At 69.6% G+C, this 115343-nt stretch carries 106 protein-coding genes and 1 tRNA gene (1 of these 107 only partly in view); 26 read left to right on the top strand and 81 right to left on the bottom strand.

Going from position 1 to position 115343, the window contains the following annotated elements; translation table 11 throughout:
• The 16 genes from tyrS to infC form a co-directional block, all read right to left on the bottom strand.
• Nucleotides 1-530: the 5' end (the start) of a tyrosine--tRNA ligase gene (gene tyrS, locus MUN33_RS08240; protein WP_244804445.1), read on the bottom strand. It extends 745 nt beyond the left edge of the window; only the first 530 of its 1275 coding nucleotides appear in the window; the start codon lies at nucleotides 528-530; its stop codon lies off the left edge, out of view.
• Nucleotides 531-569: 39 nt separating this feature from the next.
• Nucleotides 570-743 (bottom strand): Trm112 family protein, encoded by a 174-nt coding sequence (locus MUN33_RS08235; RefSeq protein ID WP_244804407.1) that lies wholly within the window; start codon nucleotides 741-743, stop codon nucleotides 570-572.
• A gap of 64 nt (nucleotides 744-807) precedes the next feature.
• Complete coding sequence (gene argH / locus MUN33_RS08230; RefSeq protein ID WP_244804406.1) at nucleotides 808-2268, bottom strand: argininosuccinate lyase; 1461 nt, start codon at nucleotides 2266-2268, stop codon at nucleotides 808-810.
• A 6-nt stretch (nucleotides 2269-2274) separates the two neighbouring features.
• A complete protein-coding gene (locus MUN33_RS08225) occupies nucleotides 2275-3474 on the bottom strand; it encodes an argininosuccinate synthase (RefSeq protein WP_244804405.1) in 1200 nt (399 codons plus the stop codon).
• Nucleotides 3475-3532: 58 nt separating this feature from the next.
• The gene (gene argR / locus MUN33_RS08220) at nucleotides 3533-4072 is read right to left on the bottom strand and encodes an arginine repressor (RefSeq protein WP_244804404.1); all 540 of its coding nucleotides are present in this window, start codon (nucleotides 4070-4072) and stop codon (nucleotides 3533-3535) included.
• Nucleotides 4057-4956: an ornithine carbamoyltransferase gene (gene argF / locus MUN33_RS08215; protein WP_244804403.1), complete on the bottom strand. Its 900-nt coding sequence runs from the start codon at nucleotides 4954-4956 to the stop codon at nucleotides 4057-4059. Before argF ends, argR begins: the two co-directional genes overlap by 16 nt.
• Nucleotides 4953-6122 (bottom strand): acetylornithine transaminase, encoded by a 1170-nt coding sequence (locus MUN33_RS08210; RefSeq protein WP_244804402.1) that lies wholly within the window; start codon nucleotides 6120-6122, stop codon nucleotides 4953-4955. Before MUN33_RS08210 ends, argF begins: the two co-directional genes overlap by 4 nt.
• Nucleotides 6115-7050, bottom strand: a complete 936-nt coding sequence (gene argB / locus MUN33_RS08205) for an acetylglutamate kinase (RefSeq protein WP_244804401.1) — start codon at nucleotides 7048-7050, stop codon at nucleotides 6115-6117. The genes MUN33_RS08210 and argB overlap by 8 nt, the downstream gene beginning before the upstream one ends.
• A 10-nt stretch (nucleotides 7051-7060) precedes the next feature.
• Nucleotides 7061-8263, bottom strand: coding sequence for a bifunctional glutamate N-acetyltransferase/amino-acid acetyltransferase ArgJ (gene argJ / locus MUN33_RS08200; protein ID WP_244804400.1), 1203 nt, complete (start codon nucleotides 8261-8263; stop codon nucleotides 7061-7063).
• A gap of 22 nt (nucleotides 8264-8285) precedes the next feature.
• Nucleotides 8286-9299 (bottom strand): N-acetyl-gamma-glutamyl-phosphate reductase, encoded by a 1014-nt coding sequence (gene argC / locus MUN33_RS08195; protein WP_244804399.1) that lies wholly within the window; start codon nucleotides 9297-9299, stop codon nucleotides 8286-8288.
• Between the two features lie 107 nt (nucleotides 9300-9406).
• Nucleotides 9407-11971, bottom strand: a complete 2565-nt coding sequence (gene pheT, locus MUN33_RS08190) for a phenylalanine--tRNA ligase subunit beta (protein ID WP_244804398.1) — start codon at nucleotides 11969-11971, stop codon at nucleotides 9407-9409.
• Between the two features lie 57 nt (nucleotides 11972-12028).
• Entirely contained in the window at nucleotides 12029-13051 is a 1023-nt protein-coding gene (pheS, locus tag MUN33_RS08185) for a phenylalanine--tRNA ligase subunit alpha (protein ID WP_244804444.1), read from the bottom strand.
• A 134-nt stretch (nucleotides 13052-13185) separates the two neighbouring features.
• Nucleotides 13186-14010, bottom strand: a complete 825-nt coding sequence (locus MUN33_RS08180; RefSeq protein ID WP_244804443.1) for a TrmH family RNA methyltransferase — start codon at nucleotides 14008-14010, stop codon at nucleotides 13186-13188.
• Between the two features lie 242 nt (nucleotides 14011-14252).
• Entirely contained in the window at nucleotides 14253-14636 is a 384-nt protein-coding gene (gene rplT, locus MUN33_RS08175) for a 50S ribosomal protein L20 (protein WP_244804397.1), read from the bottom strand.
• Between the two features lie 101 nt (nucleotides 14637-14737).
• Nucleotides 14738-14932 carry a 50S ribosomal protein L35 gene (gene rpmI, locus MUN33_RS08170; protein WP_038548938.1) on the bottom strand — a complete coding sequence of 65 codons (195 nt, stop codon included), beginning with the start codon at nucleotides 14930-14932 and terminating at the stop codon, nucleotides 14738-14740.
• 52 nt (nucleotides 14933-14984) lie between these two features.
• On the bottom strand, nucleotides 14985-15506 hold the full coding sequence (gene infC / locus MUN33_RS08165) for a translation initiation factor IF-3 (protein WP_244804442.1): 522 nt from the start codon (nucleotides 15504-15506) through the stop codon (nucleotides 14985-14987).
• Nucleotides 15507-15793: 287 nt separating this feature from the next.
• On the opposite strand from infC, the gene MUN33_RS08160 reads away from it, so the two are divergent.
• Nucleotides 15794-17743: a DUF2339 domain-containing protein gene (locus MUN33_RS08160; RefSeq protein ID WP_244804446.1), complete on the top strand. Its 1950-nt coding sequence runs from the start codon at nucleotides 15794-15796 to the stop codon at nucleotides 17741-17743.
• Here MUN33_RS08160 and uvrA read toward each other — a convergent pair.
• Nucleotides 17720-20566 (bottom strand): excinuclease ABC subunit UvrA, encoded by a 2847-nt coding sequence (uvrA, locus tag MUN33_RS08155; protein ID WP_244804396.1) that lies wholly within the window; start codon nucleotides 20564-20566, stop codon nucleotides 17720-17722. The genes MUN33_RS08160 and uvrA overlap by 24 nt on opposite strands.
• 123 nt (nucleotides 20567-20689) lie before the next feature.
• Here uvrA and MUN33_RS08150 point away from each other — a divergent pair, with 123 nt between their 5' ends.
• The 3 genes from MUN33_RS08150 (at nucleotide 20690) to MUN33_RS08140 (ending at nucleotide 24184) form a co-directional block, all read left to right on the top strand.
• Nucleotides 20690-21322 (top strand): MBL fold metallo-hydrolase, encoded by a 633-nt coding sequence (locus tag MUN33_RS08150; protein WP_244804395.1) that lies wholly within the window; start codon nucleotides 20690-20692, stop codon nucleotides 21320-21322.
• A gap of 62 nt (nucleotides 21323-21384) precedes the next feature.
• Nucleotides 21385-23694 carry a HelD family protein gene (locus MUN33_RS08145; RefSeq protein ID WP_244804394.1) on the top strand — a complete coding sequence of 770 codons (2310 nt, stop codon included), beginning with the start codon at nucleotides 21385-21387 and terminating at the stop codon, nucleotides 23692-23694.
• Nucleotides 23695-23704: 10 nt separating this feature from the next.
• The gene (locus tag MUN33_RS08140; protein WP_244804393.1) at nucleotides 23705-24184 is read left to right on the top strand and encodes a nucleoside deaminase; all 480 of its coding nucleotides are present in this window, start codon (nucleotides 23705-23707) and stop codon (nucleotides 24182-24184) included.
• 27 nt (nucleotides 24185-24211) lie between these two features.
• On the opposite strand, the gene MUN33_RS08135 is transcribed toward MUN33_RS08140, so the two are convergent.
• The 4 genes from MUN33_RS08135 to MUN33_RS08120 are packed head-to-tail and all read right to left on the bottom strand — an operon-like array spanning nucleotide 24212 to nucleotide 27908.
• Entirely contained in the window at nucleotides 24212-24658 is a 447-nt protein-coding gene (locus MUN33_RS08135; protein WP_244804392.1) for a universal stress protein, read from the bottom strand.
• A 49-nt stretch (nucleotides 24659-24707) separates the two neighbouring features.
• Nucleotides 24708-26837 (bottom strand): excinuclease ABC subunit UvrB, encoded by a 2130-nt coding sequence (gene uvrB, locus MUN33_RS08130; RefSeq protein WP_244804391.1) that lies wholly within the window; start codon nucleotides 26835-26837, stop codon nucleotides 24708-24710.
• 5 nt (nucleotides 26838-26842) lie between these two features.
• The gene (gene coaE, locus MUN33_RS08125) at nucleotides 26843-27427 is read right to left on the bottom strand and encodes a dephospho-CoA kinase (RefSeq protein WP_244804390.1); all 585 of its coding nucleotides are present in this window, start codon (nucleotides 27425-27427) and stop codon (nucleotides 26843-26845) included.
• A 49-nt stretch (nucleotides 27428-27476) separates the two neighbouring features.
• A complete protein-coding gene (locus tag MUN33_RS08120; protein WP_244804389.1) occupies nucleotides 27477-27908 on the bottom strand; it encodes a MarR family winged helix-turn-helix transcriptional regulator in 432 nt (143 codons plus the stop codon).
• A gap of 106 nt (nucleotides 27909-28014) precedes the next feature.
• On the opposite strand from MUN33_RS08120, the gene MUN33_RS08115 reads away from it, so the two are divergent.
• The gene (locus tag MUN33_RS08115; protein ID WP_244804388.1) at nucleotides 28015-28401 is read left to right on the top strand and encodes a VOC family protein; all 387 of its coding nucleotides are present in this window, start codon (nucleotides 28015-28017) and stop codon (nucleotides 28399-28401) included.
• 17 nt (nucleotides 28402-28418) lie between these two features.
• Here MUN33_RS08115 and MUN33_RS08110 read toward each other — a convergent pair whose 3' ends face one another.
• A complete protein-coding gene (locus MUN33_RS08110) occupies nucleotides 28419-29732 on the bottom strand; it encodes an acetyl-CoA C-acetyltransferase (protein WP_244804387.1) in 1314 nt (437 codons plus the stop codon).
• Between the two features lie 244 nt (nucleotides 29733-29976).
• Between MUN33_RS08110 and MUN33_RS08105 the strand changes: the two genes are divergently transcribed.
• From MUN33_RS08105 to MUN33_RS08095, 3 genes are all read left to right on the top strand, one after another.
• Nucleotides 29977-31317: a 3-oxoacyl-ACP reductase gene (locus MUN33_RS08105; RefSeq protein WP_244804386.1), complete on the top strand. Its 1341-nt coding sequence runs from the start codon at nucleotides 29977-29979 to the stop codon at nucleotides 31315-31317.
• A gap of 13 nt (nucleotides 31318-31330) precedes the next feature.
• Nucleotides 31331-32257, top strand: a complete 927-nt coding sequence (locus tag MUN33_RS08100) for a MaoC family dehydratase (RefSeq protein ID WP_244804385.1) — start codon at nucleotides 31331-31333, stop codon at nucleotides 32255-32257.
• A gap of 158 nt (nucleotides 32258-32415) precedes the next feature.
• Complete coding sequence (locus MUN33_RS08095; RefSeq protein WP_244804384.1) at nucleotides 32416-33012, top strand: YdhK family protein; 597 nt, start codon at nucleotides 32416-32418, stop codon at nucleotides 33010-33012.
• 21 nt (nucleotides 33013-33033) lie between these two features.
• Here MUN33_RS08095 and MUN33_RS08090 read toward each other — a convergent pair whose 3' ends face one another.
• The 3 genes from MUN33_RS08090 to MUN33_RS08080 form a co-directional block, all read right to left on the bottom strand.
• Nucleotides 33034-35037, bottom strand: coding sequence for a glucose PTS transporter subunit IIA (locus MUN33_RS08090; protein WP_244804383.1), 2004 nt, complete (start codon nucleotides 35035-35037; stop codon nucleotides 33034-33036).
• A 184-nt stretch (nucleotides 35038-35221) separates the two neighbouring features.
• Nucleotides 35222-36688, bottom strand: a complete 1467-nt coding sequence (gene rpsA / locus MUN33_RS08085) for a 30S ribosomal protein S1 (protein ID WP_244804382.1) — start codon at nucleotides 36686-36688, stop codon at nucleotides 35222-35224.
• Between the two features lie 118 nt (nucleotides 36689-36806).
• Nucleotides 36807-37883, bottom strand: a complete 1077-nt coding sequence (locus MUN33_RS08080) for an isocitrate/isopropylmalate family dehydrogenase (protein WP_244804381.1) — start codon at nucleotides 37881-37883, stop codon at nucleotides 36807-36809.
• 84 nt (nucleotides 37884-37967) lie between these two features.
• On the opposite strand from MUN33_RS08080, the gene MUN33_RS08075 reads away from it, so the two are divergent.
• The gene (locus MUN33_RS08075) at nucleotides 37968-38990 is read left to right on the top strand and encodes a DUF368 domain-containing protein (protein ID WP_244804380.1); all 1023 of its coding nucleotides are present in this window, start codon (nucleotides 37968-37970) and stop codon (nucleotides 38988-38990) included.
• A gap of 26 nt (nucleotides 38991-39016) precedes the next feature.
• Here the strand turns inward: MUN33_RS08075 and polA are convergent, their stop codons facing one another.
• Complete coding sequence (polA, locus tag MUN33_RS08070) at nucleotides 39017-41725, bottom strand: DNA polymerase I (RefSeq protein WP_244804379.1); 2709 nt, start codon at nucleotides 41723-41725, stop codon at nucleotides 39017-39019.
• A 101-nt stretch (nucleotides 41726-41826) separates the two neighbouring features.
• On the opposite strand from polA, the gene MUN33_RS08065 reads away from it, so the two are divergent.
• Together MUN33_RS08065 and MUN33_RS08060 are read left to right on the top strand one after the other, a co-directional pair.
• Entirely contained in the window at nucleotides 41827-42495 is a 669-nt protein-coding gene (locus MUN33_RS08065; RefSeq protein ID WP_244804378.1) for a TetR/AcrR family transcriptional regulator, read from the top strand.
• 59 nt (nucleotides 42496-42554) lie between these two features.
• Nucleotides 42555-42636 (top strand) — tRNA-Leu (locus tag MUN33_RS08060).
• Between the two features lie 65 nt (nucleotides 42637-42701).
• Here the strand turns inward: MUN33_RS08060 and MUN33_RS08055 are convergent.
• Nucleotides 42702-43289 (bottom strand): metallophosphoesterase family protein, encoded by a 588-nt coding sequence (locus tag MUN33_RS08055; protein WP_244804377.1) that lies wholly within the window; start codon nucleotides 43287-43289, stop codon nucleotides 42702-42704.
• A 95-nt stretch (nucleotides 43290-43384) separates the two neighbouring features.
• Between MUN33_RS08055 and MUN33_RS08050 the strand changes: the two genes are divergently transcribed.
• Nucleotides 43385-43531, top strand: coding sequence for a hypothetical protein (locus MUN33_RS08050; protein ID WP_244804376.1), 147 nt, complete (start codon nucleotides 43385-43387; stop codon nucleotides 43529-43531).
• On the opposite strand, the gene MUN33_RS08045 is transcribed toward MUN33_RS08050, so the two are convergent.
• Complete coding sequence (locus MUN33_RS08045) at nucleotides 43515-44816, bottom strand: glutaminase (protein ID WP_244804375.1); 1302 nt, start codon at nucleotides 44814-44816, stop codon at nucleotides 43515-43517. The two genes, MUN33_RS08050 and MUN33_RS08045, sit on opposite strands and share 17 nt — an antisense overlap.
• 44 nt (nucleotides 44817-44860) lie before the next feature.
• Here MUN33_RS08045 and MUN33_RS08040 point away from each other — a divergent pair, with 44 nt between their 5' ends.
• From MUN33_RS08040 to ehuA, 3 genes are read left to right on the top strand one after another with little or no spacing between them, the layout of a single operon-like run.
• Nucleotides 44861-45823 carry an ABC transporter substrate-binding protein gene (locus tag MUN33_RS08040; RefSeq protein WP_369414938.1) on the top strand — a complete coding sequence of 321 codons (963 nt, stop codon included), beginning with the start codon at nucleotides 44861-44863 and terminating at the stop codon, nucleotides 45821-45823.
• Complete coding sequence (locus MUN33_RS08035) at nucleotides 45820-46788, top strand: amino acid ABC transporter permease (protein WP_244804374.1); 969 nt, start codon at nucleotides 45820-45822, stop codon at nucleotides 46786-46788. Before MUN33_RS08040 ends, MUN33_RS08035 begins: the two co-directional genes overlap by 4 nt.
• Entirely contained in the window at nucleotides 46785-47564 is a 780-nt protein-coding gene (gene ehuA, locus MUN33_RS08030; RefSeq protein WP_305037379.1) for an ectoine/hydroxyectoine ABC transporter ATP-binding protein EhuA, read from the top strand. The genes MUN33_RS08035 and ehuA overlap by 4 nt, the downstream gene beginning before the upstream one ends.
• A gap of 8 nt (nucleotides 47565-47572) precedes the next feature.
• Here ehuA and MUN33_RS08025 read toward each other — a convergent pair whose 3' ends face one another.
• Nucleotides 47573-47959: a hypothetical protein gene (locus MUN33_RS08025; protein WP_244804373.1), complete on the bottom strand. Its 387-nt coding sequence runs from the start codon at nucleotides 47957-47959 to the stop codon at nucleotides 47573-47575.
• A 66-nt stretch (nucleotides 47960-48025) separates the two neighbouring features.
• On the opposite strand from MUN33_RS08025, the gene MUN33_RS08020 reads away from it, so the two are divergent.
• Together MUN33_RS08020 and MUN33_RS08015 are read left to right on the top strand one after the other, a co-directional pair.
• Nucleotides 48026-49390 (top strand): DUF4921 family protein, encoded by a 1365-nt coding sequence (locus tag MUN33_RS08020; protein WP_244804372.1) that lies wholly within the window; start codon nucleotides 48026-48028, stop codon nucleotides 49388-49390.
• A 15-nt stretch (nucleotides 49391-49405) separates the two neighbouring features.
• Entirely contained in the window at nucleotides 49406-50641 is a 1236-nt protein-coding gene (locus tag MUN33_RS08015) for an amidohydrolase (protein ID WP_244804371.1), read from the top strand.
• 6 nt (nucleotides 50642-50647) lie between these two features.
• Here MUN33_RS08015 and MUN33_RS08010 read toward each other — a convergent pair whose 3' ends face one another.
• From MUN33_RS08010 to hisD, 17 genes are all read right to left on the bottom strand, one after another.
• Nucleotides 50648-51544, bottom strand: coding sequence for a patatin-like phospholipase family protein (locus tag MUN33_RS08010; protein WP_244804370.1), 897 nt, complete (start codon nucleotides 51542-51544; stop codon nucleotides 50648-50650).
• 14 nt (nucleotides 51545-51558) lie between these two features.
• Entirely contained in the window at nucleotides 51559-52974 is a 1416-nt protein-coding gene (pyk, locus tag MUN33_RS08005) for a pyruvate kinase (RefSeq protein ID WP_244804369.1), read from the bottom strand.
• Entirely contained in the window at nucleotides 52971-53894 is a 924-nt protein-coding gene (lgt, locus tag MUN33_RS08000; protein WP_244804368.1) for a prolipoprotein diacylglyceryl transferase, read from the bottom strand. Before lgt ends, pyk begins: the two co-directional genes overlap by 4 nt.
• A complete protein-coding gene (trpA, locus tag MUN33_RS07995) occupies nucleotides 53891-54664 on the bottom strand; it encodes a tryptophan synthase subunit alpha (protein ID WP_244804367.1) in 774 nt (257 codons plus the stop codon). The genes lgt and trpA overlap by 4 nt, the downstream gene beginning before the upstream one ends.
• The gene (gene trpB, locus MUN33_RS07990; RefSeq protein WP_244804366.1) at nucleotides 54664-56001 is read right to left on the bottom strand and encodes a tryptophan synthase subunit beta; all 1338 of its coding nucleotides are present in this window, start codon (nucleotides 55999-56001) and stop codon (nucleotides 54664-54666) included. Before trpB ends, trpA begins: the two co-directional genes overlap by 1 nt.
• Before the next feature lie 30 nt (nucleotides 56002-56031).
• Complete coding sequence (gene trpC, locus MUN33_RS07985) at nucleotides 56032-56844, bottom strand: indole-3-glycerol phosphate synthase TrpC (protein WP_244804365.1); 813 nt, start codon at nucleotides 56842-56844, stop codon at nucleotides 56032-56034.
• A gap of 86 nt (nucleotides 56845-56930) precedes the next feature.
• The gene (locus MUN33_RS07980; RefSeq protein ID WP_244804364.1) at nucleotides 56931-57593 is read right to left on the bottom strand and encodes a TIGR02234 family membrane protein; all 663 of its coding nucleotides are present in this window, start codon (nucleotides 57591-57593) and stop codon (nucleotides 56931-56933) included.
• Nucleotides 57590-59140 carry an anthranilate synthase component I gene (locus MUN33_RS07975; protein WP_244804363.1) on the bottom strand — a complete coding sequence of 517 codons (1551 nt, stop codon included), beginning with the start codon at nucleotides 59138-59140 and terminating at the stop codon, nucleotides 57590-57592. Before MUN33_RS07975 ends, MUN33_RS07980 begins: the two co-directional genes overlap by 4 nt.
• Entirely contained in the window at nucleotides 59133-59528 is a 396-nt protein-coding gene (hisI, locus tag MUN33_RS07970; RefSeq protein ID WP_244804362.1) for a phosphoribosyl-AMP cyclohydrolase, read from the bottom strand. Before hisI ends, MUN33_RS07975 begins: the two co-directional genes overlap by 8 nt.
• Nucleotides 59525-60301, bottom strand: coding sequence for an imidazole glycerol phosphate synthase subunit HisF (gene hisF / locus MUN33_RS07965; protein WP_244804361.1), 777 nt, complete (start codon nucleotides 60299-60301; stop codon nucleotides 59525-59527). Before hisF ends, hisI begins: the two co-directional genes overlap by 4 nt.
• 7 nt (nucleotides 60302-60308) lie before the next feature.
• On the bottom strand, nucleotides 60309-61286 hold the full coding sequence (locus tag MUN33_RS07960) for an inositol monophosphatase family protein (protein ID WP_244804360.1): 978 nt from the start codon (nucleotides 61284-61286) through the stop codon (nucleotides 60309-60311).
• On the bottom strand, nucleotides 61279-62037 hold the full coding sequence (gene priA, locus MUN33_RS07955) for a bifunctional 1-(5-phosphoribosyl)-5-((5-phosphoribosylamino)methylideneamino)imidazole-4-carboxamide isomerase/phosphoribosylanthranilate isomerase PriA (protein ID WP_244804359.1): 759 nt from the start codon (nucleotides 62035-62037) through the stop codon (nucleotides 61279-61281). The genes MUN33_RS07960 and priA overlap by 8 nt, the downstream gene beginning before the upstream one ends.
• A gap of 38 nt (nucleotides 62038-62075) precedes the next feature.
• A complete protein-coding gene (hisH, locus tag MUN33_RS07950; protein ID WP_244804358.1) occupies nucleotides 62076-62747 on the bottom strand; it encodes an imidazole glycerol phosphate synthase subunit HisH in 672 nt (223 codons plus the stop codon).
• Nucleotides 62748-62793: 46 nt separating this feature from the next.
• Entirely contained in the window at nucleotides 62794-64065 is a 1272-nt protein-coding gene (locus MUN33_RS07945) for an MFS transporter (RefSeq protein WP_244804357.1), read from the bottom strand.
• Nucleotides 64062-64658: an imidazoleglycerol-phosphate dehydratase HisB gene (hisB, locus tag MUN33_RS07940; protein WP_244804356.1), complete on the bottom strand. Its 597-nt coding sequence runs from the start codon at nucleotides 64656-64658 to the stop codon at nucleotides 64062-64064. Before hisB ends, MUN33_RS07945 begins: the two co-directional genes overlap by 4 nt.
• Complete coding sequence (locus tag MUN33_RS07935; protein ID WP_244804355.1) at nucleotides 64655-65779, bottom strand: histidinol-phosphate transaminase; 1125 nt, start codon at nucleotides 65777-65779, stop codon at nucleotides 64655-64657. The genes hisB and MUN33_RS07935 overlap by 4 nt, the downstream gene beginning before the upstream one ends.
• Nucleotides 65779-67098 carry a histidinol dehydrogenase gene (hisD, locus tag MUN33_RS07930; RefSeq protein WP_244804354.1) on the bottom strand — a complete coding sequence of 440 codons (1320 nt, stop codon included), beginning with the start codon at nucleotides 67096-67098 and terminating at the stop codon, nucleotides 65779-65781. The genes MUN33_RS07935 and hisD overlap by 1 nt, the downstream gene beginning before the upstream one ends.
• 89 nt (nucleotides 67099-67187) lie before the next feature.
• Between hisD and MUN33_RS07925 the strand changes: the two genes are divergently transcribed.
• The gene (locus MUN33_RS07925; RefSeq protein ID WP_244804353.1) at nucleotides 67188-68858 is read left to right on the top strand and encodes a hypothetical protein; all 1671 of its coding nucleotides are present in this window, start codon (nucleotides 67188-67190) and stop codon (nucleotides 68856-68858) included.
• A 16-nt stretch (nucleotides 68859-68874) separates the two neighbouring features.
• On the opposite strand, the gene MUN33_RS07920 is transcribed toward MUN33_RS07925, so the two are convergent.
• Complete coding sequence (locus MUN33_RS07920) at nucleotides 68875-69393, bottom strand: hypothetical protein (protein ID WP_244804352.1); 519 nt, start codon at nucleotides 69391-69393, stop codon at nucleotides 68875-68877.
• Complete coding sequence (locus MUN33_RS07915) at nucleotides 69393-70076, bottom strand: Rv0361 family membrane protein (RefSeq protein ID WP_244804351.1); 684 nt, start codon at nucleotides 70074-70076, stop codon at nucleotides 69393-69395. The genes MUN33_RS07920 and MUN33_RS07915 overlap by 1 nt, the downstream gene beginning before the upstream one ends.
• A 112-nt stretch (nucleotides 70077-70188) precedes the next feature.
• Here MUN33_RS07915 and MUN33_RS07910 point away from each other — a divergent pair, with 112 nt between their 5' ends.
• From MUN33_RS07910 to MUN33_RS07895, 4 genes are read left to right on the top strand one after another with little or no spacing between them, the layout of a single operon-like run.
• On the top strand, nucleotides 70189-70725 hold the full coding sequence (locus MUN33_RS07910) for a TetR/AcrR family transcriptional regulator (protein ID WP_244804350.1): 537 nt from the start codon (nucleotides 70189-70191) through the stop codon (nucleotides 70723-70725).
• Between the two features lie 11 nt (nucleotides 70726-70736).
• On the top strand, nucleotides 70737-71603 hold the full coding sequence (locus MUN33_RS07905) for a BRCT domain-containing protein (RefSeq protein ID WP_244804349.1): 867 nt from the start codon (nucleotides 70737-70739) through the stop codon (nucleotides 71601-71603).
• Between the two features lie 16 nt (nucleotides 71604-71619).
• On the top strand, nucleotides 71620-72123 hold the full coding sequence (locus MUN33_RS07900) for a hypothetical protein (RefSeq protein ID WP_244804348.1): 504 nt from the start codon (nucleotides 71620-71622) through the stop codon (nucleotides 72121-72123).
• Nucleotides 72120-73097 carry a GTP pyrophosphokinase gene (locus MUN33_RS07895; protein WP_244804347.1) on the top strand — a complete coding sequence of 326 codons (978 nt, stop codon included), beginning with the start codon at nucleotides 72120-72122 and terminating at the stop codon, nucleotides 73095-73097. The genes MUN33_RS07900 and MUN33_RS07895 overlap by 4 nt, the downstream gene beginning before the upstream one ends.
• Here MUN33_RS07895 and MUN33_RS07890 read toward each other — a convergent pair.
• The 7 genes from MUN33_RS07890 to nadA all read right to left on the bottom strand — a co-directional run bounded on the left by MUN33_RS07890 (nucleotide 73079) and on the right by nadA (nucleotide 80928).
• Entirely contained in the window at nucleotides 73079-73435 is a 357-nt protein-coding gene (locus MUN33_RS07890) for an RNA-binding S4 domain-containing protein (protein WP_244804346.1), read from the bottom strand. The genes MUN33_RS07895 and MUN33_RS07890 overlap by 19 nt on opposite strands.
• Nucleotides 73436-73438: 3 nt before the next feature.
• Nucleotides 73439-73669, bottom strand: coding sequence for a hypothetical protein (locus MUN33_RS07885; protein WP_244804345.1), 231 nt, complete (start codon nucleotides 73667-73669; stop codon nucleotides 73439-73441).
• Nucleotides 73670-73689: 20 nt separating this feature from the next.
• Complete coding sequence (locus MUN33_RS07880; RefSeq protein WP_244804344.1) at nucleotides 73690-74325, bottom strand: IMPACT family protein; 636 nt, start codon at nucleotides 74323-74325, stop codon at nucleotides 73690-73692.
• A gap of 8 nt (nucleotides 74326-74333) precedes the next feature.
• Nucleotides 74334-77897, bottom strand: a complete 3564-nt coding sequence (gene dnaE, locus MUN33_RS07875; protein ID WP_244804343.1) for a DNA polymerase III subunit alpha — start codon at nucleotides 77895-77897, stop codon at nucleotides 74334-74336.
• A gap of 46 nt (nucleotides 77898-77943) precedes the next feature.
• Entirely contained in the window at nucleotides 77944-78717 is a 774-nt protein-coding gene (locus MUN33_RS07870; RefSeq protein ID WP_244804342.1) for a hypothetical protein, read from the bottom strand.
• A 226-nt stretch (nucleotides 78718-78943) separates the two neighbouring features.
• Nucleotides 78944-79849 carry a carboxylating nicotinate-nucleotide diphosphorylase gene (gene nadC / locus MUN33_RS07865; RefSeq protein ID WP_244804341.1) on the bottom strand — a complete coding sequence of 302 codons (906 nt, stop codon included), beginning with the start codon at nucleotides 79847-79849 and terminating at the stop codon, nucleotides 78944-78946.
• Complete coding sequence (gene nadA / locus MUN33_RS07860) at nucleotides 79846-80928, bottom strand: quinolinate synthase NadA (protein ID WP_244804340.1); 1083 nt, start codon at nucleotides 80926-80928, stop codon at nucleotides 79846-79848. The genes nadC and nadA overlap by 4 nt, the downstream gene beginning before the upstream one ends.
• 62 nt (nucleotides 80929-80990) lie before the next feature.
• Between nadA and MUN33_RS07855 the strand changes: the two genes are divergently transcribed.
• Together MUN33_RS07855 and MUN33_RS07850 are read left to right on the top strand one after the other, a co-directional pair.
• On the top strand, nucleotides 80991-82163 hold the full coding sequence (locus tag MUN33_RS07855) for an amino acid deaminase/aldolase (protein WP_244804339.1): 1173 nt from the start codon (nucleotides 80991-80993) through the stop codon (nucleotides 82161-82163).
• Complete coding sequence (locus tag MUN33_RS07850; protein WP_244804338.1) at nucleotides 82160-83467, top strand: D-arabinono-1,4-lactone oxidase; 1308 nt, start codon at nucleotides 82160-82162, stop codon at nucleotides 83465-83467. Before MUN33_RS07855 ends, MUN33_RS07850 begins: the two co-directional genes overlap by 4 nt.
• Nucleotides 83468-83491: 24 nt before the next feature.
• Here the strand turns inward: MUN33_RS07850 and rarD are convergent, their stop codons facing one another.
• The 4 genes from rarD to lspA are packed head-to-tail and all read right to left on the bottom strand — an operon-like array spanning nucleotide 83492 to nucleotide 86479.
• Nucleotides 83492-84370 (bottom strand): EamA family transporter RarD, encoded by an 879-nt coding sequence (rarD, locus tag MUN33_RS07845; protein ID WP_244804337.1) that lies wholly within the window; start codon nucleotides 84368-84370, stop codon nucleotides 83492-83494.
• Nucleotides 84367-85044 (bottom strand): hypothetical protein, encoded by a 678-nt coding sequence (locus MUN33_RS07840; RefSeq protein ID WP_244804336.1) that lies wholly within the window; start codon nucleotides 85042-85044, stop codon nucleotides 84367-84369. Before MUN33_RS07840 ends, rarD begins: the two co-directional genes overlap by 4 nt.
• Nucleotides 85044-85985, bottom strand: a complete 942-nt coding sequence (locus MUN33_RS07835) for an RluA family pseudouridine synthase (protein ID WP_244804335.1) — start codon at nucleotides 85983-85985, stop codon at nucleotides 85044-85046. The genes MUN33_RS07840 and MUN33_RS07835 overlap by 1 nt, the downstream gene beginning before the upstream one ends.
• Nucleotides 85982-86479, bottom strand: a complete 498-nt coding sequence (lspA, locus tag MUN33_RS07830) for a signal peptidase II (RefSeq protein WP_244804334.1) — start codon at nucleotides 86477-86479, stop codon at nucleotides 85982-85984. The genes MUN33_RS07835 and lspA overlap by 4 nt, the downstream gene beginning before the upstream one ends.
• A 70-nt stretch (nucleotides 86480-86549) precedes the next feature.
• On the opposite strand from lspA, the gene MUN33_RS07825 reads away from it, so the two are divergent.
• Nucleotides 86550-87476, top strand: a complete 927-nt coding sequence (locus MUN33_RS07825) for a hypothetical protein (protein ID WP_244804333.1) — start codon at nucleotides 86550-86552, stop codon at nucleotides 87474-87476.
• Here the strand turns inward: MUN33_RS07825 and MUN33_RS07820 are convergent.
• A complete protein-coding gene (locus tag MUN33_RS07820) occupies nucleotides 87473-88066 on the bottom strand; it encodes a WKL family lipoprotein (RefSeq protein ID WP_244804332.1) in 594 nt (197 codons plus the stop codon). The genes MUN33_RS07825 and MUN33_RS07820 overlap by 4 nt on opposite strands.
• A gap of 89 nt (nucleotides 88067-88155) precedes the next feature.
• Here MUN33_RS07820 and MUN33_RS07815 point away from each other — a divergent pair, with 89 nt between their 5' ends.
• The gene (locus MUN33_RS07815; RefSeq protein WP_244804331.1) at nucleotides 88156-89040 is read left to right on the top strand and encodes an asparaginase; all 885 of its coding nucleotides are present in this window, start codon (nucleotides 88156-88158) and stop codon (nucleotides 89038-89040) included.
• 18 nt (nucleotides 89041-89058) lie between these two features.
• Here the strand turns inward: MUN33_RS07815 and MUN33_RS07810 are convergent, their stop codons facing one another.
• The 21 genes from MUN33_RS07810 to mraZ all read right to left on the bottom strand — a co-directional run bounded on the left by MUN33_RS07810 (nucleotide 89059) and on the right by mraZ (nucleotide 114934).
• Nucleotides 89059-90384: a DNA polymerase IV gene (locus MUN33_RS07810; protein WP_244804330.1), complete on the bottom strand. Its 1326-nt coding sequence runs from the start codon at nucleotides 90382-90384 to the stop codon at nucleotides 89059-89061.
• A gap of 35 nt (nucleotides 90385-90419) precedes the next feature.
• Nucleotides 90420-91736, bottom strand: a complete 1317-nt coding sequence (locus MUN33_RS07805) for an HNH endonuclease signature motif containing protein (protein ID WP_244804329.1) — start codon at nucleotides 91734-91736, stop codon at nucleotides 90420-90422.
• A gap of 130 nt (nucleotides 91737-91866) precedes the next feature.
• Nucleotides 91867-95073, bottom strand: coding sequence for an isoleucine--tRNA ligase (gene ileS, locus MUN33_RS07800; protein WP_244804328.1), 3207 nt, complete (start codon nucleotides 95071-95073; stop codon nucleotides 91867-91869).
• Between the two features lie 286 nt (nucleotides 95074-95359).
• The gene (locus tag MUN33_RS07795; RefSeq protein ID WP_244804327.1) at nucleotides 95360-95518 is read right to left on the bottom strand and encodes a hypothetical protein; all 159 of its coding nucleotides are present in this window, start codon (nucleotides 95516-95518) and stop codon (nucleotides 95360-95362) included.
• A 39-nt stretch (nucleotides 95519-95557) separates the two neighbouring features.
• Nucleotides 95558-96568: a DivIVA domain-containing protein gene (locus MUN33_RS07790; protein WP_244804326.1), complete on the bottom strand. Its 1011-nt coding sequence runs from the start codon at nucleotides 96566-96568 to the stop codon at nucleotides 95558-95560.
• 163 nt (nucleotides 96569-96731) lie between these two features.
• Entirely contained in the window at nucleotides 96732-97031 is a 300-nt protein-coding gene (locus MUN33_RS07785) for a YggT family protein (protein WP_244804325.1), read from the bottom strand.
• 6 nt (nucleotides 97032-97037) lie between these two features.
• Complete coding sequence (locus tag MUN33_RS07780) at nucleotides 97038-97616, bottom strand: cell division protein SepF (protein ID WP_244804324.1); 579 nt, start codon at nucleotides 97614-97616, stop codon at nucleotides 97038-97040.
• An 89-nt stretch (nucleotides 97617-97705) separates the two neighbouring features.
• Nucleotides 97706-98449, bottom strand: coding sequence for a peptidoglycan editing factor PgeF (gene pgeF, locus MUN33_RS07775; RefSeq protein WP_244804323.1), 744 nt, complete (start codon nucleotides 98447-98449; stop codon nucleotides 97706-97708).
• Entirely contained in the window at nucleotides 98430-99701 is a 1272-nt protein-coding gene (gene ftsZ, locus MUN33_RS07770) for a cell division protein FtsZ (protein ID WP_244804322.1), read from the bottom strand. The genes pgeF and ftsZ overlap by 20 nt, the downstream gene beginning before the upstream one ends.
• A gap of 160 nt (nucleotides 99702-99861) precedes the next feature.
• Nucleotides 99862-100557 (bottom strand): cell division protein FtsQ/DivIB, encoded by a 696-nt coding sequence (locus MUN33_RS07765; RefSeq protein ID WP_244804321.1) that lies wholly within the window; start codon nucleotides 100555-100557, stop codon nucleotides 99862-99864.
• Between the two features lie 6 nt (nucleotides 100558-100563).
• Nucleotides 100564-102018 (bottom strand): UDP-N-acetylmuramate--L-alanine ligase, encoded by a 1455-nt coding sequence (gene murC / locus MUN33_RS07760; protein WP_244804439.1) that lies wholly within the window; start codon nucleotides 102016-102018, stop codon nucleotides 100564-100566.
• A 60-nt stretch (nucleotides 102019-102078) separates the two neighbouring features.
• Nucleotides 102079-103179, bottom strand: a complete 1101-nt coding sequence (gene murG, locus MUN33_RS07755; protein ID WP_244804320.1) for an undecaprenyldiphospho-muramoylpentapeptide beta-N-acetylglucosaminyltransferase — start codon at nucleotides 103177-103179, stop codon at nucleotides 102079-102081.
• A gap of 3 nt (nucleotides 103180-103182) precedes the next feature.
• The gene (locus MUN33_RS07750; protein WP_244804319.1) at nucleotides 103183-104646 is read right to left on the bottom strand and encodes an FtsW/RodA/SpoVE family cell cycle protein; all 1464 of its coding nucleotides are present in this window, start codon (nucleotides 104644-104646) and stop codon (nucleotides 103183-103185) included.
• Complete coding sequence (gene murD / locus MUN33_RS07745; protein ID WP_244804318.1) at nucleotides 104643-106118, bottom strand: UDP-N-acetylmuramoyl-L-alanine--D-glutamate ligase; 1476 nt, start codon at nucleotides 106116-106118, stop codon at nucleotides 104643-104645. The genes MUN33_RS07750 and murD overlap by 4 nt, the downstream gene beginning before the upstream one ends.
• Nucleotides 106119-106162: 44 nt before the next feature.
• A complete protein-coding gene (gene mraY / locus MUN33_RS07740) occupies nucleotides 106163-107263 on the bottom strand; it encodes a phospho-N-acetylmuramoyl-pentapeptide-transferase (RefSeq protein WP_244804317.1) in 1101 nt (366 codons plus the stop codon).
• An 8-nt stretch (nucleotides 107264-107271) separates the two neighbouring features.
• Nucleotides 107272-108792, bottom strand: a complete 1521-nt coding sequence (locus MUN33_RS07735) for a UDP-N-acetylmuramoyl-tripeptide--D-alanyl-D-alanine ligase (protein ID WP_244804316.1) — start codon at nucleotides 108790-108792, stop codon at nucleotides 107272-107274.
• The gene (locus MUN33_RS07730; RefSeq protein WP_439647841.1) at nucleotides 108789-110399 is read right to left on the bottom strand and encodes a UDP-N-acetylmuramoyl-L-alanyl-D-glutamate--2,6-diaminopimelate ligase; all 1611 of its coding nucleotides are present in this window, start codon (nucleotides 110397-110399) and stop codon (nucleotides 108789-108791) included. The genes MUN33_RS07735 and MUN33_RS07730 overlap by 4 nt, the downstream gene beginning before the upstream one ends.
• Nucleotides 110396-112300: a peptidoglycan D,D-transpeptidase FtsI family protein gene (locus tag MUN33_RS07725; RefSeq protein ID WP_439647840.1), complete on the bottom strand. Its 1905-nt coding sequence runs from the start codon at nucleotides 112298-112300 to the stop codon at nucleotides 110396-110398. Before MUN33_RS07725 ends, MUN33_RS07730 begins: the two co-directional genes overlap by 4 nt.
• 253 nt (nucleotides 112301-112553) lie before the next feature.
• On the bottom strand, nucleotides 112554-113252 hold the full coding sequence (gene ftsL / locus MUN33_RS07720; RefSeq protein WP_244804314.1) for a cell division protein FtsL: 699 nt from the start codon (nucleotides 113250-113252) through the stop codon (nucleotides 112554-112556).
• Nucleotides 113249-114304, bottom strand: a complete 1056-nt coding sequence (rsmH, locus tag MUN33_RS07715) for a 16S rRNA (cytosine(1402)-N(4))-methyltransferase RsmH (protein WP_244804313.1) — start codon at nucleotides 114302-114304, stop codon at nucleotides 113249-113251. The genes ftsL and rsmH overlap by 4 nt, the downstream gene beginning before the upstream one ends.
• Nucleotides 114305-114502: 198 nt before the next feature.
• Entirely contained in the window at nucleotides 114503-114934 is a 432-nt protein-coding gene (gene mraZ / locus MUN33_RS07710) for a division/cell wall cluster transcriptional repressor MraZ (RefSeq protein WP_244804312.1), read from the bottom strand.
• Nucleotides 114935-115343 lie beyond the last annotated feature (409 nt).

Here is a 115343-nt window from a genome sequence, read left to right as displayed (position 1 = left end):
TTCGCCTGCAGCAGCATGTACGAGAACTCCGTGTAGGACATCCCGTCGGTCTCCAGGCGACGCTTCACCGTGTCGCGGGCGAGCATGGTGTTCAGGCCGAAGTTCTTGCCCACGTCACGCAGGAAGTCGATCGCGGTCATCTCCGCGATCCAGTCGATGTTGTTCGCGGGGATGGCGGCGTTGTCCCCGTCGAAGGAGACGAACCGGGCGAGCTGCCTCGTGATGCGTTCGACATTCGACGCGACCTGCTCGGCCGTGAGCATCGTGCGCTCCCCCACGTCACGGGGGTCACCGATCATGCCGGTGGCGCCACCGGCCATGACGATCGGGGTGTGCCCCGCACGTTGCAGCCTGGCGAGCATCAGGAGGGGAACCAGGTGCCCCGCGTGCAGGGAGGGGCCGGTGGGGTCGAACCCGACGTACGCCGTCGTCGGGGTGTCCAGTTCCTCGCGCAGCGCCTCCAGGTCGGTGGACTGTGCGATCAGTCCGCGCCACTGCAGTTCATCGAGGATATTGCTCTGGGTGGTCATGTCGGTCATGCCAGGGGTCCTTCTGTACTTCTCGAGGGGTCAGTTCGTGGTCAGCGGCCAGCTGACGGCTTCGTCGGAGAGCAGGACGGGGATACCGTCCTGCACCGTATAGGCGATGCCCAGGCGCGGATTGACCAGATACTCCCCGTGGACCTCCAGGGGCTGCTTGTCCCGGGGGCAGACGAGGATCTCGAGAAGTCGGGGATCGATCATGCCCCTCAGTCTATCGCCATCGCGCGGCGACGGCGTGCACAGGGCCCCTGGTGGGGCCCCCGTGTCACCGGACCGTCGCGGCAGCCCAGCTCCGGGCGTCCTCGACGGCGGCCACCACGCGGCCGAGCTGTTCGGCCACGCGGTCGCCGGCGGTACCTCCGCGCGTCGAGCGGGACGCGACCGCACCGTCGACGGTCAGCACCTCACGCACGTCGACGGTCAGCGCCGGGTGCACCCCGGCCAGCTCCCCGTCGGTGAGCGACACCAGGTCCACTCCCCTGTTCTCGGCGATCCGGACGCACTGCCCGGACGCCTCGTGGGCGTCGCGGAACGGGACGCCCTGGCGGACCATCCACTCCGCAAGGTCGGTGGCCAGTGTGAAACCGGCCGGCGCGAGCTCGCGCAGACGCTCCGGGTGGAACGTCAGCGTACCGACCAGCCCCGCCATGGCCGGGAGCAGCAGGCGCAGCTGGACGACGGAGTCGACGATCGGCTCCTTGTCCTCCTGCAGGTCCCGGTTGTAGGCCAGCGGGAGGGCTTTCAGCGTCGCCAGCAGACCGGTGTGGTTGCCGATCAGTCGCCCGGTCTTGCCGCGCATCAGCTCCGCGACATCCGGGTTCTTCTTCTGCGGCATGATCGACGACCCGGTGGACCATTCGTCAGCGAGGGTGACGTAGCCGAACTCCGGCGTCGACCAGGCGATGATCTCCTCGGCCAGGCGGGACAGGTCCACAGCGACCTGCGCCAGGACGAAGGACGCCTCGGAGGCGAAGTCGCGCGAACTCGTCGCGTCGATCGAGTTGTCCCCGGCGGAGTCGAAGCCGAGTTCCTCGGCGATCGCCTCCGGGTCCAACGCCAGCGACGACCCGGCCAGCGCCCCGGACCCGTACGGGGACACGGCCAACCGCTTGTCGAGGTCGCGGAACCGGGCGACGTCCCGCAGCAGCGGCTGGGCGTGCGCCAGCAGCTGGTGACCCAGCAGCACCGGCTGGGCGGCCTGGAAGTGGGTCTTGCCCGGCATGACCACGTCCGGGTGCGCCTTCGACTGCGCGACCAGGGCGTCGACGACGTCGAGCACCCCGTCGGTGGTCTCACGGACGGCGTCGCGGACCCACATCCGGAACAGTGTGGCGACCTGGTCGTTGCGCGACCGGCCGGCGCGCAGACGTCCGCCGACCTCCGGGCCGACGCGGTCGATCAGCCCGCGTTCCATCGCGCCGTGGACGTCCTCGTCACCGGGGTCCGGGACGAAGGCGCCGGACTCGACGTCCGCACCGAGGCGGGTCAGTCCGTCGAGCATCGTCGCCAGGTCGTCCTCGGAGAGCAGCCCCGCGCGGTGCAGCACCTTGGCGTGGGCCTTCGAGGCCAGCACGTCGTAGGGTGCGAGCACCCAGTCGAAGTGGGTCGACTTGCTCAGCGCAGCCATGGCCTCGGACGGGCCGCCGGCGAAACGCCCGCCCCACAGCGCACCCTCGTTGGTGCCGTGCTGTTCGACGGAGTTCCCTGCAGGATTGTCGGTGGTCATGCGGGTCTACTTTCCGCCGCGGTCGCGCTTGTTGGCGATCTTCGACGACAGTCCGTGGAGCTCCACGAAGCCCTTGGACATCGTCTGGTCGAAGGTGTCGCCGGTGTCGTAGGTCGCCAGGTTGAAGTCGTAGAGCGACACGTCGGAACGACGGCCGTTGACCACGATCGACCCGTTGTGCAGGACCAGACGGATATCGCCGGTGACGTGCTCCTGGGTGGACTCGATGAAGGCGTCCAGGGAACGCTTCAACGGGGAGAACCACAGGCCGTCGTACACCTGGTTGGACCATTCCGCGTCGATCCCGCGCTTGTAGCGCGCCAGCTCGCGTTCGACGGTCACGTCCTCGAGGGCCTCGTGGGCGCGGATCAGCGTCAGGGCGCCGGGGGCCTCGTAGACCTCACGCGACTTGATGCCGATCAGGCGGTCCTCGACCATGTCCAGGCGTCCGACGCCCTGGGCACCCGCCCGGCGGTTGAGCTCCTCGATGGCCTGGAGCACGGTCACCTCACGGCCGTCGATGGCGACGGGCTTGCCCGACTTGAAGGAGATGATCACCTCGTCCGGGGCCTGACCGAGCGACGGCTCCTCGGTGTAGGCGTAGAGGTCCTTCGTCGGCGGGTTCCACAGGTCCTCGAGGAAGCCGGTCTCCACCGCGCGGCCCCACACGTTCTGGTCGATCGAGAACGGCGACGACGCCGACTGCTCGATCGGGACGTCGTTCTCCTCGGCGAAGGCGATCGCCTTGTCACGGGTCCACGCGAAGTCACGGGCCGGGGCGATGATCTTCAGGGAGGGGTCGGTGTCCATGAAACCGACCTCGAAGCGCACCTGGTCGTTCCCCTTGCCGGTGCAGCCGTGGGCGACGTGGGTGCCGCCGTGCTCCTGGGCGGCCTCGACCAGGTGCTTGACGATGAGCGGGCGGGAGATCGCCGAGACCATCGGGTACTGCTTCATGTACAGCGCGTTCGCCTTGATGGTCGGCAGGCAGTACTCCTCGGCGAACTCGTCGCGGGCGTCGACGATGATCGACTCGACGGCGCCGGCGCCCAGGGCGCGCTGACGGACGGACTCCATGTCCTCACCGCCCTGCCCGAGGTCGATGGAGACCGCGACGACGTCGCCTCCGGTCATCTGCTTGAGGTACGGGATGGCGACGGTGGTGTCGAGGCCTCCGGAGTAGGCGAGTACGACGCGGTCGGTCATGGTGTTCGTCAGTCCTTTCGGGTTGTGTGGGGGTTACGCGGATGGAAGTCCCAGCTTCTCAGCTGAGTGTATCTGGTGGGTGTGACCCACCGTGCACGGACGGTGCCGGCGACACCGAGATCTCGTGCAGGTGCTCGGCGAGGGCACGGCCGTCGACCGGGTCCCTGGCGAGGACGAACACGGTGTCGTCCCCGGCGATGGTCGCCACCACCTCGGGCAGGTCGGAGCGGTCGATGACACTGGCCAGGTACTGCGCCGCCCCGGGCGGGGTCCGCAGGACCGCGGTGTTCCCGGAGTGGTCGGTGGCGACGAGGAGTTCGACGAGGATCCTGCGGAGCCGCGCGGGCCCGTCCGCGGACAGGTCGGTGTCGGTCTCGCTGAGGCTGTAGAAGGACCGGCCGTCGGCCCGGACCTTGCGCGCCCCGAGGTCGACGAGGTCCCTGGACAACGTCGCCTGGGTGATCTCCACGCCTTCGGCGGCGAGGAGGTCCTGGAGGTGGCGTTGGCTCGCCACCCGCCGGGTGTCGACGAGCCGGGAGATCAACCCCTGTCGTGCCGACCGGGTCAACGGCGTCTGGGGGTTCAGCTCAGCAGCCATTCCAGCAGCGCCTTCTGTGCGTGGAGCCGGTTCTCCGCCTCGTCGAACACGACCGACTGGGGTCCGTCGATGACACCGGCGGTCACCTCGTAGCCGCGGTACGCCGGGAGGCAGTGCATGAAGACCGCGTCCTTGTCCGCCGTCGCCATAAGTTCCTCGGTCACCTGGAACGGCACCAGTGCGTCGGTGTCCCGGTCGGCGTCCATGCCCATCGACACCCAGGTGTCGGTGATGACGACGTCCGCACCGGTCACGTCGGGGGTCCCGGTGACGGTCAGTGTCGCGCCGGTCTCGTCGGCCCGGGCCTGCGCCCGGTCGATGAACCGCTGTTCGGGCTGGAAACCCTTCGGCGCGGCGATCGTGATGTCCACCCCGGCGGTCGCGAAGCCGAGCATGTACGAGTTCGCCATGTTGTTGGCCCCGTCCCCAAGGTACACGGCGCGGAGGCCCTTGAGGTCCCCCTTGTGCTGCCGGATGGTCAGCAGGTCCGCCAGAATCTGGCAGGGGTGGAAGTCATCGCACAGCGCGTTGACGACCGGTACCGTGGCGGTCTCGGCCATGTCGTGGAGGTTCTGGTGGGCCCCGGTGCGCCACACGACGGCGTCGACGAACCGGGAGAGCACGGCACCGGTGTCCTGGTACGACTCCTTCTTGCCCATCTGGGACTTCCCGGAGTCGACGACGACGGGGTGTCCGCCGAGCTGATGGATACCGACGTCGAAGGAGAACCGCGTCCGGGTGGAGGTCTTGTCGAACAGGACCGCGACGGACTTGTTCCGCAGGCTGGTCCGGTAGGGGTCCTTGACCATCTCCATGCCCAGGTCGAGGATCTCGGCCTGTTCGGCGACGGAGACGGAGTCGTCGGCGAGGAAGTGACGGGTCATGACAGCAGCTCCTTGATCGTGGCGAGTGATTCACGGATGTCGGTCTCCGTGACGGTGAGCGGCGGAACGAGCCGCAGTACGTCGGGCGCCGGTTGGTTGACCAGCAGACCGGCGGCCAGCGCGGCGTCGGCCAGGCCGGGGCGCGGCCCGTCGAGCACCACGCCGAGCATCAGGCCCCTGCCCCGGACGCCGGTGACCGCGTCCAGCGGTTCGAGGGCGGCCCGGATGATCCGTTCCATGTCGAGGACGTGTCCGCGCAGGTCCTCCGCGCGGATCGTGTCGATGACGGCGCACCCGGCGGCGCAGGCGACCGGGTTACCGCCGAAGGTCGACCCGTGGTGTCCCTTGGCCATCAGCTGGGCGGCCGGTGTCACGGCCACGCAGGCGCCGATGGGGAGGCCACCGCCGAGTCCCTTGGCCAGGGTGACGACGTCCGGCACCACGTCCTCCACCTGGTAGCCGAACCACCGGCCGGTCCGGCCGATGCCGGCCTGGACCTCGTCGACGACCATGAGGATCCCGTACTCGTCGCACAGCGCGCGGACCTCGGTGAGGAAGCCCTCGGGTGCGGGGACCACGCCGGTCTCCCCCTGGATCGACTCGAGGAAGACGGCGGCGGTGTCCTCGGCGCGGCCGTCCTGCTCCACGAGCGCGCGGAGGGCGTCGATGTCGCCGTAGGGGTAGAACTCCACGCCGCCCGGGAGCGGCTCGAACGGCGCCCGTTTATCGGGTTGCCCCGTCAGCGCCAGCGACCCCATGGTACGGCCGTGGAAACCGTGCTCCGCGGCCAGCAGACGGTTCCTTCCGGTCAAGCGTGTGATCTTGAACGCGGCCTCGTTGGCCTCGGCGCCGGAGTTGGAGAAGAACACCCGCGCATCCGGTCCAGTGAGCTCCTGCAGCTTCTCCGCCAGCTCGATGACCCGGGGGTGCGCGTGGATGTTCGAGGTGTGGCCGAGGGTCGCCACCTGGCGGGAGACCGCCTCGACCAGGGCCGGGTGCGCATGTCCCAGCGAGTTGACGGCGATGCCGGCCAGGAGATCGATGTACTCGCGTCCGTCGGCGTCGACGACGCGCGCCCCGGCCCCGGAGACCAGCTCCACCGCGGGCGTCCCGTAGGTCGGCATGAGGGTGGTGTCCCACCGCTGCTTCCAGGTGATGTCAGGCATGGGGTGACTCCCAGTCGTCGCGGGCGATCATCGTCCCGATGCCGCCCTGGGTCATGAGCTCGAGGATCACGGAGTGCCGTTCGCGCCCGTCGATGACATGGGCGGCGGACACCCCGGTACGCACGGCGCTCAGGCAGGCCTCCATCTTCGGGATCATCCCGGCGTCGAGGTCGGGCAGGATCTTCTCCAGTTCGTCCGGGGCGATCCGCGACACCAGGGAGCTCTTGTCCGGCCAGTCCGTGTAGAGGCCCTCCACGTTGGTGAGCACCACCAGACGTTCCGCACCCACCGCCGACGCCAGGGCGCCGGCGGCGGTGTCGGCGTTGATGTTGTAGACGTTGCCGTCCTCGTCCGGTGCGAACGGTGCCACCACGGGGATCCTGCCGGCGTCGACCAGGTCCATCAGGACGCTGGCGTCGACCTGGGAGATGTCCCCGACGCGCCCGAGGTCGACCTCGACCCCGTCGACGGTCGCGGTCCGACGCACGGCGGTGAACAGCCCGGCGTCCTCCCCGGACGTCCCGACGGCGAAGGGGCCGTGCTGGTTGATCAGGTTCACCAGTTCCCGTCCGACCTTGCCGAACAGGACCATGCGGACGTACTCCATGGTCTCGGGGGTGGTGACCCGGAAACCGCCGACGAACTCGCCGGGCAGGTTGACCTTCTCCAGCATCTCGGTGATCTGGGGACCGCCGCCGTGGACGACGATCGGGTGGGCACCCACGGTCCGCAGGAACGCCATGTCGGCGGCGAACGCGGCCTTGAGGTCCTCGTCGACCATGGCGTTGCCGCCGTACTTCACGACCACGATCTTGTCGCGGTAGTGCAGCAACCACGGCAGCGCCTCGGCGAGGACGTTCGCCCGGGTCGCCGGGTCCAGGTCGGTGGCGGCGCGGTAGACGACCTTCTCGGGGTCGGGCTCGGTCATGACTGCTCCTCTATGAGCTGTAGGCGGAGTTGATGTGGACGTAGTCGTGGGACAGGTCTGTCGTCCAGACCGTGGCCTTGCCCTCTCCCCCGGTCCCGAGGTCGACGAGCACGTCGATGTCGGTTCCGGAGAGGTCGACGTCACGGGCCCCGGGGGCGCCGGTGGCGTTGACGCAGACAGGCTGGCCGTTGAAGCTGACGGAGATACGGTCGGGGTCCATCGCCACCGGGGCCATCCCCACCGCAGCGAGCGTACGGCCCCAGTTCGGGTCCGAACCGAACATCGCGCACTTGAACAGGCTGTCACGTCCGAGGACGCGGGCGGCGACCTTCGCGTCGGCGTCGGAGTCCGTGCCGGTGACGGTGATCGAGACCCGCTTCGTCACACCTTCGGCATCCGCCTGCAGCTGCTTTGCGAGGTCGAGGCACACGGCGTGGACGGCGGTACGGAACTCCTCGTCGGACGGCGTCACCCCGGAGGCCCCGTTGGCCATGAGGATCACCGTGTCGTTGGTGGAGGTCGACCCGTCGATGTCGACGCAGTCGAAGGTCACCTCGGTGGACGCCTTGAGCGCCGGTGCCGGGTCCTCGACGTGTGCGTCGGTGGTCAGGACGATGAGCATCGTGGCCAGGGACGGGGCCATCATGCCCACGCCCTTGCCCATTCCGCCCAGGGTCCACCCGTCGCCGTGGAAGACGGCCTGCTTGCTGACCAGGTCGGTGGTCATGATGGCCTCGGCGGCGGCGGTGGCCGACTCCGGGGAGGTCGCGGCGTCTGCCCGGATGTCCGTGGTCAGCGTGTCGACACCGTTGAACACCTTGTCCATCGGGAGGGTGTCACCGATGAGTCCGGTGGAGCACACGGCGACGTCCGTGGCGTCCACGCCCAGCCGGTCCGCGACGGCCTCCGCGGTGGCCGCGGCGTCGCGGTCGCCCTGTTCGCCGTTGCAGGCGTTGGCGTTGCCGGCGTTGAGGACCACGGCCCGGAAGGTGCCGTCGTTGTGGGCGCGGGTGAGCTTCACCGGGGACGCGACGACGCGGTTGCGGGTGAAGACGGCTGCGGCGGTGTACTCGGGGCCGTCGTTGACGACGAGCGCCATGTCCGACTTCCCGGACGGCTTGATTCCGGCGGTGGTCGCCGCGGCGCGGAAGCCCGTCGCCGCGGTCACGCCCGTCGCCCCGGCGGACGTGGTCGGGTCAAGTTCTTGGCTCATGGTGGTGTGGTCCTCGTTCTTGTCAGAGTCCGGCCATCGGGAGACCTGCGGTCTCGTCCCAGCCCTGGATCAGGTTGAGGCACTGCACGGCCGCGCCGGCAGTGCCCTTGGTCAGGTTGTCGATCGCGCTGGTGGCCACGACCATGCCGTCGGTCACGGTGACCTGGATATGCGCCATGTTGGTACCGGCCACGCTCTTGACCTCCGGTTGCTCACCCTCCGGGAGCAGGTGCAGGAAGGGCTCGTCGGCGCAGAAGCGTTCGTAGGCGTCCCGCAGCGCGTCCGCGTCCCCGGTCGCCCGGGCGGTCACGGTCGTCAGGATCCCCCGGCCGAGCGGGGCGAGGACCGGGGTGAAGGTCACCCGCGTGTCGGCGCCGTCCGGTGCGACCCGCCGGATGTTCTGCGCGATCTCCGGGGTGTGCCGGTGGCTGCCGACCTTGTAGGCACGGAGGTTCCCCATGGTCTCCCCACCGAGCAGGCCCACCGCGGGCTTCTTCCCCGCACCGGTGACCCCGGTGACGGAGACAACGGAGACGTCCCGGCTGATCAGGCCCGCGGCCATCCCGGGCAGCATCGCGAGGGTGGCTCCGGTCGGGAAGCAGCCGGGTACGGCCACCCCGGTGGCCGCGGCGATCGTGGGACGGTTCCCGGGCAGCTCGGGGATGCCGTAGGGCCAGCTCCCGGGGTAGGTGCCGCCGTAGTAGGCGTCCCAGTCGCTTTCCGAGGTGAGCCGACGGTCGGCGCCGCAGTCCAGGACCACGGTGTCACCGAGGTCCAGTGAGGACGACACCCCGTGCGGCAACGCGAGGATCGCCACGTCATGGCCGGCGAGGACCTCTTCGGTAGTCTCCCGGACCACACGGTCGGCCAGCTGCGGCAGACCGGGGACGAGGCTGCCGAACCGCTGACCGGCGTTGGACGCGCCGGTGAGCGCGCCGATCTCGAAGTCCCGGCCGTGGCCGGGGTGGTTCAGGAGGAGGCGGAGCGCTTCTCCGCCGGCGTACCCGCTGGCGCCTGCGACTGCGATGGAAATCATGGTGCAAGTATGCACCGGGACGGCGAATGACGCAAGTTATGCATCATTCCGGTTTTTATACATACAGTGCCGGGTCCCGCCCCCCCGCCGCCGGGACCCCGGGGCGGCTAGCTCCGCAACGTCGCATCCACACGTTCCGCGGCGACGGCCACGGCCGCCTCACGCGCCACGGTGGCCTCGTCCTCGGTGAGGGTGCGGTCCGGGGCGCGGAACCGCAGGCTGAAGGTCAGCGAGCGCCGGCCCTCCCCCAACGCCTCGGAGTGGTAGACGTCGAACAGCCGGATGTGTTCCAGCAGTTCGCCGGCACCGTCCGCCAGCGCCTGCTCGACCTCGGCCGCCGGGGTGGTCTCGTCGACGACGACCGCCACGTCCTGGTTGACCGCGGGGAACGGCGAGATCACGGGCCGCGGGAACGACTCCTCCAGCGGCAGCGCGTCGAGGTTCATCTCCAGCGCCACGGTGCGCTTCGGCAGGTCGGCCCGCTCGCAGACCTGCGGGTGCAGCTCACCGGCATGTCCGACGACGGCGCCGTCGACGAGGATCTCCGCGCAGCGCCCCGGGTGCCACGGCAGGTACTCGGCGTTACGCAGCGTGATCTCGACGCCTGCGGCGCGGGCGACGGTACGCGCGGCGTCGAAGACGTCGGCGGCCTCGAACGCCACCGCGCCGCCCCAGGTGCCCTGGAGTTCCCGGTGACCGGCCGCGATGACCGCGACGTTCAGGGGCTGCACCGGCAGCGAGGACAGCAGCCCGGCCACCTCGTCGTCCGACGGACGGGCCGCGGTGGACGGCATCGGCGAGGTCCCCGACTCCGCCGTGGGCAGGGTGACCTGCTCGACCCCGTAGAGTGCGACGTCGTGCTGGCCGCGGGCGATGTTGCGGCGCAGGGAGTCGATCATCGACGGCAGCAGGCTGGTGCCGAGCGTCGCGACGTCACTCTCCAGCGGGTTGACGACGCGGACCGCGTTGCGACGCGGGTCGTCGGCGTCCAGCCCCCACACGTCGAAGACGTCGTTCGGGACGAAGGGGCTGGGCAGCACCTCCACGAAACCGTTCCAGGCCAGGGCGTGGCCGACCGCACGGCGCATGCGCTGCCGGGGGGACAGACCACGGCCGGCCGGGGCGGTCGGCACGATGGACGGGATCTTGTCCAGGCCCTCGAGCCGCAGGACCTCCTCGACGAGGTCTGCCGGCATGGTCAGGTCGGGCCGCCACGTCGGCGGGGTGACCTCGATCGCCTTGGCGCCGTTGGTGTCGCGCTCGCCGGTCTCACGCACCGAACAACCGACCTCCGTCAGCCGCGACACGGTCGTCCCGGACGGGTAGATCATGCCGGCGGTCTTGCCGGGACGCGAGGTGTGCATGTCGATGACCGGCATCTCCGGCACCTCCCCGACCAGGCTCACCCCCTCGGCGACCTGGCCGCCGGCGATACGGGTCAGCAGTGCGACCGCGAAGTCCAGGGCCGCCTCGATGACCGCCGGGTCCGTCCCCCGCTCGAAACGGCGGGACGACTCGGAGGACAGACGGTGCCGGCGCGACGTCCGGGCGACCGTGATCTGGTCGAAGTGCGCGGCCTCGAAGTACACGCTCGTCGTCGACGCGGAGATCTCCGAGGTGGAGCCCCCCATGACGCCGGCCATCGACTGGATGCCGTTGTCGTCGGAGATGACGACGTCCTCACCGGACAGGGTCCGTTCGACCCCGTCGAGGGTGGTGACCGTCCGCCCCTCGGCGGCGCGGTGGACGTGCAGGTCGCCGGAGATCCGGTCGGCGTCGAACGCGTGCATCGGCTGGCCGAGCAGCAGCATGATGTAGTTCGTCACGTCCGTCGGGGCGTTGACCGGGCGCTGGCCGCACAGCAGCAGCTCACGCTGGAGCCAGTACGGGGATTCGGCGTCGGCGGAGATCCCGGTGACCTTACGGATCCCGAAACGGGAGCACTTCGTGTCACCGTCCACGGTGATCCGCGGCAGGTCGCCACGGTCGGTGCCGTGGGGCAGCCCGGCCAGCAGGTCGGTCGGCAGTGCGGCGGCGGCCGGGTCGTCGGCGGGGTCACGGAACGTCAGCGAGAAGGAGCTGGCGAGTTCACGGGCCAGTCCCCGGGCGGAGAGCGCGTACCCGCGGTCCGGGGTGATGTTGACGTCGAAGACGGTGTCGTCGAGGCCGAGGAAGTCCCTCGCGTCCTCCCCGACCACGACCCGGGGGTCCTCCGCCTCGGCGCCGCGCAGGGCGATGATCCCGGCGGTCTGCACCGACGCCAGCCCGAGTTCGGCGGCCGAGCACATCATCCCCTCGGACGTCCGCCCGTAGGTCTCACGCGCACTGATCTCGAAGCCACCGGGCAGCACCGCGCCCGGCAACGAGACTATGACGACATCGCCCTCACGGAAGTTCCGCGCACCGCAGATGATGTGCTGCAGCTCGCCGGTGCCGTTCGCGTCGCCGACGTTGACGTCGCAGTAGCGGATGGGCTTCTTGAAACCCTCGAGCTCCTCGATGTGCTCGACGCGGCCGAACACCAGGGGCCCGGTGGTGGGCTCGATCTGCTCGTACCCCTCCGTCTCGAACCCGACGCGTACGAAGCCGGCGTCCAGCTCCTCTGCCGGGACGGTGAACGGTGCGGTGGAGGTCTTCAGAAGGCGGGTGAGCCAGGACTGTGAGATCAGCATTGACGGGTGCTCGGTTCCTCTAGGTTCTACAGGGGTTGTTCCAGTGGTGGCGCGGGCTCAGCCGCGGATGCCGAAGGGCTCGGTGAATCGGACGTCGCCCTCCACCATGTCGCGCATGTCGGGCAGCCCGTTGCGGAACTGCAGCGTCCGCTCGATTCCCATGCCGAAGGCGAAGCCCGAGTAGACCTCCGGGTCGACACCGACGGCCGTCAGCACGTTGGGGTTGACCATGCCGCAACCACCCCACTCGATCCAGCCGGCCCCTCCCTTCTTGTCGGGGAACCAGACGTCCACCTCGGCCGAGGGCTCGGTGAAGGGGAAGAAGTTCGGGCGGATCCTGGTGACCGCGTCCTCGCCGAACAGGGTCCGGGCCAGGTGGTCCAGGGTGCCCTTCAGGTGTGCCATCGTCAGGCCCTTGTCCACCGCCAGACCCTCGACCTGGTGGAAGACCGGGGTGTGGGTCGCGTCCAGTTCATCGGTGCGGAACACGCGCCCCGGGCAGGCGATGTAGACCGGCACGTCCCGGTCCAGCAGGGTGCGGACCTGCACCGGGGAGGTGTGGGTGCGCAGCACCTGGCCGGAGCCGTCCGGTCCGATGTGGAAGGTGTCCTGCAACGTCCGCGCGGGATGGTCCGGCAGGAAGTTGAGGGCGTCGAAGTTGAAGTACTCCGCCTCGACCTCGGGGCCTTCCGCGATCTCCCAGCCCATGCCGACGAAGATGTCGGCGATCTGCTCCGACAGGATCGTGATCGGGTGCTGGGCACCGCGCTGACCACGTGCGGTCGGCAGGGTGACGTCGATGCGCTCCGACGCCAGGACCTCGGCGTTGCGCTTCTCCTCGAGAGCCGCCTTCGCCGTGGCGAACGCCTTCTCGATGCGGCCCCGCGCCTGGTTGACCAGTCGGCCGGCGTCCTTGCGCTGATCCTTGGGTAGCGAGCCGAGGTTACGGCGTGCCGCCGGTACAGGGGCGTCGTCACCGAGGTGGGCACGGCGTAGGTCCGCCAGGGCATCCAGGTCCGCGGCCCCGGCGAACGCCGTCACGGCGGCCTCCGCCGCGGCCTCGAGTCCCGCCTCACTCATGTCGATGTCGTCAGCCACCTAGCGCACCTCGCACTCAATCTTGTCCCGGTCGATCCCCTTTTGGAGTCGACTCAAGATGATACCAAGGTCACCGGAACGCCGGGAGGTCGGGGACACGTCCTCCCGGACCGTTCTCAGGCGCCTCTGGCGACCCGCGCGGTCTCGTAGAGACAGATCGCCGCGGCGGTGACGAGGTTGAGGCTCTCCGCCGCACCACGCATCGGGATGGACACCCGGACGTCGGCGAGGTCCTGCCAGTCCCCCAGACCGTGGGCCTCGTTCCCGAAGAGCCAGGCGATCCGCTGCCCCAGCAGTGCGGGTTCACCGTCCTGCGACACAGCCGCGGTGTCCAGGGAGATGTCACCGTCGCCCGAGGTGGCCAGGACGGTGTATCCACGCTCGTGGAGCAGGTCGATGACCTCCGCGACACCGGTGTGCCGGGCGACGGGGAGGTGGAACAGCGAACCCGCCGACGCGCGGACCGCCTTACCCCCCTGGGGGTCGACCGTGGAACCGGCGAAGATGACCGAACCGGCGCCCGTGGCGTCAGCGACCCGGACGAGGGCGCCGGCGTTACCTGGCTCGGCGGTCTCGACGGGGACGGCGACGAGGTCCCCGACCAACGCCTCGGACAGGTCCACGAGCTGGTGGCGGCACAGCGCGAAGATACCGGTGGGTGTGACCGACTCCGACAGGGCTGCGGCCGCGCGGTCGGTGATCAGGTGCACGCGGACACCCCGGTCGTCGGTACCGGTGAGGGTGTCGAACTCTGCACCGACGGCGTCGAGGCCCCGCTCGGTGAGGTACACCTCGACGACGTCGCCGTACCGCAGTGCCGAGGAGACCGCGTTGGAGCCTTCCGCGAGGAAACGGCCCGCCTTCTTCCGCGCGGCGGCCCGGTGCAGTTTCGCCGCGTTCACGATGCGCGGGGTGCGCTCGGTGAAGGGCTCGTCCCCCATCCAGGTCCGCCAGTCGGCTGCGAGGGGGCGTGCGGGGGACGGTGCGGACGGGTTCTCAGTCATGGTCCACGATTCTAGCCTGGGGCCGTCCGCCCGACCCCACCTGCCCGACTTCACATGCCCGGAACCGGTACAGGTCCGGTGCAGGCCCGGTGCCGCTCCGGCCGTCGCCGGAAACGCAGAAACCGCGCCGACCGCCCGTGGGGTACACGGAGACGGTGGCGCGGTGGGACGCAGGGTCCTTAGTTGGACGCCGGTGCGTTGACGTCCTCGGGGAGGGCAGCCTTGGCAGCCGCGACCAGGGCGGTGAAGGCCTGCGGGTCCGAGACGGCGATCTCGGCGAGGTTCTTCCGGTCGACCTCGATGCCGGCGAGACGCAGGCCCTGGATCAGACGGTTGTAGGTGATGTCGTTCGCGCGGGCGGCGGCGTTGATACGCTGGATCCACAGCTTGCGGAACTCACCCTTGCGTGCGCGACGGTCGCGGAACGCGTAGGTCTTGGAGTGGAGGACCTGCTCCTTGGCCTTGCGGTACAGGCGGGAGCGCTGGCCGCGGTAGCCGGAGGCCTCGTTGAGGATCTCGCGGCGCTTCTTCTTCGCGTTCACTGAGCGCTTGACACGTGCCATGGTGGGACGTCCTTATCTTCTAGCTTCTTGATACTCGGGATGTTCCGGGTTGCCCGGTGACCCCTGGAATTACTGGATACGAGTCGAGACGGTGGAGGCGCTCAGGCCTTGCCCAGCAGGCGCTTGATGCGCTTGACGTCCGCCGGTGCAACGTCCTCGGTGCCCTTGAGGCGACGGGTGCGCTTGGAGGGCTTGCCCTCCAGGAGGTGGCGACGGTTCGCCTGCTCGCGACGCAGCTTGCCGGAACCGGTGACCTTGATGCGCTTGGCGGTGCCCTTGTGGGTCTTCTGCTTCATCGTGGATCCTTAACTTCTTCGTGGGTAGGTGCCGACCGGTGAGGTCGGGGAACTACTTCTTGCCCTTGCGGACAGGTCCCAGCACCATCGTCATATTGCGACCGTCCTGCTTTGCACGGGTCTCAACAACGCCGAACTCACGCACATCGTCCGCCAGCCGCTCGAGCAGCCGGAAACCCAGTTCCGGGCGGGACTGCTCCCGTCCGCGGAACATGATGGTGACCTTGACCTTGGACCCCTTCTCCAGGAACCGGACCACGTTGGACTTCTTCGTCTCGTAGTCGTTGTCGCTGATCTTGGGGCGGAACTTCTGCTCCTTGACCACGGTCTGCTGCTGGTTCTTGCGTGACTCGCGGGCCTTCTGGTCCTGCTCGTACTTGAATTTGCCGAAGTCCATGATCTTGCACACGGGCGGCTTGGCGTTCGGTGCAACCTCGACCAGGTCGAGGTCCGCGTCATAGGCCAGCTTGCGTGCATCGTCGATTCGGACGATACCGACCTGTTCGCCACCCGGACCGACCAGTCGGACCTCGGGGACTCGAATCCGGTCGTTTATGCGAGCTTGTGCGCTGATGAGAACTCCTCAGTAGCAGTGGTAGAAACTTGTACCGCGTACTGCGAGTGTTGTCCCCCCGGACGATACTTCTGTACCGCACCTCGGACGGTCAGGACATACCCGCACTGCGGTTGCCGTTGACCGTTCCGGTGACCCGAGCCCTGCCGGATCGGCGGTCTCAGGTGGGAGTGACTCCACTTGCAGCCTGACATCGTTGACAGGCGGTAGTGACGCCAACACTAGCAGCCTACCTGCCCAGGCACAAACCCGGCGACGGACCGGGCCCCGCCTGGTAGTTTCAGACCATGAACAGGATGTACCCGTCCGACGACGAGCCGCTGGACACCGACCTGCTCCGGCAGCGCCTCGAGGCGTCACTCCGCCGGTCCGAGGAGGCGCACCGCGAGACCGTCCGTCTCACCACGGAACTGCTGGCACGCCTGGAGATGCCGTCGGCCACGTCTCCGACGTCGCCACCGTCGACGGTACCCGGCACCCCGCGTCCCGCGAACTGGCCGAGTGCACCGCCGGCGCCCCCAGCCCCCACGACCCCCACAGTGCCCCCGGAGACCCGCCACCGCCCGACTGTCCCGACGGCCGCTCCACTCCCGCCGGCCCCTCCGGTACCTGCGACCCCCGGCCCACTCGCCCGGTTCCTGGAGGACAAGGACAAGGTCACCCTCGGGGTGTCGGTCCTCGGCGCCGTCATCACGGTGATCGGACTGGTCTTCCTCGCGGTCCAGGCGTTCAGCCGGGGTTGGCTCGGCCCGGCCAGCGCGGTCTCCGGCGCCGCCGTGCTCTGCCTGCTGCTGGTCGTCGGCGGGTTCGCGGTCCACCGACGCAGTCCCGACGGCCCGACCGCCCCCGCGTTGATCAGTGTCGGTGTCCTCGGGATGTTCACCGACCTCTGGGTGCTGGTGTTCGGTCTGGGGTGGCTCGACCCCGGCCCGGGTGTGGTCCTGGTCGCGGGCATCGCCGGCTCGGGAATGATCACCGCCTGGGCCTGGTCACGCCAACCGCTCGCCGTGATCCTGCTGCTCGCCGGGACCGTCTTCCTCACCCCGGCCATCCTCCATCTCCTGCAGGTCACCGACTCCTCCCGGCTCGACGCCCTCTCCCTCACCGTCGTCGCCCTCATCGGTGCCGCAACGACCTGGCACCGGGCATGGCCGGCGGCCGCCCTGTCCTCGGCCGTCGTGTTCGGTATCGGGGCCGTCGTCCTGTTCAGCGCCGGCCAGCACACCGCCCTGGTCGCGAGCGCGCTCGCCGGCGTCGCCGTCATGTGCCTGCTCGGCTCGTCCGCGCCGTACCAGACCGCGACGCTGTCCGCCGCATCCCGGTGGCTCCCGGTGTCGACGCTCCCGGTCGTGCTCCTGATCGCCGACGGTGCCGGCGACCTCGGGATGACGGCGACGACGGTCGCCTGCCTGGTGGTCGCCGGGGCACCGGTCGCCTACGCCGCTGCCGGCGCCGTGCTGTCAGGGACGTCCCTGCGGTCCGCGCCCGACCGTCCGACCGACGCCGCCGGTTCACCGTCCGCGACCCGCCAGGCGGCACTGTGCTGCGGCATCGCGGGGATCGTCGCCCTCCTGATGGTCAGGCAGGACGACCCCTACGCCGGCGGGGCCCTGTGGTGGATGATCGCCCTGCTCTCACTGGCCACGGTCCTGCTTCTGCTGTCGGACCACCTGCCCGTGCCGCTGGTGTGGATCGTCTTCGCCGTCACACTCGCCTACGCACTCCCCCGTGCCGTCCCGGCGTGGGGCCCGTCCGAGGCCTCCCCCGCGTTGATGTGGCCCGTCCTGCTGCTGTTGGCCGTCCCCGGCGCACTGGCGCTGGCACGGTCGCGGTCGCTCGGGGCACCGACGGAGATCGCGGTCGGCCTCGCCGGGCTCCTGCTGGTCCTGGTGAGCTCCGCGATCCCGTTGCTCTCCGTCACCGTCAGCGACACCGACGTCGCCTTCATGGCCGGTCACCTGGTCACCTCCGTCACCTGGATGGGGCTCGGTGTGACGATGCTGGCCCGCGGCAACGGCAACACCGGTCTCGCGCTGGCGCTGCTGGCCGCGGCGAAACTGGTGTTCTACGATCTCTCGGCGCTCTCCGGCCTGATCCAGGTCGCGGCCTTCATCATCTGCGGTGCGATCCTCCTGGGCGCGGCGATCGCCCGGGAACGCCGACGTGGCGCCCACACCCAGCCCTCGGAGACAGCACCGGCGGAGTCCGCCCGGTCAGAGCAGCTCGCGGAGGAATGACCCGGTGTGGGACGCCTCCACGCCGGCGATGTCCTCGGGGGTGCCTTCGGCCACCACGGTGCCGCCACCGGCGCCACCTTCCGGGCCCATGTCGACGACCCAGTCCGCGGCCTTGATCACGTCCAGGTTGTGCTCGATCACCAGGACGGTGTTGCCCTTGTCCACCAGCCCCTGGATCACCAGCATCAGTTTGCGGATGTCCTCGAAGTGCAGGCCCGTGGTCGGCTCGTCCAGGATGTAGACCGTCCGTCCGTTGGACCGTTTCTGGAGCTCACTGGCCAACTTCACGCGCTGCGCCTCACCACCGGACAACGTGGTGGCCGCCTGGCCGAGCCGCAGGTAGCCGAGCCCGACGTCGACCAGGGTGTCGAGGTAGCGGGCGATCGAGGTGATCGGGGCGAAGAACTCCGCCGCCTCACTGATCGGCATGTCCAGGACCTCGGAGATCGTCTTCCCCTTGTAGTGGACCTCGAGGGTCTCCCGGTTGTACCGCGCACCGTCGCAGACCTCGCACGGGACGTAGACGTCCGGCAGGAAGTTCATCTCGATCTTCAGCGTGCCGTCGCCACGGCACGCCTCACAGCGCCCGCCCTTGACGTTGAAGCTGAAACGCCCCGCCTTGTAGCCACGGACCTTGGCCTCGGTTGTCTCGGCGAAGAGGGTCCGGATCTTGTCGAAGACACCGGTGTAGGTCGCCGGGTTGGACCGGGGTGTCCGGCCGATCGGGCTCTGGTCCACCCGTACCAGTTTGTCGAGCTGGTCCAGTCCGGTGACTTTACGGTGGTGTCCGGGAACCTGGCGGGCACCGTTGAGCTCGTTGGCGAGGACCTGGGCCAGGATGCCGTTGACCAGACTGGACTTCCCCGAACCGGAGACACCGGTCACGCAGGTCAGGATACCCAGCGGGAAACTGACCGTGACGTTCTTGAGGTTGTTCTCGGTCGCCCCGTGCACGGTGATCGTCCGGGACCGGTCGACCGGCCGACGCTCGTCGGGCACGGCGAGCAGCCTCTTTCCGGAGAGGTACTGACCGGTGAGCGACTCCTCGGCCTCGAGGATGCCGTCCGGTTCGCCCTCGTAGACGATCCGCCCGCCGTACTCGCCGGCACGCGGCCCGATGTCGACCAGCCAGTCGGCCGTCCTGATGGTCTCCTCGTCATGTTCGACGACGATGAGGGTGTTGCCGAGGTCCCGCAGATGCTGCAGTGTCCTGATCAACCGCTTGTTGTCCCGCTGGTGCAGTCCGATGGACGGTTCGTCGAGGACGTAGAGCACGCCGGCCAGACCCGAACCGATCTGGGTGGCCAGACGGATGCGCTGGGCTTCGCCGCCCGACAGCGTCGCCGCCGCACGCGACAGGTTGAGGTAGTTCAGGCCGACGTCGAGCAGGAAGGTCAACCTCGCCTGGATCTCCTTGAGCACCCGCCCGGCGATCATCTCGTCGCGGCTGGACAGGCTCAACCGGTCCAGGAACTCACTGGCCTCCTCGATGCTCAGGTCGGAGACGTCGGCGATCGACTTCTCGCCGAGCTCCGAGCTGATGGTGACCATCCGGATCTCCGGGCGCAGACGCGTCCCCTCGCACGTCGTGCAGGGGACCTCGCGCATGTAACCGAGGAAGCGCTCCTTCTGGTGCTCGCTCTCGGCCTGGTCGATCTTGCGGTGAAGGTAGGGCATGACGCCCTCGAACGGCGCCGAGTACTGGCGTGACCGGCCGTACCGGTTGCGGTAGCGGACGGTGATCTCCTCGGGATGTCCGTGGAGGACCGCCTTGCGCTCCTTCTTGGTGAGCTCCGCCCACGAGGTCCTGGGGTCGACCCCGATGTTCTCGGCGAGTGCCGCGAGAAGCTTGTCGAAGTATTTGTGGTTCGGGCTCGACGCCCACGGCGCGACAGCGGTCAGCAGGGGCGCGTCCTCGTCCGGGATGATCAGCTGCTCGTCGACCTCCAGACGGGTCCCGAGCCCGTCACACACCGGGCAGGCGCCGTACGGGCTGTTGAAGGAGAAGCTCCGTGGCTCCAGCTCGTCGATGGCGAGCGGGTGTCCGTTGGGGCAGGCCATGTGCTCCGAGAAGCGGCGGTACCGGTTCTCGTCGGAGTCGTCGAGGCCCACGAAGTCGATGACCACCCGCCCGTCCGCGAGCCGCAGTGCGGTCTCGACGGAGTCGGTGAGGCGTTGCTTCTGGGACGGTTTGACCTGGAGTCGGTCGACGATGACGTCGATATCGTGCTTGACCTGCTTCTCGAGGGTCGGCGGGTCGGACAACCGGTGGGTCTCCCCGTCGACGAGCACGCGGGAGTACCCCTCCGCGGCGAGGTTCTCGAAGAGGTCGACGAACTCGCCCTTCCTGGTCCGCACCACCGGGGCGAGCACCTGGAACTTCAGCCCCTCCTCCATCTCCAGGATCTGGTCGACGATCTGCTGGGGGGTCTGCGCCTCGATGCGTTCACCGCATTCCGGGCAGTGGGCTACTCCTGTCCTGGCGAACAGCAGGCGGAGGTAGTCGTGGATCTCCGTGATCGTGCCCACCGTCGACCGGGGGTTGCGGTTGGTCGACTTCTGGTCGATCGACACCGCCGGGGACAACCCCTCGATGAGGTCGACGTCGGGCTTGTCCATCTGGCCGAGGAACTGACGTGCATAGGACGACAGGGACTCCACGTAGCGGCGCTGCCCCTCGGCGAAGATGGTGTCGAAGGCCAGCGATGACTTCCCCGAGCCCGACAGCCCGGTGAAGACGATCATCCGCTCGCGCGGCAGGTCAATGTCCACGCCCTGCAGATTGTGTTCCCGCGCTCCACGCACGGTGAGGATCTCAGCCACCCGGTTCTCCTTCATGGAAGTTCGTCACTGCGTCGCCATCGTACGTCAAGACCCCCTCCCGGTCGAACGGATAGTCGAAAAGGCCGCTACCGTCACACCGACGGCCCCGCTAGGGTGGGGGCCATGGCTTCCGCACAGATCACCACCACGACAGTAGGTCCGATGGGCAACAACTGCTACCTGGTCAGCGCCGGGGGTGACGCCCTTCTGATCGACGCGGCCGACGAGGCCGGGCGACTGCTCTCCGTCGCCGCGGACGCGGGTGTGAGGATCACCGACGTCCTGACCACGCACCGCCATCACGACCACGTCGGGGCACTGCAGGAGGTCCTCGCCGCCACCGGCGCACGCCACCACGCCTCGGTCCAGGACGCACCGGAACTGCCAGCCTCCGTCGACCAGACCTGGGGGCACCACCCGGACGACGACGCCCCGGAACCCTTCACCACCTCGTCCCCCGCCCTGGACGCGCTCGGCATGCAGCTGATCCTCCTGCGCGGCCACACCGCCGGCGGTCTGGGGGTGCTCGTCCCGCAGGCCGACGGCCCCGACGACCTGTTCTCCGGGGACAGCCTGTTCCCCGGGGGCGTCGGCAAGACCGCGACGCCGGAGGATTTCGCGTCACTGACCTCCGATGTCGCACGCCGCTGCTTCACCCTCCTGGACGACACACGCGTGCATCCCGGCCACGGTGCCGGCACGACCATCGGCGCCGAGCGTCCGCACCTCGGGGAGTGGCTCGAACGAGGGTGGTGACGGCGTAGAATGGTCGATCTGTTGCGCGAGCGACGGACACCCTTCGACAGATCCTGGAGACCATGAGCGCCACCCCCACCGAGCACCCCGACCTCGCTGCCGAGCAGGAGCACCTCGACGACCTGCTCGCCGTCGTCGACGAGGCCCGCGAACGGCTCACCGAGCGGCTGCGTACGGCGCAGCGCCGCCGGGCGGACATCGACCAGCCGCAGACCCTGCTCGAACGTGACCACGAGACCCACGAGGTCGCCGGTCGGCTCGACGAGTTCTCGGCGGCGGAGATCGGGCTGTTCTTCGGACGAATCGACGTCGACGACGACGAGCCGGAGAACCCGGTCACCGACGTCCCCGGGGAACCCGCCCTCGACCGTCGGTACATCGGCAGGATCGGCCTGCACACCGCGGACGACGAGATGAGGACCCTGCTCATGGACTGGCGGGCCCCGCTGGCCCGCCCCTTCTACCTGGCCACCACCCTCCACCCCGAAGGGGTCCACGTCCGGCGGCACATCCGGACCCGGGGCCGCACGGTGACGGCGGTCGCCGACGAACGACTCTCGGGGGGTGACCTGCCCCCGCACGGGGAACATGACGGGTCCGTCGCCCGGGAGGGCGCGCTCCTGCACGCGGTGAACCGCGCCCGGGACCGGCACATGCACGACATCGTCGACACGATCGTCGCCGAGCAGGACCGCATCATCCGCGAGGAGCACCGCGGGGTGACGGTGGTGCAGGGGGGACCGGGGACCGGCAAGACCGCCGTGGCACTGCACCGGACGGCCTACCTGCTGTACACCTGGCGTGAACAGCTGTCGAACACCGGCGTCCTGATCATCGGGCCGAACCCGCGGTTCCTCGACTACATCTCGCAGGTCCTCCCGAGTCTCGGTGAGACCGGCGTGGTCCTCGCCACCCCCGGGTCCCTGCTGCCCGGGGTCACCGCACGCCCCCTCGGGGCCGAGAGTCTGACCGCCCAGGAGGTCAAGGGATCCCTGGAAATGCTCGAGATCCTGGGCCAGGCGGTGCGTGACCTGCAGACCGTCCCGGAGAGCAGTCTCGACTTCCTCATCGACGGGGTCACGGTGTCGCTGACCCCGCAGATCGCCCGCCAGGCCCGCACCCGCGCCCGCCGGACGCGTCGTCCCCACAACCTGGCCCGCGGCCGGTTCCGGGACGCGGTCCTCGACCTGATGCGCGACGCCATGGCCGACTCGATCGGCGCCGACCCGCTCGGCGGCGAGAACCTGCTGACCCCCGCCGACCGTGAGCAACTCCGGGCCGACCTCGCCGAGGAATCCGACGTCGCCGAGGCCGTCGACGCCCTCTGGCCGGAACTGACGGCTGAGGAGGTCCTCGCCGGACTGTACGGCTCCCGCCAGGCCGTGGACTCGGCCGCGGCCGACTACGACGAGCTCACCCGCGAATCGTTGCTCCGCGAGGACAGGCCGGACGACTGGACCGAGGCGGACGCCCCGCTGCTCGACGAGTTGGCCGAGATCCTGGGCATCGCCGGTGCCGAGGAGGCGGAGGCCGAGGAGGCGGAGGCCGAGGAGCGCCGCCGGTGGCAGTCCCAGGTCGACGAAGCCCAGGAGGCGCTCGACATCCTCAGCGGTTCCGCCTACCAGGACCTCGACGACGGTACCGACGCGGAGATCCTGATGGCCTACGACGTCATCGACGCCGAGCAGCTCGCCGAGCGCCAACGGGTCCGGTCGTCGATGTCCACGGCCGAACGGGCTGCGGCCGACCGGACCTGGGCGTTCGGCCACGTCATCGTCGACGAGGCCCAGGAGCTGTCCGCCATGGCGTGGCGGATGATCTTCCGTCGCTCCCCCAACCGGTGGATGACCCTGGTCGGTGACCCGGCGCAGACCGGCAGCCCCGCCGGCGTCGAGGACTGGGCGGGCGCCCTGGAACCGTTCGTCAAGGACCGGTGGAGGCTCCACGAGCTCACCGTGAACTACCGGACGCCCTCGGACATCTCGGACATCGCCGCCCGTATCCTCGCCGAGGTCTCGCCCGGCCAGGAGGCCCCCGCCTGTCTGCGGGAGACCGGGTCAGGCATCCGGGAGTTCCCGACCACCGAGCTCGCCGAGGCGGTGGCCCGGGCCCGCGAGACAGCGGACGACGGGCTGGTGGGCGTCATCGCCGCCCCGGAGCGGGTCACCGCCCTGCAGCAGGCACACGGCACCGACACGGTGCTGGTGTCCGACGTCAACGGCGCCAAGGGACTCGAGTTCGACGAGGTGGTCCTGGTCGAACCGGTGGAGATCGCCGACGGGTCCCCCCAGGGGCTCAACGACCTCTACGTGGCCGTGACCCGCGCGACGCAGGGCCTCACCCTCGTGCACGACCTCCCGGTACCCTGGTAGGAAGGTGGTCATGGGCGAATCAGGGATCTCCGACCGTGACCGTGGCTTCCTTCGGCTGGCCGTCGACCGTGCACGGGAGGCTCGCCGGGCCGGCGACGAGGCGTTCGGCACCGTGCTGGTCAATGGGGACGGCGAGGTCCTGTTCTCCGACCGTAACCGGGTCGTCACCGGTGGCAGTCCGCTGCTCCACCCGGAGTTCACCGCGGCCGGGTGGGCGCTCGCCAACCTCGGGGTGCGGGAGCGGGCCCGCTGCACGGTGTACACCTCGGGGGAGCACTGCCCGATGTGCGCGGCCGCACACGGGTGGGCCGGTCTCGGACGGATCGTGTACGCCTCGTCGGCCGGGCAGTTCGCCACGTGGGCCCGTGAGGACGGGCGGCCGGCCGCACCGGTGGCACCGCTGGGGATTACCGACGTCGTCCCCGGGGCCGTGGCCGACGGCCCCGACCCCGAACTCGCCCGCGAGGTGCGTGAGCTGCACCGACCGTGACCGGTGCGGTGACGGGCGCGGTGGCCGTCAGACCGTGTGGACGATCATCACGTCGCAGTCGGACTGCCGTGCGACGTCCGCCGGCACGGACCCGAGCAGGCGTCCGGTCAGCGAGTTGATGCCGCGGTTGCCGACGACGAGCAGGTCCGCCGACTCGTCGGTGACGATGCCCATGAGCGCGTCCACCGGGGCGCCTTCCTTCACGGCGGTGGAGATGTTCGTCGCCCCCACCGCCTCCGCGGCGGCGACAGCGGCGGTCAGGTTCTCCTGGGCGGGATCGTCGCCGACCACCGTCTTCGAGTCCATCCGGATGGCCTTCACCGCTGATTCGGCGTTCTTGTAGTAGGCACAGCCGATGACGAGCCGGGCGCCGAATGCCGCGGCCAGTGCTGCTGCCCTCTCCACCGCCAGGACGGATGACGATGATCCGTCGGTTCCGACGACGATGGTCTCGTAGGTTGTGCTATCGCTCACTGCCAGCCCTCTGTGGTCGCGGATGGTTTCCACACGAAGCCTACCCCAGTCAGATCCCCGCTTCGATCATGCCTCGCAGTTCCTTCTTCAGGTCGGCGATCTCGTCCCTCAGACGGCCGGCGAGTTCGAACTTCAGCTCCCGTGCGGCGTCCTGCATCTGGCTGGTGAGGTCGCCGATGAGCTTCTCGAGCTCGGGGCGGGCCATCGACCCGGTGTCCTGGTCACCACCCGTCGCCGTCTCACCGGCCGCGACATTGAGGTCCGCACCGACGCCCGTGGTCTCCCCGTCTCCCCCGTCGCCCCGGTTCTCGTACACCTGGTCGAGGATGTCGGCGATGGCCTTGCGGAGCGGCTGCGGGTCGATCCCGTGCTCCTCGTTGTAGGCGATCTGCTTGGCGCGCCGACGTTCGGTCTCGTCCATCGCGTACTGCATCGAGTCGGTGATCTTGTCGGCGTACATGATGACTTCACCGGAGACGTTGCGGGCCGCACGCCCGATGGTCTGCACCAGCGAGCGCTCCGACCGCAGGAAGCCCTCCTTGTCCGCGTCGAGGATGGCCACCAGGGACACCTCCGGGAGGTCCAGCCCCTCCCGCAGCAGGTTGATCCCCACCAGCACGTCGTACTCCCCCAGGCGCAGCTGGCGGAGCAGTTCGACGCGCCGCAGGGTGTCGATGTCCGAGTGCATGTAGCGCACCCGCACGCCGTGTTCCAGGAGGTAGTCGGTGAGGTCCTCGGCCATGCGTTTCGTCAAGGTGGTGACCAGCACGCGTTCCTGCTTCCCGGTACGCTGCCGGATCTGCTCGATCAGGTCGTCGATCTGGCCCTCGGTGGGCCGGACCTCGACCTTGGGGTCGACCAGTCCGGTGGGCCGGATGACCTGCTCGACGAATTCGCCACCGGCAGCGGCCATCTCGTAGTCCCCCGGCGTGGCGGACATGTAGACGCACTGGCCCTTGCGGTCGTCGAACTCCTCCCACGTCAGCGGCCGGTTGTCCAGCGCGCTGGGCAGGCGGAACCCGAAGTCGACGAGATTGCGCTTACGCGACATGTCGCCTTCGAACATGCCCCCGATCTGCGGGACGGTGACGTGCGACTCGTCGATGATGGTGAGGTAGTCCTCCGGGAAGTAGTCGATCAACGTCGCCGGTGCCGACCCGGCCTCACGTTGGTCCACGTGGCGCGAGTAGTTCTCGATACCCGAGCAGTAACCGACCTGCTGGATCATCTCCAGGTCGTACTCGGTCCGCATCCGGAGGCGCTGCGCCTCCAGCAGCTTGCCCCGGCCCTCCAGTTCGGCGACACGTTCCTCGAGTTCGGCGCGGATGTCCTCCATCGCCTTCTCCATGCGCTCGGGACCGGCCACGTAGTGGGTCGCCGGGAATATCCGGACCTCCTCGACCTCCCGGATGACGTCCCCGGTCAGCGGGTGGATGTAGAAGAGGCTGTCGATCTCGTCCCCGAAGAACTCGACACGCACCGCCAGTTCCTCGTAGGCGGGGATGATGTCGACGACGTCCCCTTTCACCCGGAACGCCCCGCGCGTGAACGAGATGTCGTTGCGGTCGTACTGGATGTCGACGAGGAGCCGCAGGAAACGGTCACGTTCCACGTCCTCGCCGACCTTGAGCACCACGGACCGGTCGAGGTAGGACTGCGGCGTGCCCAGGCCGTAGATGCACGAGACCGAGGACACGACCACGACGTCGCGACGGGACAGCAGGTTGGACGTCGCGGAGTGACGGAGCCGTTCCACGTCGTCGTTGATCGACGAGTCCTTCTCGATGTAGGTGTCCGTCTGCGCGATGTACGCCTCGGGCTGGTAGTAGTCGTAGTAGCTGACGAAGTACTCCACGGCGTTGTTGGGCAACAGGCTACGCAGCTCGTTGGCCAGCTGCGCCGCCAGCGTCTTGTTGGGGGCCATGACCAGCGTGGGGCGCTGCTGTTGCTCGATCAGCCACGCCGCGGTGGCGGATTTCCCTGTTCCGGTGGCACCCATCAGGACGATGTCGCGCTCGCCCCGGTTCAGGCGTTCATCGAGCTCCTTGATCGCGGCGGGCTGGTCGCCGGCCGGCTCATACTCGCTGATGACCTCGAACCGGGAGTCGGTGCGCTCCACCTCCCCGACCGGGCGGAACTCGGATTCGGAGAGGACGGGGTGTTCTGCCGCGAAGGCCATGGCCGCTACCGCCCTTCCCAGAACGCGTCGACCTGGGCGACCAGTGACTCGAGGTCGCCACTGTTGTCGAGGACGACGTCCGCGGCAGCCAGCCTCGTCTCCCGGTCGACCTGGGCGGCGAGCCGCCGGCGGACGTCGTCCTCGTCCAGGCCGCGCGACTCGACGAGACGCCTGACCCGGAGGTCGTCGGGGGCGTCGACGACCAGCACGGTGTCGACGGTGTCCACCTCCCCGTTCTCGATGAGCAGCGGCATGTCGTAGACGACGACGTCATGTCCTGCGGCCTCGGCCTCCCGGAAGAGTTCGGAGGTCCGTGCCCTGATCCGTGGGTGTGTGATGGAGTTGAGCGTGTCCGTGGCCTCCGGCGTGGCGAACGCCTGCCGTGCCAGCTCCGCGCGGTCGAGCGACCCGTCGGTGGTGAGGATCCCGTCGAAGGCGCCGGCGAGTTCGGCGAGCGTGGGTTGGCCCGGTTCGACGATCTCGCGGGCGACCTTGTCCGCGTCGACCACGAACGCCCCTTTCTGCCGGAGCCGTTCTGCCACCGTGCTCTTCCCGGAACCGATTCCGCCTGTCAGGCCGATGATGCGCATGGACCCCAGGATAGCGCGGGTACCCCCGGCGCCGCTCATCCTCCGTCGCTCATCCTCCGAGGTTGCCGGCCACCCTCGTGAGAACCCGCAGCGTGTCCGCGAGCTCGGCGTCGGGGATGCCGCGGTACATCCCGTCCACGACGTCGGCCACCGCCGTCTCCGCCTCCCTGAGCCGGGCCACCGCCACGTCCGTGAGGGTCGCCGCCCGGTCACGACGGGGCCCCGGTGGCGTCGAGCGGTCGATGTACCCCCGTTCCTCGAGGCCGGTGACGACGCCGTTCATCGACTGACGGGACACGAACAACCGGCGTGCCAGCTCCGCACCGGACATCCCGGGGTTCCCGTGCAGGGCGCGGAGGCAGGCGAACTGGGTGACGGTGAGCCCCAGGGGGCGTAACCGCCGGTCCATCGCCTGGTGGAGGAGCGACTGGACCTGTTTGACCGTGACCGCCAGCGAATCGGCGGTTGCGCTGCTGTTCATGTCAATATCTTGACACAGAGTGCGAGACGGGTCCACACTGTGCCCAGTGTCATGTTCTTGACACTTATTCCGAGAACCCATTCCGAGAACCCGAGGAGATACACCCGTGTCGACACCATCCGCCACCGGACCCGACTTCATCTCGTTCCAGGTCCGCGACCTGGACCGTGCCGCCGCCTTCTACACCGACGTCATCGGTCTTCCCCAGGTACCCGCCCCCTCACCGGACGCCGTGGTCTTCGGCACGGGTGCGGGCTCGGCCGCCTTCGCCGTGCGTCGCCCCTTCCCCGGCACCGACCTCGACGCCGCCACCCCCTTCCCCGGGCACGGCACGGGCGTGTGGTTCCATGACGACGACCCCTCCGCCGTCCACCGTCGCGCAGTCGACGCCGGCGCGACGGTGGTCGCGGAACCCTTCGACGGTCCTTTCGGCACCCAGTTCACCGTCGTGGACCCCGACGGCTACCGGGTGACCGTGCACGGGGCCCGGTAGCTCCCCCAGACCTCCTGTCAGCGCTCGATGATGGCGGTGATGCCCTGCCCGCCCGCGGCGCAGATGGAGACCAGGGTCCGGCCGCCACCGTTCTGCTCGAGGATCTTCGCGGCGGTGGCGAGGATACGGCCACCGGTCGCGGCGAAGGGGTGGCCGGCGGCCAGCGAGGAGCCCTTGACGTTCAGCTTCGCGCGGTCGATGGCACCCAGCGGGGCGTCGAGACCCAGCCGGTCACGGCAGTAGTCCTCGGACTCCCACGCCTTCAGCGTGGCCAGGGTCTGGGAGGCGAAGGCCTCGTGGATCTCGTAGAAGTCGAAGTCCTGGAGGGCCAGGCCGTTACGCTCCAGCAGTCGCGGCACGGCGTAGGTCGGGGACATCAGCAGACCGTCCGGGGTGAGGCCGTCGCGCCCGTGCAGGAAGTCCACCGAGGCGGTCTCGGAGTCCACCAGGTACGCCTGGACCGGGATGTTGTGCTGCTCCGCCCACTCCTCCGAGGCCAGCAGGACCGCCGAGGCACCGTCGGTCAGCGGGGTGGAGTTTGCCGCGGTCATCGTGGCCTGGGTGCCGTGGGCGGCGGCGTCCTTCTTGCCGAAGACCGGCTTGAGCTTCGCGAGCTTCTCCAGCGACGAGTCCGGACGCAGGTTCGTGTCCCGCTGCACGCCGAGGAAGGGGGTGATGAGGTCCTCGAAGAACCCCTCGTCGTACGCCGCGGCGAGCTTCTGGTGCGACTCGACGGCCAGCTCGTCCTGGTCCTCACGGGCCACGTTGAGCTCGCGGGCGGTGATGGCGGCGTGGTCACCCATGGACAGGCCGGTACGGGGCTCGCCGTTCTGCGGCTGGTCCGGGGCGATCTGGGACGGACGCACGGTACCCAGGAGCTTGACCATCTCGCCGGTGGTCTTGGCGTTGTTCACCTTGATCAGGGTCTTGCGCAGCTCGTCGTTGACCGCCAGCGGCGCGTCGGACGTCGTGTCGGTACCACCGGCGATACCGGCGTCGATGCGGCCGAGGGCGATGGCGTCGGCGACCTGCACGGCCGCGGCCAGGCCGGTGCCGCAGGCCTGCTGGATGTCGAAGGCGGGGGTCTCGGAGCTCAGTGCCGAGCCCAGGACGACCTCACGGGTCATGTTGAAGTCGCGGGAGTGCTTCAGGACCGCTCCGGCGACGACCATGCCCAGCTGCTCGTCCTGCAGGCCGTACCGCGCGACCAGACCATTGACGGCGGCGGTCAGCATGTCCAGGTTGGAGGCGTTCGCGTACTCCTTGTTGGACCGCGCGAAGGGGGTGCGGTTGCCGCCGAGGATGGCGACCTTACGAGGCGAAGTAGTCATCTGGATGTCTCTCCATCGTGTGTTGTCGTGTCGTCGTGGGTCGTGGTGTCTGCCAGACGTTCCCGGGAAGTTTACCGGCACGGTCCCGTCTGGTCCGGCCCCTGAAATTTTGTGTAACCCCCGTCACGGAATCTTGAGACGTGGTTCGGGGTCACACACTAGGGTACAAATGTGAACATACATTGTTCGGGCGGCCGTAGGTACGCTTTCGAATAACGGATCCACTACCAAGGAGTTACGAACGTTGTCTTCCTCCAACAAGGGCCTGCTCGACCAGGTCGTCAACTCAGGGCTCGCCGGCAAGCTCGGAGTCCCCCAGGGTGAGCCGCTGCGTCGCTACAAGAAGGGTGAGCCGGCACTGGACGGCCCCGTCGTCGTCGGCGGTGCCGGTCGCGTGGTCTCCGGCATCAAGCCCCTCCTGGGCAACGACTACCAGTTCATCGACCACAGCGCGGACGCCAAGCGCGCGGCACTGGTCTTCGACGCCACCGGTATCACCGAGCCGGAGGAGCTCCACCAGCTCTTCGACTTCTTCAACCCGCAGATGCGCAAGCTCCTGCCCTGCGCCCGCCTCGTCGTCATCGGCACCACCCCCGAACTGGTGGACGACCGCGACGAGCACATCGTGCAGCGCTCCCTCGAAGGCTTCACCCGGTCGGTGGCCAAGGAACTCCGCCGTGGCGCCACCGCCCAGCTGGTCTACGTCTCGCCGGAGACCTCCTCGTCCGACCTGAGCGGCGTCGAGTCCACCCTGCGCTTCCTGCTGTCCGGCAAGTCCGCCTTCGTCGACGGCCAGGTCATCCGCGTCTCCAGCGGCGCCTCCACCGCACCGGAGTCGTGGGACGCACCGCTGGCCGGCAAGATCGCCGTGGTCACCGGTGCCGCCCGTGGTATCGGCGCGGACATCGCCAAGGTCCTCGGCCGTGATGGCGCCAAGGTGGTCTGCGTGGACATCCCCGCCGCCGGTGAGGGCCTCGCAGAGACCGCCAACGAGGTCAAGGGCTCCTCGCTCCCCCTCGACGTGACGGCACCGGACGCCGCCGAGAAGATCAGGACCCACGCCGAGGAGCGTCACGGCGGCAAGGTCGACATCATCGTGCACAACGCCGGTGTCACCCGGGACAAGCTGCTGGCCAACATGGACGAGGGCCGGTGGAACATGGTCCAGAACATCAACCTCGTCGCCCCGGTCCGTATCACCGAGGGCCTGCTCGAGAACGGTGGCCTCGCCGACGGCGGCCGTGTCGTCGGTGTGTCCTCCATGGCCGGCATCTCGGGCAACCGCGGCCAGACCAACTACGCCACCACGAAGGCCGGCGTCGTGGGTCTCGTCGACTCCTTCTCCGAGGAGCTCGCCGACCGGGGCATCACGGTCAACGCCGTGGCCCCGGGCTTCATCGAGACCGCGATGACCGACGCGATGCCCTTCGGCACCCGCGAGGTCGGCCGTCGTCTGAACTCGCTGGCCCAGGGCGGCCACACGGTGGACGTCGCCGAGACGATCGCCTACTTCGCCGGCAACGCCTCCAACACCGTGACCGGCAACACCGTGCGCGTCTGCGGGCAGAACCTGCTCGGCGCCTAGGAAGGAACCCACCGTGACTGTCACCTACAAGGAGCTCCCCGCCATCCCCGACCTGATGGCCGAGTACAAGGGTGCCGCCAAGAACATGGTCCCCGTCGTCGGCGCGAAGCGGTCAGCCACGAAGGACCCGTCGACGGGCTTCGAGGTCAGGGGCGTCACCATCGACATCCCCCACCTCGCCGCCTACGCCGACGCCACCGGCCTGCGCCTGGGCAACGAGCTGCCGTACACCTACCCGTACGTCATCTCGTTCGCCCTGGTGATGAAAGTGATGTCGACCGACGACTTCCCCTTCAACGCCGTCGGCGGCGTGCACCTCACCAACGTCATCGAGCAGTCCCGCCCGCTGACCGTGGACGACGTCCTGCACATCCGGACCCATGCGGAGAACCTGCGCCGGCACCGCAAGGGCCTGCTGATCGACATGGTCACCGAGGTCTTCGTGGAGGGTGAGGACGCCGACACCCCGGTCTGGCGGCAGACGTCCGGCTTCCTCGCCAAGGGTGCCAAGCTCTCGTCGTCCGCGGACGCCACGGTGGCGGCGCGGAACGAGGACACCGGCTCGCTCTTCGAGCGTCCCGAGATCCCGGCGGACCCCACGCCGACGGCGGTCTGGCCGGTCGACCAGGCCGGCATCAGGATCTACGCCGACGCCTCCGGCGACAAGAACCCGATCCACGTGTCCTCGCTGGGAGCCAAGGCATTCGGCTTCCCCGCGACGATCGCCCACGGCATGTGGTCCGCGGCACGCATCCTCAGCGGACTGGAAGGTCTGCTGCCCGCCGCGGGCAGGTACTCGGTGGAGTTCGCCAAGCCGATCGTCCTGCCGACCAAGGTCGCCTACTTCACGGAGAAGGACGGCGACACCTGGAAGATCCAGCTGCGTAAGGCCTCGAAGCTGGAGACCCTCCACGCCGTGGCCGAGGTCACCCCGGCCTAACCCCGACCCCGGCACACCCTGGGCGACCCGGACGAGCCCCGCACACGGACGTGTGCGGGGCTTCCGTCGTCCCCACCCCACGCAGACGGGGGTGAGCCGCGACAACCGGAGTATACTCCCTAGGGGTATACATTCCTTCGACCGGAAAGCGGGACCCCATGAAGAAACGTCTGACCACCCTCACTGTCGCAGCCGTTGTCGGTGGCGCCCTGTCACTGTCCGCCTGCAGCTCGGACCAGAACGACAGCACCGCGACCGAGTCGGCCACCTCCACCACCCCTATGACCGGCATGGACCACCAGGGTCACGACGCCGGGCACATGGACCACCCGGCGGACGGAGGCCCCGCCCCCGAGGGCATCATCGAGGCCGCCGACCCGACCTACCCGGTCGGGACCGACGTCGTCCTGACCGCCGACCACATGGCGGGGATGGACGGCGCCACCGCCACGATCGCCGGGGCGTTCGACACCTACACCTACTCCGTGTCCTACACCCCCACCGACGGCGGCGCACCGGTGGTCGACCACAAGTGGGTCGTCCAGGAGGAACTGGCCGACGCCGGCGACCGACGCCTCGAGGACGGTACGACCGTCACGCTCACCGCCGACCACATGCCGGGGATGGACGGGGCCGAGGCGACGATCGACAGCTCCACCGACGAGACCGTCTACATGGTCGACTACGAGGCCGACGGGAGGACCATGACCAACCACAAGTGGGTCACCGAGAGCGAGATCCGCCCGGCGGAGTAGCCCCGCCCCGGGCGACCCGGCCTACGTGGCGGGCAGCGACTCCTCCGCCTTCGCGGTGACGGTGATGATGTCGTCGCCGACGGCGACCGCCGGGGCGGGGATCCCCTCCACGGTCGAGAACCGCTTCGTGTTCACCACGACGACCGGGGTCACCGCCGAGTAGCCGGCGTCCTTGATCCGCTGCGCGTCGAACCGGATCAACGGCGTACCTGCCGTCACCCGCTGCTTCTTCTCGACGAGCACCTCGAAACCTGCGCCCTCCATCTTCACCGTGTCGATACCGATGTGGATCAGGAGGTCGATGCCGCTGTCCAGGCGCAGACCCACCGCATGGCCGGTCTTCTGGACGGTCAGGATCTTCCCGTCCGCCGGTGCCACCACGGTGTCACCGGTCGGGTCCACGGCGATCCCCTGCCCCAGGGCCCCGGAGGAGAAGGCGGGGTCGGCGACCTCCGACAGCGGCAGCGCCGCACCGTCCACCGGGGCGGTGACCACGGTGACCGCACCTGGCCGCAGCGCGGGCTTCACGGCGTCGGCCGCCGGCGCGGTTTCCGTGGTACCCGACGACGCCCCGTCGTCCTCCGCCTCCCGCTCCGCCGCAATGCCGGCGAGGACCTCCGCCTTCTCGTCCTTGCCCCGGTAGTCGAAGAACACGACGAGCAGCATCGAGGTGGCGAAGGCCGCGGCGATCCCCAGCAGGTAACCGCCCCACGGGTCCATCGCGGGGAACGTCAGCAGGGAGGTGAACACGAAGGCGCTCGCCTTGACGTCGAAGAACCCGATGATCAGGCCGCCCACCAGACATCCCGGCAGCAGTCGGGCGTAGGTCTTCTTGAACCGGAGCAGCACACCGTAGAGCGAGGGTTCGGAGATGCCGCCGAACAGACCCGCCATCAGGCCACCCAACGACACCTGCCGCATCCCCTTGTTCTTCTCGCGGAAGGAGATGTACAGGACGCCGGCGACGACGCCGAAGCAGGCGAAGTTCCACGCACCCATCGGCCCCTGGATGAAGTCGTAGCCCAGGGTGGCGATGTTCTGGATCATGATGGCGTTCAGCGGCCAGTGCAGGCCCAGCGGCACCAGGAACGGGTACATCAGCGGGATGATCACCGCCAGGATGAACGGGGAGACCCCGTTGAGCCACAGCAGGAAGTCGGAGATGCCGTTACCGATGCCGATGCCGAACGGCCCGAGCAGGAACGCCGTGGCCGGTATCATGATCAGCAGGGAGAAGAAGGGCACGAACACCATCTGGACGGCGGTGGGGATGATCTTCTTCAGCCCCTTCTCCACCCAGTAGAGCCCGATCGCCGCGATCAGCGGGGGGAACACCTGCGAGGAGTAGTCGTTGAGCACCAGCGGGACGCCGAAGATGTCGACCGTGTCCCCCGCGGCACCCAGGGACAGGAACTCCGGGGTCAGCAGCGCCGCGGGGATCGCTGCACCGACCCACTCGTTGGCCCCGAGTTTCCGTGCGGCGGTGGCGCCGATCATGATCGGGAGGAAGTAGAAGACCGACCGCCACATGGCGTGGAGCAGCACGTAGCCGTCCGGCTGGTCCGCCATGTCCGCCCGGAAGTCCTGCCAACCGAAGGTGTCCGCCAGGACCAGCATCGTGATGATGAGTGAGGCACCCAGCAGTGCCCACAGCACCGGACGGAAGGTGTCGGACAGGAACTCGAAACTGTAGTTGACCCAGTCGTACCGGCCGCGGACCCCGCCGTACTCCTTCTTCGCCGCCGACCTGCTCTCCGCCCCGGCGTCCCCCATCCCGGGTTCCTTGACGATCGCGTTGTAGTAGTCGGCGACCCCACCACCCATCACCACCTGGAGTCCGGTACTTCCCTGTTCCACGACGCCGAGCACCGCGGGGTCGCTGTCGAGTGCGTCCCGGTCGACGACCGACCGGTCAACGAGGTCGAAACGGAGTCGGGTGGCACAGTAGGTCAGGGAGGAGACGTTGTCCGCCCCTCCGACCTCCTTGAGGATGTGCCGGGAGGTGTCTGTTGTCGCAGAGGCCATGAGTGGGTCCCCCTTGGTCAGGTGAGATGTGTCGACACCGCTGCTGTCGAGCGGGCTACGTCACATCATAGAACCTGATCCGCCAAAAAATAAGGGGGAAAGGACGCACACCGAAAACCCGGCCCACCCCGTGATCGGGGTGGGCCGGGTCGTGACCGCAGCTCAGGCGACGGTACCGGTACTACTACTCACCGGAGCCGGCGAGCTTCTCGCGCAGAGCGGCGAGCTGCTCGTCGGACGCCAGGGAACCGGCGTCGGAGGCGGCCTCCTCGACAGCGGCGGCCGGCTTGTCCGAGTTGCTGGAGTAGGAGCCGTTGTCGGCAGCCTCGTCCGCCTCGGCAGCCTGGGCACGGTGACGCTCGATCTGGGCGGCGTGCATCTTGTGGCGACGCTCGGACTCTGCGTACCGGGCCTCCCATGCCTCACGCTGCTCGTCGAAGCCTTCCATCCACTCGTTGGTCTCCGAGTCGAAGCCCTCCGGGAAGATGTAGTTGCCCTGCTCGTCGTAGGAGTCGGCCATACCGTACTTGGACGGGTCGAACTCCTCGGCGAAGTCCTCGTCGGCCTGCTTCAGCGACAGGGAGATGCGGCGACGCTCGAGGTCGATGTCGATGACCTTGACCATGAGCTCCTGGCCGACGGTGACGATCTGGTCCGGGACATCCACGTGGCGCTCGGCCAGCTCGGAGATGTGGACCAGGCCCTCGATGCCCTCCTCGACGCGGACGAACGCACCGAACGGAACCAGCTTGGTGACCTTGCCCGGGACGATCTGGCCGATCGCGTGGGTCCGGGCGAAGACGCGCCACGGATCCTCCTGGGTGGCCTTCAGCGACAGGGAGACGCGCTCGCGGTCCAGGTCGACGTCGAGCACCTCGACGGTGACCTCGTCACCGACGGTGACGACCTCGGACGGGTGGTCGATGTGCTTCCAGGACAGCTCGGAGACGTGCACCAGGCCGTCGACACCGCCGAGATCGACGAAGGCGCCGAAGTTGACGATGGAGGACACGACACCCTTGCGGACCTGGCCCTTCTGCAGCTGGTGCAGGAACTCGGAGCGGACCTCGGACTGGGTCTGCTCGAGCCATGCCCGCCGGGACAGCACGACGTTGTTGCGCTGCTTGTCGAGCTCGATGATCTTGGCCTCGATCTCCTGGCCGATGTACGGCTGGAGGTCGCGGACGCGACGCATCTCGACGAGGGAGGCGGGGAGGAAGCCGCGCAGACCGATGTCCAGGATGAGGCCGCCCTTGACGACCTCGATGACGGTACCGGTGACCGGCTCGTCCTTCTCCTTGAGCTCCTCGATGGTGCCCCAGGCGCGCTCGTACTGTGCGCGCTTCTTGGACAGGATCAGGCGGCCTTCCTTGTCCTCCTTGGTGAGGACCAGGGCGTCGACCTCGTCGCCGACCTCGACGACCTCGCCGGGATCGACATCGTGCTTGATGGACAGCTCGCGGGAGGGGATGACACCCTCGGTCTTGTAGCCGATGTCAAGCAGGACCTCGTCGTGGTCGACCTTGACGACGGTACCTTCGACGATGTCACCGTCGTTGAAGTACTTGATGGTGGCGTCGACTGCGGCGAGGAAATCCTCAGCGGAGCCGATGTCGTTGACGGCTACCTGAGGAACGTTGTTGGTGGGCATATGTGAAGTTGCTCCGAGACGGATTGTTCTTAGTGATGGACAGGGGGCGCCGTCCCACCAGCGTTCAGTGTTCCGGCACCGTCGCGCGCCTGCGGACAGACGGTTAACGGATTGTAGGCTACACGACCCCTCCGAGCTGTGCAAATACCGCCTGGGAGAATTCGCGGGTCCCGGCCCCTCCGGCACCGACGAGATCCGGGGTCGGACAGTGGGTCACCGCGTGGCGCACCGCGGCGGCGAGACCGTCGGCGGCGGCGTGGTGGCCGAGGTGGTCGAGCATCATCGCCGCCGAGTTCATCAGCCCCGCCGGGTTGGCGGTGCCCAGGCCCGCGATGTCCGGCGCCGACCCGTGGGCGGCCTGGGCCATCACCGCCCGGTCACCGGCGTTGATGCTCCCCGCCGCCCCGAGCGACCCGCCGAGCGCGGCGGTCAGGTCGGAGAGGATGTCGCCGAACATGTTCTCGGCGACGACGGTCCGGTGACGCCCCGGGTGCACCACCAGGTCGGCACACAGGGCGTCGATGTGCACCGGCCGCAGCTCCACCCCGGTCTCGGCCGCCATCGCCTCCGCCTCCTCGAGGTACATCCCCGAGCTCCTCGCCAGGACGTTCGCCTTGTGTGCCACGGTGAGCGGCCCACCCCGCTCCGCGGCGACCTGCCCGGCCCGGCGGACGATCCTGCGCACCCCGTGCCGGGTGAACGTCCCGATCGCCAGCGCGACGTCCGGTGTGACCATCACGTCGCCGGAACCGGCGTACATGTTCCGGTCGGCGTACATCCCCTCGGTGTTCTCCCGGACCACGACCAGGTCCATGTCCGGCGCCACGGCACCGGGGACCCCGCGCACCGGCCTGATGTTCGCCCACAGGTCGGCATGGACCCGCAGGGCCGCCGACGGATTCTGCTGGGCCCGCGCCTCGGCCGGGTAGGACGCGTTGTCGTGCGGCCCGAGGACCCAGCCGTCCAGTCCGGCGACGGTGGACCAGGTCCCGTCCGGCAGGATCTGCCCGGTCTGCAGGTACGCCTCGTGACCGAGCAGCAGCGGTACCCAGGTCACCGCTGGCCCGCCATGGTGCCGCAGCGCCAGCGTGACGGCGGTGACCGTGGGCTCCACGATCTCGGGGCCGATCCCCTCCCCGGGCCAGTAGCCCAGTGTCAGGGTGGATGTCCGGTGTCCTTCAGGCGTCGTGTTCACGGGTGTCCATCCTAGGTCAGTACAGGGTCGGCGGACACGCGCCGCGTCGGCGGGTTTCACCCTCCTCCCGCGAATCCGGATACGATGACGCGCGTGAACGACAACTCCCCCAGCCCAGAAAAGTCCCCCGGAGCGGCGGCCGACCAGGCACCGACGTTCGGACGCACCCCCCTCAACCCCGGGACGGTGGCCCTCAACGTCCTGCGCGGCGGCCTCATCGGCTCCGCCGAGCTGGTCCCCGGCATCTCCGGCGGGACGGTGGCCCTGGTCACCGGCGCCTACGAGCGGGTGCTCTACAACGCCAACCGACTGCTCGACGCGGTGAAGGCGTTCGCCACCGACCGCGCCGAGGGGGTCCGCAGGTTCAAGGCCGTGGACTGGACGATGCTGCTCCCCATGGCGGTCGGCATGGTCGCCGTCGTCTTCGCGTTGGCCGGGGCACTCAGCTCGTTCGTGGAGGACCACCCGGTGCCCGCGAAGAGCCTGTTCCTGGGCATGGTCGCGGTCTCCGTCGTGGTTCCGCTGCTGATGATCGACTCGCGCGACCTGAAGCGTCGTCTTCCCGTGGCTGTCCCGCTCTTCATCGTCGGCGGCGTGTTCACCTTCATCGCCACCGGGTTCTCCTCCACGACGAACTCCGACCCGAACCTGGTCCTGGTCTTCATCGCCGCCGCGGTCGCGGTGTGCGCCCTGATCCTCCCCGGGGTCTCGGGGTCGTTCTTCCTCTACGCGATCGGCATCTACACCGCCACGTTGACCGCCGTCAGCGACCTGGACGTCACCTACATCCTGGTCTTCGGCGTGGGTGCGCTCACCGGCCTGGTCCTCTTCGTGCGCGTGATGGAGCATCTCCTGACCCGGCACCGCACCCTGACCCTGTTCACCATGACCGGTATGCTGCTCGGCTCACTGCGGGCGCTGTGGCCGTGGCAGGACGACGACGCCGCCCTCCAGGCACCGGGCGACCAGGCGGCCCTGGCACTGGGGTTGTCCGTCCTCGGCGCCGCGGTCGTGGCGGCGATGGTCGTCACCGAGCAGGTGACCAAGCGCCGCCGGGAACGCGAGCAGGACGCCCGCCCGACAACCTCCGGCGGCCGGCTGCCCTGACCCCTGCAGTCCCCCTGCCGCCGGACTCAGTGTCCGGCGGCCTCCCAGTTCTCCCCCGTGCCGGTCGACACGTCCAGCGGGACCCGGAGTTCGGCCGCACCGTCCATCTGCTCCTGGAGCAGCGCGGTCATCTCCTCGAGCTCCCCGTCGACGACCTCGACGACGAGTTCGTCGTGGACCTGCAGCAGCACCCGTGACCGCATCCCCCGTCGCGTCATCTCACGCTCGACCCGCAGCATCGCCCGCTTGATGATGTCGGCCGCGGTCCCCTGGATCGGCGCGTTGAGGGCCGCGCGCTCGGCGTTCTCCCGGGCCACCCGGTTGGTCGAGTTGAGCTCCGGGAGGTAGCGCCGGCGCCCGTAGAGGGTCTCGGTGTAACCGTCCTTCCGCGCCTGCTCCACGACCTCGTCGAGGTACCTCTTCACACCGCCGAAGCGCTCGAAGTAGGTGTCCATGATCGTCTTCGCCTCCCCGGCGGCGATGTTGAGCTGCTGGGAGAGCCCGAAGGCGCTGAGCCCGTAGACCAGCCCGTAGCTCATCGCCTTCACCCGACGACGGAGCTCGGGGGTGACCTCGTCGACCGGGACGTCGAAGACCCTGGACCCGACGTAGTTGTGCAGGTCCTCGCCGTTCCGGTAGGCCTCGATGAGCCCCGGGTCCCGGGACAGGTGGGCCATGACGCGCATCTCGATCTGCGAGTAGTCGGCGGTCAGCAGGGTGGTGTACCCGGACCCGACCCGGAAGGCCCCGCGGATGTGCCGGCCGGCCTCCGTCCGCACCGGGATGTTCTGCAGGTTGGGCTCCGCCGACGACAGCCGGCCGGTCGCCGCGCCACGCTGGTTGAAGGTGGTGTGGATCCGTCCGTCGTCCGACGTGGCCTCGATGAGGCCGTCGATGGTGGTCTTCATCTTCTGGTACTCACGGTGCGCCATGAGGTGGCCGAGGAACGGGTGCCCGGTCTGGGCGGTCAGCTTCTCCAGTTCCCCGGCGGCGGTCGAGTACCCGGTCTTGGTCTTCTTCGTCGTCGGCAGACCGAAGTCCTCGAAGAGCACCTTCTGCAGTTGCTTCGGGCTCGACAGGTTCAGCGACTCGTCGCCGGCGAGTTCGCGGGCGGCGGTGACCTCCTCGGCGATCCGGTCGGCGTAGTTGTCGGAGAGTTCCTGCAGGGCAGGACGGTCGACCTCGATACCGTGGCTCTCCATCCTCGCCAGGACCGTCGCCAGCGGCACCTCCAGGTCCAGGTACAGTTCCATCGCCCCGATACCGGCGAGTTCACCGGTCAGGGACTCCACCAGCTCCAGGACCGCCTGGGCGCGGACCGCCGTCGACGCCTCCTCCGGCAGCTCGTGACCCACGTGTCGCTGCAGGACGTCGGCCAGCCCCGTCGACCGGACGTCCGGACGCAGCAGGTAGGCCGCCAGGGCGGTGTCGTGTTCCACCCCGTCGAGCTCCACCCCGGACCCGTGGAGCATGTGCCAGCCCCGCTTGGAGTCGTGCATCCACTTGGCGGCCGAGACGTCGGCCAGGTACTCCAGCAGGACCTTCTCGTCCTTCGGCGCCTGGTCGTCGAGGTCGACCTGCACGGCGTGGAGTGCGCCGTCGTCGCCTGCCACCGGATCGAGCAGGACGAGCTGGTCGGCGCGTCCCCCGAAGGGCGCGCCGTCACCACTGACCTCCAGGACGAGCGGACGGTTGACGGCGGCGTCACCCGGGTTCCGCCCCGCCTTGAACCCGGCGCGTGCGGCGAGCCAGGTGGCGAGCTTGCCCTCGGGGACGTCGTCGACGGTCAGTTCGGTCGTCGTGCCGTCCTCGAACTCGATCCCCAGCACGCGGAAGGTCCGGTTGCGGAGGTTCGCGCCGAACTGCAGCGTGTCGAACAGCTCGCTCGCCTCCGTGGCGTCCACCGCGGCGGGACGCAGTGCGGCGAGGGGGCCTGCGTCGCCCCCCAGGTCGCCCAGATCGAGGTCGCGCACCATCTCGGTGACCTTGCGTGCCAGGATGACGTTGTCGATGTTCTCCCGGAGGGACTCCCCGACTTTGCCGCCGAAGTCGTCGAGGTGGTCGATGACCGCGTCCAGGCTCCCGTACTTGCTGATCCACTTCTGTGCCGTCTTCGGCCCCACCCCGGGGACCCCGGGCATGTTGTCGGAGGTGTCGCCACGCAGCGAGGCGAGATCGGGGTACTGCGTCGGCGTGACGCCGTACTTCTCCTCGACCCGCGCCGGGGTGAACCGGTCGAGTTCGGAGACGCCCCGGAGCGTGTAGAGCACCGTGACGTCGTCGTTGACGAGTTGCAGGCTGTCCCGGTCTCCGGTGCAGATCACGGTGCGCATCCCCGCCTCGCTGCCTCGGCAGGACAGGGTGGCGATGATGTCGTCGGCTTCGTAGGACTCCTTGGTCAGGGTCCTGATACCCAGGGCCTGCAACGCTTCCTGGATCAGTTCGACCTGACCGCGGAACTCCTCCGGTGCCGGCGGGCGCTGGGCCTTGTACTCCGGCAGGTCCTTCTCACGGAAGGTCGGGCCGGAGAGGTCGAACGCGGCGGCGACGTGGGTCGGCCTCTCGTTCTCCATCAGACCCAGGAACATCCCGAGGAAGCCGTACACCGCGTTGGTGTACTGCCCGCCGGTGGTGGAGAAGTTCTGGGCGGGCAGTGCGTAGAACGCCCGGAATGCCAGGGAATGCCCGTCGAGCAACAGGAGGGTGGGACGTTCGTCCCCGGGGTTGTCAGTCATGTGACCTTCCTGCATGTCCGGTCACCTGTCGGTGGCATGTCGGACACACTTCTCGTGGTGGCTGCCGCGATCGGCGTCGTGCCCGGGCTAGTCTAGTCGCCATGAGTGACCAGACAGAGAGTATCCCGGGCGAACCGGCGTCGACCCTCGACGTGGAGGCGCACACCTCGGCACGGCGGCGCGCGGAGCAGACACGGGTGAGCATCCTGGAGTGCGCGAAGGCCGCATTCAACCAACGGCCCTACGGCGAGGTGTCGCTCAAGGACATCGCCAACGAGGTGGGGGTCAGTGCACCGCTGATCATCAAGTACTACGGGACGAAGGAGAACCTGTACGAGGCCCAGTTGGACTTCACCGAGGCAGCCGACCGGCTCAGCAGGGTCGATTTCGCCGACATGGGGACCCACCTGGCGCGCCTGGCGGTGACCTCCGCCGACGACAGCCCGAATTCCCTGGTGCGTAAGCTCGCCGATGCCGGGGGCAACCGGCATATCGTCGACACCCTCGGCAAGGTGTTCCGCCAGCAGGTGGTGGCACCGGTCCTGGAGCGGGTCGCCACCGAGTCCCTCCGGGAGTCCTCCCGGGACGCAGAGATGCGTGCGGAGGCCGCGATGTCGATGGTGATCGGTCTGGCGTTGATGCGCAGACTGGTGACCCAGGAATACTTCCACGAGGCCGACGTCGACGCGTTCATCGAGTACTACGGCGGCCTGGTCCAGTGTGTCCTCGACGGTGCCGACACCGCCGACACTGCCGACACCGCTTCCTGACGGTAGCCGGACCCCGTGTTGGCCCTACGGAGACCTCTGCAGTAACATTCCCGGGGTCAGCCCTGGTGGCGGAATTGGCAGACGCGCTGCACTCAAAATGCAGTGTCTTCGGGCGTGTGGGTTCGAGTCCCACCCAGGGCACCTTCCGACCCCGCCGGTCTCCACGGAGACCGGCGGGGTTCTGCGTTGGAGCGGTCCTTTTTCCGTCACCCGCGCACGAGTGCCGCCAGGTCGTCCTTCCTCGCCGGCCGCATCCCCCACGCGTCGAGGCTGACGCAGAGCTGCAACGACCCGGACAGCGAGTAGCTGACCTTGTCGGTGGAGTGGGTGTGCCCGTGGACGACAGGTGCCCCGCAGTCCCGGGCCCGCCACTGGACGTGGCGGTCCGGGCTCGTGTGGTCCCCGTCGTAGGGGAAGTGGCTGACGACCGCCCGCTGCCCCTCGATCTTCAGCGTCATGGCGGAGGACACCGTGTCGAACGTCCGGAGGAAGCGGGAGTGGCCGGACAACGCCCGCGCGTGCATCGGGTGGACGGCGTCGTGGTTGCCGGCCACCAGGTGGAGACGTGCCCCGGTGGCGTCACGGATACCGGCGAGCACCGCCAGGGCGTGGTCCTCCTGGTCCGGGATGCCTGAGGAGATGTCACCGACGACGAAGAGCCGGTCGCCGGGCAGCAGCATCTCGCGGAGGTGCCCGGTCAGGACCGTGTCATGGTCCTCCACGGTGTCGAATCCCCTCGGGCGTGCCGGGGTGAGGTGTCCTATATGCAGGTCGGCGGTGAACCAGTCGGTCATCCAACCGATGGTACTTGTCCGGTCGATGCGCTACATTGGACTCGAAAACTTCCGGGAGATGCCCGGCGAGTCAAGCCCCCTCCAGGAGGATTACTGTGGACCTTCCCATCGCCGACGCCGTGGACACCGCGGCCGCGTACTCGATCAACGCCGTGTTCATCGCCGGTTCCGTCCTGTCGTCGCCGGTCGGTCTGCTCAGCGACGTCGGCGCGTTCCTCACGTCCTTCATCCCGCGCTTCTAGGCGCGTCACCGCCACCCGGGGCGCTCCCCTGGTCGTCGAACTCCTCCGCGGTCGTGGCGACCTTCGTCCCGTCCTCGAAACGGCGGTCACCGAGGACGTTGCTCGGGTCGACGACGGCCACCTTCTTCCCGCTCTCGCGGATACGACGGAGGCCCTCCTTCACCATGCGGCGGCCCACCGGGTTGCTTTCGGTGACCTGACGGGCGTCGATGATCACCCGCGGTGTCTTGATCACCCGGTTCTCCGCCGCCATGAGGAACTCCTCGGCCCCGGAGAAGTCGAGCCCGCCCTGCAGCCGGAACACCGTCGTACGGCCGCGGGTACGGATCCCGCGCACGGAGCTCCCCTTGCGGGTCACCGCAGACATGAGGTGCAGCCCCATGTCCTCGGACAGCGCCCGGAAGATCTTCGCCCCACGCACGCTGTTCCCCGACTCATCGAGTCGCGGCGAGAACGTGGCGATCCCCAGCTGCCCCGGCAGGGTGCCCATCAGACCACCGGCGACCCCGGACTTCGCCGGGATCCCCACCCCCGCCATCCACTTCCCGGCGCCGTCGTACATCCCCGCCGACGCCATCACCGCCTGCACCTGACGGCACACCAGGGGTTCCAGGATGCGTTCGCCGGTGATCGGCTGGACCCCGCCGAGGGCCAGCGTGGCCCCCATCACCGCCAGGTCCTTCACGGTAACGCGGACGGCGCACTGGCGGGTGTAGCTGGCCACGGCGTCCTCGGCGGTGTCGACGATCACCCCGTAGCTCCGCAGCATGTGCGCCAACGCCAGGTTGCGGTCGGCGGTGCCGGTCTCGGACTCGGTGACGCTCTCGTCCACCGTGAGCGGGCGGCCGGCCAGCCGGGAGAAGTACTCCACGATGACGTCGACGCGGTCCTCGACCGACGAGTCCTCGCCGTTGATCAGCTGGTTGACGGCGATGGCGCCGGCGTTGATCATCGGATTGACCGGACGGTGGGTCCGGCCGTCGAGCGAGAGCTCGTTGAAGGCCTCGCCGGACGGTTCCATCCCCACGGTGTCGATGACCTTGTCCACCCCGCAGTCCTGCAGCGCCGCGGCGTAGGCGAACGGTTTCGAGATCGACTGCATGGTGAATTCCCGCTCGTCGTCGCCGACGCTGTAGATCCACCCCTGGTTGGTGCACATCGCCAGCGCCAACGGTGTGGGGTCCGCTTTGGCGAGTTCGGGGATGTAGTCGGCGACCTCCCCGTCGTCCTCGTCTCGGACCTGGTCGAGGATGTCGTTCAGGTAGTCTTCGACGAGTGAATCCATGGGGCCCGAGATTAACAGAATCCGGCGCCGATATACTTCCCCCCATGACACCCCATTCCGTTCCGCGACCGGGCCGGTCGGCCCGTAAGGTCGGCTCGGTCCTGGGGGCCCTGATGATCTCGGTGTCCCTGGCGGCCTGCGTGACCAACGAGGAGTCCGGCAACCCCGACGGCTGGGTCGACACCCTGCCGGAACCGGTCCCTGCCCTCCAGGAACTCCTGCCCCCGGACTACCGCGAATCCGGACGCATCTCGGCCTCGACCAACCCGACCTTCCCGCCCAACCAGTTCAAGGACCCCTCCGGGGACATCATCGGGTTCGAGGTGGACCTCGTCCGGGCCGCAGGCGCGGTCCTAGGGCTGGACGTCGGTTTCCAGCAGCAGGACTTCAACCTGATCCTCCCGTCGATCAGCGCCGGGACGGTGGACATCGGCACCTCCGGCTTCTCCGACACCGAGGAGCGCCAGGAGTCCTACGACTTCGTCGACTTCTACACCTCGGGCATCTCCTGGGCGACCACCCCGGGCAAGACCGTCGACCCCGCGGACGCCTGCGGACTCACCGTCGCGGTGCAGAAGGGCACCTACTCCGACACCGACGACGTCCAGGTGAAGTCCGACCAGTGCGTCGCCGACGGCCGGCCGGCGATCGACAAGCTCGTCTACGAGTCCGCCAACGCCGCCGCCAACGCCACGGCACTGGAGCGCGCCGACGCGATGAGTTCGGACTCCGCGGTCACCGACTACGCCATCCGGCTCTCGGAGGGCAAACTGGTCCCGGCCGGCGACGCGTTCGACACGACCCCCTTCGGGTGGGCGTTCGCCAAGGACTCCGACCTGGTGCCCGCGTTCGCGGCCGCCCTGGAGTACCTGATCACCTCCGGGCAGTACGAGGAGATCCTCGAGCCCTGGGGCCTGACCGACGGCGCCGTGGACACCGTCACCGTCAACACCCGGGACTACCCCGTCTCTGCTGCCGCAACCGCCGACCAAGGAGCATCCTCATGAGCGACCACTCCCGGACGCAGGAACGAACCCGTCCGACCGACAACGACGTCGTGCCCCTGCGCCACCCCGGCAGGATCGTCGCGTCGGCGATCCTGCTGGTGCTGCTGGCCCTGTTCCTCTGGAACGCGGCACACAACGACGCCTACGGGTGGGACATCTACGCGTCCTACCTCTTCGACTCGCGGATCGCCGAAGCGGCCCTGAACACCCTGGCGCTGACCGTCCTGGCGATGATCGTCGGTGTGGTGCTCGGCGCCGTCCTCGCCGTGCTGCGCATGTCCCCCAACCCGGTGACCAGCGGCATCGCCTGGCTCTACCTCTGGATCTTCCGCGGCACCCCGGTGTACGTCCAGCTGGTGTTCTGGGGTCTGCTGTCGGCGGTCTACCAGTCGGTCAACGTGGGCTTCGCCGAGATCGACCTGGAGTCGCTGCTGACCAACATGTTCTGGCTCGCCGTGATCGGCCTGGGCCTCAACGAGTCGGCCTACATGGCCGAGATCGTCCGCGCCGGCATCCAGGCGGTCCCGGAAGGCCAGTCGGAGGCGTCGAAGGCCCTGGGGATGACCTGGTGGCAGAACATGCGCCGCACGGTCCTCCCGCAGGCGATGCGGATCATCATCCCGCCAACGGGCAACGAGCTGATCAGCCTGCTGAAGACGACGTCGCTGGTCATCGCCCTGCCCTACGCCGGTGAACTGTACGGGCGGTCGATGGACATCGCCTACGCCATGTTCGAGCCTGTCCCGATGCTGCTCGTCGCCGCGACCTGGTACCTGGTGATCACCTCGATCCTGATGGTCGGACAGCACTACCTGGAGCGCTACTACTCGCGTGGCTCCTCGCGCGCGTTGACCAGCCGTCAGCTCGCCGCCCTGACCGACGCCGAGGGCCTCCCCCCGTCGAACATCACCGTGGAGGACCCGGGCAACCCCCGCACCGGAAACGACAAGGAGAACGGCCGATGAGTTCCGAGAACGCCACCCCCATGATCGCGGTGAAGGACGTCTGGAAGCGCTACGGCCGCCTCGACGTGCTCAAGGGAATCGACCTGGAGGTCCCCGCCGGCGGCGTCACCTGCCTCATCGGCCCCTCCGGTTCCGGTAAGTCCACCCTCCTGCGGTGCGTGAACCACCTCGAGAGCATCGACGCCGGGCGCATCGAGGTCAACGGCGACCTCATCGGCTACCAGGAGCGCAACGGCCGGCTGCACCAGATCTCCGAGCGGGAGGCGTCCCGCCAGCGCGCCGACATCGGCATGGTCTTCCAGCAGTTCAACCTGTTCACCCACCGCACCGTCCTGGCCAACATCATCGAGGCCCCGGTGAAGGTCAAGGGGATCCCGAAGGCCGAGGCGGAGGCCACCGCCCGGGAACTGCTGACGATGGTGGGGCTCGCCGACAAGGCGGGCGCCTGGCCGGTGCAGCTCTCCGGTGGTCAGCAGCAGCGCGTGGCGATCGCCCGCGCGCTGGCGATGAAACCCAAGCTGATGCTCTTCGACGAGCCCACGTCCGCACTGGACCCCGAGCTCGTCGGCGAGGTCCTCAACGTGATGCGGCGTCTGGCGGACGAGGGCATGACCATGCTGGTGGTGACCCACGAGATGGGCTTCGCCCGCGAGGTCGCCGACGAGGTCGCCTTCATGGACGGCGGACGCATCGTCGAGCACGGCCCGGCCCGTCAGGTCATCACGGACCCGCGGCAGGAGCGCACCCGCTCCTTCCTCTCGAGCATCCTGGACTGACCGCCGCCTCAGCGGCGGATTTCGACGAACCACGGCACCCGGGGTGTGCCGGGGTCGTCGAGGACCTGCTGGAAGAGCTGTTCGGCGGGCTGCTTGTCCCGGACGACCAGCACCTCGGACAACCGTGCGGTCAGGGCGCTGACACTGCCGTCGTACCCGGTCACGTCGACGGTGACGGTCGCCGGGGTCGGCACCTCGCCGGCGTTGTCGGCCGCGTCGGCGAACCCGTGGTCGCGCCACACGTCCTCGAGACCGGGATCCACGGTAGTCCCGGTGGTGACGGAGACGTCGGCGTCGAGCGTCCCGGCGTTGAGGGCCAGCAACTGGCGGAGATCAGCGACGACGGCGTCCCGCTGCTCGTCGGTGGAAAGAATCTTGAACTCGATCTGTGGCATGCAGACCATAGTAAAGCACCTCCCTGGTCCCCCTGCCGGGCAGCGAGCGACTACTGTTGGGTAACTGTGATCGGCCACTCCTCCATCTCCCCCGCACCGGTGCCCCCGTTGACGACGCTGCCCGACGGCACCATCAAACAAGTCAACCCGTTTTCCGGGACGGAAGTCTGGACCGTCCCCAGCCGGGGCCACCGTCCCGTCCGCGAACGGCCCGAAGCGGTCTTCGCGGTGACCGACGCCAACCGGGACAACCAGACGGACTTCGGCATCGCCGACCTGCTGCGGACCACCCCGGAGAAGGCCCGGATGGTCATCGACGACAACGGTGACCCCCGGATCCTCCGCGGGCTCACCGTCTCCGAGCTCGATCAGACCGACCCCCTGTTCCGTCGGGTGGCGAACCTGTACGAGATCCTCACCTACGACTACTGGCTGGTGAACTACGGGCACCGGATGGACGCCACCGCGGCGCGTCACATGGCCGAGTACCTGTCCGAGCCGGAGGGCCGGGACCACGTCGAGCGGCTGCTGCGCATCCGCCTGGCGGCCGCGGGACGCCCCGCCGAGGAGATCGACGCACTGTTCACCGACGACCGGGCGGCGCAGAGCGTCAACGAGCTCGGCGGCGCGTTGTTCGGCGGCGGCCACGACATCATCCTCGCCCGCGACCACTACGTCCCCGGCGCCACCCGCAGCGACCAGCTGCTCAGCTCCGGGGAGATGAGCTGGTCGGACCACCGGCTCTACATCGCCTTCACCGTGGACGCGATGGACCGGCTCTACCGGGCCAACCCGTACGTCCGCTATGTCGCGGCGTTCCAGAACTGGCTGGAACCCGCCGGTGCCACCATCGAGCACCTGCACAAGCAGCTGGTGGCGATCGACGAGCACGGCCTCCAGAACGAGACGGAGATCGCCCAGGTCAGGGCGAACCCGAACATGTACAACCAGTGGGCGGTGGACTACGCCGGCCACCACAACCTCATCGTCGCCGAGAACGACCACGCCGTGGCCTTCGCCGGGTTCGGGCACCGGTGGCCCACCCTCGAGGTCTTCTCCCGCTCCGGGACCACCGAGCCCTGGCTGATCAGCGACGAGGAACGCGACGCGATGGCCGACCTGGTCCACGCCTGCCATGTCGCCGCAGGCCCGCAGATGCCGTCCAACGAGGAGTGGCTGCACCGGCCGCTCGACGTGGACGTCCCGATGCCCTGGCGCATCATGATCAAGTGGCGTGACTCCACCATGGCCGGGTTCGAGGGCGGGACCAAGATCTTCATCAACACGCTCAGTCCCGCGGCCCTGAAGGCCAAGGTGCTCGACACGCTGCAGGAGGCGCGGGACCGGGGGCGGCTGGCCCCCGGGATCCGGCTCGGCGACGAGATCGACTTCCAACGCAACTCCCTGCGCTACAACCCGGCGGTGCGGTAGCTAGAATCGTCTCCCATGAGTACCCACGGGATCGCGGAATTCGTCGACGGCCACGGTGTGGACCTGTCCTGGACAGAGGACTTCTACACCTGGATGCACAGGCATCCGGAGCTCAGTGAGCGGGAGGAGCAGACCGCGGCGTACATCCTGCAACGGCTGCGGTCGCTGGGGGCGGAGGTCACCTCCGGCATCGGCGGGCACGGTGTCACCGCGGTGTGGCGCAACGGCGACGGCCCGACCGTCCTCTACCGGGCCGACTTCGACGCCCTGCCGGTCACCGAGGACACCGGGGCCGACTACGCCTCACTGAACCCGGGGGTGATGCACGCCTGCGGCCACGACGTGCACACCACCGCCCTGATGGGCCTGTGCGAGGTCATGGACGCCCGACGGGACGCGTGGTCGGGGACGTTCATCGCCCTGTTCCAGCCCGCCGAGGAGGTGACCCGTGGCGCGACGTCGATGATCGAGGACGGGTTGGCCGACCGGATCCCCGCCCCCGACGTGTGCCTCGGCCAACACGTGATGCCCGGACCGGTGGGTACGGTGTTCTCCGCGGCGGGGCCGGTCATGGCCGCCTGCGACACCATCACCGTCACCCTGCACGGGGTGTCCTCGCACGCCTCGGCGCCGCACAACTCGATCGACCCGACGTTCCTCGCCGCGATGATCGTGGTCCGGCTCCAGGGGATCGTGGGACGCGAGGTCGCCGCCGACGACTTCGCCGTGGTCTCGGTGGGCACACTCACCGCCGGCCACACGAACAACACCATCCCGGACACAGCCACCCTGGTCCTGAACTGCCGCTTCTACGACACCGCCGTGCGGGACCGTACCTACGCCGCGATCGAGCGGGTGATCCAGGCCGAATGCCTGGCCTCGGGGACCCCACGGCCGGCGGACATCGTCTACTCCGCGCGCGGTGAGCTCACCGACAACGACCCCGGGGTGCACGACACCGTCCGCCCGGTGTTCGACGCGGTCTTCGGTGAGGGGTCACAGGACGCGGCCCGCTGGACGGCCTCGGAGGACTTCTCCGAGATCCCCCGGCATTTCGGGGTGCCCTACGAGTTCTGGCTCACCGGGTGCACCGACCGGGACGCCTGGGACGCGGCGGTGGCGTCCGACCGGGTGGCCCAGGACATCCCGGGCAACCACTCCCCCCATTTCCTGCCCGCCCCCGGCACGGTGGACACCGCGACGCGCGCGGCGATCGCCGGGGTCCTGGCCTACCTCTGGCGGTCGGCGTAGGGTACGTCAGGTCACCGGCACCGACGGACGGCCGAGGAACGCGTCCATCCCGGTCCAGTCGCGCCGCGCCTGCTCCGTCCCGCGGTGCAGGGAGTCACGCAGGATGTCGACGTTGCGCTCGGTCGAGCTGACCGGTGCCTCGTCCTCCGGGAAGTACAGGAACGCCCGGCCGGCGCGCTCCAGGGCGTAGAGGCGGTCCATCGTGGCGTTGTAGCGGATGTGGCGGGTGATGAGGGCGTCCGCCACCGCGGGGTACCGGCGGAGCAGGGCGCGCCACACCGCCGGCTTCCCCACCGGAGGCTTCACGTAGCCGCGCGGATGGGTCAGGACGGCGAAGAACCGGTCGTACCCGTCGGCGAGCGCCGCGTCCAGGGGAATGCCGCCGGACGGCCCGAGCGCCCCGTCGACATAGGGCACCCCGTCGATCCGGGGCACCGGCATCGCGAAGGGGATCGTCGACGACGCGCGGACCCGGTCCATCAGTTCGGTACCCGACCGGATGTCGCGGCGACCCCAGTAGGCCGGGTCGCCGTTGTCCGCCCTGGTGGCGCAGATCCGGAACTCCGTGTCCCCGTCGAGCACGCGGCGGGCGTCGTAGGGACGCGGTAGGTCAAGCGTAGGAGCCTGACCGTAGATGTATTCGGCGTTGAAGTAGCCTTTGCCGCGGAGCAGCCAGGTCCACCCGCCGAAGTGGGGGTCGGTGGCGAAGTCCACGAAGCTGTGACGTAGCCGGTCGCGTTCCCCGCTGAGGTAGCTGACCAGGTGGGAGGCCCCGGCCGAGACTCCCCCGACCCAGCCGAAGCGGACGTCGTTCTCCATGAGGACGTCCATCGCCCCCGCACTGTAGGACGCACGCATGCCGCCGCCTTCCAGCAGCAGTGCCGTGTCACGCGCGTCGATCATCCGGGACCTGCCTCCTAGGCGGTGTCTTCGCCGAGCAGGTGGACGTGGATCATGTTGGTGTTGCCCGCGGTTCCGGGGGGCGAACCGGCGACGATGACGACCGCGTCCTCCCGGGTGAATCCGGCCTGCCCCAGCAGGATGGAGTCCACCTCCTGCATGATCTCGTCGGTGGTGCTGACGTGGTTGGTGAGGAAGGATTCCGCACCCCAGGTCAGGGCGAGCTGGTTACGGACCTCCTGCGACGGGGTGAACACCAGCAGCGGCAGGTCGGAACGCAGCCGCGCGACGCGGCGGGCGGTGTCACCGGAGGCGGTGAAGGCGACCAGCGCGCGGGCGTTGAGCCGCTCACCGATGTCCTTGGCGGCGAAGCTGATCACACCACGCTTGGTGCGCGGGAGGTGGGACAACGGCGGCACCTCGCCGTCGATCTCGGCGGCGGTGACGATGCGCGACATCGTCTTCACCGTGTCCACCGGGTACTTGCCGACGGAGGTCTCACCGGAGAGCATGACCGCGTCCGCACCGTCGAGCACCGCGTTGGCGACGTCGGACGCCTCGGCGCGGGTGGGCCGGGAGTTCTCGATCATCGAGTCCAGCATCTGGGTGGCGACGATGACCGGCTTGGCGTTCTCGCGGGCGATCTGCACGGCCCGTTTCTGCACCAGGGGGACCTCTTCCAGAGGGACCTCGACGCCGAGGTCACCACGGGCGACCATGATGGCGTCGAAGGCCAGGATGATCGGCTCCAGCGCGTCGACGGCCTCGGGCTTCTCCAGCTTCGCGATGACCGGCACGCGACGGCCGACCTCGTCCATGATCTCGTGCACCAGCTCCACGTCCGCCGGGGAGCGCACGAAGGACAGGGCGATGACGTCGGCGCCCATGGTCAGGGCGAACCGCAGGTCGGCGATGTCCTTCTCGGAGAGCGCGGGCACGGAGATCTTCATCCCCGGCAGAGAGACGCCCTTGTTGTTGGAGACGGGGCCGCCCTCGACCACTTCGCAGACGACGTCGTTGCCGTCGACGGACTTGCAGACGAGACCGACCTTGCCGTCGTCGACGAGGAGGCGGTCGCCGGGGCGGGCGTCCCTGGCCAGCTCCTTGTAGGTGGTCGAGACCCGGTCGTGGGTCCCGGACACCTCGTCGACGGTGATCCGGACCTCTTCGCCGGTCTCCCAGTAGGTCGCGCCGTCGGCGAACCGGCCGAGACGGATCTTCGGCCCCTGCAGGTCGGCCAGGACGCCGACCGGCCGACCGGTCTCCTCGGCCGCCTGACGGACCCACTCGTAGTTCTGCTGATGATCCGCATGTTCGCCGTGCGAGAAGTTCAGCCGGGCGACATTCATCCCCGCCAGAACGAGCTCACGGATCTTGTCTGCGGAGGCCACTGCGGGGCCCAGGGTGCATACGATCTTGGTGCGTCTACTCACCCGTCCGAGGATAGCCCGGTACCCTCACTCCCGCTACCGTCGGGTGTCCCGGCCGCCGGGCCGGCGACGACCTCAGGGGTCTCCCGGGTCCGCGAGCGGGTCGCGACGAAGAGGACGACCGCGCCGACGAACACCACGGCGGACACCACGCTGTTGATCCGCACGTCACCGAAGACGGTGGTCGCGGCGTCGGTACGCATCAGCTCGATGAAGAACCGGCCGAAGGTGTAGCCGGCCACGTAGAGCATGAACACCCGGCCCCCGCCGAGACGGAGACGTCGGTCGGCGACGACGAGCAGCACCACGACCAGCAGGTTCCACAGGAGCTCGTACAGGAACGTCGGCTGCACGGTGGCCAGGACGACGCCGTCGGAGACGCCGTTCATCTGGTCGATGTTGCCGGCGGCGTCCACCCGCCGGTAGATCTCCAGCGCCCACGGGGCGTCGGACTCGCCGCCGTAGAGCTCCTGGTTGAACCAGTTCCCCAGCCGCCCGATGGCCTGGGCCAGCAGGATCGGCGGGGCGACGGCGTCGGCGAACGGCCCCAGCGGCACCTTCTTGTAGGCCAGGACGGCCCACACCGCCAGACCACCGCCGATCACCGCACCCCAGATGCCGAGACCGCCGTTGGTGATCTTGACGGCGTCGACCCAGTTGCGCCCATCCCCGAAGTACAGGTGGTGGTCGGTGATGACGTGGTAGATCCGCCCACCGACGATGCCGGCCGGGACCGCGGCGATCGCACTGTCGATCACCGTCTCGGCCCGGCCGCCCCGCGCGACGTAGCGGCGCACCGTCCAGTACACCGCCACCACGATCCCGGTCAGGATGCACAGGGCGTAGGCGCGCACCGCGACCGGGCCGAGGTGCCACACGCCCTGGGGCGGGGACGGGATGGCCGCGAGGAGCTCCGTCGTCACCGGCGTACCCCCTCGTACAGCTCGGCGGCCAGGCGGTCCAGGGTCTCGACACCCTCCGACGCGGCGGAGATCAGGGCGGAGCCGACGATCACGCCGTCGGCGTAGTCCGCGATCGCCGCGGCATGCCCACCGGTCTTCACCCCGAGCCCGACGGCCACCGGCAGGTCCGTGGCCGCGCGGGTCCGGGAGACGAGCTCCCGGGCGTCCGAGGAGACGTCGTCCTGGGCGCCGGTGACACCCATGTGCGACTGCGCGTAGATGAAACCGCCTCCGGCACCGACGGTGAGGGCGAGCCGTTCGGGCGTGGTGGACGGTGCGACGAGGTAGACGTTGTCGAGGCCGTTGGCCCGGCACGCCTCGTTCCATCGGGCCGACTCCTCGGGCAGCAGGTCGGGGATGATCGACCCGAGACCGCCGGCGGCGGCGAGTTCCTCGGCGAAACGCTCCGGACCGTACTGCAGGATCGGGTTCCAGTAGCTCATGATGACGGCGGCCCCACCGGCGTCGGTGACCGCCTGCACGACGGTGAAGGTGTCCTTGACGCGGAACCCGGCGTCGAGGGCGGTCGTCGCGGCCGCCTGGATCGTCGGGCCGTCCATCATCGGGTCGGTGAAGGGCACGCCCACCTCGATGAGGTCGGCGTAGCGGGCCAGGGCAGTCACCAGCTCCACCGACCCGTCGACGGTCGGGTAACCGGCCGGGAGGTAACCCACCAGTGCGGCACGGCCGTCGCCCGTGGCGTCGGTGAAGATCTCGGACAGTCTGCTCATCAGTTCTTCTCCTCGTTCGCGCCGTCGGCGGACTGTTCCGGGTGCATGCCGAACCATGTGGCGGCGGTGTCGACGTCCTTGTCCCCGCGCCCGGAGACGTTGACGATGAACACGGGGCGTGCACCGCTGGTCGTGCTCCGGCGGCCGTCGGCGTACTCGGCCCCGACCTTCACCGCCAGGGCGACGGCGTGGGCGGACTCGATGGCGGGGATGATCCCCTCCGTCCTGGTCAGCAGACGGAAGGCCTCCATGGCCTCGGTGTCGGTGACCGGCAGGTACTGCGCCCTGCCCTGCTTCGCCAGGTAGGAGTGCTCGGGGCCGACCCCGGGGTAGTCGAGCCCGGCGGAGATCGAGTGCGACTCGGTGATCTGGCCGTCCTCGTTCTGCATCAGCGCGGCGAAGGACCCCTGGAAGACCCCCTCGGAACCGACGGTGATCGGCGCGGCGTGCCGCCCGGTCTCCACACCGTCGCCCCCGGCCTCACCACCGACGAGGGCGACGTCCGCGTCGTCGATGAACGCGTGGAACAGGCCGATGGCGTTCGACCCGCCGCCGACGCACGCCATGACCGCGTCCGGCAGGCGTCCCGCCTCCGCGAGGATCTGCGCACGCGCCTCCACCCCGATGATGCGCTGGAGGTCGCGCACCATCTCGGGGAACGGGTGCGGCCCGGCGGCGGTGCCGAAGCAGTAGTAGGTGTCGTCGGCGTGGGAGACCCAGTAGCGCATGGCCTCGTTGATGGCGTCCTTCAGGGTCGCCGACCCCACCGTCACCTCGATGACCTCGGCGCCGAGCAGGCGCATCCGCGCGATGTTGAGTGCCTGCCGCCGGGCGTCGACCTCCCCCATGTAGATGCGGCAGTTCAGCCCGAGCAGGGCGCACGCGGTCGCGGTGGCGACGCCGTGCTGGCCGGCGCCGGTCTCGGCGATGACGTTCTCCTTGCCCATCCGCTTGGCGAGCAGGACCTGGCCGAGGACGTTGTTGATCTTGTGGGACCCGGTGTGGTTCAGGTCCTCACGCTTGAACCAGACCTCCGCGCCGACCGCCTCGGAGAACCGTGCCCCGTGGTACAGCGGCGACGGACGCCCGGTGTAGGTGCGGTGCAGTTCGTCGAGTTCGTCGAGGAACCCCCGGTCGGCGCGGGCCTTCGCCCAGGCGTCCTGGATCTCCTCGATGACGGCCATCAGGGCTTCGGGGATGTACCGTCCGCCGTAGTCCCCCCAGTGACCGTGCTCGTCCGCGTCGTGTGCCGTCGGCACGGCGAGGACCTCCCCTGCCGTGGGCAGGTCGAGGGTGTTCGTGCCGTCACTCTTGTCGTTCCCGGATCGTGTACTCACACCCAGGAACTGTACCTTACGACGCCCCGGCTACTTCGGGTCCGGTCGGAAGGCGGGGTGCTGTCCGGCGGCGACGAGCGCGCGGCACGCCTGCCCCGGACTCGTCGCCGTGACGAGCCCTTCACCGACGAGGATGGCGTCCGCCCCGGCGGTGGCGTAGGCCTGCATGTCGGTGGTGTTGCGCACCCCGGACTCGGCGACCTTGACCACGGAGTCCGGCAGGTGGGGCGCGATCCGGGCGAAGACGCCGGGATCGACCTCGAGGGTCTTGAGGTTCCGGGCGTTCACCCCGATCACCGACGCCCCGGCGTCGACGGCGCGCTGTGCCTCCTCCTCGGAGTGGACCTCCACCAGGGCGGTCATGCCCAGGGACTCGGTGCGGTCCAGCAGCGCCACGAGGCGGTCCTGGTCCAGGGCGGCGACGATGAGCAGGACGACGTCCGCACCGTGGGCGCGCGCCTCGTGGACCTGGTACGGGTTCACCGTGAAGTCCTTGCGCAGCAGGGGGACGTCGACGGCGGCACGCACCTTGTCGAAGTCGGCGAGCGAACCACGGAAGCGCCGCTCCTCGGTGAGGCAGCTGATCACCGCCGCCCCGTTGGCGGCGTAGGCGCCGGCCAGGATCTCGGGCTCGGGGATGTCGGCGAGGTGGCCCTTGGACGGGCTGGCCCTCTTGACCTCGGCGATCACGCTCACCTCGGGTCCGCTCAGTGCCGCGTGGGCGTCGAGGGCCGGCGGCATGTCCAGCGACATCGCCTTGATCTCGGCGAACGGAACCTCGGACTCCCGTCGTGCGGTGTCCTCGAGTACCCCGGCGATGATCTCGTCGAGTACGGTTGCCATCTTTCCTCCCGGCAGGTCAGGTGTCTCAGCGAAGTTCCATGCTATCCCCGCACCCGGACGGGAGCGGCATCGGGGTGACGTCGACGTCACACCCGCCGTCCACCCTCGCCTGCGTCACGGTCGGTGGGGTCGACCCCGGCGTCGAGCGCGTCCCACAGGACACGGCCCGACCCGGGGTTGTCGTCCAGATCCTTCTCGACACCTTCCCGACGGGCCTCCGGCGTCTCGTACTTGCTGGCCCCGGACCGTGCGGGGCCGGGTTTCATGGCCAGGAGCACGCCGCCGACGACCCCGAGGGCCGCCGCCGCCAGGAACAGCACCACCGGCGCGGTGTGGGTGTGCCCGTCCACGACGGTCGCCCACTCCGAGATCTGCACCGGGGCGGACTCCCGCTGGGTGCCGGCGCCGCTCACCAGCAGGCCCTGCGCACGGTCGAGGTCCGGCTCCCCGGCGAGCAGGTTGACCCCGGCGACCCCGGCGAGCGCGGCGAGGGCAGCCGACACCCCGCCGAGGACCCGGCGGGCCAGCGGCTGCAGCGCCATCGACAGGATCATCGCGGCGAGCATGGCCAGTGCCAGGGGTGTCCCGGCGGCGTCCCACACCGAGCCGATGATGTCCTTGACGGACTCACCGCTCTTGTCGTCCTCGACGGTCACGGTCAGCCAGGTCATCTGCCCCGCACCCCAGAGGCCGGCGGCGCTGAACACCGTCAGCAGGAGCGCGAGGGTCCGTCCGCCGAGTCGTTTCACCGGTCGGCCCCCGCGGGTGCGACGTCGACCATCGTCTCGGCCGCGGCGACGGCGCGGAGCACGGCCAGCGCCTTGTTCCTGGTCTCCTCGTCCTCGGCGTCGGGATCCGAGTCCGCGACGATGCCCCCGCCGGCCTGCACGTACACCGTGCCGTCCTTGTAGAGCCCGGTACGGATGGCGATCGCCTGGTCGGCGTTCCCGGAGAAGTCGAAGTAGCCCACGGTCCCACCGTAGACCCCTCGGCGGGTGTCCTCCAGTTCGTCGATGATGCCCAGGGCCGAGGGCTTCGGCGCTCCCGAGAGGGTGCCGGCCGGGAAGGTGCCGACGAAGGCGTCGACCGCGGTCCTGCCCTCGGCGAGTCGGCCGCTGACCCCGGAGACCAGGTGCATGATCGCGCTGTAACGCTCCACGTGGCGGAAGTCGTGGACCTCGACCGTCCCCGGTGCACAGACCCGTCCGACGTCGTTACGGCCCAGGTCCACCAGCATCAGGTGCTCCGAGTTCTCCTTCTCGTCGTTGACCAGCTCCTTCTCCATGAGCTCGTCCTCCTCGAAGGTCGCCCCGCGCGGCCTGGACCCGGCGATGGGGAAGGTCGTGACCCGGCCGTCGGAGACCTGGACCAGTGACTCCGGCGAGGACCCGATGATCTGGAAGGCGGTGTCGGTGAAGGACTCGTCGGGCACGTTGAGCAGGAACATGTACGGGCTGGGGTTCGCCACCCGCAGCATCCGGTAGATGTCCAGCCCCGGGACACGGGTGTCCAGCTCGAAGCGCTGCGACAGCACGATCTGGAAGGCGTCGCCGGCCCGGATGTGCTCCTTGCAGGTCTCGATCCGTGCCTTGTGGTCGTCGAGGGTGCGCTGCCGGCGCGGCTGCGGTGCCGGTGTCGAGAAGGTCGCCGAGGGCAGGTGCGCGCCGGTGGCCAGGCGCCGCTCCATCTCGTCGACCCGGGCCACGGCCTCGGCGTAGGCGCCCTCCACCCGGTCGTCGGAGCCGTCCCAGTTCACGGCGTTGGCGATGAGCCAGATCGTGCCCTCGTGGTGGTCCACCACCGCCAGGGTGTCGGCGAGCAGCTGCACCATGTCCGGGACCCTCAGGTCGTCGGTGCAGGTGTCGGGGATGTCCTCGATGTAGCGGATCACGTCGTGGCCCATGTAGCCGACCAGCCCGGAGCTCAGCGTGGGCAGTCCCGGCGTCGGGTCGGTGTGCAGCAGCGACAGGGTCTCCCGGATGACCTCGAGCGGGTCGGACCCTTCCGGGGCACCCGCCGGCGGGGTACCGATCCAGTGGACGTCGCCGTCCTTGGCGGTCAGCGCGCACCGGGCGCCGGTGCCGATGAAGGAGTGCCTCGACCAGGACTGGCCCGGCGCCGCCGACTCGAAGAGGAACGTCCCGGGACGTCCCGCCGCGAGTTTCGTGTAGGCGCTCAGCGCGCTCTCCCCGTCGGCGAGGACCTTACGCGCCACCGGGACGACCCGGTTGCGTGCGGCCAGCCGGCGGAAGGTGTCGAGACTGGTGATCTGGTAGGGGTCGTTCTGGTCAGTCATCTACGGGTCTTTCAGGCTGGAGCAGCCGGTCGGCGTCGAAGCAGGTGTGGTCGCCGGTGTGGCAGGCGCCACCGGTCTGGTCGACGGTCAGCAGGACGGTGTCCCCGTCGCAGTCGAGTCGTACGTCGTGGACGTACTGGATGTGCCCGGAGGTCTCGCCCTTCACCCAGTACTGCCCGCGGGAGCGTGACCAGTAGGTCGCACGGCGGGTGGCGAGCGTGTGTGCCAGGGCGTGGTCGTCCATCCACGCGAGCATCAGGACGTCCCCGGTGGCCTTCTCCTGCACGACGGCGGCGACGAGGCCCGCGTCGTTGGGAGCGAGACGCGCCGCGACGGCGGGGTCCAGGTCGACGCCGCGGATCTCGTCGTCCGTGGTCACCGCGCTCATCGCCGGACCTCGATCCCCTGCTCCGCCAGGGCGTCCTTGACCTCGGTGATGGCGATGTCACCGAAGTGGAAGACGGACGCCGCGAGCACCGCGTCCGCCCCCGCCTCCACCGCGGGCGGGAAGTCGCCGACCGTGCCCGCGCCTCCCGAGGCGATGACCGGGATGCTGACGGCCTCCCTGACCTGTGCGAGCAGGTCGAGGTCGAAGCCGTCCCGGGTGCCGTCGGCGTCCATGGAGTTCAGCAGGATCTCCCCGACGCCGAGTTCCTCACCACGGACGGCCCATTCCACCGCGTCGATCCCGGCGGACCGTGACCCGCCGTGGGTCGTCACCTCGAAGCCGCTCGGCCGGGGCTCCCCATCCTCGGGCACCCGGCGGGCGTCGACGGAGAGCACGATGCACTGGGCGCCGAACCGGGCGGAGAGCTCCCGGAGGAGTTCGGGACGGTGGATGGCGGAGGTGTTCACCGAGACCTTGTCCGCGCCGGCACGCAGCAGCTGGTCCACGTCCTCCTCGGAGCGCACGCCGCCGCCGACGGTCAACGGGATGAACACCTGGTCGGCCGTCCGACGCACCACGTCGAGCATCGTCCCACGGCCCGCCTTCGACGCCGAGACGTCGAGGAACGTCAGTTCGTCGGCGCCCTCGGCGTCGTACCGGGCGGCGAGTTCGACGGGGTCGCCGGCGTCCCTGAGGTTCAGGAAGTTGACGCCTTTCACCACCCGTCCGTCGTCCACGTCGAGACACGGGATGACCCTCACTGCAACACTCATCGGTCTGTCACCTTATTCCTCCCCGGTCCATGATTTCCTGGGCGTTTCGTGCGGCGGTACCGATCGGCACCGAACGGATGTGGTCGAGCAGGATCGAGTGGACCTCGGGTTCCCCGGCGACCAGGCCGGAGACGCCGGGACGCCACGGGTCGCCGTTGAAGTCGGTCACCACTCCCCCCGCCTCGCGGACCAGGAGCATGCCGGCGGCGTTGTCCCAGAGGTTCGGGCTGAAGGTCACGGTGCCGCCGAAGATCCCGGCGGCGGTGAAGGCCAGGTCGATCCCGCAGGAACCGGTGACCCGCATGCGTGGGTAGGTCCGCCCGATGGCGTTGAGCATGTCCTGACGGTACGAGATCGGCAGGTTTCCGCGGCGCTGCGACAGGATCGACCCGAAGCTGATCTGCGTCACCCCCGGGTCGGAGGGGAGCATCGGCCGGGCGGGGTGCCCGTCGACGAACAGGCCGTGGCCCTTCCTGGCAGTGATGCGCTGCCCCAGCAACGGCATCTCGGTGACCGCCACGACCGCCTCGCCCTTGTGCACCAGGGAGACCAGGATGCAGCAGAACGGGTTGCCCACCGCGTAGTTCGCGGTGCCGTCGATCGGGTCGACGACCCAGCAGGTCTCCGGGAGTTCGTCGAGTCCGGGGTTGCGGTCCGCGTCGGCCCGGTCGAGGACGTCCGCGTCGGTGCGGTCGCGCCGCGGGCCGTCGAGGTCGTCGGCCTTGTCGTCGTTGGGGTTGACCTCGACCGGGTCACCGGGGCGCACCACCCCGTACTCCTCGCCGTGGACGGGCAGCCCGGTGTAGCTGGTCAGCAGGTGACGCAGCTGGCGTTCCACACTGAGGTCGGCCTCGGTGGCGAAGTCACCGGGGCTCTTCATCACCGACGGTTCGGCGCCGACGGCCGCGGAGAACGTCGTCTCCGCCTCGTCGACGGCGGCCTCGGCGATCGCGAGCAGGGCCCGGGTGTCGATCCCGTCACTCACCGGGCACCGCCTGCGTCTGCCCGCGTGCGGCCTCCAGCGCCTCTTCCAGGGTGAACTTGCCGGCGTACAGCGCCTTGCCGACGATCGCGGAGTCGACCCCCTCCTCCACGACGCCGGCCAGGGCACGGATGTCGTCGAGGCTGGAGATCCCGCCGGACGCCACGACCGGTGCGGACGTCGCCGCCGCCACGTCGCGCAGCAGGTCGATGTTCGGGCCGTTGAGCATACCGTCGCGGGACACGTCGGTGACCACGAAGCGGGAGCACCCCTGGGAGTCCAGGCGCTCCAGGACCTCCCAGAGGTCCCCGCCGTCGGAGACCCAGCCGCGGCCGCGCAGGCGCCATTCACCGTCGATCTGGCGGGTGTCGAGGCCGATGGCCACGCGGTCACCGTGCTCGGCGATGATCTTCTCGCACCAGTCCGGGTTCTCCAGGGCCGCGGTCCCGATGTTCACCCGGCGGCAGCCGGTCGACAGGGCCCGTTCCAGCGAGGCGTCGTCACGGATACCGCCGGACAGCTCGACCTTGACGTCGAGGGCCCCGATGACCTCGCTGAGCAGTTCGAAGTTGCTGCCCTTGCCGAAGGCGGCGTCCAGGTCCACCAGATGCACCCATTCCGCACCGGCGTTCTGCCAGGCCAGGGCCGCGTCCAACGGTGCGCCGTAGCCGGTCTCGGTGCCTGCGGCTCCCTGGACGAGGCGGACCGCCTGACCATCGGCGACGTCGACGGCGGGGAGCAGGGTGAGAGTCATGTGAAGTATCCTATCGCGTGTTTTCAGGGAGGGACGGTCTAGAGTGTGGCGAGCCAGTTACGCAGCAGCCGGGCGCCGGCGGCACCGGACTTCTCCGGGTGGAACTGGGTGGCCCACAACGGGCCGTTCTCGACGGCGGCGACGAAGCGGCACTGCTCGTGGGTCGCCCACGTCACCGACGGTGCCACGGTATGTCCGTCGGTCTCGAGTTCCCACTCACGGACGCCGTAGGAGTGGACGAAGTAGTAGCGCTCGTCCGGTGCCGCGCCGGCGAACATCCGGGAGTCCTGCGGGGCGTCGACGGTGTTCCAGCCCATGTGCGGCAGGACGGACGCCTCCAGGCGTGCCACCGTGCCCGGCCACTCACCGCAGCCCTCCGTGGCCGCGCCCGCGGCGTCGACACCGCCCTCCGCCCCCTCGACCCCCCGGTCGAACAGGACCTGCATACCCACGCAGATCCCCAGCACGGGGCGGCCGCCGGCCAACCGCTCCCCGATCATCCGCGGCCCGTGGACGGCCCGGAGGCCGGTCATGCACGCCGCGAAGTTCCCGACGCCGGGGACCAGCAGGCCGTCGGCGGCCAGGACCGTGGCCGGGTCGGCGGTGACCGTGACCTGTGCCCCCGCATGTTCCAGGGCGCGCTGGGCCGAGCGCAGGTTGCCGGAGCCGTAGTCGAGGAGTGCGACCGTCGGGGATGCTTTTTCCACCATGGGGAATGATCCTACAAGGCGGTGCCGCACCATGGACGCCCCGACCCTACTGCCCGGCCCCGGGGAGCAGCCGCCGGAGCCGCGTCCGCACGTTGTCGTGCTCGCTGACCCGGTGGCGTCCGAGCAGACGGTCGCCGGCGAGCGTGGCGCTGCCGAGGCCGACCAGGCCCGCCCCGACCACGAATGCACCGCCGTAACCGCTGGTCGTGGCCGCGACACCCAGCACCGAGGACCCCGCGCCGGTGCCGGAGTCGAAGCCGACGTTCCACATCGCGGAGGCTTCCGAGACCCGTTCCTTCGGCATCCGGGAGAACAGCATCAGCAGGGTCTCGGACTGGACGGCCCCGAAACCGAGCCCGAAGACGGCTGCCGCGCCGAGGGCCCCGGCGACCAGCGCACCACCGGTGGGTGCCGACACGATCAGCGCCGACATCGCCAGCATGCCGCCGACGCAGAACAGCGACGCCCAGACCACCAGCCGGCCGGGCTCGCCCACCCGGTCGGCCCACCATCCCGAGGCCGTCCGGCCCAGGATCTGGCCGGCGCCGATCACCGCGAGGGTCACCCCGGCCAGCGTGGCGGCGGCGGTGGTGTCGATCTCCCCGACGGCGGGGGCGGTGAAGGTGGAGAAGGCGCCGAAGCCCATCGCCCCGGTGCACAGTCCGACGATCGGCACCAGGACGAGTTTCCACACCGGCGCCCGCCGCGGCCGGCCGGCCTGCGCCGCCGGGTCGGTCCGGTCGGCCCGGGTGCCCACACTGGCCGCGCGCAGGGCCGGGATCCCCAGCGCACCGACGCCGCCGACGACGCCGCAGGCCACGGCGACGTAGAAGACGACGTCACCGGCGTGGGTGTACAGCGGCAGGCCCACGGTGAAGCCGACGATCTCACCGAGGCCGATCGACGCCCCGAAGAAGGCGTTGGCCCGGCCGAGCTGCCGGGCGGGGACGAGTTCGGCGAGCAGCGCGGACTGCGCCACGGTGACGGCGCCGAACCCCACGCCGCGCACGGCCGAGACGGCCAGGATCAGCCAGGAGCCGGCGTCGGGGAGGTAGAGCACCGACGGTATCCCCAGCAGCGCCGCCCCGGACGCCATGACCGGCACGTAGCCCCACCGCCGGAGCAGCCGCGGGACGAAGACCTGGGTGACCACCGTCGCCGCCATGAACACACCGGTCGTCAGGCCGGCGAGGGAGTCGCCGTACCCGGCGTCGAGCATCGCCACCGGGATGACCGGCAGCAGCATCGACCAGCCGAGGAAGGCACAGAACACGCTCAGCAGCATCAGGGGCACGCCCCTGACCGAGAGGACGGTCACAGGGTCCCCTTGGTGGACGGCACCCCCGTCACCCGGGGGTCGGGTTCTACGGCGGCACGCAGGGCACGGGCGACCGCCTTGTACTCCGCCTCGGTGATGTGGTGCGGGTCGCGGCCGTAGAGGCACCGCACGTGCAGCGCGATCCGGGCGTTGAAGGCGAGGGTCTCGAAGAAGTGCTCGTTGATCACGGTGGCGTAGTGGCCGCCGATCACGGTGGTCAGCATCGTCTCCGGTTCACCGGTGGCCACGAAGTACGGGCGCCCCGAGACGTCCACGACCGCCTGGGCGAGTGTCTCGTCCATGGGGATGAAGGAGTCCGCGAACCGGCGGATCCCCTTCTTGTCGCCGAGTGCCTCGCCGACCGCCTGGCCGAGCACGATGGCGGTGTCCTCGACGGTGTGGTGGGCGTCCACCTCGGTGTCGCCGTCGGCGTGCACGGTCAGGTCGAAGCAGCCGTGGGAGCCGAAGGCGGTGAGCATGTGGTCGAAGAAGGGCAGGCCGGTGGCGATGTCGGTGCGTCCGGTCCCGTCCAGGTCGATCTCGACGGTGATCGAGGATTCCTTCGTGGTGCGTTCGATGCGGCTGGTTCTCACGTGTGTTCTCCGATGATCGTTGCTGCGGCGGCGAGGAAGGCGTCGTTCTCCTGCGGGAGGCCGACGGTCATCCTCAGGTGCCCGGGGACACCGACGTCGCGGATGAGGACGTCGCGGTCGAGGAAACGCCGCCAGGTGCCGTGTGTGTCACCGGTCTCGCCGGGGACGGCGAAGAAGATGAAGTTGGACTCGCTGGGGACCACACCGTACCCGAGGTCCGTGAGCCCCGCGACGACCCGGTCGCGTTCCCGACGCAGCGCGTCGACGGTGGCCAGGGTCTCGTCGCTGTACCGGAGGGCGACCGTGGCGGCGGCCTGCGACAGCGTCGAGAGGTGGTACGGCAGGCGGACGAGCATCACCGCCTCGATGAAGGCGGGGTCGGCGACGAAGTACCCGAGCCGGCCACCGGCGAAGTCGAAGGCCTTGGACATCGTCCGGGAGACCACCAGCGTGGCGGGGTACTCGGCGATCAGCCCGGTGGCGCTGGGCTCGGCGGAGAACTCGGCGTACGCCTCGTCGACGATGACGACGGCGCCCGCCGCGCGTCCGGCGTCGAGGATGCGGCGCAGGTCCGCCACCGGGGTCACCCCACCGGTGGGGTTGTTCGGGGTGGTGACGAAGACGATGTCCGGCTCCTGCTCCGCGATGGCCCGGACGGCAGCGTCGGTGTCGATGCCGAAGTCCGCGCCCGTGCGCGGGACGTCGATGAACCCGGTCTGTGTCCCCGCGGCGAGGATGGGGTGCATCGAGTAGCTCGGGGTGAACCCGAGCACGCGGCGGCCCGGTCCCCCGAAGGCCTGCAGCAGCTGCTGGAGGACCTCGTTGGAGCCGTTGGCGGCCCAGACGTTGTCCACGCCGACGGTCACGCCGGTCTGGCGGGTCACGTACGCCGCCAGTTCCTGACGCAGGTCGACGCTGTCGCGTTCCGGGTAGCGGTTCAGCGTAGACGCCAGGCGCGCGACCTCCGCCACGAGGTCGTCGACCAGGGCCTGGCTCGGCGGGTAGGGGTTCTCGTTGGTGTTGAGCTGGTTGGCGACGGTGAGCTGCGGGGCACCGTAGGCGGACTTCCCCCGCAGTTCGGGTCGCAGCGGCAGGTCGGCCAGTGTGACGCGGTCGGTCATCAGAGCCCCCGGGTCTCGAAACGGGCCCGCACGGCCTCGCCGTGCGCGGGCAGCTGCTCCGCGTCGGCCAGGGCGGTCACGGTGTCGGCGACCTCCTTGAGCGCGTCACGGTCGTAGGAGACGACGTCGACGTGCTTGAGGAAGGTGTGGGTGGACAGGCCCGAGGAGTGCCGGGCGGTGCCGGAGGTGGGCAGCACGTGGTTGGAGCCGGCGGCGTAGTCGCCCAGCGGCACCGGCGCGTAGTGGCCGACGAACACGGCTCCGGCGTTGGTGATCCGGGCCGCGACCGCCGCGGAGTCCGCGGTCTGCACCTCGAGGTGCTCGGCGGCGTAGGCGTCGGCGACGCGGACCGACTCGTCGAGGGAGTCGGTGAGGATGATCCCGGACTGCTCACCGGTGAGCGCCTCCGCCACCCGGTCGGCGTTGACGGTGACACGGTACCGTGCCTCGATCTCCCGGTCGACGGCGTCGGCGAGGTCCCCGGAGTCGGTGATCAGCACCGACGCCGCCATGACGTCGTGCTCGGCCTGGCTGATCAGGTCGTAGGCCACGGCCACCGGGTCGGCGCTGTCGTCGGCGAGGACGGCGATCTCGGTGGGGCCGGCCTCCGAGTCGATGCCGACGACCGAGCGGCACAGCCGCTTGGCGGCGGTGACGAAGATGTTGCCGGGCCCGGTGACCATGTCGACCGGTTCCAGTGCGGTGGCGCCGGCGTCACCGTAGGCCATCAGCGCGACCGCCTGGGCACCTCCGACGGCCCACACCTCGTCGACCCCCAGCAGCGAGCACGCCGCGAGGACGGTGGGGTGCGGCCATCCGCCAAAGTCCGCCTGAGGCGGCGACGACACGACCAGGCTCCCGACGCCGGCCTCCTGGGCGGGGACGACGTTCATGATCACCGACGAGGGGTACACCGCGTTGCCGCCGGGGACGTAGAGGCCCACCCGGTTGACCGGGATCCAGCGCTCGGACACGACGCCGCCGGGGGCGACCTCCACCGAGGCGTCCTGCGGCCGCTGGGCGCCGTGGAACGCCCGGACGCGCCGGATGGCCTCACGCAGCGCCGCGGTGACGGTGGGGTCCAGGTCGCGCAGGGCGGCGGCGACGACGTCCTCCGGCACCCGGACCGACGGCGGCCGGACGTGGTCGAACTTCTCGCCGTACTCCAGCGCGGCCTCGGCGCCACGTGCGCGGACGTCCTCCACGACCGGTGTCACCGCCGGGAGAACATGGTCGATGTCGGTACCGCCGCGCGGCAGGATTCGACGGAGTTCGGCGGTGGAGGGGGTCTGGCCCCTCAGGTCCAGGCGCGAGAGCATGGCGTGGGATCGTCTCCAGGGTCGGTGAACGGGTAACGTGTTGTGATTCTAGCCCCTTACCACAGCGAAGAAAGGACGGAGGGTCACCAGTGGCACCGCAGTCATCACTCGTCGAGCTGCTGCAGGCGTCCGTCGCCGCGACATCCGCCGGAGACCACGCCACGAGTTGGCGTATCACCAGCGAGTTCGGGACCCGGCACTGGCTGGCGGACCCGGACACCGATCTCCCGGCGGACGCCCCCGCCCACCTGCGGACGGAGTTCCACGTCCTCCGGGCGGCGGTCGCCGACCGGCTCGAGCTCCACGAGGAGGCCGCCGAAGCCGTCTTCGAGTGGCGTCACCTCGCCCGGGAGTCCGGTGACCACGCGTCGGCGGTCCTCGCCGACTCGGCGCTGTGCCTGGTGGCCATGGTCGTCGAGTCCGACGGTGTCGACCTCGGTTCCCTGCCGCCCGCGGCACATCTGCTGGAGGACCTGCAGGGCGCGATCATGTCCTTCCGTCCCGGTGCGGAGGGTCCGCCGGTGGCCGACGACCCGACGCTCACCGGCGCCGATCTGTCCCGGCACCAGGCGACCTGCCTGTCGCTGGCGGCGATGGGTGGGCTGACCTGCGCCACCTCGTTGGCGACGCCGGAGACCGCGCCGCTGCGTCCGGTGTTCCGGGCACTCGCCGACCGGTTCACCGTCGGTTCGGTCTCGCCCGGCGACCGGGAACTGACCCGGGCCCAGCAGCTGCATGCCGACGGCGAGACCGACGCCGCGGTGGCGGTGGCCACCAGCATGCTGGAGTCCCCGTCCCCCACCACCCGCTACGAGGCCCATGACCTGCTGGGCTACTTCGCGCTCACCGCCGACGACACCGGGTCGGTGCTCGGGCACTGGCGCCGCTGCGCCGAGATCGCGCTGGAGCTGGGGGCGCCCCTGGAGGGGATGCACCGGGCGGAGCAGGCCTGTCAGCTGCTCAACGCCGACGGCGACTACGCCGCCGCCCACGACCTGGCCGTCCGGTTCGACGAGGCGTCCGCCGGCGCCCCGGTCTCCCCCGCCGTGCTGAACCTGCGTGCGGTCCGGGCCCGCGCTGCGATCGGGGTCGGCGACCTGGACGAGGGGCTCTCCCTGGCAGTGGCGACGGCGGACTGGTCCATGACGACCCCCGACAGTGAACGCACGCTGGCGTGTCTGACGATGGCCTGCGTCGCCGCGTCGTCCTCCGGGCAGCACGTGGTGACCGCCGGGCTGCTGGAACGCAGCAGCGTCCTCTACCGGGACCTCGACCGGCCGTTGGCGGCGGCGCAGGCGTTGCGCACCGGTGCGCGTGAGCACCTGAATGTCGGCGACACCTCGCGGGCCGTGGAGCTGATGGAACGGTCGCGCCGGATCCTCGAGGACGCCGGCGACGACCCCATGCTGTCCTGGCACCTGGGCGACTGGAACGAGGACATGTCGGCGATCTGGGAGGAGGCCGGCCGGGAGGACCTGGCCCTGGAGTACGCCACCCGGGCCGCCCGGTCCTTCACCGAGGCGCGGGACCACAGCAGTGCGGCGATGAACTGGGTCGCGGCGGCGTCGCTGCACCTGGAGCGCGGCGAGGACTCGTCCTGCGACGTGGCCCTCGACCGTGCCCACGGGGAGCTTCTGCTGGTCCCCGAGGAGACGGCGCTCGATGTGCTCGGTGACACCGACGACACGGACGACACGGACGACGCCGGGGGCTCGGTGTGGCAGGCCTACCGGGAGCTCAGGAACCTGCGGGGGCAGTGAGCGCCGGGCCCGGCCCTCAGCGTTCGAAGGCCGTGTCCGGGGCGAAGAGCGAGCAGGCCCAGTAGACCACGGCCGCGGCCGCGGGGGCCGCGAGGTAGCCGGCGGCGCCGGACACCCTGGCGACGATGGAGACGTCCTGCCCGGGGGTGAGGCCATCCGCCATGCCGGCGGTGATGTCGGTGCTGTGCAGGACGTCGGCGAGCCAGTTGCCGAAGAGCAGGAACACGGCGGCACCCAGGAAGGCAAGGGCGGTGACCGCCAGCAGCATCACCGGACCGCGGAGCCGTGGTGAGCGCCAGAAGGCCCACCCGGCGAGGAGTGCACCGAGGAGTCCGGTGGCGACGGCGAACATGGCGAAGGACTGGAACGGGGCGCCGGCGGTCGCCGGGTCGACCGCGGCGGCACCCGTGTCGGTGACGACCGCGGTCACGGCGGGACGCCACCACCCCCAGAGGAGTCCGGAGATGCTGAAGACAGCCAGGAAGACCGTGAGGGTCTTCGCCGACTGTCCGATCAGTACTCGACGGGATGCCATCAGGCGCCGTTGCAGGTCTTCCACTGCCCGTCTTCGCGCACATAGACGGCGGAGGTGGTCTGTCGCTGACCGTTCATCTCTGCGTCGACATTGGCGGTGGCGCGGTCGCCCTCGACATGGATGTCGTTGACCCCGTGGACGACGGGCAGTGAGGTGCCCATGTCGGACATGACCTTGCTGGCCATGGTGTCCTGCGGCTGCCGCTCCAGGTCCTGCAGCAGCATCTCCTTGCCGCCGTACCGGTCGAGGTTCGCACGGCACGAGGTGTCGAACACCGTGCGCTGGTACTCGCCCCAGGGCTTGTCCTCGCCGAGACCGCGTGCCACGGCGTCGATCTGGGCGGCGTCGTCCTGGTTCGCGGGGGCCCCGGCTGCGGGCGGCGGATCGGCGGGTGCGGGGGCCGGGGGCTCACCCTCCGGGCGGTCCTCGGGTGCCGGCTCGGCGGATGCACCGGGGTCCGGCGCTTCCGAGGACGCTGCGGTCTCCGAGGTCTCCGAGGCCTCCGTCGACGTCTTCTCACTGGTGGCGGCAGCGCTGGAGGAGCCGGCCGTCGTGCTGGTGGCGGCGCTGTCCCCGTCGGCGTCGTCCGAGCCGCAGGCGGCCAGTCCCAGGGTCGTCGCGACGACCCCGGCGAGGATGGCCCTGGTGATTCCCGGCCGGTGGCCTGACACCCGTGGTGACATTCGTGGTTCCCTTCTCACGCTTGTTGTTCAGATACGACCCTACAACGTCGCCGGCGCCGAGAACGTTAGCCGTCGTCGGACGCAGGTGGGCGACACCACTACACTGGGTGCCGTGCAGCTCAACCGTGACCGAATCCTCACCGCCGCCGTCGAGATCCTCACCGAGTACGGGCTCGGCGACCTGACGATGCGGCGGCTGGCACGTACGCTCGACGTCGCCCCCGGGGCGCTGTACTGGCACTACCCCAGCAAGCAGGATCTTCTCGGCGGCATCGCCGGGCACATCCTGGAATCCGTCGTCCCGACGGACACGCCGGAGGGGGAACCGTCGCCCGACAGATGGCGGGAGCGCACCTACACCGCGGCGGCCCGGCTCCTCGACCAGCTGCTGGACGTCCGGGACGGTGCAGAGGTCGTCGCCGCCGCCCTGGCCGCCGGCACGGCGACGCAGGACCCGGCGGTGACACTCGCCGGGGCGCTGGACGGGTCGCCGTCGGCGGACCCCGAGCTGACGGGGTGGGTGTTGTCGCGGTACCTGCTGGGCGCGGCGACCGACGTGCAGACCGCGCAGGCGGCGGGCGTGCAGGCCCGCACCGCGTCGCAGGTGCTCTCCGGGGTCGACCTCGTCCTCGACGGCGTCGGGAACTAGGATCGGACGGCATGAGTACCACCGCTGCAGCGCACACGGTCACCGCCCACGGGGCGGACGTCACGGTCGACGACGAGGGGGTCCGGGTCCGGCGCACCCCGATGGGGCAGACCCTGCTGCCGGCCGAGCTCCGGATCTCCCCGGCTGATCTGCGGGGCTGGTACCACCACGCACCGACGTCCGACTCCCCCGGCTGGATCCAGTTCTCGTCCGCGACGCCGCCGGACAACGCCGTCCTCCGGCCGGTGCGTGGTTTCCCGGCGACGCGGGGCGCGTCGAATATCGTCGTCTTCGGCCCCGGTCAGCAGGAGCAGTTCAGCCAGGTGCACCAGTTGCTCACCAACCTGCAGTCCGGCGTGCCCCTCGACACCGCCCCTGCCAGCCCCACGGCCCCAGGGGACACCGGAGGCGCCACGACCGCCGGGTCCCCCTCCGCCGAGCCGTCCCAGACGGCACCGCACACGGCGGAGACGGGAGCCTCAGGAAAAACCGCGAAAGCGGAGAAGCCGCAGCAGACGTGGCAGCGTGTGGCCGCCCCGGACACCGTCCCAGAGCCCAACCCCGCGGCCGACGCGAACGGGCCGGTCTTCGGCCAGAACGTCACGGTCACCGGTGACTTCGCCCCGTACGAGAAGGGCGAGGTCTGGGACATGATCGCCGACGCCGGGGCGACCGTCGGCAAGAACGTCACCAAGAAGACGACGCTCCTGGTCATCGGCGAGTGGGGGTCGGTGACCAGCAAGGAGAAGCGGGCCCGGGAGCTCAAGGAGAAGGGCCAGGACATCGCGTTGTGGAGCTTCGACGAGCTGTTGTCGGCCCTGGGCAAGTCGCGGCGGCCCGACCTCGACGAGGTGAAGGGAACCTCGGCGCCCTTCTAGGAGTCTCTCTACCGGTATGAACCGGAAACTCCACCTCCTCGTCGTCACCAGCTCCCACGACCACGACCCGTACGACACCTCCGCCCCGGTCACCGTCCCGTTGGGCGGGGGCCTCTCCGCGGTCGTGCAGGACGGGTCCCGGCGCCTCACGGTCGGCGACCTGGGGCCACGCCGCACCAGCGCCTCACTGCTGTGGCAGGAGGCCGCCGACATCATGCTCGGGACGCTGGGGAACCTCACCGCGGAACACGGGACGGCGCTGCGTCACCGCGACGTCGGCGCCGGTGTGCGGGAGATCGCCGTCATCGGGGAACCGTTCCCCGCCGCCGGGTTGATCGCCCACCCGCTGCTCGCCGTCCCGACGTACCGGATCCTCGACGGCGGTCCGGGCCCCGCGCTGTTCTTCGTCACCGCCGACCAGAGACTGTTCCTCTCCTCCGGTGCCACGCCCCCACTGCCCTGCACCGGGCCCGTCGACATCTCGGCGGGCCACTGTCAGGCGCTAGAGTCGGTGCCATGAGAGATTCCGCCGTCCTGCACGACTTCGACTCGTGGCTCGCCGAGCACCCGACCGTGGTCACGGACATCCAGAAGGTCCTCTCGGACGAGTTGTCCGACGCGGGCATCGCCTTCGACCAGGTGTCCGTGCGGATCAAGGACCGCGGCAGCTACCTGACGAAGATCCAGGACCCCCGGTATCCGGACTACCGCGACTTCGACACCGCCTACGACGTCCTCGGGGTCCGGGTCACGGTGCACACCACCTCGGACGTCATCCTGCTGGTCGGGGTGATGCGTAGCCTGTTCGACGTGGTCTCGGTCACCGACAAATCCGCCCAGACCGCCGGGCGCGGGGAGTTCGGCTACGCGTCCTCCCACGTGATCGCCCGGGTCACCAGCTCCACGCTGCCGTCGCTGGCGGAGCTGGAGGGCCGGCTGATCGAGATCCAGGTCAGGACGGTGCTGCAGCACGCCTGGGCCGAGTTCGAGCATGACGTGCGGTACAAGAACCCCGGCCACGAGCTCAGCCCCGAGGTGCACCGCGCCTTCACCCTCGCCGCCGGCCTCATCGAGCTGGCGGACCAGCAGTTCGACTCCATCGCGCGGGCGACCAGCACCGACGGTGACGCCACCGACGACACCGAGCTCACCGCCACGATGCTGCCGGGGGTCCTCACGATGCTGGTCGGCAACGAATACCCCATGTCCAAGGCCGACTACTACAGGTTCGCGGTCGACATGCTCGCCGCGAACGGGGTGACGACGATCGGGGAACTCAGCGTGCTGTGCGCCCCGGAGGCACTGGCGCAGTTGCAGGAGACGATGGGCTACGGCTATCCCCCGGGGCAGGTCCGTCTCATCGACGACCTGCTGCTGTTCACCTACGGCCGGGACCACATCCGCCGCACGGTCCACATCGGCGACCACGCCTCGTCCCGCCCGGGACGCCTCGGCAACCGGTGGCAGAAGATGGGTCAGCGTCCGCGCAACTGATCGATCTGGCGCCTCTCCCGCTTCGTCGGGCGCCCGGCACCACGGTCGCGCCGCGGGATGGACGCCAGGACCTCCTTCGGCGGAGGCGGTGGCGAGTGGTCCACGTAGCACTGCCGGGCGTGCGACGCGCCGACCCGTTTGGACACCAGTTCGGTGACCTCGACGATATGCTCCCGGTGGTTCACCCAGGCACGGACCCGGTCGCCGACAGCCACGGTCTGGGCGGGTTTCACAGCGGCGTCATTGAGCTTCACGTGACCGGCCCGGCACGCCTCCGCGGCCGCCGAGCGGGTCTTGTACAGGCGTACCGACCACACCCAGGCGTCGATCCTGGCCACGGCTCACCACTCGTCCTTGTGGTTGAGCACCTCGCGGACCTTCACCACGTTCCACCCCAGGACGACGAGCGCGATCACGGCGATGGTGAGGAACAGCCCCGTGGCGGATGTCAGCACGGCCAGCACGCCCCCGGCGACCGCGACTCCCCCGGAGACCTGGATGGACCGCGACCGCGTGCGGACGTCCGCCTTACGGCGGGCAACGGGATTGTCGGAGTAGTTGTCCATGGTCATGGTCCCGAGTCTACCCCGGTTCACCCCGCCGTGAGGTCGTCCCAGCGGGAACCGGCCCGTACAACTTCCAGGGTGCCCCCTGAGATCTCCCTGACAAGCCCACCCGGGTCCTCTCCCGCCGGGAGGGCGAGGGTGAGGGTCACCGACGCCCCGTAGGCCGCCTCGACGGACATGCCACGGCCCCGCAGGTCCGCCTCGACCTTCCCCGCCTCGGCATGGCCCACCTCCAGCGACCACAGGTCACGTGGCTCCCGCCGCGTCACAGTGACGTCGTCGAGCACGGCGCGGGTGGCGTCCTGGTAGGCACGGACGAGTCCCCCGGTACCCAGCTTCACCCCGCCGAAGTAACGGACCACCACCACCGCGATGTCCTCCAGCCCTGAACCACGGAGCACCTCGAGCATCGGCTGCCCGGCGGTGCCGGCGGGCTCCCCGTCGTCGCTGGAGCGCTCCACCGGGTTCGCACCGTCGACATGCAGGACGTAGGCGCTGCAGTGGTGCCGGGCGTCGGGGTAGTCGGCGCGCACGTCGGCGAGGAACGCCCGGGCGGCGTCCTCGTCGGTCACCCGGGCGGCGCAGGCGATGAACCTCGACCTCTTGACCTCGGTCTCCGCGACGGGACGGCCGGGGTCGGGACGCAGGTAGGGGTGGCTCACCGGTCCCGTCACCCGAGCACGCCGGCCCAGGTCGACGCCTTGAGGTCACCCATCAGCGAGGACGTCCGTGCGACCCGCAGGTCCGGGGGAAGCATGTACTGCAGTTCCTCGGTGCCGTCGGTAAGGGTGAGGTAGACGTCGGAGTCGCCCTTGTTGTTGTGCAGGACGCCCTTCAGGCGGTCCATGTTGTCCGGGGTACACTGGTCGACGCGCATCCGCAGCCGCAGCGGCACACCGGCCCCGGCGCCGACGGAGAGCTCGGCGGGTTTGAGGTCGTTGCAGAACAGGCTGGTGCGGTCGTCCCGGATACTCACCTCGGCCTGGGCCAGGATGATGTTGTCCTCGGCGATCATCGGGGCGACCATCGAGTAGGTCCGGGAGAAGCAGAGCAGTTCGATCTGGGCGCCGTGCTGGTCCTCGATCGTCACGATCGCCCAGGGGTTGCCCTTCTTGTCCACCCGACGGTCGACGCTGGAGATGATGCCGCCGACCTTGATCGCCCGCTTGTCCGGAAGCTCCCCGGAGAGCACGGTCGTCAGCGGGGTGTCGATCTGCGCGTCCAACGACGCCTCGAAGCCGTCGAGGGGGTGGCCGGACACGTAGAGGCCCAGCATCTCGCGTTCCAGGGTCAGTTCGTGCTTGCGTTCCCAGTGCTGGTCCGGCACGTCGACCTTGAACGCGTCGTCCTCCACCGCGTCGAGACCGGAGAACAGGTCGTACTGCCCCCGGGCCGCGGCCTTCTTCGTGGAGGTGACCGAATCCACCGCGTCCTCGAACACCAGCATCAGGCCCTTGCGCGGGTGACCGAGGGAGTCGAAGGCGCCGGCCTTGATCAGCGACTCGGTGACACGCTTGTTGCAGGCGGTGGCGTCGATCTTGTCCAGGTAGTCGGAGAAGTCGCCGAACCCGCCCTTCTCCTTCCGGGTCGCGACGATCGAGTCGACGACGTCCTCGCCGACGTTACGCACCGCGCCGAGACCGAACCGGATGTCGTGGCCGACCGGTTTGAAGGTGTAGTCGGACTCGTTGACGTCCGGGGACAGCACCTTGATGCCGAGGTGGCGGCAGTCGGCGAGGTAGATCGCGGACTTGTCCTTCTTGTCCGCCACCGAGGTGAGCAGGGCCGCCATGTACTCGGCGGTGTAGTGCTCCTTGAGGTAGGCGGTCCAGAAACTGACCAGGCCGTACCCGGCGGCGTGCGACTTGTTGAACGCGTAGCCGGCGAACGGCAGGATCGTGTCCCAGAGGGTCTTGATCGCCTCGCCGGAGAAACCGTTGGACTTCATGCCCGCCTCGAAGTTCTCGAACTCCTTGGCCAGCACCTCCGGCTTCTTCTTACCCATCGCCTTACGGAACCCGTCGGCCTGGCCGGCGGTGTAGTTCGCGACCTTCTGCGAGATCCTCATGATCTGCTCCTGGTACACGATCAGACCGTAGGTCTCCTCCAGGATCTCGTCGAGGGCCTCGGCGAGCTCCGGGTGGATCGGCTCGATGGGTTTACGGCCGTTCTTACGGTCGGCGTAGTCCCAGTGCGCCCCGACACCCATCGGGCCGGGACGGTACAGCGCCAGGGCGGCGACGATGTCGTTGAAGCCGGTCGGCTTCATCCGCTTCAGCAGCTCCTGCATACCGCCGGAGTCCAGCTGGAAGATACCCAGCGTGTCACCGCGTGCCAGGAGTTCATAGGACTGCGGGTCGTCGGTGGTCAGGGCCTCCAGGTCGAGCTCCTCGCCCCGGTTCTTCCTGATGTTCTCGATGCAGTCGCCGATGACGGTGAGGTTGCGCAACCCCAGGAAGTCCATCTTCAGCAGGCCGATCGCCTCGCACGCCGGGTAGGGCCATCCCGTGATGATCGCGCCGTCCTGCTGCCTCTTCCACATCGGGATGTGGTCGAGCAGCGGCACCGAGGCCATGATCACCGCGCAGGCGTGCACGCCGGCCTGCCGGACCACACCCTCGAGGCCGAGTGCGTCGTCGTAGATCTCCTTGACCACCGGGTCGGTCTCGATGAGGGTGCGGATCTCCGCGGCCTCCTGGTAGCGCTCATGGTCGGGGTCCATGATCCCGGACAGGGGGATGTCCTTGGCCGCCTGGGCCGGGGGCAGGGTCTTGGTGATCCGGTCGGCGATCTGGAACCCCGGCTGGCCGTGGTGGGCGCGGGCGGCGTCCTTCAGCGCCTGCTTGGTCTTCACCGTGCCGAAGGTGATCACCTGGGCGACCTTGTCCTGGCCCCAGTTGTCCGCGGCGTAGCGGATCATCTCGCCGCGCCGACGGTCGTCGAAGTCGATGTCGATATCGGGTGCGGACGGTCGCTCCGGGTTGAGGAACCGCTCGAACATCAGACCGTGGTCGATCGGGTCGATGTTGGTGATGGTCAGCGCATAGGCGACGAGCGCGCCGGCGGCGGAACCACGGCCCGGTCCGACGCGGATGCCGATCGACCGGGCGTGCTTGATCAGGTCGGCCACGACGAGGAAGTAGGACGGGTAGCCCTTCATGTCGATGACGTCGATCTCGTACTCGGCGCGGTCGACGTACTCCTTCGGCACCTCGCCGCCGTTGAAGCGCTCCCGGAGCCCCTCGTGGACCTCGTGGCGCAGCCAGGTGGTGGGTGTGTGCCCCTCCGGCACGTCGTAGTCCGGCATGCGGTCGTGGGTGTGCTCCTCCCACACCTCCCCGTAGTCCTGCACACGCTCGGCGATCCACAGCGTGTTGTCGCACCCGTCCGGGACGATCGGGTCCCAGTAGTTGCGCAGTTCCTCGGCCGGCTTGATGTAGTAGCCGTCACCGGAGAAGGCGAAGCGTCGTCCCCCCTCGTCCAACGTGGGCTCGTCCATGGTGGCGCCGGTCTGCACGCAGAGCATCACCTCGTGCGGTTTCGCCTGCTTCTGCAGCACGTAGTGGCAGTCGTTGGTCACCAGCGGCGGCAGGTCGAGCTTGCGCCCGATCTCCAGCAGCTCGTCGCGGACCCGCTTCTCGATGTCCAGCCCGTGGTCCATCAGCTCGAGGAAGTAGTTGTCCCTGCCGTAGATGTCCTGCCACATCGCGGCCGCCTCGAGCGCCTTGTCGAACTGCCCCAGCCGCAGGCGCGTCTGCACGTCGCCGGACGGGCAACCGGTGGTGGCGATGATGCCTTCGGCGTGTTCGGCGACGATCTCGGCGTCCATACGGGGGTACTTGGAGACCTGTCCCTCGTAGCTGGCCAGGGAGGACAACCGGAACAGGTTGTGCAGCCCGGTGGCGTTCTCCGCCATCATCGTCTGGTGCAGGTAGTACCCGCCGCCGGCGACGTCGTCGCGCTTCTGGTCGGGCTCCCCCCACCGGACCCGGTCCTTGACCAGGCGGGACTCCGGGGCCATGTAGCACTCGATGCCGATGATGGGTTTGATCCCCGCACCAGTCATCGCACGGTAGAAGGCGTCGGAGCCGAACATGTTGCCGTGGTCGGTCATGCCCACCGCCGGCATCCCCTGGCGTGAGACCTCTTCGGCGAGCAGGTCCACCTTCGCCATTCCGTCGAGCATCGAGTACTCGGTGTGGTTGTGCAGGTGGACGAAGGAGGACTTCTTCATGGGGGACAGTCTACCGGCGGGGGCAAGTCACCTCATCCGTGCAGGTTCACAGACACAACCCGTCGCTGACACCGCGGTGGCACAGTGGCGTCCGCTCGACCTGGCCCAGCCGGGACACCCCGTCGCGTTGCTCGACGACGACGCGCAGGCGCTCGCCACCCTGGGCGTCGTCCGGCATACCGGTGACGTCGACGCGGTAGGCGCCGTCCCCGGTGTCCTCCGGGGTGGTGACGACCGCCCACCGTCCCATCCCGGCGGCGGAACGTTCCCCGATCCTGCCGAGGAGCAGGTAGGGGTCGTCCGCCGGTGCCAGGTCCGCGTACTCGCCGGTCACGTCGTCGACCCCGCCGAAGTAGAACAGGTGCGTGCCGGGCATCCAGCCGGTGACACCGTCGTGCCTGACCTCCACCCAGTAGCCCTCGTCCGGCATGGTGGTGTTGTTCCACTCCCGGCCGGCGAGCTCCACGGACCCGGTACGCCAGACACGGGAGACCGGGTCGGCCCCGGAACTCGGCTGGGCCCTGATGATCTCGGGGGCCATGGCGGCGTCGAGTCCGGCGACACCGACGACGGCGCCTTCCCGGGAGAAGTAGGTCTCGACCTGTTCACCGGGCACGGTGACCTCGCCTGGGTCGTCCGGCGGGTCCGTCGGCCCTGTCGGCGCTGTCGGCTCTGGCTCTGCGGGCGGAACGGTGACCTCCACACTGCGGGTGGACGTCTCCGTCACGGTGACGACCGGGTCGTCCCCGCACGCCCCCAGCACCAACGCGAGCCCCGCCCCCGCCACGAGAGCGGTCTTCTGCAGTCCCTGGTTCTTCATCGGAGAAGCACCTCCTGCTTTCTCCATCGAACATACCGGGGCAGCCGTTTCGCCCTCCGGCACAGCCGGCTCCGTGTACCAGTCACACTGGCGGCGGTCCCGGGGTGCAACCCGCACATGCACCGACGCCCTGAGCCTCCAGGTCATCTTTCACCCCAGATCACGACCTGGGGACTCAAGACGTGGCTGCCCGGTGCCGGAAGAACCCCCTGACGCGCTACTCAGCTCACAGGTCCAACCCGATGTCCAGCGCCGTCACCGAATGGGTCAGGGCCCCCACCGCCAGCGAGTCGACACCGGCCGCCGCATAGTCCCCGGCCACCTCCAGCGTGAGTCCGCCGGAGGATTCCAGCAGCACACCCGGCGCGATACCGTCGCGCATCCGCACGGCCGCCACGGTGTCCGGTACGGCGAAGTTGTCCAGCAGCACCTGCTGTGGCGGCACGTCCACCTCCAGGACCGCGCGGAGCTGGTCCAGGTCGTCGACCTCCACTTCGCACCACAGGGCCGGGTTCTCCGCGCGGACGGACAGGTAGGCGGCGAGCACTCCCCCGCCGGCAACGACGTGGTTGTCCTTGACCATGGCCTGGTCGGAGAGGTTGTAGCGGTGCGGGGTCCCGCCACCGTGCACCACGGCGCGTTTCTGCAGCAGCCGCAGTCCGGGCAGCGTCTTGCGTGAGTCCCTGACCACGGTGCCGGGGCGCGCCGCGGAGACCTCCTCGACCCACCGGGCGGTGTGTGTCGCCACCCCGGAGGCGTGGGACAGGACGTTGAGCACGGTGCGTTCCAGCTGCAGGATCGCCCGCACCGGCCCGGTCAGCGTCCCCACCACCGATCCCGTCTCGACGCGGGCGCCGTTGGCCACCGGGTCCTCCAGCGTGACCCGCCCGCCGAGCACGGGGTAGGACGCGCCCGCCTCCAGCACGGCCCGGACGGCGTCGATCCCGGAGACGACGCCGGGCCGTCGGGCGACGAGGTCGCCGCTGCCGGTCAACTCCGCGGGGACGGTGGCCAGGGTGGTGGCGTCCCCGGAGGCGATGTCCTCCTGCAGGGCGGCCCACGCCAGGGAGGAGAACAGGGCCGGGTCCCCCTCGACGGGCCCGAGGTCGGTGTCGGGCAGGACGGCGGTCACTCGCCGCCTCCGGGCGTCCCGACCGAGATCATCCGCTCGACGGCGAGGCGTGCCTTGTCGGCGACGTCCTCGTCGACGTCGACCTCGTCGGTGCCGAGGGCGAGGCAGCGCAGCAGTGCCGCCGGGGTGATCATCTTCATGTAGGGGCACGAGGCGCGTTCGTTGACGGGGGCGAAGTCGACGTCGGGTGCGACGCCCCGGAGCTGGTGGAGCATGCCGACCTCGGTGGCGACGAGCACCGTCCCACGTCCCGCCTCGCCCGCGACCCGCGCGCTGTCGAGCATCTCCCCGGTGGAGAGCATGTGGACGCGCTCCGGGTCGATCACCCCTTCACCGGCGAGGTAGATCGCGGAGTTGGCGCAGCCGCACTCCGGGTGGATGAACAGGTCCGCCCCGGGGTTCTCCTCGGCGCGGCGGGCGAGCTCGGGTCCGGAGATCCCGGCGTGGACGTGGCATTCGCCGGCCCAGACGTGGATGTCGTCCCGTCCGGTCTGCCGTCGCACATGCGCCCCGAGGAACTGGTCGGGGCCGAAGAGGATCTCCCGGTCGGCGGGGAGTCCGGCGACCACGTCGACGGCGTTGGAGCTGGTGCAGCACACGTCGGTGAGGCCTTTCACCGCGGCGGTGGTGTTGATGTAGCTCACGACCAGGGCGTCGGGGTGTTCGGACTTCCACTCGGCGAGCTCCTCGGCGGTGAGGGAGTCCGCCAGGGAGCAGCCGGCGTCTTCGTCGGGGATCAGCACGGTCTTGTCCGGGGACAGGATCTTCGCGGTCTCGGCCATGAAGTGCACGCCGCAGAAGACGATGACGTCGGCGTCGGTGTCGGCGGCGATCCGTGACAACGCCAGGGAGTCGCCCGTGTGGTCCGCGATGTCCTGGATCTCCGGGAGCTCGTAGTTGTGCGCCAGGATCACCGCGTTCCGCAGTTCCTTCAGGCGGCGGATCTCCGCGGCCCAGACCTCGTCGCCGACGATCCCCTCCCACCGTCCGATGTCCCCCTCTGGTCCGGCGTGCCCCGGGGCACGGAAGACCTTCTCCAGGAGGGGACTCCCGAATTGTTCAACAGTCGTCACAGTCATGTCCGGTGATGATATCCGAAACCGGCACACGCCGAGGGGTTTCCGGACGTATCCTCATCCTCGTGAGTACTCCACGACCTGCGGTGCGCGAGGCGGTAGCGCACCTTGACGCCCCGTTCGCCGTCCTCGACCTGGACAACGCCCTGGCCAATGCCGGTGACATGGTCCGCCGCGCCGCCGGGACGCCGATCCGGCTGGCGACGAAGTCGGTACGGATCCGCCCGTTGATCCGACGGCTGCTGCAACGCCCCGGCTTCCGGGGACTGCTGTCCTACTCGCTCGGGGAGGCCCTCTGGCTCGCCGACGAGGGCGTCAGCGACGACATCCTCGTCGCCTACCCCAGTACCGACCGCCACCTGCTCCACCAGCTGATGTGCAGCGAGGCGGCGTCACGGGCCGTCACCCTCATGGTCGACTCCGTCGAACACCTGGACTTCATCGACGCCGTGGTCCCGCCGACCGAACGCGGCGTGGTGCGGGTCTGCATCGACATCGACGCCTCCCTGACCGTTGGACCGGTGCACCTCGGCGCGCGACGCTCCCCGGTGCACACCGTCGAACAGGCCCGCTCCCTGGCCCGGCACATCCACGGGCGTGACGGGTTCGCCCTGGTCGGCCTCATGGCCTACGAAGGGCAGATCGCCGGCACCACCGATTCCTCACCGCTGGTCACGGCGGTGAAGCGTCTCTCCGTCCGGGAGCTGGCGGCGCGCCGGGCCGCCGTCGTCGACGCGGTGCGGTCGGTGGGTGCCGAACTCGAGTTCGTCAACGGGGGCGGGACGGGCTCGATCGAGTCGACGGTCGCCGAGGCCGCCGTCACGGAGATCGGTGCGGGCTCCGGTGTCGTCGGGCCGGGCCTGTTCGACAACTACTCGTCGTTCCGTCCGCTGTCGGCCGAGTGGTTCGTCCTGCCGGTCGTGCGCCGGCCCGCACCGGATTTCATCACCGTCGCCGGTGGTGGCCGGATCGCCTCCGGGCCGCCCGGTGCCGACCGGCAGCCGGTGGTGGACTACCCCCGGGGGTTGTCGTTGACGTCCACCGAGGGGGCCGGCGAGGTGCAGACCCCGCTGCGCGGCGACGTGGCCACGGCCATGAACCTCGGCGACCACGTGTGGTTCCGTCACGCCAAGGCCGGCGAACAGGCCGAGTTCACCGACACCGTCCTGGTCGTCAGCGACGGTGACATCATCGACGAATGGCCCACCTACCGTGGTGAGGGAAGGAGCTTCACATGAGATGGCGCAACTGGTCCGGTGCACAGACCGCCGAGCCCGCGCAGTTCGTCCAGCCGACCACCGAGGCTGAGGTGGTGGAGCTGGTCCGCCGTGCCGCCGGGGACGGGTTGCGGGTCAAGGCGGTCGGCGCCGGCCACTCCTTCACCCCGGTCGCGGCGACCGACGGCGTCCTGGTGAACCTCGACCACCTCAGCGGGGTCGTCACGGTCGACCGTGAGGCGATGGTGGTCACCTTCCTCGCCGGGACCCGGCTCCGCGACATCCCGGGCCTGCTGCGTCCCCACGGTCTGGCGCTGGCGAACCAGGGCGACGTCGACCCGCAGTCCCTGGCCGGGGCGGTCAGTACCGGGACGCACGGCACCGGCGCCGGGCTGACCGGGTTCGCCGGGATGGTACGGGGACTGCGCACCGTCACCGCCGACGGGACCGTGCACGACGTCGGCCCCGGCGACCCGCTCTTCGACCTGGGGAGGGTGTCCCTGGGGGCGTTGGGGGTCACCACCCGGATCACGATGGCGGTGGTGGAGTCGTTCGTCCTCTCCGCGGTGGAGAAGGCGGAGCCGCTGGCGCCCCTGGCGCGGGACTTCCCCACGCGGGCCGCGGCCGTGGACCACCTGGAGTACTACTGGTTCCCCGGCACCGACGTGGCCCACGTCAAGACCAACACCCGGTACTCCCTGCCGGACGCCGCGGCCGCCGACCTCCCCGGCCCGGTACCGCGCTGGCGGTCGGTCATCGACGACGAGGTCGTCAGCAACGGCGCCTTCGGCGCGATGTGCGCACTGATGCACCTGGCGCCCCGGACCACCGGGGCGATGAACCGGGTCGCGGCGGCGACGCTGGCGCAGCGTGAGTACGCCGACACCGCCCACAACGTGTTCGTGTCCCCGCGTCGCGTCCGGTTCAACGAGATGGAGTACGCCGTCCCCCTCGCCGACGCCCCCGAGGTCCTCTCCGAGGTCCACCGGGTCATCGACGCGTCCGGCGTCCCCGTCGGTTTCCCCGTCGAGGTGCGCTGCACCGCCGCCGACACCGTCCCGCTGTCGACGGCCTACGGCAGGGAGTCGTGCTACATCGCGGTGCACCGCTACCACCGCGACGACTACCGTGAACTGTTCTCCGTGGTCGAGCCGGTGCTCACCGCGGCCGGGGGACGACCGCACTGGGGCAAACTGCACACCCTCGACCACGCGGACCTCGCCGCCGTCCACCCGCACCTCGGCGAGGTCGCGGGGCTGAGGGCCCGGGTCGACCCGGACGGGGTCTTCCGCAACCCCATGGTGGACCGGGTCTTCGGGATCTAGCCGGAATCCCCGTCCCCGGCCCCGTCACCCGAGCCGCTTGAGCCGGTTCACCTTCCGGGCGTGCATCAGCGAGTCCACGATGAACACCGCCAGGGCGACCCAGATGACCGCGAAGCCGACCCACCGTGCCGGCGGGATGTGCTCCCCGACCACCAGCACCGCCCACAGCATCTGCATGACCGGGGTGAGGTACTGCAGCATGCCCAGGCTGGTCAGCGACAGCTCGTGGGCGGCACGCGCGAAGCACAGCAACGGCAGCGCCGTCACCGCACCGGCGGTGACCAGCAGCAGGACGTGCCCCACCCCGTGCCCGCCCTGGACCATGGTGTTCTCCCCCTGGCTCTGCAGCCACGCCAGGAACAGCACACCGACGGGCGCCAGGACAGCGGTCTCCGCGGTCAACGACTGCAACGGTGTCAACGGCACCCGCTTCTTCAGCAGCCCGTACCCGGCGAAGGACACGGCCAGGCCGAGCGACAGCACCGGCGGCGAGCCCAGTGCCACCGTGAGGATCACCACGGCGACCCCGGCGATGCCCACCGAGACCCACTGCAGGGCGCGGAGCCGCTCACGGAGGACGAGCACCCCCAGCAACACGCTGACCAGTGGGTTGATGAAGTACCCGAGGGCCGCGTCGGCGACGTGGTCGTTGTTGACCGCGTAGATGTACAGCCCCCAGTTGCCCGCGATGAGCACGGCGGCGGCGGTGATCCGGAGCCACAGGGACAACGGGATACGCCGCGCCCAGCGGAAACCGGTGGTGCACGCCATCACCACGACGACGAACACCAGCGTCCACACGAAGCGGTGCGCCAGGATCTCCATCGGCACCGCCGGGCGCAGCAGCGGGAAGAACGCGGGGAAGAACCCCCACATCAGGTAGGCCAGTACTCCCCAGATCACCGGATCTCCTCCCGGTCGGCGACGGTCACCGGGCGCAGTCCGAACCGTCCGTACGCGGCGTCCGGCGGCAGCGCCTCCACCGCGAGGACACCGGGACGGTCGGCGAGCGTCCGGAGGTCGGCGGGCGTGGCGTGGACGAGCACGCCGAGGACGTCGAGGGAGGGATCGTCCAGACCGACCCCGGCGCTGGACGCGACCTGCTCCCGGGAGGCCTCGAAGACGTCCTCACGCCGGTGCCCGTCCGCCGGCTCCGGGACCTGCCACCGCGACTCCCCCGCCATCAGCGTGGAGACCCGCAGGTCCGGCATCCCGGAGAAGATCTCCGCCAGTTCCCCGGGCCCGGCCGGCGTCACCGGGGTGACCAGTGCCCACCGCGGCGCGTCCTGTGCATCCTGTGTCTCCTGGGCCTCCTGGACCGACGCCGCCGCCCGCACGAGGTACTCGTCGACGGTCTCGCTGTTGTCCGGGCCGAGCATGTCGCCATTGACGGCCTGCGGCCGCGACATGCGGTCGGACCCCGCCAACGCGACCACGGTGACCACGAGGCCGACCAGGCACACCACGGACAGCCACATGACCCAGGCGGGCCGACGGGTGTCCTGCCATTCACGTCGACGACGGACCGTGCGGTCCGGTGCGATCCGCCGGGACGGGCGGGGGCCGACACCGGCCATCAGTTCACCTCCCGCAGACGGTCGAGTCCCACCCGGAGGTCCTCCGGGTACGGCGACTCGATGTCCATCCACCGTCCGTCCGGGTGGGTGAAGCCCAGGTGCACCGCATGGAGCCACTGCCGCTCCAGACCGAGGAAGGCGGTCAACGCGGGGTCGGACCCGTACATCGGGTCACCGCAACAGGGATGGTGCAGGGCCGAGAAGTGGACCCGGATCTGGTGGGTGCGGCCGGTCTCCAGGTGCACCTTCACCAGCGTCGCCTGACGGAACGCCTCGATGGTCTCGTAGTGGGTCACGGCATGACGGCCGTCGTCCCGGACCGCGAACTTCCACCCCGCCCCGGGGTGGCGTGCGATCGGCGCGTCGATCGTCCCCACCGTCGGGTCCGGGTGGCCCTGGACCAGGGCGTGGTAGGTCTTGTCCACCGTCCGGTCGCGGAACGCGCGCTTGAGCACGGTGTAGGCGCGCTCGCTGGCGGCGACGACCATCACCCCGGACGTCCCGACGTCGAGCCGGTGGACGATGCCCTTACGCTCCGGGGGCCCGGACGTGGAGATGCGGAAGCCCTCCGCCGCGAGGCCGGACGTCACCGTGGGGCCCTCCCACCCGACCGTCGGATGTGCGGCGACGCCGACCGGCTTGTTCACGGCGATGATGTCGTCGTCGGAGTAGAGGATCTCCATCCCGTCGACATGCTCGGCCGGTTCGTCGGCGAGGTCCCTCTCGGGTGCGGGCAGCGTGACGTCCAGCCACGCTCCGGCGACCAGGCGGTCGGACTTCCCCGCGGGACGGCTGTCCTGGGTCACGTCCCCGGCTTCGGCGAGCTCGGCGACGACGGTGCGCGACAGGCCGAGCAGCTTCGACAACCCGGCGTCCACCCGCATCCCCGCCAGCCCGTCCGGGACGGCCATCATGCGCGACTCCCTGGGAGCTGTGCTCATGACACCTCACCCCGCTCTCTCGCCTTCCTCGGCTCGACCACCAGGGCGTACACCAGGTACACCCCGACGCCGACGCAGATGGCGGCGTCGGCCACGTTGAAGATCGCGAAACTGCCGACGGAGACGAAGTCGACGACATGGCCGTGCAGTCCACCGGGGTCGCGGAAGACACGGTCGATGAGGTTGCCGGCCGCACCGCCGCCGATCAGCCCCACGGCGGCCACCGCCCAGCGGTCACGCACCCGGAACGCCAGGACGACACAGATCAGGACGGCGACCATCTGGACCACGGAGAACACCACCGTGGCGTCCTCCCCCATGGAGAACGCCGCACCGGAGTTGCGGATGAGGTACAGCCGCGCGACGTCGCCCACCACCGGATACGCCGTCGCCGGCTCGAGGTTCTCCACGACGAGCCACTTGGTGAGCTGGTCGGCGGCGACGATGCCGGACAGCGGGAGAAGCGCCCAGGGGCGGACGTTGAAAACAGTCACGACGACGATCCTATCGCGTCGCAGCCTGTGGGCCTCAGTCGGTGCACGGCCGGTTGGTACGCTGACGGTTGTGCGCACTCAACGACACACGCCCCTCCGCCGGGCCCTCCTGCCGACACTGATGACCACCCTACTGACCGGGACCGTGCTCACCGCCTGTTCCTCCGGTGACGACGCGGCGTCCGAGGCCCCCGTCGACGCCCCGGTGTCGGGGGTGTCGGTCACCGTCGAGGACGCCGGGGAGGCACCCAGGGAACCACTGGTCTGGTTCGACGACTCCACGGAGACGCAGACGGTCTTCCGGGCGACGCAGGGCTGGGAACAGCGGACCGAAGGCGGGGCGGGCCAGAATGACCTCCCGTTCGAGGACGTCACGATGGAGGTCCCGGTCGCCGTGTCGACGTCGACCGACGGCGACGAGCTGGAGTCCCACGTCGTCGCCGGCCGTCCGACCGGCGACAACACCGAGGGGAACGAGGACCTGGCCACCGCAGAGGGCTTCACCATGAACCAGACCTACAACCCGGACGGCCGCGTGGTCTCGCGGAGTTTCGCCGCTCCCGAGGACGCCACGGGTGCGGCGCGTTCCAACGTGGAGCGTGCCCTCACCCAGATGACCGACGTTCCCGTCGTCTTCCCCGAGGAGGACCTGGGGACGGGGGCACGGTGGACCGTCAGCGGCCAGGTGGAGGATCCGATGCTCGGTGTCTCGATGCGCCAGGGCGTCACGTTCACCCTGCTCTCCCGTGAGGGGTCACGCATCGAGCTCGGCGTCGACGTGGAACGCACCCCGTCCGTCCAGAAGATGGCCGGTTCAGACCTCAATGTCGTGGACTCCAGCAGCGACTCCGACGGCAACGTCACCGTGGACCTGCGCCGTCCCGTCCCGGTCTCCGGCATGATCGACACGACGACCAGCGTGACCTACGGCCAGGCGGAGTCTCCGGTCACCGTGGTGCAGACCTCGCGCACGAGGTCCGCCTGGGAACCTGCCTAGGAAGCGGGCGCCGGGGCCGGGGCCTCACCCTCCGGAGCCGGGGCCGGGGCAGGCGCCTCGCCCTCGGGAGCGGGGGCCGGAGCGTCGCCCAGGAACGGGGCACAGGTCTCCGGGACCTGGTCCGGGGCGACGTTACTGACCAGGGTGCAGGCCCATTCCTGGGACAGCTTCCACTGGCCGTTGTCGTTGACGAACTTCACGCCGTCCATCCGCACCGGCTCCTCGTCCGGCTGCAGGAGGTTCATGGTCGCCATGACCTCCTGCGGGGTGATACCGGGGAGAACCGGGTCGACGACCTCGAACGTCGCACCGGACTCCTGCTGCGACTGCATCATCACGTCGAAGAGCTCCACCGCCTCCTCGCCGTTCTCCACGGTGTCGGCCTTCTCCGGCGCCGGGACGCCCGGGTCCATGGCACGGGCCAGGATCTCACCGAGTTCCTGGGCCGTGGGCATCGGCGTCTGCTCCGTCGTCTGCTGGGCTGTGGTCTCGGCGGCGGTGTCGCCGCCCTCGTCGTCCGAGGAACAGGCGGTCACGGACAGCCCGGCGGTAATGGCGACGGCGGCGGCGATGGCACGGGTTCGCTTCAATGATCTCACTGTGACGAGACTCCTTCTGCGGATGAATGTACTACGGATGACGAGAGTCTACCGTCGATCGGACGGTAGCCTTGAAATCCGTGACCGACTCGACTGCTGACACCCCCACCGTGCTCGCCACCGGCGGCACCATCTCGTGCACCTCCGACGCCGACGGTGACCTCGTGCCGACCCGTGGCATCACCGCACTCCTCGACGACGCCGGGCTGCCCCCGTCGTCCGTGAAAGCCCGGGACGTCCTGCGCCTCGACTCCTCCACGATGGACCTCGCCGACCTCGACGGCCTGCTCGCCGAGATCCACGACGCCCGGGGCACCGGGCCGGTCGTCGTCACCCACGGCACCGACTCCATGGAGGAGACCGCGATGGCCGTCGACCGGCTGGTCGGCGGCCCCGTCGTGCTGACCGGCGCCCAGCGCCCCGCGGACGACCCGGCACCCGACGGACCGGCGAACCTCCGGGACGCCGTGGCCGCGGCACAGCAGGTGGTGTCCCCCAGTGTCGTCTTCGGCGGGCGGACCCTACCCGCGTACGGGGTCCGTAAGGTCCACACGACCGCCGACGCCGCGTTCGACGCCCCCGACCTCGCGCGTCCCACCGTCCTCGCCTCGTCACCGGTGCCGCTGGCCGGCCTGCGGGTCGACATCGTCGCCGCCTACCAGGGCGCGGACCCCGACGCTGTCCGGTCCGCGCTGGACTCCGGTGCCGACGGGATCGTCGTCGCCGCCTTCGGTTCCGGGAACGTCGGTGTCCTGGCCGACGGGGTCACCGATGCACTGGCGGCGGGGATCCCCGTGGTCGTGGCCAGCCGTGTGCCCGCCGGCGGCGTCAACCTGGTCTACGGCGGCGCCGGCGGCGGACGCAGCCTCGCCCGTGCCGGGATCCGTTCCGCAGGCCAGCTCACCCCGCCGCAGGCCAGGATGGAGCTGCTGTGCCAGCTCGCGGTCCAGCGGGCCCGCCGGTGACACGTACCCGTCCCCGGCTCAGCGGAGACTGTCCAACGGGTCCGCCGGCCGCAGCGCCGGGTCGTCGATGTCCAGTGTCCGGGCACGTCCCGGGCCTGTCGACCGCGACTCGAACCTCACACTGACCACGCCGGCACCCGTGCCCTGGACCCAGCCGTGGCCGAAGACCTCGTGGTGGACGTCCGCGGTCGGGCGCCAGTCGACGCGGTGGTCGGTCTCGGCGGTCTCGGCGGTTTCCGGGGCCGCCGTCTCGACCGCCCTGACCGCCTCCACCCCCGGCTCCGGGAAGAGGACGGCCTGTCGCTCCTCCGTGAGCCCGGAGAGGCTCACCCCCACCAACCGGACCACACCGGAAACCTCCGGGCGCGGGACGACGGACCGGGCCGCCGCGATGATCTCGTCGAGGTCGTCGGTCGGGGTGGCCAGGGTCGTGGACCGGGTGTGCGCCTTGAAATCGGCGGTGCGGGTCTTCACGGTCACCGTCCTCGCCGCACGACCATCACCGAGCAGGCGTTTCCTCGCGGCACCGGCGGCCCGCACCAGCACGGGGTCGACCTCGGCGGTCGTCGTCGCATCCGAATCGAGGGTGCGCTCCGCGGACACCTGTTTCGCACGCGCACGCGGTGCCACCGTCCGGGAGTCCCGGCCCCGGGCGTACCCCAGGACCTGCAGGCCGACCGAACCCAGCAGTCCCTTCACGTCGACGTCGTCCATGGCGGTGAAGTCCCCGATCGTCGTCACACCGACCTCGGCCAGTTTGTGCTGCGCGACCGGGCCGATGCCCCACAGCTCCCCGACCGGACGAGGTCCGAACACCTCCTGACGACGGTCACGTCCCACGACCGTGACCCCGTGTGGCTTGGCCAGGTCCGAGGCCATCTTCGCATCGAGCTTGGTGGACGCCACACCGATGGAGCACGGCAACCCGACCTCGCGGTCCACCGTCTCCTGGAGGTCACGTGCCCACCGTTCGACCTCGGCGGAGCCCGCCCCCGCCAACACGCCGGGTTCGACGAACCCTTCGTCGACGCTCAGCTGCTCGACAGTGTCACCTTCCCGCCCCAGGAGTTCGAATACCTGTGCCGACACCGCGGAGTACACGACGAACCGGGGTGTCACGACGACAGCCTTCCCCCGGCAGAGCCGCACCGCCTGGTGCATCGGCATCGCCGAACGTGCCCCGTACACCCGGGCCTCGTAGGACGCGCCCGCCACGACACCACGACCAGAGGCACCTCCCACCAGCACCGGGCGCCCGGCGATGGTGGGCCTGGTCAACTGCTCGACAGAGGCGAAGAACGCGTCCATGTCGAGGTGGACCACCCAGCGCTGCGTGGTGTTCATGTCCCCGATTCTAGGCAGGGTACGGTCCGCCACCCTCAAAACGGCACCAGCTTCTGCGCCTCCTCCGCGGCCGCCTCGATCTCGGCGATCCACCGCATCCTGGCCTCGTTGTGCCGCGCCAGGGTGCGGACCTTCCGGTGCAGGCGCGTGTCGAAATCCAGGACAGCGTCCGCCAGCGGCCCGGTCGGAGTCGACACGTAGACGTGTCCGTCCTCCACACTGGTCCACCAGTCCGAACCGTCCGGGTTGAGGGTGACGTCGTACAGGCCACGTGTCTTGAGGCTGTGGCATCCGGGACACAGCGAGTGCATCGACCAGGTCGCGGTCTTCCCTCCCCCGTCGTCCTCCCCGTCCCACCGTGTGACGTGGTCGAGCTGTGCGGTCGCCGCGGGGCTGTCGCAGCCCGGGAACCTGCACGTACCGTCGCGCCCGGCGTCCGTCGCCCGCTGGTGTGCCGACGGGGTGTAGCCGGAGACCTCGCTGTGCCCGGCCACGCAGAGTTCGGTGACGCGGGCCATCCACCGCTCGGTGGCCACCTCGTGCAACCAGGTGCTCTCCAGGTGCATCCGACCGTCGTCGAGATTCCGGTAGCAGTTCAGCGTGACGGAGACGTCGCCGGCCCGTCCGTGCACCAAATCCACCAGCGCACGCGACCTGCTGCATCCCCGCGCCGCGGCGACGGCGTCGATGATCCGGATCATGCCTATCCCCTCATCCGTCGGGACGGTGACGCGGAACGTCGTCGCCGCGTCCGCCCGGGTGTCCACGCTGAAGTCGAGCTGCGCCTCCGGTGGCGGCGGCTCACCCTGCCCCTCCGGGTCGATCGGCCGTGCCGACGGCTGGACCTCGGCAACCACCTGCTGCACCAGCCGACGTAGTGTGACGACCCCGGGCACGACCTGGCGGGGCGTCGTCGGCGTCACCAACGACACGACGCCACTCTCGACCTCGGCCACGTGTGCGTCATCCACCGCGACGACGGAGTCCGCGAGCGCCCGGAGATGGTCGAAGGAGAACGCACCGCCCTGGAGTGCGAGCGCCAACGCCGGCATCCGGGAGAGCATCGTACCGATGTCGCAGTAGGCCAACGCCTTGCCCTTCGAGACCCCCAGGCCGACCGACAGTTTCCTGGCGTGGCGCGACACCTCGTCCGTGGGCGACGGCGTGGCCTCCCGCGCGATGTCGAGTTCGAGGACGTTGACCTGCCTCTTCGCGCTGTACATCACCTCCTGCGCGCTCACGGCCCAACATGGCTCGTCCAGGTTCTCCTCGACGTACTCGACGTCGCAGTCGAAGTACAGCTCCTCGAAGTCCCGTTCGATAAAACCGAGATCCACTCCACCCTGCACCATGCCATTCCCCTCACCGTGGCCACCATATCCCTCGTTACGACCCCCACGGTACCGAACTCCTGTTCGATGGTCAAGGACGGCAAAAACCCCGGACGGCCACCACAGGTGGCCGTCCGGGGTCGGTGGGAACCTACACCTTCGCGACGTCCGCGGTGGCCCCGTCCCCGACATCGTGGGTCAGGGTCTCGCCGACCACGACGGTCACCGAGGTCGCCAGCACTTCACCGGCGATCGTCCCGATGTGCTCGTCGGCCCACGCCTTGCGGTCCGCCGGGACGGACAGTGTCAAGGCGATCCGGTCCGAGACGTCGAACCCAGAGGCCTTCCGGGCGTCCTGCACGCCACGGACACGGTCCGCGGCCCAGCCCTCCGCCTCGAGCTCGGGGGTCACCGTGGTATCGAGCACGACCAGACCGTCCTCACCGGGGATCTCCGCGGTGTTCTCCGGGTCCACGGCCACGAGCTTCCGGCTGAACTCACCGTCGACGAGCGCGATGCCGTCAGCGGTGACGGTCCCGTCGTCCGCCACGGTGTAGTTTCCGGTCTTGACGGCCTTGATCACCTTCTGGACGTCCTTGCCCAGACGCGGACCTGCGACCCTGGCGTTGACCACCACGTCGAAGCGTCCCACGGACGACACGTCGTCGGTCAGCGTCACGTCCTTGACATTGACCTCGTCGCGGATGATCGAGGTGAAGTCCTCCAGCGCACCGGAGTCCGGCACCGCGACCGTCAGCCCCGGCAGCGGCAGACGGTTACGCAGCTTGTGCGCCTTCCGCAGGGACGACGTCGCCGAGCACACGGCACGCACCGCGTCCATGGACGCGACCAGTGCGTCGTCCGCCGGCAGGTCGTCGGCCGACGGCCAGTCGGTGAGGTGGACCGAACGCTCACCCGTCAGCCCCCGCCAGATGACCTCGGTGGTCATCGGCAGCAACGGGGCCGCGATCCGGCACAACGTCTCCAACACGGTGTACAGGGTGTTGAACGCCTCCGGGTGACCGTCCTCGCCGGAGTCACCCGCCCAGAAACGGTCACGTGACCGGCGGACGTACCAGTTGGTGAGGACGTCGCAGAACTGGCGGATCTCGTCGGTGGCGGTGGCGATGTCCGTGGCGTCCAGGGCCTCGGTGACCGCGGCGACGGCGTCATGCAGCTTCGCCAGGATGTACCTGTCCAGCACGTTCGTCGAGGACACGTCCCGCTGGGCCGGCGTGTGCGCGTACAGGCGCAGGAAGGAGTAGGCGTTCCACATCGGCAGCATCGCCTGACGCACGCCCTCGCGGATCCCCTGTTCGGTGACGATGAGGTTCCCGCCCCGCAGGATCGGCGAACTCATCAGGAACCACCGCATCGCGTCGGAACCGTCCCGGTCGAAGACCTCGTTGACGTCCGGGTAGTTCCCCTTAGACTTCGACATCTTCAGCCCGTCGTCGCCCAGCACGATGCCGTGGGACACCACCTTCGTGAACGCCGGACGGTCGAACAACGCGGTCGACAGCACGTGCAGCAGGTAGAACCAGCCGCGGGTCTGCCCGATGTACTCCACGATGAAGTCGGCCGGCGAGTGGGAGTCGAACCACTCCTTGTTCTCGAACGGGTAGTGCACCTGGGCGAACGGCATCGAGCCCGAGTCGAACCACACGTCGAGCACGTCCGGCACCCGACGCATCGTCGACCGCCCCGTCGGGTCGTCCGGGTTCGGACGCGTCAGCTCGTCGATGTAGGGACGGTGCAACGACTCCGGACGGACACCGAAGTCCGCCTCCAGCTCGTCGAGGGACCCGTAGACGTCCACACGCGGGTACTCGTCGTTGTCCGACACCCACACCGGGATCGGCGAACCCCAGTAGCGCGACCGCGAGATGTTCCAGTCACGGGCGCCCTCGAGCCACTTCCCGAACTGCCCGTCACGGATATGCTCGGGGATCCAGTCGATCTGCTCGTGGTTCAGCTCCACCATCCGGTCCCGGAACGACGAGACGGACACGAACCAACTCGGCAGCGCCATGTAGATCAACGGCTCGCCCGAACGCCACGAGTGCGGGTAGGAGTGCTCGATGGTCTGGTGACGCACCACCCGGCCCGCGGCCTTGAGGTCGCGGATGATGTCCTTGTTCGCGTCGAACACCAGCTGCCCCTGGTAGTCCGGCACCAGGGACGTGAACTTGCCGTCCATGTCCACCGGCACCACGGTGTCGATACCCGCGGCGTTACAGGTGTTCATGTCGTCCTCACCGAAGGCCGGCGCCTGGTGGACCACACCGGTACCGTCCTCGGTGGTGACGTAGTCGGCGGCCAGCACCCGGAACGGCCGCTTGTCCCCCAGCTCCACCCGGTCGGCGAAGTAGTCGAAGATCGGCTCGTAGGTCAGGCCCACCAGCTGTTCACCGGTGAACTCCGCCACGGTCTCCGCGGACTCCCCGAGCTCGGCGGCGTAGGCGCCCACCAGGTCGGCGGCCAGCAGGACGGTGCGGCCGGCGATCGCCTCCGCACCGTCGTCCGCGACCTTCACGAGGCTGTAGGTCACCGCCGGATTGACCGCCAACGCCAGGTTCGACGGCAAGGTCCACGGCGTGGTCGTCCAGGCGAGTGCGGACGCGTCGGCGAGTTCCGGGTGCGCCGCCAGGGTCTCCACCGCGGCCGTCCCCGGGTGGGCGCCGGTGACCGGGAAGGTCACCGTCAGCGTCGGGTCCTGCCGCATCTTGTAGGAGTCGTCCAGCCGTGTCTCCTGGTTCGACAGCGGAGTGTGCTCCGCCCACGAGTACGGCAGCACCCGGAACCCCTGGTAGATGAGCCCCTTGTCGTACAGCTCCTTGAACGCCCAGATCACGGACTCCATGTACGACAGGTCCATCGTCTTGTAGCCGTTGTCGAAGTCCACCCAGCGCGCCTGCCGCGTGACATAGGCCTTCCACTCGTCGGTGTAGCGCAGCACCGACTTGGCGCAGTAGTCGTTGAACGACGCCAGACCCATCTTCTCGATCTCACCCTTGTCGGTGATGCCGAGCTGCTTCTCCGCCTCCAGCTCCGCCGGGAGACCGTGGGTGTCCCAGCCGAAGACCCGGGGCACGCGGTAACCGCGCATGGTCTTGTACCGCGGGACGATGTCCTTGACGTAACCGGTCAGCAGGTGACCGTAGTGGGGCAGGCCGTTGGCGAAGGGGGGCCCGTCGTAGAAGATGTACTCCGGCGCCCCCTCGCGGTTGTCGAGGGAGGCCTGGAAGGTGCCGTCCTGCTTCCAGTAGTCCAGGACGGACTTCTCCATCACGGGGAAGGAACTGGTGCCGTCCGACATGTCGGTGTGCGGGTATGCGCCGCCGGCGGGGGTGGTCATCGCGGACTCCTCGTAAGGTCGTGTGCTTTCTCACGGTCCGCGGGGACGTCGCCGCTGACGGCAACGCGGTACCACCCCGCTTGGGCTCCCCGACGACACCGCCGGGCCGGGAAATCCCACTTGTTCCTACGGCTGTGACGTGCCGCGACCACGTCCGGGTCTACCGGGCCTCCCCGCGGACGGGGCTGTGCCTTTCTTCCGGAACGCTCCCCGGTGATGGCCGGATCGATGCGTGTGAAAAACCCCGCACGGCGATGCGGGGCCGGTCACTGGTGAAGTATACGCCTCATCGTCGCCGGTGGAGAAACAGGTCCACGACGAAGACGACGATCCCGACGACAGCGACTCCGATACAGATCCAGGCCCACAGCGTCGACCCCACGTAGAGGGCGACGAGCAGGGCGAGGAACCCCAGGAGGGACATCAGGAGCGACAGTGCGAGCATGGTTACCGCCTTCCGTCGCCCGGGTCGCCGACCGGTGGCCTACTTCTCGCCGAAGTCGATGTTGGAGTTCGGGGCCGCGGTGCTGCGGCTGTTGAGCTCCTCCAGCTGGGACTCCAGGAACGTCTTCAGGCGGGTACGGTACTCCCGCTCGTAGGTGCGCAGTTCCTCGATACGGCTCTCCAGCGCGGTCTGCTGCTTCTTCACCGTGGTCATGATCTCGGTGTGCTTGCGCTCGGCGTCCTTCTGCAGCGCGTCCGCCTTCTCCTGCGCCGCACGGACCTGCGCCTCGGACTGGGCGGTGGCGTCGGAGATCAGGGTCTCGGACTTCTGCGTGGCGTCGGCGACCAGGGTGTCGGCCTTCTGCTGGGCCTCGGCGACGGTCTTGCGTGCCTTCTGGTCGGCGTCGGCCAGCTGCTTCTCCGACCGCTTCTGCGCGTCGGCCAGCTGGGCGGTGGCCTTGGAGTTCGCGTCCTCCAGCGTGCGGTTCGACTCGTCGCGGGCCTCGTCCAGCATCGCCTGCGACTCGGTCTTGGCGTCACCGGTGAGCCGGTCCGCCATCTCCTGCGCCATGCTCAGGACGCGTGCAGCCTGCATGTGGGTGTCGGCGTTGGCGGTGCCCGACTCCTGCGGTGCGTCAGCCGTGGCGGCCTGTGCCGGAGCAGCCTGGGACGCCTGCGCCGAGGCGGCCTCCGCACGCTTCTCGGCGGCTGCGGCCTTGTCCTCGGCCGCGGCGGCGCGCTTCTCGGCGGCGGCGGTCGCGTCCTGGGCCTTCTTCAGCTCGGCCTCGAGCTCGGAGACGCGGGCGCGGGCCTCGTCGAGCTCCGCGGCGGACGCGGAGTCGTCCGACGAGGCGGGGGCGGCGACCGGGGCGGCGGCGGACGAACCCGACGCCACCTGACCCCGGAGATCGTCGTTCTCGTCCTGGAGCTCGGCCAGCGTGTCTTCGACGAGATCGAGGAACTGGTCGACCTCGTCCTCGTTGTAGCCACGCTTGCCGATCGGCGGCTTGCTGAATGCCACGTTATGAACGTCAGCGGGAGTCAACGGCATCGGTAGTTCCCTTCACAGTCGATGTGTTCCGCCGGCCGAGTGGGCCGGACAGCGAGTCAGTCACGATCTTATCAGTGACCACGTCCACGAGGTTTCAGGTTCAACCTCATGTGCAGTCTTTCAGGTCAGTTATACAGTAGGGCATTTCCCACCGGCAACAATGTCACAACGCAGAGGCGGCGACCGTCGTCAGGATGCTGATGAGTATCGAAATTCCGAAGAACAGCACCAGAACCGACACATCCAGCGCCACCCCTCCCAGACGGAGTGGCGGGATGACCCGGCGCAACGGACGGATCACGAAGTCGGTGAGCACGAAGATCGGCTCGGCGACCAACGCGAAACGACGCGACGGCCGCCACTGGCGGGAGAACGACCGGACCATCTCGATGATGACCCGGGCGAGGAGGATGAACCAGTACAGCCTCAGGAGCAGGGCGATGAAATAGAGAGTTGCGGCCACGGTGTTCTACTGGTCCTCCACCAGCTGGTCGAGCTGGCTCTGGTCAAGGGTCACGGAGGCGGGGATCAACGCGAAGTTGCGCAGCCCGCCGAGCTTCTTCAGTGTACCGTCCAACCCCTTCGCGAGGCCGACCGAGAAGTCGAGCACCCGGCTGGCCTCGGCCTTCTCCATCCCGGACAGGTTCAGGACCACGATATCCCCGGCCTTGAACTCCGTGGCGAGCTCGCCGGCCTGCTGGAACGAACTCAGGGCCAGCCGCACCACCTGCGGTTCGCGGGCCGGTGCCGCCGGCGCCGCAGCCGGCACCGGGGCGACGGGCGCGGCACCCACGTCGGCACGACGGGACGGACGGGAGGAGCGGTAGTCGTAGTCGGACCGCTCCGGGCGGCCCGGCCGCTCATGGTGCTCGACCCGGTCCCGCTCGTAGTCACGGTCCCGGTCGTCCCCCCTGTCCTGGTACCGCCCCGACTGACGGTACCCACCGCGGTCCTCGTCGAACTCGTCACGGTAATAGGGGTCGTCGAAACTCTCGACGTCACCGAAGCCGAAGAACCGCTTGATGTTCTCACCGAAACCGTCTGCCATGGTCTGTCTCGCTTTCTCTGGGATGTGCCGTACGAGGGTAGTCTGCTGTCGAAAATACCGGAAGTGGGACCGGGCGGGCCCAGGCGGGCTCAGGCGTCGGGGATCCAGACCACCGCGGCCTGGCGCCCCGTCCGGCCTTCCCTCCGGTAGGAGAAGAAGTTCTCCCCGGAGATCGTGCTCCGCGGGTCGGCGTCGACGGCGGTCACACCCGCGGCGAGCAGCTGGCGCGTGACTCCCGCCCGGATGTCCAGCCCCGGGGTGCCGCGGGTGGTCGTCGTCCGGGAGCCGGGCAGCCGCTCCTCGACGTCGCGGGCCATCTCCTCCGGCACCTCGTACTCCTCCCCGGCCGCCGCTGCACCGATCAGCGCGTGGATCCGGGCGGGGACGGCGCCGAGCGCCACCATCGCCTCCACCGTCGCCGGGACGACACCGTTGCGCGCACCCATCCGTCCGGCGTGCACGGCGGCGACGACGCCGGCGTCCTCGTCGGACAGCAGGACAGGGACGCAGTCGGCGGTGAGGACGACGAGCGCGACACCGGTCTCGCGGGTCACCAGGGCGTCGCTGAACTCCACGGGCCCCCCGTCGAGGGAGGCGAGCAGCTCCGCGGTCACCTCGGTCACGTTCGGTGAATGGATCTGCTCCATGTACACCATGCGCTCCGGGGCCACACCGATCAGCTCGGCCAGCCGGCGACGGTTCGCGGCGACGTCGGCGGCGTCGTCACCGACGTGGTCGGCGAGGTTGAAGGACGCGAAGTCCCCCGACGACACACCACCGTGCCGGTCGGTCACCACCTTACGGACGCGACGGTCAGAGGAAGGTCGGGACATCGAGGTCGTCATCCCCCTCATCGCGGCGGTCGTCACGGCGGGTGTCCCGGGACTCACCGTGCGAGGTGAACAGACCCGAGGTGCCCTGCGACTCCGACGACCCGGGGACACCGGACCGCGACCGGCGGGTGAAGCTGGTCGACCCCGCAGCGGCCGGCTGTGCCTCGGTCTTCTGTGCGGCAGGGGCCTCCTCGCCGTTGAAGATGCCCGGCTGCGACTGTTCACAGGCCGGTGCGGCGGACGCGGCGGGCGCGGGGTTCTCCGGGGCACGGTGCTGCCCACGACGCGGCGTGGACACCACGTTCGGGGAGTCGTCGAAGCCGGTGGCGATGACGGTGACCCGCACCTCGTCGCCGAGTTGGTCGTCGATGATCGTACCGAAGATGATGTTGGCGTCCTCGTCCGCGAGGTCCTGGACGATCGTCGCCGCCTCGTTGACCTCGAACAGCCCCAGGTCCGAGCCGCCGGCGAACGAGAGCAGCACACCCTTGGCGCCCTCCATGGTCGTCTCCAGCAGCGGCGAGTTGATCGCCAGCTCGGTCGCCTTGCGGGCGCGGTCGTCACCACGGGAACTGCCGATACCCATCAACGCGGAACCCGCGTCCGTCATCACCGAGCGCACGTCGGCGAAGTCCACGTTGATCACGCCCGGGGTGGTGATCAGGCGGGTGATGCCCTCGACACCGGAGTGCAGGACCTCGTCGGCCTTGCGGAAGGCGTCCATGAGCTGCAGGTCGGCGTCGCCCATCTTCAGCAGGCTGTCGTTCGGGATCACGATGAGCGTGTCGCAGACGTCGCGCAGCGCCTCGATCCCCTCGAGGGCCTGCTTCGAGCGGCGCTGCCCCTCGAAGGTGAAGGGGCGGGTCACGACACCGACGGTCAGGGCGCCCTTCTTCTTGGCGATGTTCGCCACGACCGGTGCGGCGCCGGTACCCGTCCCACCACCCTCGCCACAGGTCACGAAGACCATGTCGGAGCCCTCGATGACCTCCTCGATCTGCTCCTTGTGGTCCTCGGCGGACTTCCGCCCGACCTCCGGGTTGGCCCCGGCGCCGAGACCCCGGGTCTCCGCCTGGCCGATGTCCAGCTTGGTGTCTGCGTCGGTGAGCAGGAGGGCCTGCGCGTCAGTGTTGATCGCGACGAACTCCACACCCTGGAGATTCGCGTCGATCATCCTGTTCACGGCGTTGACACCACCGCCACCGACACCGACGACGGTGATCTTGGCGAGGTGGTTGTCGTAGAGGGTCATGGTGTGCGCTCTCTTTCCCGGTGTGCCGGACATTGTCTGCCCGTGTTCTGTCGCTCTAACTCTGCGAACAATTGTGTGTGACACAGAGGTAATTTCCGTGCTCATTTTTCTTGCGTGTCGTATCCCTCAACGTCGGGTTGAGAGTTACGGCGGTCGCGGGTCAGTCCCGCACCGACGGCAACGCCGGATTCGAGACATTCCACCGCTGCCCTTCCCTGGTGAGCACCACCCGGGTCGCCTCCGCCTTCTCCTCCGCACGGTCGGCGGAGCCCCAGTAGACCTCACGGCCCTCGGGGAAACGCAGGGTGACCTCCTCGGCGGACGGGGCGTCCACCTCCTCCACGGTGCCGCGGAGCTCGCCCGGCAGCGCGCCCAGGGCCTTCCCCGCGGATTCAAGGGCCCCGGCGTCGTCGGCGGACGCCCGGACCGGGACCGCCCCCTCAGGGCTCTCCCCGCGGAGGAAGACCCGCCCTCGTTCGTTGATCACCAGGGGCCCGTCGTCGCCGTCGACGACGCCGACGGCGTCGTACTCGGTGACGGCGACCCGCACCCCCGACGGCCATTCCCGCGAGACGGTGACCTTCTCCACCCACGGCAGCTCGGAGACGGACCGCGCCGCGGCGTCCGTGTCGGCGAAGAGGAGGTTCTGGCCGTCGACCGGGGAGGCCGCGGCGATGACCTGTTCGGGGGCGAGGCGCCCGGTGCCCTCGACCGCGATGTCGCGGACCGTGAACAACGGACTGAAGACCACCCCCACCACCAGGAGCACCAGGACGACGGGCACCCCGACGAGGACGGCCAGGCGCCGCCGCCCCGTCCGTCGTGCCCGTGCCGCGCGGGAGTCGCTGCGTGCCATCGGTGATCAGGCCTCGTCCGCGGCCGTGGTCTCGAGGGCGCGCAGGATCTCGTCGGCCAGCATCGTCACCGTGCCGGCGCCGACGGTGAGCACCAGGTCGCCGTCCCGGGCCAGGTCCGCGACCCGGGCTGGGACGTCGGCGAACCGCGGTTCATAGTGGACCTCGGTCGTCGACCGGTCCACCCGGTCGGTGATGACCCGGCTGTCGACACCCTCGACCGGCTCCTCCCTGGCACCGAAGATGTCGAGCACCACCGCCACGTCCGCCAGGGACAGCGCCTCGGCGAACTCCCCGGCGAACGCCAGGGTGCGTGAGTAGAGGTGCGGCTGGAAGACGGCGACGACGCGCCCACCGGCGGTGTCACCGGCACGGACCTTCTCCCGCGCCGCCGTCACGACGGCACGCACCTCGGTCGGGTGGTGGGCGTAGTCGTCGTAGACCTCCACGCCGCCGACACTGCCGTGGTACTCGAAACGGCGACGCACCCCGTCGAAGGAGGCCACGCCGGCCGCCATGCCTTCCGCGGAGGCACCGACCAGGACACCCGCCAGCAGTGACGCCACCCCGTTGAGCAGCATGTGCCGGCCCGGCGTACGGACCCGCACCTGCACGGTGGTGCCGTCGGCGAGCCGCACGTCGGCGTCGGTGCCGCCGTCGGCCAGTGTGCTGGTCGAGACGATCTCCGCACCCACGGGCACGGTCGGGTGCGCGGCCGCCGCGGCGGTCGTCCCGTAGCCCAGGACCCGCACGCCGTCGGCGACGGGGACGTCACCGGCGACGACGGACTCCGCGAGCCCCGCACTGCCCTCGTCGTCGAGGCAGACCACCAGCGCACCGCCGGCGGTGACCCGTCCGGCGAACTGTTCGAAGACCTCCCGGTAGGCCTCCTCCGAGCCGAAGTAGTCCAGGTGGTCCGGCTCAATGTTGGTGACCACGGCGACCTCCGGTGAATAGGACAGGAAGGACCCGTCCGATTCGTCGGCCTCGGCGACGAAGACGTCGCCGGTGCCGTGGTGCGCGTTGGTCCCGGCTCGGTTGAGCTGCCCGCCGATCGCGAAGGACGGGTCCATGCCGGCGTGCTGCAGCGCGACGACCCCCATCGAGGTCGTCGAGGTCTTGCCGTGGGTGCCCGCCATGAGCACCGCCCGGCTGTCCGCCATCAACAGCGCCAGGACGTCCGACCGGCGCAGCAGCGGGATACCCGCCCCGCGGGCCGCGACGAGCTCGGGGTTGTCCTGCGGGATCGCGGCGAACGAGGTCACCACGGCGTCCGGCAGTCCACCGTCGGGGGCGGACGAGGTGACGTTCTCCGCACGGTGGCCGACGGCCACGTCCGCTCCCGCGGCCCGCAGCGCCAGCACGACACGGGACTCCTTCATGTCGGAACCGCTCACGGTGACCCCACGGTCCAGCAGGATCCGCGCGATACCGGACATCCCGGCACCGCCGATACCGACCATGTGGACGTGGCGGAGGTCGTCCACCGAGGTGACCGTCGAGTTGACCGGTGTATTCACGTGTTACTCCCCTGCTTCGCTGATGACGATCTGCGCGATGCGTTCCGCGGCATCGCGGTGCCCGGCCGCGGCCGCCGCGTCACCGGCGAGCTGCAGTCGTTCCCGGTCCCGGAGCAGCGGGACGACCTCGCGTGCGACGCGTCCGGCGTCGAGCTCCGCGTCCGGGACGATGACCCCGCCGCCGTCGGCGACGACGGGGCGGGCGTTGAGCTCCTGCTCACCGTTGCCGTGCGGCAACGGGACGTACACGGCCGGCAGTCCGCAGGCCGAGATCTCCGCCACCGTCATCGCCCCGGAACGGCACAGGACCATGTCGGCCGCCGCGAGGGCGAGGTCCATCCGTTCGATGTACGGTACGGCGACATAGGCTGGTGCCCCGTCCACGGACGGGACCTCCGGTGCCTCGTTCTTCCGTCCGTAGGCGTGCAGGACGCCGATCCCGGCGTCAGCCAACGTGCCCGCCGCCCCGGCGACGGCCGTGTTGATCGACGCCGCGCCCTGGCTGCCGCCGGTGACGAGCAGGACGGGGCGGTCGCGGTCGAGGCCGAAGAAGTCCCGTGCCTCGTCACGCAGTGCGGCACGGTCGAGCGTCAGCAGCGACTCCCGCACGGGGATGCCGACGACCTCGGCGTCGAGACCGGAGTCGGCGGTCGCGGCGAGCGCCCGCCCGCCGAGCCGCACACCGAGCTTGTTGGACATGCCCGCCCGTGCGTTCGCCTCGTGGACCACGATCGGCACCCCGAGTGACTTCGCCGCCAGGTAGGCGGGTGCGGAGACGTACCCGCCGAAGCCGACGACCACGTCCGCCCTGAGGTCCTTGAGGGTGCGACGGGTACGGCGCAACGCGCCGACGAGGCGGAACGGCAGGGTGAACAGGTCCTTGTTCACCTTGCGGGGCACCGGGACGGCCGGGATCAGCTCCAGGTCGACACCACGGGCGGGGACCAGGGTGGTCTCCAGGCCACGGGTGGTTCCCAGGGCCGTGACGCGGGCGTCCGGGCGCGCGCGCCGGACGGACTCCGCGACGGCGAGGGCGGGCTCGATGTGACCCGCTGTCCCGCCGCCCGCGAGGACGACGGATATCGGGCGGGATGAAGGGGACACGGCTCAACGCCTCCTGCGGTTGTGCTGCTGACTGGTGCGGTGGCGGGGCTCCGGCAACGGTTCCCTCGCCCCCCGGTGCCGCGAGGTGGCACCGGTTCTACGGACGGGCTCGCCCGGTGGCGGCTGACGGCGCCGGGTCACCGGTTCACCGTACCGCCTGGGTTGTTCGCGGACGCGCTCGCGCCGCTCCTGGCCGGGCTTGTAGGGTTCCGGTTCCGGGAGGAAGAGCAGACGGTCGATCAGCGGCCGGCCCTCATGCTGCATCGACGACACCGTGGCCGGCTCGTGCCGGGCGATGTTCGCCAGCAGTCCGAGCGAGGCCAGTGTCACCACCGCCGACGAACCACCCGCCGAGATCAACGGGAGCTGCACACCCGTCATCGGGAACAGGCCCACCACGTACCCCATGTTGTAGAACGCCTGGACGGTGATGCCCATCGTGAGGGCCGCGGCGAGGAGACGCAGGAACGGGTCGTTCTGCGCCATGGCGGTACGGATGCCGAACCAGGCCAACACGCCGAACAGGACGACGACCAGTCCGGCACCCAGCAGACCCAGTTCCTCCCCGATGATGGCGAAGACGAAGTCGTTCGCCGCCTCGGGCAGGTACAGCCACTTCGCACGCGACTGGCCCAGCCCCTGCCCCAGGAGTCCACCGTCGGACAACGACAGGATGCCCTGCCTCGACTGGAAGGTCGCCCCGCGGGACGTGGCCTCGTCGAAACTCAGGGTGAAGGTCTCGGTCCAGGAACTGAAACGGGCACTGCGGAAGGTGTGCTGGAGGCTGAAGATCACCCCGGCGACACCGACGAGGGCGAGCACGGTGACCAGTGCGGTGGTGCTGACACCCGCGAAGAACAGCATCGACGCCACCACGGCCGCCAGGGACAGCATCATGCCGAGGTCGTCCTGCAGGAGCACCAGCCCCAGGACCACCGCGGTGACGACGACGAACGGGTTGAGCACGAACCGTGCCGAACTGCTCACCCGCGAACGGGCCGCGATCACCGCCGCGCCCCACACCGCCAGCGAGAACTTCGCCACCTCGGAGGGCTGGATACCGATACCGCCGAAGCGGATCCACGAGTTCGAGCCGACCTCGGTACCGCCGACGCCGATCCCGGGGATCAGGACGAGGATCAACAGGACCACCGAGAAACCCAGGAAGAACACCGACAGGTTGCGGACGGTCGTCGGCGTGATCCTCAGGAAGAACCACATGCCCACCAGACCGGCGGCCACGACGACAGCCTGCTTCATGAACTCGCCGAAGACACCCGTGTCGCTGTCGATGGAACTGACCATCGACGACGACAGCACCATCGTGAGACCGACGAGCACCAGGATCGCGGTGACGCTGAGGATCACCTTGTAGTTGAACTGGGGGGTCGCCAGGGCGCGACGGAACTTCTCCCCGAGCCCCCGCCACGGCGACTCGGGGCGTCCGGTACCTTCCTTCAGCGTCATCGTTCAGCGTCCTTTCCCGCCGGTCGTCCCGCCGGTCGTCCCGCGAGCTCGGCGAAGAGGTCGCCCCGGTGCGACATCCCCCGGAACATGTCCAGGGACGCCGCCGCGGGGGCGAGCACGACGCTGTCGCCGGCGGAGGCGACGGCACGGGCCGCGGCGACGACGTCAGCCATCGCACCGGCCGGGTCGGTGTCGTCGACGACCGTCACCGGGAGGTCCGGTGCCGCGGCCGCCAACGCGTCGGCGAGGATGTGCCGGTCGACCCCCAACAGTACCGCCGCACGGAGCCCGGGCGCGACCTCCGCGACGAGCTCGTCGACGGCCGCGCCCTTGAGTTGTCCGCCGGCGACCCAGACGACGTTGTCCAGGCCCCGGAGGGCGGCCGACGCCGCATGCGGGTTGGTCGCCTTGGAGTTGTCCACCCAGCGCACCCCGTCCGACTCCGCCACGACCTGGCCCCGGTGGGCCTGGACCCGGAAGTCCGCCAGTGCCGCGGCCACCGCCCCGGCGGACACCCCGGCGCTGCGCGCGAGTGCCGCCGCCGCGGCGGCGTCGGCCACACCGGCCGGACCGGGCGGGGAGATCCCCCCGGCGTCGGCGAGGTCGGTGAGCTCACCGGTCGTACCGTCGAGTTCGACGATCCGGCCGTCGCGCACACCGGTGACGACCCGGGCGGCCAGGGCCGCGACCCCGTCCGCCGCCGGGTCGCCGGTGGTGAACGCGCGCCGTTCACCGCGGACCACGTCTGCACCGTCGGCACCGGCAACGACCCGCGGGTCGTCCGCGGCGATCACCGCGACCGCCCCGGTCAAGGCACGCATCTTGTCTGACGCGTAGTTGTCGAAGGAACCGTGCCAGTCGAGGTGGTCGTCGGCGAGGTTCAGCACGCACCCGCCGTCCGGGGCGAACCGCGGCGACCAGTGGAGCTGGAAACTCGACACCTCCGCGGCCAGCACGTCGACCCGCGGTTCGGCCAGCAGGGCCTCACCCGGAGGGGTCCCGATGTTGCCGACCGCGAGCGAGCGGCGCCCGTCGGCGCGCAGGACCGCGTCGAGCATGGCGGTCGTCGTCGTCTTACCGTTCGTCCCGGTGACCGCGAGCCACGTCCTGGGGGCACCGAACAGTCCCGCCCGGTCCGCCGACCACGCCGCCTCGACATCGCCGACCACGGGGACGCCGGCGGCCGCGGCCGCGGTGGGGACCGGACCGTCCGGCCGCCATCCCGGGGACGTGACGACCAGGTCGACCGGGGCGCCGGCCCCGCCGTGCAGCAGGTCGACGGCCTCAGTGACGGTGACGGCGCGCGCACCGGTCTCGGCCGCCAGCCCGCCGCCGGCGACGGTGTCGTCGTCGGCGACCGTCACCGTGCAGTCCAGTGCCCCCAGCATGCGGGCCACGCCCGCACCTGCCACACCGGCACCGGCCACGAGGACATGTCCGTCCCGCATCGCTTCGACGGCCTGGTTCACCATGTGATCGCTCTCCTGTCGTGGACTGGCTTGGATGGATAGGGGGGTCAGAGCGGCGAGTTGCTGAGCCACTCGGAGTAGAACACCGCGACGCCGACCACCGCGAACAGGGCCGACAGCAGCCAGAACCGGACGGTGACCGTGGTCTCCGCCCACCCACCGGCCTCGAAGTGGTGGTGGAAGGGGGCCATGCGGAAGACACGGCGACCGGTCGACTTGAAGGACACCACCTGAATGACCACGCTGGCCGCCTCCACGACGAACAGCAGGCCGACGATGATCATCAGCAGTTCCGTCCGCGACGCGATCGACAGGCCGGCGACGAGACCACCCAGCGCGAGGGACCCGGTGTCCCCCATGAAGATCTTCGCCGGGGCCGCGTTCCACCACAGGAAACCGACACAGCCACCCAGACCGGCGGCGGCGAGCATGGACAGGTCCAGCGGGTCACGCACCGCGTAGCACCCCGCCTCGGCCGCGCCGGCACAGGAGTTCCGGAACTGCCAGAACGTGATGACCACGTAGGCCGACAGCACCATCGCGGTCACGCCGGACGCCAGCCCGTCGAGCCCGTCGGTGAGGTTCACCGCGTTGGACCAGGCGGAGATCACCAGGTAGATGAAGACGAGGAAGAGGACGGTGCCGATCACCGCGCCGCCGACCGAGAGGTCGAGGGTGTTGATGTCGCGGGTGAACGACAGCTTCGTGGACGCCGGCGTCAACCCGTCGGAGTTGGGGAACTGCAGCACCAGGAAGCCGAAGACCAACGCGGTGACCAACTGCCCGGCGAGCTTCGCCTTGGCGTTGAGCCCGAGGTTCCGGCCCTTGACCACCTTGATGTAGTCGTCGGTGAAGCCCAGGGCGCCGAGCGACAGGGTCAGTCCGAGGACGAGCCAGCCCGACACCCCGGGGCCCGCCCCGTTGGTGACCAGGCCCACCAGGGCGGCCACCACGTAGCCGGCGGTGATCCCCGCCAGGATCGCGATCCCGCCCATGGTCGGGGTGCCGCGCTTGCGCAGGTGCGACTTCAGGCCCTCCTCACGGATCTCCTGGCCGATGCCCTCGGCGGAGAAGCGTCGGATCAGGACGGGGGTGAGGAATATCGAGACAAAGAACGCCACGAGGGCGGCGACGATGATCTGCGTCATGTTTTCAGCTACCTGCTCTCTTCTTCGCCGGCGAACAGTCCCTCGGCGACACTCCACAGGCCGTCGGCGTAGGACGCCTTGACCAGTACGACATCATTGGGCTCGACGTTGAGGTCGAGGAAGTTGACCGCGGCGTCCGCGTTCTCCACCCGGCGGACCGCGACGCCGTGGGCCTCCGCGGACTCCGCCAGGGCGTTCTGGTTGACACCGTTGCCCACGACGACGACGTGGCCGACGCGTCGTTGGGCGAGCACCTCACCGAGCCGGGCGTGCTCGTCACGGGCGCCGTCGCCCAGTTCCGCCATCTGGCCCAGGACGGCCCAGCCGCACGCGTCGGGGCGTCCGGCGGCCGTGTACGCGAGGGCGTCGATACCGGCACGCATCGAGTCCGGGTTCGCGTTGTAGGTGTCGTTGATGACGGTGACGCCGTCGGCGCGGGTGCGCACGTCCATACGGTTCGCACTGGCCGCCACATGGCAGCTCAGGGCGTCGGCCACGGTGGCCGCGTCGAGCCCGCACTCCATGCCGACGGCGGCGGCGGCGAGCGCGTTCGAGACCTGGTGGGCGCCGAAGACGCCGAGGGTGACCGGCACCGGGTCCCCGTGGGGATGGTGCATGGTGAACGACGCGCGGGCGACCTCGTCCAGGGTGATGTCCGTGGCGACGTAGTCGGCGTCGGGACGTCCCTCCGCGGTCATCGAGAACCGGATGATCCGGGCACGGGTGCGGGGGGCCATCGCCGACACGAAGTCGTCGTCGGCGTTGAGGATCGCCAGGCCACCGTCCTCCGCGGTCGGCAGCGCCTCGACCAGCTCGCCCTTGGCCCGTGCGATCGCCTCGCGGGACCCGAACTCGCCCAGGTGGGCCGTACCGACGTTGAGCACGACGCCGACCCGTGGCGGTGCGATCCGCGCCAGGTGGGCGATGTGCCCCTGGCCGCGGGCCGACATCTCGGCGACGAGGAAGCGGGTGTCGCGTCCCGCCTTCAGTGCCGTGTAGGGGTGGCCGATCTCGTTGTTGAAGCTGCCCGGGGGCGCCACCGTGGCCCCTGCGCGGGACAGCACGGCGCCCAGAAGGTCCTTGGTGGAGGTCTTGCCGGCCGAGCCGGTGACCCCGACCACGGTCAGGCCTTCCTCGGCGACCAGACGGTCGGTGTTGTACCGGGCGAGCCGGCCGACGGCGGCGAGCACCCGCTCGCCGATCCCCTCCGGGTCGTTGTCCAGGTAGGCGGCGTTGCGCTGGGCGGCCCCGGAATCCGGGCCCGAGGCGTCGTCGACGGCCGTGCACAGCAGGGACGGCTGTCCCACGGCCCGGCCCACCATCGCCAGGGCCGCACCGTCGCGCAGGGCACCAGGGACGAAGTCGTGGCCGTCGACGCGCTCACCCGGCAGCGCCATGAAGACGCTGCCCGGGGTGATCCGTCGCGAGTCGAACTCGACGGGCCCGGTCACGACCGTGTCGGCCGTGGCACCGTCAACGAGGTGCCCACCGGTGACCTCGGCGATGGTGCCGCTTGTCATCTCAATCATCGTGTCGGTTCCTGTCCGTCCTGTCGGTCCTGTCGGTCCCTGAGTGCTTGTGCGAGTACGGCCACGTCGTCGAAGTCGAGCACGGTGTCGCCGACGATCTGCCCGGTCTCGTGGCCTTTTCCGGCGACTATGACGATATCGCCCCGGCGGGCCCAGTCGACCGAGGCCCTGATGGCGTCGGCCCTGTCACCGACCTCCCGGAGGTCGACGCCGCGGACGCGGGCGATGTCCTGCGCCCCGGCGAGGACCTCCGCACGGATGGTGGCGGGGTCCTCGTCCCGGGGGTTGTCGTCGGTGACGACCACGAGGTCCGCGGCCTTCGCCGCCTCGGCGCCCATCAGGGGCCGTTTCTCGTGGTCGCGATTGCCGCCGGCGCCGAGGACGACACCGACCCGTCCGCCTTTCCCTGCCCGTTCCAGCTGGTCGGACAGCGTGGTCAGGGCGGCCGCCACCGCGCCCGGCTTGTGGGCGTAGTCGACCAGGGCCAGGAACTCCCGCGGGTACCGCGACTCCCCGTCCCCCACCGTGACGGCCTGCATCCGGCCCGGCACGTGGACCTCGCCCAGCGCCGGTGCCGCCGTGGCCACGTCGTCCCCGGCCGCCCCGACACAGGCCAGGGCGAGGACGGCGTTGGCGACGTTGAAGACCCCCGGCAACGACAGCGGGAAGCGGAGGACCGCCGCCGGACCGTCGGCGTCCCGGCCGTGGGTGACGGAGACGTGCTGCAGACCGTCGGCGGTGACCTCCACGGCATCGACCGACCAGTCCGCCGGTTCCACGCCGGTGGTCGTCACCGTCACGGCGTCATCCACCATGCCGACGAGCTCCCTGCCCCACGCGTCGTCGACGCAGACGACGGCGGTCGGGCGAGCGCGGCCGGGGTCCTGCGGGGTGGTGAACAGCAGCGACTTCGCCTCGAAGTAGTCCTGCATCGTGGGGTGGAAGTCCAGGTGGTCCTGGCTGAGGTTCGTGAACCCGGCGACGTCGAAGTCCACCCCGCGCACCCGGCCCATCACCAGGGCGTGGGAGGAGACCTCCATGACCACGTGGGTCACCCCCTCGTCGCGCATGCGGGCGAAGAGCCCCTGCAGTGTCGGTGCCTCCGGGGTAGTCAGCGAGGTCGGGACGGCGCGGCCGTTGATCCTGGTGCCGGTCGTCCCGATGAGGCCCACGCTGTGGCCGTCGAGCAGCATCCGCTCAACCATGTAGGACGTCGTCGTCTTGCCGCTGGTGCCGGTCACCCCGATCACCGTCATCGACCGCGACGGGTGGCCGTGGATCTCGGCCGCGACCGGACCGAGCCAGGCACGGCAATCATCGACCACGAGGACGACGGTGTCCACGCCGTCGGCGCGGAGCACCTCGAGGCCGTCCTCGTCGGTGAGCACACAGCTGCCGGCCGACTGACCGGCGAACGAGGCCCCGTGGGCGCGGGTCCCAGGCACCGCCATGAACATTCCGCCGGCGGCCACGGACCGGGCGTCGATGGCGGCGTCGGGTACCGGGAGGTCGCCTGCGGCGCCGGGGGCCGTCGACCCACCGGTCACCACCAGGCGTCCTCCGGTCAGCTCCGCGAGTGCGGACAGGGTGGGGGGATTCACGCTCACTGCGCCTCCAGCGTCAGTCGGGGTGCAGCCTCCGGGGAAAGCGGCACGTTGTAATGGTCGAGCAACCAGGACGTGATGTCCCGGAACAACGGTGCGGCGGACTGCCCGCCGCTGCCGTCGGTCCCCCGCTCCGGGTCGTCGAGCATGATCGCGACGACGAAGCGGGGGTCGTCCGCCGGCGCGATACCGGCGTAGGTGATCCAGTAGTCCGAGTTGGAGTACGCCCGGGTCTCCGGGTCGATCTGCTGGGCGGTACCGGTCTTGCCGCTGGTCTGGTACCCCTCGATACCTGCCGTCGGCGCCGTCCCCTGCTGCACACCGGTGGGGTCGGACTGGTTGACCGCACGGAACATGTCGACCACGGTGCGGGCCGTCTCCGGGGAGACCACCTCGACCGACTCCGGCTCGTCCTGCGGGACGTCGTTGCCGGCGGCGTCGGTCACCGACTTGATGATACTGGGCGTCACCCGGACGCCGTCATTGGCCAGCGCCTGGTAGATGCTGGCCATCTGCAGCAGGCTCATCGACATGCCCTGACCGATCGGGAGGTTGGCGAACGTGCCTCCGGACCACTGCGACAGGTCCGGGACATAACCGCTGGTCTCGCTGGGCAACCCGAGGTCGGTGGCCTGGCCGATCCCGAACTTCTGGACGTAGTCCCAGAAACTCTCCTCGCCGACCCGGTCCGCCAGCATCAGGGTGCCCACGTTCGAGGACTTCCCGAAGACACCGGTCGTGGTGTACGGCACGACTCCGTGGTCCCAGGCGTCCTTGACCGTGACCCCCGACATGTCGATGCTGCCCGGGACCTGCAGCACCTCGTCCGGGGTGGTCTTGCCCTCCTCGATCGCCGCCGCCGCGGTGATCACCTTCGCCACCGAACCGGGCTCGTAGGCGTCCTGCACCACACGGTTGCCGAAGACCTTGCCCTCGGCGAGCTGCCGGTCGATGTCGCCCTGCGGATTGATCGTGTCGGAGGTCGCCATCGCGACCACCTCACCGGTCTTGGCGTCCAGGACCACGGCGTTCGCGGACTCGGCGCCGGAACGGTCCTTGGCCTGCTGCACCAGCTGCTGGATGTAGGTCTGCGCCTCCAGGTCGAGGGTCAGCTCGTAGGCGTCGCCGTCGACGGCCGGATGGCGGTCCCGGGTGGAGCCGGGGATCGCCAGACCGTTGGCGCCGACGTCCACCGTCCGCGAACCGTTGGTGCCCTGGAGCCGGGAGTCCTGGGAGAGCTCGAGCCCGAACTGTCCCTCGTTGTCGCGGCTGATCTTGCCGATGACGTTCTGGGCCACCGCACCGTTGGGGTACTGGCGGATGTCCTGGCGTTCCACGGTAATCTCCGGGAACTCCTCGGAGACCTTCTCCGCGACATCCGGGTCGACGTCGCGGACGAGCACCTCGTAGGTGGAGTCGGACGTCAGCTTGTCCCGGATGTCGTCGGCACGCACGCCGTCGCCGGAGGACGAGTCCAAACCGGAGTCGGCGTCGTCCGGGTCCGTCTGGCTGTCGGACTCGTTGAGCAGGTCCGGGAGGCCTTCGGCGATCTCCTCGATCCGCTGGTCGGGCGCGGCGACGGTGTCAGGGTTCATCTCGTGGCGTTCCTGCATGTACGTGTCCAGCAGGTGCGGGTGCACCGACAGCGACCGCGCCTCCATGGTGTAGCTCAGCCGCTGGCCGTTCCGGTCGACGATGCTGCCCCTGTGGGCGGGCTCGGTGATCACGGCCGTGCGCTGCTCACTGGCCATCGCCGACAACTCGGGCCCCTTGACCAGCTGCACCCAGGTCAACCGGAGCAGCAGCGCCAGCACCACGACGAGGACGATCACGAGGACGGCGGCACCGCGCCTGCCGAAACCGGCGGCTCCGAAATCCAGGGTCCGCCAGGAGTTCCCGGGCACCCCGCCCCGTCCGGGACGGGGTGCCGGTTGCGTGGGCCGCGAGGGTCGCTGAGGTCGAGGTTCACGTCCGGCGTTGCGCCTTCGGTCCCTGTCCTCGGCCACTGTGACCTCTCCCTTCCACGGTGCTCACCGCATGATCCTCTCGGCCGGGCATGGGCCCGACCGATTCATCTCGTCCATTGTCCTAGCACGGGCACCACACCCGGGGCATTGGACGTCCGGGCGTGTCTCGCCGACCCTCGTCGGCCCGCCCTCAGTACGGGAGTTCGCCGGTCGAGTCACCGCCACGGGCCTGCTGGTCCTGCTGTGCCCCCGGTGCCACGGGGGCGTCGTCGCGCCCGGGGTCGAGCGCCTGCGGAGCCAGACCGGGAACCTGCCCGGTGGCCTCGGGGTCACTCGTCGGGCGCTGTGCCGGGGTCCGGCCGTTGATGTCGGTGACCGGGAGGGACGCCGCCGGGTCGGCGGGGCGCACCTCCCGGACCTCCTCGCCGTTGACGTCGAGCACACCTGACTGGCCGGGGACGACCATGCCCAGGCGGGACGCCTCGGCGGCGATGCGCTGGGTCGAGGAGGCGTCCTCGACGTCGCGATGCAGCGACTCCAGCTCATTCGACAGCGTCGTGCTCGTCGACTCGGCCTCGGACAGCTGGTAGGACTGCTCGGTCGTCTTGCCCGACAGGTACATGGCGAACGCCACGCCGGCGACGAACAGGAGCAGGAGAACCACCCAGGTCCGGACCACCGAACGTTCGGCCGCCGACGGTACGGCGATCCGACGTCCACGGACCGACACCTGCTGGCGGGACCCACGTCGCCGGACGGGGCTGGTGTGGGCGTGACGACGTCCCCCGCGCGGGCCGGCGGGCGCGGCGACGGACGACGTGTGGTCGTGGTATCCGGGAGCGCCGGTGCGTTGGCGGGTGCGCTGACGGGCTGCGGTGGCGGTGCTCATCTGGTTCCTCGCTGTGCGTCTCGGTCTGTCTGCTGGATTCGTCGGACTGCGCGGACCCGGACGGGTGCCGCCCTGGGGTTCTGCTCGATCTCCGCGTCGGAGGCCTTCTCCGAACCCCGGGTGACGAGCTCGAAGTCCGGTGCGGACCCGGGCAGTGCCACGGGCAGCCCCGGCGGGGTGTGATCCACCGTCAGGTCGGCGAGGGCCTTCTTGACGATGCGGTCCTCCAGGGACTGGTAGCTCATGAAGACCGCGACTCCCCCGACGTGCAGCCGTGTGGTCGCCTCGGGTATGACCGCGGCCAAGGAGTCGAGCTCGCCGTTGACCTCGACACGCAGCGCCTGGAACGTACGCTTGGCCGGGTGTCCGCCGGTGCGCCTCGACGCCGCCGGGATCGTGCGATAGAGCAGTTCCACGAGCCGTCCGGACGTGCTGAACGGCTCCACCTCGCGCTCGCGGAGAACCGCCGAGGCGATCTTCCCGGCGAAGCGTTCGTCCCCGTAGGTCTTGAGGATCCGGGCCAGGTCGCCGTGCGCGTAGTTGTTGAGGATGTCCGCGGCCGTCGTCGGGAGTTCCGGGTCCATCCGCATGTCCAGGGGTGCGTCCTGGGCGTAGGCGAACCCGCGCTCCGCCTGGTCGAGCTGCATCGACGACACACCGAGGTCGAAGAGGTACCCCGAGACGCCGTGCTCGCGGACGGAGGCGGGGAGGCGGCCGTCGTCCACCAGGGTGTCCAGCGCGTCACCGAGCCCGTCGAACCTGGTGCGGTAGGCGAGGAAACGGTCGCCGAAGCGCGCCAGCCGCTCCTGCGCCTGGGCCAGGGCGGCCGGGTCGCGGTCCAGACCGACGACCACCGCCCGGGGGAAGTGCTCGAGGAAGACCTCGGTGTGCCCGCCGGCACCGAGGGTGCCGTCGACGATGACCGGGGTATCCGGCGCATCCGGTGAGGTCACGCCCTCCCCGACGAGTTCCACCATCCGGTCGCGCATGACCGGGACGTGCCCGTGCTCGCCAGCGACGTGCGCGTTCTTGTCGTCATCGGCGACGGTCATCGAGGTGGTCCTTTCATCAGGGGCGGTTGTCCGGTCCTGTTCACTTCACGTGGTCATCACGACGCCGCCGGGACTGCACACGGGGCCTCACCTGCACGGGCCCGTTTGATGTCGGGGAAGTACATCAAATCAAGGTCGTCCGCGCAGATGAGGGCCGGCACACAGTCCCACCGGCATCGCGGAGGCATACGGCGGGGGTCAGAGGATCCCGGCGAGCGAGTCGTCGTCGCCGTCGGCGAAGGTGGACTCGTGCTCCGCGAGGTACGCCTCCCAGGCCGCGGCGTCCCAGATCTCGATGAAGTCGACCGAGCCGATGACGACGCACTCCTTGTCGAGACCTGCGTAGCTCCGGTGCCCCGGGGAGAGGGTGATCCTCCCCTGTTTGTCGAGCTCCTGCTCGTCCGCGCTCGCCGCCAGGTTCCGGACATAAGCCCGTGCCTGCGGATTCGCCCGTGACGCCGCCGCAGCTTTCGCGGCACGCACCTGGAACTCCGCCCGGGTGTGGACCGCGAGGCTGTGGTCCTGACCGTTGACGACGACCAGGCCGTCCGCCAACTGCTCGCGGAACTTCGCCGGGAGGGTCAACCGACCCTTGTCGTCGAGCTTCGGGGTGAAGGTGCCGAAGAACAAGTCGGCTCCTTTCCCCGGTCATCCGGACATCTGGGTCGCCACTGCCGTATGCGTTCTCTGTGAAGTTGTCCCGGGACCATTCTGCCCCAGTGCGCCCCACAGTACCCCACTTTCAACCACGGTGACTAGCCCATGAGTCACACAAGACTACAAAAACCGCATTCTGTACCGCAGATCCGTCCGAGATTCCGGGCACAGGGCGCGATGAACTGCGATTATGGGAGTTTCCGCACAGTGGGGGAAGGTGGGGAGCCAGGCGCATCCTCCAGTGAGCATGCACGTGCCCACCCCACGGGACAGACGGGAATACGCCACAGAGAGGCGGCCGTGGTGACGGCGTGGGGCAAAGTGGGGCACCCCGGAGGACGTCAGCCCACCACCCCGGGAGGACACAGAAAAGCGGGCGGGC

The sequence above is a fragment of the Corynebacterium kalidii genome (assembly GCF_022869005.1).
GTDB classification, from domain to species: domain Bacteria; phylum Actinomycetota; class Actinomycetes; order Mycobacteriales; family Mycobacteriaceae; genus Corynebacterium; species Corynebacterium kalidii.
Note: the sequence above shows the minus strand (reverse complement) of the source record. Positions and strands in the feature narration are given on the sequence as shown.

Bases quoted from the DNA above. Each gene is read 5' to 3' on its own strand.
- MUN33_RS08015 (WP_244804371.1), top strand. From the start codon at position 49,406: ATGAGTACCCACGGGATCGCGGAATTCGTCGACGGCCACGGTGTGGAC.
- ehuA (WP_305037379.1), top strand. From the start codon at position 46,785: ATGAGTTCCGAGAACGCCACCCCCATGATCGCGGTGAAGGACGTCTGG.
- MUN33_RS07885 (WP_244804345.1), bottom strand. From the start codon at position 73,669: ATGACCATGGACAACTACTCCGACAATCCCGTTGCCCGCCGTAAGGCG.
- MUN33_RS08150 (WP_244804395.1), top strand. From the start codon at position 20,690: ATGGCTTCCGCACAGATCACCACCACGACAGTAGGTCCGATGGGCAAC.
- ftsZ (WP_244804322.1), bottom strand. From the start codon at position 99,701: ATGACCCTCTACGACAACCACCTCGCCAAGATCACCGTCGTCGGTGTC.
- MUN33_RS07750 (WP_244804319.1), bottom strand. From the start codon at position 104,646: ATGACGCTGAAGGAAGGTACCGGACGCCCCGAGTCGCCGTGGCGGGGG.
- coaE (WP_244804390.1), bottom strand. From the start codon at position 27,427: ATGCGCATCATCGGCCTGACAGGCGGAATCGGTTCCGGGAAGAGCACG.
- MUN33_RS07795 (WP_244804327.1), bottom strand. From the start codon at position 95,518: ATGCTCGCACTGTCGCTCCTGATGTCCCTCCTGGGGTTCCTCGCCCTG.
- pgeF (WP_244804323.1), bottom strand. From the start codon at position 98,449: ATGTCCCGACCTTCCTCTGACCGTCGCGTCCGTAAGGTGGTGACCGAC.
- MUN33_RS08225 (WP_244804405.1), bottom strand. From the start codon at position 3,474: ATGACCGACCGCGTCGTACTCGCCTACTCCGGAGGCCTCGACACCACC.
- rsmH (WP_244804313.1), bottom strand. From the start codon at position 114,304: ATGACCGTCGCCGATGACGACAAGAACGCGCACGTCGCTGGCGAGCAC.
- mraY (WP_244804317.1), bottom strand. From the start codon at position 107,263: ATGACGCAGATCATCGTCGCCGCCCTCGTGGCGTTCTTTGTCTCGATA.
- rplT (WP_244804397.1), bottom strand. From the start codon at position 14,636: ATGGCACGTGTCAAGCGCTCAGTGAACGCGAAGAAGAAGCGCCGCGAG.
- MUN33_RS07780 (WP_244804324.1), bottom strand. From the start codon at position 97,616: ATGGCAGACGGTTTCGGTGAGAACATCAAGCGGTTCTTCGGCTTCGGT.
- argR (WP_244804404.1), bottom strand. From the start codon at position 4,072: ATGGCTGCTGAGCTGAACCCCCAGACGCCGTTGACCCGGTCGGCACGA.
- murD (WP_244804318.1), bottom strand. From the start codon at position 106,118: ATGGTGAACCAGGCCGTCGAAGCGATGCGGGACGGACATGTCCTCGTG.
- polA (WP_244804379.1), bottom strand. From the start codon at position 41,725: ATGACTGACAACCCCGGGGACGAACGTCCCACCCTCCTGTTGCTCGAC.
- MUN33_RS07900 (WP_244804348.1), top strand. From the start codon at position 71,620: ATGAACCGGAAACTCCACCTCCTCGTCGTCACCAGCTCCCACGACCAC.
- argH (WP_244804406.1), bottom strand. From the start codon at position 2,268: ATGACCACCGACAATCCTGCAGGGAACTCCGTCGAACAGCACGGCACC.
- MUN33_RS07765 (WP_244804321.1), bottom strand. From the start codon at position 100,557: ATGGCACGCAGCGACTCCCGCGCGGCACGGGCACGACGGACGGGGCGG.
- MUN33_RS07905 (WP_244804349.1), top strand. From the start codon at position 70,737: ATGAGTACCACCGCTGCAGCGCACACGGTCACCGCCCACGGGGCGGAC.
- argB (WP_244804401.1), bottom strand. From the start codon at position 7,050: ATGACCGAGCCCGACCCCGAGAAGGTCGTCTACCGCGCCGCCACCGAC.
- argC (WP_244804399.1), bottom strand. From the start codon at position 9,299: ATGATTTCCATCGCAGTCGCAGGCGCCAGCGGGTACGCCGGCGGAGAA.
- trpC (WP_244804365.1), bottom strand. From the start codon at position 56,844: ATGGCAACCGTACTCGACGAGATCATCGCCGGGGTACTCGAGGACACC.
- MUN33_RS08145 (WP_244804394.1), top strand. From the start codon at position 21,385: ATGAGCGCCACCCCCACCGAGCACCCCGACCTCGCTGCCGAGCAGGAG.
- pheS (WP_244804444.1), bottom strand. From the start codon at position 13,051: ATGAGTGAGGCGGGACTCGAGGCCGCGGCGGAGGCCGCCGTGACGGCG.
- MUN33_RS07975 (WP_244804363.1), bottom strand. From the start codon at position 59,140: ATGACTGACCAGAACGACCCCTACCAGATCACCAGTCTCGACACCTTC.
- MUN33_RS08095 (WP_244804384.1), top strand. From the start codon at position 32,416: ATGAAGAAACGTCTGACCACCCTCACTGTCGCAGCCGTTGTCGGTGGC.
- MUN33_RS08040 (WP_369414938.1), top strand. From the start codon at position 44,861: ATGACACCCCATTCCGTTCCGCGACCGGGCCGGTCGGCCCGTAAGGTC.
- trpA (WP_244804367.1), bottom strand. From the start codon at position 54,664: ATGAGCAGACTGTCCGAGATCTTCACCGACGCCACGGGCGACGGCCGT.
- murC (WP_244804439.1), bottom strand. From the start codon at position 102,018: ATGGTCGGTATCGGCGGTGCCGGGATGTCCGGTATCGCGCGGATCCTG.
- argF (WP_244804403.1), bottom strand. From the start codon at position 4,956: ATGACCCGTCACTTCCTCGCCGACGACTCCGTCTCCGTCGCCGAACAG.
- MUN33_RS08045 (WP_244804375.1), bottom strand. From the start codon at position 44,816: ATGGATTCACTCGTCGAAGACTACCTGAACGACATCCTCGACCAGGTC.
- ftsL (WP_244804314.1), bottom strand. From the start codon at position 113,252: ATGAGCACCGCCACCGCAGCCCGTCAGCGCACCCGCCAACGCACCGGC.
- MUN33_RS07915 (WP_244804351.1), bottom strand. From the start codon at position 70,076: ATGTCACCACGGGTGTCAGGCCACCGGCCGGGAATCACCAGGGCCATC.
- MUN33_RS08090 (WP_244804383.1), bottom strand. From the start codon at position 35,037: ATGGCCTCTGCGACAACAGACACCTCCCGGCACATCCTCAAGGAGGTC.
- argJ (WP_244804400.1), bottom strand. From the start codon at position 8,263: ATGAGCCAAGAACTTGACCCGACCACGTCCGCCGGGGCGACGGGCGTG.
- MUN33_RS08075 (WP_244804380.1), top strand. From the start codon at position 37,968: ATGACGCGCGTGAACGACAACTCCCCCAGCCCAGAAAAGTCCCCCGGA.
- MUN33_RS08025 (WP_244804373.1), bottom strand. From the start codon at position 47,959: ATGCCACAGATCGAGTTCAAGATTCTTTCCACCGACGAGCAGCGGGAC.
- rpsA (WP_244804382.1), bottom strand. From the start codon at position 36,688: ATGCCCACCAACAACGTTCCTCAGGTAGCCGTCAACGACATCGGCTCC.
- MUN33_RS07810 (WP_244804330.1), bottom strand. From the start codon at position 90,384: ATGAACACCACGCAGCGCTGGGTGGTCCACCTCGACATGGACGCGTTC.
- MUN33_RS07805 (WP_244804329.1), bottom strand. From the start codon at position 91,736: ATGGTGCAGGGTGGAGTGGATCTCGGTTTTATCGAACGGGACTTCGAG.
- hisH (WP_244804358.1), bottom strand. From the start codon at position 62,747: ATGGTGGAAAAAGCATCCCCGACGGTCGCACTCCTCGACTACGGCTCC.
- MUN33_RS08140 (WP_244804393.1), top strand. From the start codon at position 23,705: ATGGGCGAATCAGGGATCTCCGACCGTGACCGTGGCTTCCTTCGGCTG.
- MUN33_RS08065 (WP_244804378.1), top strand. From the start codon at position 41,827: ATGAGTGACCAGACAGAGAGTATCCCGGGCGAACCGGCGTCGACCCTC.
- MUN33_RS07735 (WP_244804316.1), bottom strand. From the start codon at position 108,792: ATGATTGAGATGACAAGCGGCACCATCGCCGAGGTCACCGGTGGGCAC.
- MUN33_RS07920 (WP_244804352.1), bottom strand. From the start codon at position 69,393: ATGGCATCCCGTCGAGTACTGATCGGACAGTCGGCGAAGACCCTCACG.
- MUN33_RS08110 (WP_244804387.1), bottom strand. From the start codon at position 29,732: ATGACTACTTCGCCTCGTAAGGTCGCCATCCTCGGCGGCAACCGCACC.
- ileS (WP_244804328.1), bottom strand. From the start codon at position 95,073: ATGACCACCCCCGCCGGCGGCGCATACCCGCACACCGACATGTCGGAC.
- MUN33_RS08160 (WP_244804446.1), top strand. From the start codon at position 15,794: ATGAACAGGATGTACCCGTCCGACGACGAGCCGCTGGACACCGACCTG.
- MUN33_RS08120 (WP_244804389.1), bottom strand. From the start codon at position 27,908: ATGAACAGCAGCGCAACCGCCGATTCGCTGGCGGTCACGGTCAAACAG.
- MUN33_RS08180 (WP_244804443.1), bottom strand. From the start codon at position 14,010: ATGGGGGACGAGCCCTTCACCGAGCGCACCCCGCGCATCGTGAACGCG.
- nadA (WP_244804340.1), bottom strand. From the start codon at position 80,928: ATGACTGTGACGACTGTTGAACAATTCGGGAGTCCCCTCCTGGAGAAG.
- MUN33_RS07790 (WP_244804326.1), bottom strand. From the start codon at position 96,568: ATGCCGTTGACTCCCGCTGACGTTCATAACGTGGCATTCAGCAAGCCG.
- MUN33_RS07895 (WP_244804347.1), top strand. From the start codon at position 72,120: ATGAGAGATTCCGCCGTCCTGCACGACTTCGACTCGTGGCTCGCCGAG.
- MUN33_RS08235 (WP_244804407.1), bottom strand. From the start codon at position 743: ATGATCGATCCCCGACTTCTCGAGATCCTCGTCTGCCCCCGGGACAAG.
- hisI (WP_244804362.1), bottom strand. From the start codon at position 59,528: ATGAGCGCGGTGACCACGGACGACGAGATCCGCGGCGTCGACCTGGAC.
- dnaE (WP_244804343.1), bottom strand. From the start codon at position 77,897: ATGAAGAAGTCCTCCTTCGTCCACCTGCACAACCACACCGAGTACTCG.
- hisD (WP_244804354.1), bottom strand. From the start codon at position 67,098: ATGCTCTCGCGCCTGGACCTGAGGGGCCAGACCCCCTCCACCGCCGAA.
- uvrB (WP_244804391.1), bottom strand. From the start codon at position 26,837: ATGGCCTTCGCGGCAGAACACCCCGTCCTCTCCGAATCCGAGTTCCGC.
- priA (WP_244804359.1), bottom strand. From the start codon at position 62,037: ATGACTCTCACCCTGCTCCCCGCCGTCGACGTCGCCGATGGTCAGGCG.
- MUN33_RS07850 (WP_244804338.1), top strand. From the start codon at position 82,160: ATGAGATGGCGCAACTGGTCCGGTGCACAGACCGCCGAGCCCGCGCAG.
- pheT (WP_244804398.1), bottom strand. From the start codon at position 11,971: ATGCTGATCTCACAGTCCTGGCTCACCCGCCTTCTGAAGACCTCCACC.
- MUN33_RS08035 (WP_244804374.1), top strand. From the start codon at position 45,820: ATGAGCGACCACTCCCGGACGCAGGAACGAACCCGTCCGACCGACAAC.
- MUN33_RS07840 (WP_244804336.1), bottom strand. From the start codon at position 85,044: ATGGCCGGTGTCGGCCCCCGCCCGTCCCGGCGGATCGCACCGGACCGC.
- MUN33_RS07935 (WP_244804355.1), bottom strand. From the start codon at position 65,779: ATGACCGACCGCGTCACACTGGCCGACCTGCCGCTGCGACCCGAACTG.
- MUN33_RS08010 (WP_244804370.1), bottom strand. From the start codon at position 51,544: ATGATCGACGCGCGTGACACGGCACTGCTGCTGGAAGGCGGCGGCATG.
- MUN33_RS08055 (WP_244804377.1), bottom strand. From the start codon at position 43,289: ATGACCGACTGGTTCACCGCCGACCTGCATATAGGACACCTCACCCCG.
- rpmI (WP_038548938.1), bottom strand. From the start codon at position 14,932: ATGAAGCAGAAGACCCACAAGGGCACCGCCAAGCGCATCAAGGTCACC.
- MUN33_RS07835 (WP_244804335.1), bottom strand. From the start codon at position 85,985: ATGAGCACAGCTCCCAGGGAGTCGCGCATGATGGCCGTCCCGGACGGG.
- MUN33_RS08210 (WP_244804402.1), bottom strand. From the start codon at position 6,122: ATGCCTGACATCACCTGGAAGCAGCGGTGGGACACCACCCTCATGCCG.
- MUN33_RS07870 (WP_244804342.1), bottom strand. From the start codon at position 78,717: ATGAAGAACCAGGGACTGCAGAAGACCGCTCTCGTGGCGGGGGCGGGG.
- hisF (WP_244804361.1), bottom strand. From the start codon at position 60,301: ATGAGTGTTGCAGTGAGGGTCATCCCGTGTCTCGACGTGGACGACGGA.